At 44.1% G+C, this 115343-nt stretch carries 112 protein-coding genes, 2 tRNA genes, 1 other RNA gene, 1 pseudogene, 1 riboswitch and 2 other annotated features (2 of these 119 cut by a window edge); of the genes and pseudogenes, 100 read left to right on the top strand and 16 right to left on the bottom strand.

The window, feature by feature from the left end; genetic code table 11:
* The 19 genes from IE039_RS01100 to fakA all read left to right on the top strand — a co-directional run.
* Positions 1-242, top strand: partial view of a ring-cleaving dioxygenase gene (locus IE039_RS01100; protein ID WP_029509093.1) — the 3' portion only. It extends 733 nt beyond the left edge of the window; the window shows 242 of its 975 coding nt (coding positions 734-975); its start codon lies beyond the left edge, outside the window; it ends in the stop codon at positions 240-242.
* A 33-nt stretch (positions 243-275) separates the two neighbouring features.
* The gene (locus tag IE039_RS01095; protein ID WP_229782819.1) at positions 276-947 is read left to right on the top strand and encodes an alpha/beta hydrolase; all 672 of its coding nucleotides are present in this window, start codon (positions 276-278) and stop codon (positions 945-947) included.
* Positions 948-1130: 183 nt separating this feature from the next.
* Positions 1131-2276, top strand: coding sequence for a nicotinamide-nucleotide adenylyltransferase (locus IE039_RS01090; RefSeq protein WP_010005599.1), 1146 nt, complete (start codon positions 1131-1133; stop codon positions 2274-2276).
* A gap of 96 nt (positions 2277-2372) precedes the next feature.
* A complete protein-coding gene (locus tag IE039_RS01085; RefSeq protein ID WP_010005598.1) occupies positions 2373-3722 on the top strand; it encodes a cytosine permease in 1350 nt (449 codons plus the stop codon).
* Between the two features lie 56 nt (positions 3723-3778).
* The gene (tig, locus tag IE039_RS01080; protein ID WP_010001994.1) at positions 3779-5074 is read left to right on the top strand and encodes a trigger factor; all 1296 of its coding nucleotides are present in this window, start codon (positions 3779-3781) and stop codon (positions 5072-5074) included.
* Positions 5075-5236: 162 nt separating this feature from the next.
* Positions 5237-6484: an ATP-dependent Clp protease ATP-binding subunit ClpX gene (gene clpX, locus IE039_RS01075; protein WP_010001993.1), complete on the top strand. Its 1248-nt coding sequence runs from the start codon at positions 5237-5239 to the stop codon at positions 6482-6484.
* Between the two features lie 2 nt (positions 6485-6486).
* A complete protein-coding gene (yihA, locus tag IE039_RS01070; RefSeq protein ID WP_189428576.1) occupies positions 6487-7077 on the top strand; it encodes a ribosome biogenesis GTP-binding protein YihA/YsxC in 591 nt (196 codons plus the stop codon).
* A 75-nt stretch (positions 7078-7152) separates the two neighbouring features.
* Positions 7153-9570, top strand: coding sequence for a primosomal protein N' (gene priA / locus IE039_RS01065; RefSeq protein ID WP_048700040.1), 2418 nt, complete (start codon positions 7153-7155; stop codon positions 9568-9570).
* A gap of 162 nt (positions 9571-9732) precedes the next feature.
* Positions 9733-10701: a methionyl-tRNA formyltransferase gene (gene fmt / locus IE039_RS01060; RefSeq protein ID WP_189428575.1), complete on the top strand. Its 969-nt coding sequence runs from the start codon at positions 9733-9735 to the stop codon at positions 10699-10701.
* On the top strand, positions 10694-12052 hold the full coding sequence (rsmB, locus tag IE039_RS01055) for a 16S rRNA (cytosine(967)-C(5))-methyltransferase RsmB (RefSeq protein ID WP_189428574.1): 1359 nt from the start codon (positions 10694-10696) through the stop codon (positions 12050-12052). The genes fmt and rsmB overlap by 8 nt, the downstream gene beginning before the upstream one ends.
* A 32-nt stretch (positions 12053-12084) precedes the next feature.
* A complete protein-coding gene (locus IE039_RS01050; RefSeq protein ID WP_010003178.1) occupies positions 12085-12831 on the top strand; it encodes a protein phosphatase 2C domain-containing protein in 747 nt (248 codons plus the stop codon).
* Positions 12832-12833: 2 nt separating this feature from the next.
* Entirely contained in the window at positions 12834-14720 is a 1887-nt protein-coding gene (gene pknB / locus IE039_RS01045; protein WP_189428573.1) for a Stk1 family PASTA domain-containing Ser/Thr kinase, read from the top strand.
* Between the two features lie 66 nt (positions 14721-14786).
* Positions 14787-15692, top strand: a complete 906-nt coding sequence (rsgA, locus tag IE039_RS01040) for a ribosome small subunit-dependent GTPase A (protein ID WP_189428572.1) — start codon at positions 14787-14789, stop codon at positions 15690-15692.
* Between the two features lie 16 nt (positions 15693-15708).
* Positions 15709-16365 (top strand): ribulose-phosphate 3-epimerase, encoded by a 657-nt coding sequence (rpe, locus tag IE039_RS01035; protein WP_029509111.1) that lies wholly within the window; start codon positions 15709-15711, stop codon positions 16363-16365.
* Positions 16365-17003 carry a thiamine diphosphokinase gene (locus IE039_RS01030; RefSeq protein WP_048700029.1) on the top strand — a complete coding sequence of 213 codons (639 nt, stop codon included), beginning with the start codon at positions 16365-16367 and terminating at the stop codon, positions 17001-17003. Before rpe ends, IE039_RS01030 begins: the two co-directional genes overlap by 1 nt.
* Before the next feature lie 36 nt (positions 17004-17039).
* A complete protein-coding gene (gene trxA / locus IE039_RS01025) occupies positions 17040-17354 on the top strand; it encodes a thioredoxin (protein ID WP_010003456.1) in 315 nt (104 codons plus the stop codon).
* A gap of 88 nt (positions 17355-17442) precedes the next feature.
* Positions 17443-17643: a 50S ribosomal protein L28 gene (gene rpmB, locus IE039_RS01020; RefSeq protein WP_010001978.1), complete on the top strand. Its 201-nt coding sequence runs from the start codon at positions 17443-17445 to the stop codon at positions 17641-17643.
* 215 nt (positions 17644-17858) lie between these two features.
* Positions 17859-18218 (top strand): Asp23/Gls24 family envelope stress response protein, encoded by a 360-nt coding sequence (locus IE039_RS01015; RefSeq protein WP_010003454.1) that lies wholly within the window; start codon positions 17859-17861, stop codon positions 18216-18218.
* A gap of 7 nt (positions 18219-18225) precedes the next feature.
* Complete coding sequence (gene fakA, locus IE039_RS01010) at positions 18226-19926, top strand: DAK2 domain-containing protein (RefSeq protein WP_189428571.1); 1701 nt, start codon at positions 18226-18228, stop codon at positions 19924-19926.
* Positions 19927-19973: 47 nt separating this feature from the next.
* Here fakA and IE039_RS01005 read toward each other — a convergent pair whose 3' ends face one another.
* Positions 19974-20180 (bottom strand): DUF4044 domain-containing protein, encoded by a 207-nt coding sequence (locus IE039_RS01005; RefSeq protein ID WP_010001974.1) that lies wholly within the window; start codon positions 20178-20180, stop codon positions 19974-19976.
* A 136-nt stretch (positions 20181-20316) separates the two neighbouring features.
* Here IE039_RS01005 and IE039_RS01000 point away from each other — a divergent pair, with 136 nt between their 5' ends.
* The 18 genes from IE039_RS01000 to IE039_RS00915 all read left to right on the top strand — a co-directional run bounded on the left by IE039_RS01000 (position 20317) and on the right by IE039_RS00915 (position 38368).
* Entirely contained in the window at positions 20317-20658 is a 342-nt protein-coding gene (locus tag IE039_RS01000; RefSeq protein WP_010003522.1) for a hypothetical protein, read from the top strand.
* A 154-nt stretch (positions 20659-20812) separates the two neighbouring features.
* The gene (gene mraZ, locus IE039_RS00995; protein ID WP_010001972.1) at positions 20813-21244 is read left to right on the top strand and encodes a division/cell wall cluster transcriptional repressor MraZ; all 432 of its coding nucleotides are present in this window, start codon (positions 20813-20815) and stop codon (positions 21242-21244) included.
* Between the two features lie 18 nt (positions 21245-21262).
* Entirely contained in the window at positions 21263-22204 is a 942-nt protein-coding gene (gene rsmH, locus IE039_RS00990; RefSeq protein WP_010003520.1) for a 16S rRNA (cytosine(1402)-N(4))-methyltransferase RsmH, read from the top strand.
* Positions 22205-22220: 16 nt separating this feature from the next.
* Positions 22221-22577, top strand: a complete 357-nt coding sequence (locus tag IE039_RS00985; protein WP_010003518.1) for a cell division protein FtsL — start codon at positions 22221-22223, stop codon at positions 22575-22577.
* Between the two features lie 2 nt (positions 22578-22579).
* The gene (locus tag IE039_RS00980) at positions 22580-24760 is read left to right on the top strand and encodes a PASTA domain-containing penicillin-binding protein (RefSeq protein ID WP_189428581.1); all 2181 of its coding nucleotides are present in this window, start codon (positions 22580-22582) and stop codon (positions 24758-24760) included.
* 10 nt (positions 24761-24770) lie between these two features.
* Positions 24771-25733: a phospho-N-acetylmuramoyl-pentapeptide-transferase gene (gene mraY / locus IE039_RS00975; protein WP_019041048.1), complete on the top strand. Its 963-nt coding sequence runs from the start codon at positions 24771-24773 to the stop codon at positions 25731-25733.
* A gap of 51 nt (positions 25734-25784) precedes the next feature.
* A complete protein-coding gene (murD, locus tag IE039_RS00970) occupies positions 25785-27131 on the top strand; it encodes a UDP-N-acetylmuramoyl-L-alanine--D-glutamate ligase (protein ID WP_010004171.1) in 1347 nt (448 codons plus the stop codon).
* Position 27132: 1 nt separating this feature from the next.
* Positions 27133-28242 carry an undecaprenyldiphospho-muramoylpentapeptide beta-N-acetylglucosaminyltransferase gene (murG, locus tag IE039_RS00965; protein WP_010004170.1) on the top strand — a complete coding sequence of 370 codons (1110 nt, stop codon included), beginning with the start codon at positions 27133-27135 and terminating at the stop codon, positions 28240-28242.
* A 25-nt stretch (positions 28243-28267) separates the two neighbouring features.
* Complete coding sequence (locus IE039_RS00960) at positions 28268-29005, top strand: cell division protein FtsQ/DivIB (RefSeq protein ID WP_189428570.1); 738 nt, start codon at positions 28268-28270, stop codon at positions 29003-29005.
* An 84-nt stretch (positions 29006-29089) separates the two neighbouring features.
* A complete protein-coding gene (gene ftsA, locus IE039_RS00955; RefSeq protein ID WP_189428569.1) occupies positions 29090-30442 on the top strand; it encodes a cell division protein FtsA in 1353 nt (450 codons plus the stop codon).
* 20 nt (positions 30443-30462) lie between these two features.
* Entirely contained in the window at positions 30463-31764 is a 1302-nt protein-coding gene (gene ftsZ / locus IE039_RS00950; RefSeq protein WP_189428568.1) for a cell division protein FtsZ, read from the top strand.
* Positions 31765-31875: 111 nt separating this feature from the next.
* Positions 31876-32346, top strand: a complete 471-nt coding sequence (locus IE039_RS00945; protein WP_189428567.1) for a cell division protein SepF — start codon at positions 31876-31878, stop codon at positions 32344-32346.
* A gap of 3 nt (positions 32347-32349) precedes the next feature.
* Positions 32350-32613 carry a YggT family protein gene (locus IE039_RS00940; protein WP_010001958.1) on the top strand — a complete coding sequence of 88 codons (264 nt, stop codon included), beginning with the start codon at positions 32350-32352 and terminating at the stop codon, positions 32611-32613.
* 1 nt (position 32614) lies between these two features.
* On the top strand, positions 32615-33406 hold the full coding sequence (locus IE039_RS00935; RefSeq protein ID WP_010004374.1) for a YlmH family RNA-binding protein: 792 nt from the start codon (positions 32615-32617) through the stop codon (positions 33404-33406).
* A gap of 34 nt (positions 33407-33440) precedes the next feature.
* Positions 33441-34106, top strand: a complete 666-nt coding sequence (locus tag IE039_RS00930; RefSeq protein ID WP_029509132.1) for a DivIVA domain-containing protein — start codon at positions 33441-33443, stop codon at positions 34104-34106.
* 271 nt (positions 34107-34377) lie between these two features.
* On the top strand, positions 34378-37170 hold the full coding sequence (ileS, locus tag IE039_RS00925) for an isoleucine--tRNA ligase (RefSeq protein ID WP_189428566.1): 2793 nt from the start codon (positions 34378-34380) through the stop codon (positions 37168-37170).
* A 135-nt stretch (positions 37171-37305) separates the two neighbouring features.
* Positions 37306-37632 carry a PTS sugar transporter subunit IIB gene (locus tag IE039_RS00920; RefSeq protein ID WP_010006176.1) on the top strand — a complete coding sequence of 109 codons (327 nt, stop codon included), beginning with the start codon at positions 37306-37308 and terminating at the stop codon, positions 37630-37632.
* Positions 37633-37744: 112 nt separating this feature from the next.
* The gene (locus IE039_RS00915; protein ID WP_189428565.1) at positions 37745-38368 is read left to right on the top strand and encodes an ECF transporter S component; all 624 of its coding nucleotides are present in this window, start codon (positions 37745-37747) and stop codon (positions 38366-38368) included.
* Between the two features lie 35 nt (positions 38369-38403).
* Here the strand turns inward: IE039_RS00915 and IE039_RS00910 are convergent.
* A tRNA-Arg gene (locus tag IE039_RS00910) sits at positions 38404-38476 on the bottom strand.
* 327 nt (positions 38477-38803) lie between these two features.
* Here IE039_RS00910 and IE039_RS00905 point away from each other — a divergent pair.
* The 9 genes and pseudogenes from IE039_RS00905 to IE039_RS00865 all read left to right on the top strand — a co-directional run bounded on the left by IE039_RS00905 (position 38804) and on the right by IE039_RS00865 (position 47751).
* Positions 38804-39592, top strand: a complete 789-nt coding sequence (locus IE039_RS00905) for a 2-keto-4-pentenoate hydratase (RefSeq protein ID WP_146976480.1) — start codon at positions 38804-38806, stop codon at positions 39590-39592.
* A gap of 5 nt (positions 39593-39597) precedes the next feature.
* Positions 39598-40971, top strand: a complete 1374-nt coding sequence (gene brnQ, locus IE039_RS00900; RefSeq protein ID WP_010003514.1) for a branched-chain amino acid transport system II carrier protein — start codon at positions 39598-39600, stop codon at positions 40969-40971.
* A gap of 103 nt (positions 40972-41074) precedes the next feature.
* Positions 41075-41704 (top strand): uracil phosphoribosyltransferase, encoded by a 630-nt coding sequence (gene upp, locus IE039_RS00895; protein ID WP_010003513.1) that lies wholly within the window; start codon positions 41075-41077, stop codon positions 41702-41704.
* A 371-nt stretch (positions 41705-42075) separates the two neighbouring features.
* Positions 42076-43218, top strand: coding sequence for a PTS sugar transporter subunit IIC (locus IE039_RS00890; RefSeq protein WP_189428564.1), 1143 nt, complete (start codon positions 42076-42078; stop codon positions 43216-43218).
* Between the two features lie 24 nt (positions 43219-43242).
* Positions 43243-44415, top strand: a pseudogene (locus IE039_RS00885) (ABC transporter substrate-binding protein).
* 11 nt (positions 44416-44426) lie between these two features.
* A complete protein-coding gene (locus IE039_RS00880; protein WP_189428563.1) occupies positions 44427-45305 on the top strand; it encodes a branched-chain amino acid ABC transporter permease in 879 nt (292 codons plus the stop codon).
* A gap of 4 nt (positions 45306-45309) precedes the next feature.
* A complete protein-coding gene (locus IE039_RS00875; protein ID WP_189428562.1) occupies positions 45310-46281 on the top strand; it encodes a branched-chain amino acid ABC transporter permease in 972 nt (323 codons plus the stop codon).
* Positions 46256-47038 carry an ABC transporter ATP-binding protein gene (locus tag IE039_RS00870; protein ID WP_189428561.1) on the top strand — a complete coding sequence of 261 codons (783 nt, stop codon included), beginning with the start codon at positions 46256-46258 and terminating at the stop codon, positions 47036-47038. Before IE039_RS00875 ends, IE039_RS00870 begins: the two co-directional genes overlap by 26 nt.
* The gene (locus tag IE039_RS00865) at positions 47035-47751 is read left to right on the top strand and encodes an ABC transporter ATP-binding protein (RefSeq protein ID WP_048699998.1); all 717 of its coding nucleotides are present in this window, start codon (positions 47035-47037) and stop codon (positions 47749-47751) included. Before IE039_RS00870 ends, IE039_RS00865 begins: the two co-directional genes overlap by 4 nt.
* Before the next feature lie 59 nt (positions 47752-47810).
* Here IE039_RS00865 and IE039_RS00860 read toward each other — a convergent pair whose 3' ends face one another.
* The gene (locus IE039_RS00860) at positions 47811-48350 is read right to left on the bottom strand and encodes an LURP-one-related/scramblase family protein (RefSeq protein WP_048699996.1); all 540 of its coding nucleotides are present in this window, start codon (positions 48348-48350) and stop codon (positions 47811-47813) included.
* A gap of 43 nt (positions 48351-48393) precedes the next feature.
* Between IE039_RS00860 and IE039_RS00855 the strand changes: the two genes are divergently transcribed.
* Together IE039_RS00855 and pta are read left to right on the top strand one after the other, a co-directional pair.
* A complete protein-coding gene (locus tag IE039_RS00855) occupies positions 48394-49053 on the top strand; it encodes a uracil-DNA glycosylase (RefSeq protein ID WP_010005747.1) in 660 nt (219 codons plus the stop codon).
* Positions 49054-49113: 60 nt separating this feature from the next.
* Positions 49114-50145 carry a phosphate acetyltransferase gene (pta, locus tag IE039_RS00850; protein ID WP_154266225.1) on the top strand — a complete coding sequence of 344 codons (1032 nt, stop codon included), beginning with the start codon at positions 49114-49116 and terminating at the stop codon, positions 50143-50145.
* A gap of 60 nt (positions 50146-50205) precedes the next feature.
* Here pta and IE039_RS00845 read toward each other — a convergent pair whose 3' ends face one another.
* The 4 genes from IE039_RS00845 to IE039_RS00830 form a co-directional block, all read right to left on the bottom strand.
* Positions 50206-50448: a phosphate acetyltransferase gene (locus IE039_RS00845; RefSeq protein ID WP_189428560.1), complete on the bottom strand. Its 243-nt coding sequence runs from the start codon at positions 50446-50448 to the stop codon at positions 50206-50208.
* Between the two features lie 412 nt (positions 50449-50860).
* On the bottom strand, positions 50861-51883 hold the full coding sequence (locus IE039_RS00840; RefSeq protein ID WP_010006015.1) for a WxLIP family cell surface protein: 1023 nt from the start codon (positions 51881-51883) through the stop codon (positions 50861-50863).
* Positions 51884-51965: 82 nt separating this feature from the next.
* Entirely contained in the window at positions 51966-52496 is a 531-nt protein-coding gene (locus tag IE039_RS00835) for a hypothetical protein (protein WP_019040997.1), read from the bottom strand.
* 847 nt (positions 52497-53343) lie between these two features.
* Positions 53344-53427: transfer RNA gene (locus IE039_RS00830), tRNA-Leu, on the bottom strand.
* 255 nt (positions 53428-53682) lie between these two features.
* Here IE039_RS00830 and serC point away from each other — a divergent pair.
* The 4 genes from serC to IE039_RS00810 all read left to right on the top strand — a co-directional run bounded on the left by serC (position 53683) and on the right by IE039_RS00810 (position 57260).
* Positions 53683-54771: a 3-phosphoserine/phosphohydroxythreonine transaminase gene (gene serC / locus IE039_RS00825; RefSeq protein WP_010002834.1), complete on the top strand. Its 1089-nt coding sequence runs from the start codon at positions 53683-53685 to the stop codon at positions 54769-54771.
* A complete protein-coding gene (locus IE039_RS00820) occupies positions 54768-55946 on the top strand; it encodes a 3-phosphoglycerate dehydrogenase family protein (protein WP_048699981.1) in 1179 nt (392 codons plus the stop codon). Before serC ends, IE039_RS00820 begins: the two co-directional genes overlap by 4 nt.
* Positions 55947-55961: 15 nt before the next feature.
* A complete protein-coding gene (locus IE039_RS00815; RefSeq protein WP_010003990.1) occupies positions 55962-56447 on the top strand; it encodes a phosphatidylglycerophosphatase A family protein in 486 nt (161 codons plus the stop codon).
* A gap of 90 nt (positions 56448-56537) precedes the next feature.
* The gene (locus IE039_RS00810) at positions 56538-57260 is read left to right on the top strand and encodes a YebC/PmpR family DNA-binding transcriptional regulator (RefSeq protein WP_010003989.1); all 723 of its coding nucleotides are present in this window, start codon (positions 56538-56540) and stop codon (positions 57258-57260) included.
* 26 nt (positions 57261-57286) lie between these two features.
* On the opposite strand, the gene IE039_RS00805 is transcribed toward IE039_RS00810, so the two are convergent.
* Positions 57287-57739 (bottom strand): flavodoxin, encoded by a 453-nt coding sequence (locus tag IE039_RS00805; protein ID WP_010003988.1) that lies wholly within the window; start codon positions 57737-57739, stop codon positions 57287-57289.
* A 264-nt stretch (positions 57740-58003) separates the two neighbouring features.
* Here IE039_RS00805 and larD point away from each other — a divergent pair, with 264 nt between their 5' ends.
* From larD to rplT, 8 genes are all read left to right on the top strand, one after another.
* Complete coding sequence (gene larD / locus IE039_RS00800) at positions 58004-58723, top strand: D/L-lactic acid transporter LarD (protein ID WP_010003987.1); 720 nt, start codon at positions 58004-58006, stop codon at positions 58721-58723.
* Positions 58724-58811: 88 nt separating this feature from the next.
* The gene (locus IE039_RS08470) at positions 58812-58934 is read left to right on the top strand and encodes a hypothetical protein (RefSeq protein WP_257784548.1); all 123 of its coding nucleotides are present in this window, start codon (positions 58812-58814) and stop codon (positions 58932-58934) included.
* Positions 58935-58970: 36 nt separating this feature from the next.
* Positions 58971-59176 (top strand) — a binding site (T-box leader).
* 90 nt (positions 59177-59266) lie between these two features.
* Entirely contained in the window at positions 59267-61231 is a 1965-nt protein-coding gene (gene thrS / locus IE039_RS00795) for a threonine--tRNA ligase (RefSeq protein ID WP_010003983.1), read from the top strand.
* A 95-nt stretch (positions 61232-61326) separates the two neighbouring features.
* The gene (locus IE039_RS00790; protein ID WP_010003981.1) at positions 61327-62700 is read left to right on the top strand and encodes an amino acid permease; all 1374 of its coding nucleotides are present in this window, start codon (positions 61327-61329) and stop codon (positions 62698-62700) included.
* Between the two features lie 93 nt (positions 62701-62793).
* Positions 62794-63429 (top strand): DUF1361 domain-containing protein, encoded by a 636-nt coding sequence (locus IE039_RS00785; RefSeq protein WP_010001917.1) that lies wholly within the window; start codon positions 62794-62796, stop codon positions 63427-63429.
* Positions 63430-63462: 33 nt separating this feature from the next.
* Positions 63463-63587, top strand: a sequence feature (ribosomal protein L20 leader region).
* 12 nt (positions 63588-63599) lie between these two features.
* Positions 63600-64139: a translation initiation factor IF-3 gene (gene infC, locus IE039_RS00780; RefSeq protein ID WP_216358505.1), complete on the top strand. Its 540-nt coding sequence runs from the start codon at positions 63600-63602 to the stop codon at positions 64137-64139.
* A gap of 62 nt (positions 64140-64201) precedes the next feature.
* Complete coding sequence (gene rpmI / locus IE039_RS00775; RefSeq protein ID WP_010004657.1) at positions 64202-64399, top strand: 50S ribosomal protein L35; 198 nt, start codon at positions 64202-64204, stop codon at positions 64397-64399.
* An 81-nt stretch (positions 64400-64480) separates the two neighbouring features.
* Complete coding sequence (rplT, locus tag IE039_RS00770) at positions 64481-64900, top strand: 50S ribosomal protein L20 (protein WP_010004655.1); 420 nt, start codon at positions 64481-64483, stop codon at positions 64898-64900.
* A gap of 101 nt (positions 64901-65001) precedes the next feature.
* Here the strand turns inward: rplT and IE039_RS00765 are convergent, their stop codons facing one another.
* On the bottom strand, positions 65002-65637 hold the full coding sequence (locus IE039_RS00765) for a hypothetical protein (protein ID WP_189428559.1): 636 nt from the start codon (positions 65635-65637) through the stop codon (positions 65002-65004).
* Between the two features lie 211 nt (positions 65638-65848).
* Here IE039_RS00765 and IE039_RS00760 point away from each other — a divergent pair, with 211 nt between their 5' ends.
* The 3 genes from IE039_RS00760 (at position 65849) to tuf (ending at position 70049) form a co-directional block, all read left to right on the top strand.
* On the top strand, positions 65849-67711 hold the full coding sequence (locus IE039_RS00760) for a ribonuclease J (protein WP_010004653.1): 1863 nt from the start codon (positions 65849-65851) through the stop codon (positions 67709-67711).
* Positions 67712-67770: 59 nt separating this feature from the next.
* Positions 67771-68700: a type I restriction endonuclease subunit R gene (locus IE039_RS00755; protein WP_189428558.1), complete on the top strand. Its 930-nt coding sequence runs from the start codon at positions 67771-67773 to the stop codon at positions 68698-68700.
* 161 nt (positions 68701-68861) lie between these two features.
* Positions 68862-70049 carry an elongation factor Tu gene (tuf, locus tag IE039_RS00750; protein WP_010003234.1) on the top strand — a complete coding sequence of 396 codons (1188 nt, stop codon included), beginning with the start codon at positions 68862-68864 and terminating at the stop codon, positions 70047-70049.
* Between the two features lie 86 nt (positions 70050-70135).
* Here tuf and IE039_RS00745 read toward each other — a convergent pair whose 3' ends face one another.
* A complete protein-coding gene (locus tag IE039_RS00745; protein ID WP_010003235.1) occupies positions 70136-70273 on the bottom strand; it encodes a hypothetical protein in 138 nt (45 codons plus the stop codon).
* 135 nt (positions 70274-70408) lie between these two features.
* On the opposite strand from IE039_RS00745, the gene IE039_RS00740 reads away from it, so the two are divergent.
* The 3 genes from IE039_RS00740 (at position 70409) to IE039_RS00730 (ending at position 72443) form a co-directional block, all read left to right on the top strand.
* Positions 70409-71143: an amino acid ABC transporter ATP-binding protein gene (locus IE039_RS00740; protein WP_189428557.1), complete on the top strand. Its 735-nt coding sequence runs from the start codon at positions 70409-70411 to the stop codon at positions 71141-71143.
* Positions 71144-71192: 49 nt separating this feature from the next.
* Positions 71193-71888, top strand: a complete 696-nt coding sequence (gene rpiA, locus IE039_RS00735; protein WP_048701259.1) for a ribose-5-phosphate isomerase RpiA — start codon at positions 71193-71195, stop codon at positions 71886-71888.
* A gap of 111 nt (positions 71889-71999) precedes the next feature.
* Complete coding sequence (locus IE039_RS00730) at positions 72000-72443, top strand: universal stress protein (RefSeq protein WP_048701257.1); 444 nt, start codon at positions 72000-72002, stop codon at positions 72441-72443.
* A 30-nt stretch (positions 72444-72473) separates the two neighbouring features.
* Here the strand turns inward: IE039_RS00730 and IE039_RS00725 are convergent, their stop codons facing one another.
* Genes IE039_RS00725 through IE039_RS00715 form a run of 3 tightly spaced genes read right to left on the bottom strand, consistent with a single transcriptional unit; the run spans position 72474 to position 74408 of the window.
* Entirely contained in the window at positions 72474-73256 is a 783-nt protein-coding gene (locus IE039_RS00725) for a peptidylprolyl isomerase (RefSeq protein ID WP_048701255.1), read from the bottom strand.
* Between the two features lie 11 nt (positions 73257-73267).
* Complete coding sequence (locus IE039_RS00720) at positions 73268-73789, bottom strand: hypothetical protein (protein ID WP_010002417.1); 522 nt, start codon at positions 73787-73789, stop codon at positions 73268-73270.
* Complete coding sequence (locus IE039_RS00715; protein ID WP_189428556.1) at positions 73770-74408, bottom strand: phosphatase PAP2 family protein; 639 nt, start codon at positions 74406-74408, stop codon at positions 73770-73772. Before IE039_RS00715 ends, IE039_RS00720 begins: the two co-directional genes overlap by 20 nt.
* Before the next feature lie 344 nt (positions 74409-74752).
* Here IE039_RS00715 and leuS point away from each other — a divergent pair, with 344 nt between their 5' ends.
* From leuS to hpt, 34 genes are all read left to right on the top strand, one after another.
* Positions 74753-77164 (top strand): leucine--tRNA ligase, encoded by a 2412-nt coding sequence (gene leuS, locus IE039_RS00710; RefSeq protein ID WP_095652478.1) that lies wholly within the window; start codon positions 74753-74755, stop codon positions 77162-77164.
* A gap of 61 nt (positions 77165-77225) precedes the next feature.
* Positions 77226-79229, top strand: coding sequence for an oligosaccharide flippase family protein (locus IE039_RS00705; protein WP_189428555.1), 2004 nt, complete (start codon positions 77226-77228; stop codon positions 79227-79229).
* Positions 79230-79346: 117 nt separating this feature from the next.
* Positions 79347-80198 (top strand): hydrolase, encoded by an 852-nt coding sequence (locus tag IE039_RS00700; RefSeq protein WP_048701247.1) that lies wholly within the window; start codon positions 79347-79349, stop codon positions 80196-80198.
* Positions 80199-80204: 6 nt separating this feature from the next.
* A complete protein-coding gene (locus tag IE039_RS00695; RefSeq protein ID WP_010002630.1) occupies positions 80205-81122 on the top strand; it encodes a hypothetical protein in 918 nt (305 codons plus the stop codon).
* A gap of 58 nt (positions 81123-81180) precedes the next feature.
* Positions 81181-81729 (top strand): LemA family protein, encoded by a 549-nt coding sequence (locus tag IE039_RS00690; RefSeq protein ID WP_010002631.1) that lies wholly within the window; start codon positions 81181-81183, stop codon positions 81727-81729.
* Positions 81729-82625 carry a zinc metalloprotease HtpX gene (htpX, locus tag IE039_RS00685; RefSeq protein ID WP_010002633.1) on the top strand — a complete coding sequence of 299 codons (897 nt, stop codon included), beginning with the start codon at positions 81729-81731 and terminating at the stop codon, positions 82623-82625. Before IE039_RS00690 ends, htpX begins: the two co-directional genes overlap by 1 nt.
* Positions 82626-82748: 123 nt before the next feature.
* Positions 82749-82973, top strand: a complete 225-nt coding sequence (locus IE039_RS00680; protein WP_010002635.1) for a hypothetical protein — start codon at positions 82749-82751, stop codon at positions 82971-82973.
* Positions 82974-83057: 84 nt separating this feature from the next.
* Positions 83058-83933: a C40 family peptidase gene (locus IE039_RS00675; protein WP_189428554.1), complete on the top strand. Its 876-nt coding sequence runs from the start codon at positions 83058-83060 to the stop codon at positions 83931-83933.
* A 61-nt stretch (positions 83934-83994) separates the two neighbouring features.
* Positions 83995-84091, top strand: a riboswitch (purine riboswitch).
* Between the two features lie 199 nt (positions 84092-84290).
* Entirely contained in the window at positions 84291-85463 is a 1173-nt protein-coding gene (gene guaB, locus IE039_RS00670; protein ID WP_010003265.1) for an IMP dehydrogenase, read from the top strand.
* Positions 85464-85486: 23 nt separating this feature from the next.
* Positions 85487-86467 (top strand): IMP dehydrogenase, encoded by a 981-nt coding sequence (locus IE039_RS00665; protein WP_189428553.1) that lies wholly within the window; start codon positions 85487-85489, stop codon positions 86465-86467.
* Positions 86468-86509: 42 nt separating this feature from the next.
* Entirely contained in the window at positions 86510-88057 is a 1548-nt protein-coding gene (gene guaA / locus IE039_RS00660) for a glutamine-hydrolyzing GMP synthase (protein WP_189428552.1), read from the top strand.
* Between the two features lie 723 nt (positions 88058-88780).
* Positions 88781-89395, top strand: a complete 615-nt coding sequence (gene recU / locus IE039_RS00655; RefSeq protein ID WP_010002672.1) for a Holliday junction resolvase RecU — start codon at positions 88781-88783, stop codon at positions 89393-89395.
* Between the two features lie 24 nt (positions 89396-89419).
* Positions 89420-91612, top strand: coding sequence for a transglycosylase domain-containing protein (locus IE039_RS00650; protein WP_189428551.1), 2193 nt, complete (start codon positions 89420-89422; stop codon positions 91610-91612).
* 47 nt (positions 91613-91659) lie between these two features.
* Entirely contained in the window at positions 91660-92232 is a 573-nt protein-coding gene (locus tag IE039_RS00645; RefSeq protein WP_189428550.1) for an SLOG family protein, read from the top strand.
* A 76-nt stretch (positions 92233-92308) separates the two neighbouring features.
* Positions 92309-92689, top strand: a complete 381-nt coding sequence (gene gpsB / locus IE039_RS00640; protein ID WP_010003538.1) for a cell division regulator GpsB — start codon at positions 92309-92311, stop codon at positions 92687-92689.
* Between the two features lie 49 nt (positions 92690-92738).
* Positions 92739-93108: RNase P RNA component class B (gene rnpB, locus IE039_RS00635), an RNA gene on the top strand.
* 157 nt (positions 93109-93265) lie between these two features.
* Positions 93266-94741: an ABC transporter substrate-binding protein/permease gene (locus IE039_RS00630; RefSeq protein WP_189428549.1), complete on the top strand. Its 1476-nt coding sequence runs from the start codon at positions 93266-93268 to the stop codon at positions 94739-94741.
* A 285-nt stretch (positions 94742-95026) separates the two neighbouring features.
* A complete protein-coding gene (purE, locus tag IE039_RS00625) occupies positions 95027-95512 on the top strand; it encodes a 5-(carboxyamino)imidazole ribonucleotide mutase (RefSeq protein ID WP_010006377.1) in 486 nt (161 codons plus the stop codon).
* On the top strand, positions 95509-96624 hold the full coding sequence (gene purK, locus IE039_RS00620; RefSeq protein WP_010006379.1) for a 5-(carboxyamino)imidazole ribonucleotide synthase: 1116 nt from the start codon (positions 95509-95511) through the stop codon (positions 96622-96624). The genes purE and purK overlap by 4 nt, the downstream gene beginning before the upstream one ends.
* Entirely contained in the window at positions 96611-97354 is a 744-nt protein-coding gene (locus IE039_RS00615) for a phosphoribosylaminoimidazolesuccinocarboxamide synthase (RefSeq protein ID WP_010006381.1), read from the top strand. The genes purK and IE039_RS00615 overlap by 14 nt, the downstream gene beginning before the upstream one ends.
* Before the next feature lie 11 nt (positions 97355-97365).
* The gene (gene purS, locus IE039_RS00610) at positions 97366-97632 is read left to right on the top strand and encodes a phosphoribosylformylglycinamidine synthase subunit PurS (protein ID WP_010006383.1); all 267 of its coding nucleotides are present in this window, start codon (positions 97366-97368) and stop codon (positions 97630-97632) included.
* The gene (gene purQ, locus IE039_RS00605; protein ID WP_010006384.1) at positions 97629-98297 is read left to right on the top strand and encodes a phosphoribosylformylglycinamidine synthase subunit PurQ; all 669 of its coding nucleotides are present in this window, start codon (positions 97629-97631) and stop codon (positions 98295-98297) included. Before purS ends, purQ begins: the two co-directional genes overlap by 4 nt.
* A gap of 69 nt (positions 98298-98366) precedes the next feature.
* Positions 98367-100589 (top strand): phosphoribosylformylglycinamidine synthase subunit PurL, encoded by a 2223-nt coding sequence (purL, locus tag IE039_RS00600; RefSeq protein ID WP_189428548.1) that lies wholly within the window; start codon positions 98367-98369, stop codon positions 100587-100589.
* Entirely contained in the window at positions 100571-102193 is a 1623-nt protein-coding gene (purF, locus tag IE039_RS00595; protein WP_189428547.1) for an amidophosphoribosyltransferase, read from the top strand. The genes purL and purF overlap by 19 nt, the downstream gene beginning before the upstream one ends.
* On the top strand, positions 102190-103227 hold the full coding sequence (gene purM, locus IE039_RS00590; RefSeq protein WP_010003145.1) for a phosphoribosylformylglycinamidine cyclo-ligase: 1038 nt from the start codon (positions 102190-102192) through the stop codon (positions 103225-103227). Before purF ends, purM begins: the two co-directional genes overlap by 4 nt.
* Positions 103221-103811, top strand: a complete 591-nt coding sequence (gene purN / locus IE039_RS00585; protein WP_010003146.1) for a phosphoribosylglycinamide formyltransferase — start codon at positions 103221-103223, stop codon at positions 103809-103811. Before purM ends, purN begins: the two co-directional genes overlap by 7 nt.
* A complete protein-coding gene (gene purH, locus IE039_RS00580) occupies positions 103808-105334 on the top strand; it encodes a bifunctional phosphoribosylaminoimidazolecarboxamide formyltransferase/IMP cyclohydrolase (protein WP_010003147.1) in 1527 nt (508 codons plus the stop codon). Before purN ends, purH begins: the two co-directional genes overlap by 4 nt.
* A 60-nt stretch (positions 105335-105394) precedes the next feature.
* Entirely contained in the window at positions 105395-105856 is a 462-nt protein-coding gene (locus IE039_RS00575) for an 8-oxo-dGTP diphosphatase (protein ID WP_010003148.1), read from the top strand.
* A gap of 174 nt (positions 105857-106030) precedes the next feature.
* Positions 106031-107287: a phosphoribosylamine--glycine ligase gene (gene purD / locus IE039_RS00570; RefSeq protein WP_189428546.1), complete on the top strand. Its 1257-nt coding sequence runs from the start codon at positions 106031-106033 to the stop codon at positions 107285-107287.
* Between the two features lie 27 nt (positions 107288-107314).
* Positions 107315-108979, top strand: a complete 1665-nt coding sequence (locus IE039_RS00565; RefSeq protein ID WP_010003046.1) for a formate--tetrahydrofolate ligase — start codon at positions 107315-107317, stop codon at positions 108977-108979.
* Positions 108980-109046: 67 nt separating this feature from the next.
* Positions 109047-109850 carry an alpha/beta hydrolase gene (locus IE039_RS00560; protein ID WP_010003047.1) on the top strand — a complete coding sequence of 268 codons (804 nt, stop codon included), beginning with the start codon at positions 109047-109049 and terminating at the stop codon, positions 109848-109850.
* 126 nt (positions 109851-109976) lie between these two features.
* Complete coding sequence (locus tag IE039_RS00555) at positions 109977-111194, top strand: OFA family MFS transporter (protein WP_010003048.1); 1218 nt, start codon at positions 109977-109979, stop codon at positions 111192-111194.
* 178 nt (positions 111195-111372) lie between these two features.
* A complete protein-coding gene (gene purB / locus IE039_RS00550; protein ID WP_010003049.1) occupies positions 111373-112668 on the top strand; it encodes an adenylosuccinate lyase in 1296 nt (431 codons plus the stop codon).
* A complete protein-coding gene (gene hpt / locus IE039_RS00545) occupies positions 112665-113228 on the top strand; it encodes a hypoxanthine phosphoribosyltransferase (protein ID WP_010003051.1) in 564 nt (187 codons plus the stop codon). Before purB ends, hpt begins: the two co-directional genes overlap by 4 nt.
* A 21-nt stretch (positions 113229-113249) precedes the next feature.
* Here the strand turns inward: hpt and fni are convergent, their stop codons facing one another.
* The 3 genes in view from fni to mvaD are tightly spaced (each overlapping or abutting the next) and all read right to left on the bottom strand, a layout consistent with a single transcriptional unit that may run on beyond the window.
* Complete coding sequence (gene fni / locus IE039_RS00540; RefSeq protein WP_010003052.1) at positions 113250-114305, bottom strand: type 2 isopentenyl-diphosphate Delta-isomerase; 1056 nt, start codon at positions 114303-114305, stop codon at positions 113250-113252.
* Entirely contained in the window at positions 114298-115326 is a 1029-nt protein-coding gene (locus IE039_RS00535) for a phosphomevalonate kinase (RefSeq protein ID WP_189428579.1), read from the bottom strand. The genes fni and IE039_RS00535 overlap by 8 nt, the downstream gene beginning before the upstream one ends.
* Positions 115319-115343: the 3' portion of a diphosphomevalonate decarboxylase gene (mvaD, locus tag IE039_RS00530; protein ID WP_189428545.1), read on the bottom strand. Its footprint extends 929 nt past the window's final position; 25 of the gene's 954 nt are visible here — the last part of the coding sequence; its start codon lies off the right edge, out of view; the stop codon is at positions 115319-115321. The genes IE039_RS00535 and mvaD overlap by 8 nt, the downstream gene beginning before the upstream one ends.

Genomic DNA, 115343 nt, shown 5'->3' with positions numbered 1-115343 from the left:
TTGATCGTCTGCAACAACTGGGGATGCATGATTCTGGACTGGTTGATCGTTTCTATTTTAAATCTGAATATTTCCGACCAATGCCAGGCATTTTGTTTGAATTAGCCACAAATGGGCCAGGTTTTCTGATTGATGAAACCTATGAGACAGCCGGTATTCATCTTGAATTACCGCCATTTTTGGAATCACAGCGCGCTGACATTGAAGCACATTTGGTGAACTTTAATTCACCAAAATCCTGAGTGAATCGCAGACAAGCACAAGGATGAAACTTTATGCATGAACAAAATATGACGAACAGCCAGCCTCTATCACCATCTGATTTGGACCAAGTGCGGCATTTATTTATTTCGGGTGACCGGAAGCGCTCGCCGCTTGTGTTATTACATGGGACAGGTGGGGATGAAACGACTTTAATTGAAGTGGCCCAGTTTTTGGCACCGGAGCATCCAATTTTAGCGATTCGTGGCCGAGTTGTTGAAAATGGTTATTATCGCTATTTCAAACGACAAGCCGTTGGCGTATTTGATTTAGTCTCTTTGGCTGAGGAAACGCAATGGCTTGTGGCGGCAATTACTGGTTTGGCTGAACGGTATCGGTTAAACATCGCCGATATGACTGCTGTTGGATTTTCTAATGGCGCTAACATTGCAGTTCATGCCTTGTTAACGCAGCCACAAGTGCCATTTCAACAGGTGATGGCATTACATGCCATGCAAGTCGCTGCGATTACCGCACCACAAAATTTAGACGGCACACCAGTATTTTTGAGTTATGGCACCCAGGATCCGTTGATTTCGCCACAAAACTTTGCCGCCATGCGTGATAATTTACATCAGGCAGGGGCAGATCTGTCAATTTTTCAAACTGACGGTTCGCACAATCTTACAAATGCGGAACTCCAAGCGGCACAGACGTGGTTTAAAGCGCAACAACGTGACGTCTAACCTAAGCCAACAAGTACTTAGGGATGACATCTTGGTACAGTTGGCGTGTTGCAGGGAACTTGTTATAATTGATGACAAGTATTGCATGTTGTGTCATGAGGTACTAGATTGACAGAAAAGAAAGTGAGGGTGGGACGCTAATTCGTTTCGGTTACTGAACAACAGCGTGTCACGTTAAAGAGCATGAGGACTTTTGCAGGAAATCTTTATAAGGATGATCTTGAAGGCAATAATATCGGCGTTTTTTTTGGTACTTTGGCACCGATGCACGTGGGTCATCAAGCAGAAATCTATAAGGCTGCGGCATTGAATGATGGCGTGGTGGTGATTGCGTCGGGTTATACTGGTGATCGTGGTGATCAGATGGGCTTACCCGTTGAAAAAAGATTTCGTTATTTACGCGAAGCTTTTAGTGATGAATCAGACATTAAAATTGATTACATTAATGAAGACAATATGCCCCAAATGCCTGATGGCTGGGATGAGTGGACGCGCACTTTAGTGGCCACAGTGAAGCGTAATATTGTGAATCAAGATGCTAAGATTACGTTCTATACTGGTGAACCAGATTATAAAGTAGAATTGGAAAAGCGCTTACCCCAAACTGGTCAATTTAAGGTCAGTTTGATGGATCGTACTGTTTTAAAAATTTCAGCGACAGAAATTCGTAAGGATCCGATTGCCAACTGGGATTATATTAACCGTGTTTTCCGTCGGCATTTTACCAAAAAAGTGACGGTTATGGGGTCGGCCTCAACCGGTAAATCAACTTTGGTTCGCCGCTTGGCGCGGACGAGTAATTCACCGTTTTCAGAGGAATACGCCCGAGAATATCAAGAACGATCAAATGTGAGCGATGATGAGTTAATTGTGAAGGATTATATTCGGCTGATTCAAGGCCAATATGATGCGAATTCGCGTGAAATCAATTCGCCGGCCAATAACGGGTTAACGATTTTTGATACGGATGCGATGGTGACGAAAGTATATGCTGACATGTGGTTGGACGAAGCCGATCGGGCGCAGCTGCAACCGTTGTTTGATAATACGATTAGTGAAGAACAAATTGATTTGATTTTGGTCATTCCACCAGTCACACCTTACGTTGATGATGGTTTTCGTAATATGTCAACAGCAGACGAAGCCTCACGTTGGGCGTTCCACCACGCGTTGATGCGCGTTATTGATGAGTATGGCTTTATGGATAAAGTGGTCTTACTGGATGCCAAAGGGGATAGTGATGACCCGTATGGTTACTATGCGCGTTACTTACAAGCCTTAGATGCCATTCAAGAAAGAACAGGTTTCAATATCAAACATTTAGAGTAAACCAACCCTGTTGGTTTTTTTATGCCAAAAAAGACAACATCGTCTGTTCAGATTTTGATATGATAAAGACTAAAATGCAATGTAATGGAGGCGAGTATGGTAGCGCAACGGGCAGGGAATAAGGCAGAACAACACGTGGCACAAATGGGTTTTTGGGATCAATTGGCAACGTGGATTGGGGCCAATGCCAATAATGGCACCTGGTATATGGGCGGTGTTTTAGCAGCGTTAGGTTTTGCTGGAGCACTTGGCGTGATTTTAATTTCAGGGCCGCTGGCTTATCTTTTTTTGGCGTTAGTGGGCTACATGGGCTACAAAATGCGCGCCTCAACGATGAATTTGATGCGGCCGGCCTTTGGTTTACGGGGATCAATTGGACCATCGTTGATTAATGTGATTCAGTTTATGGGGTGGGCAGCTGTTAATACTTACATTGCTGCCATTTCTGTGAGCTATTTGCTGAGCAACATGTTTGGTACCGCACACTTTAAGCCAGGTGGGCTGAAAGGGATGCTCATTGGGGTAGCGGTGATGGGCGTGTTGCACTTAATTTCGATTTCACTGGGGCAACGTTCAGTTCGTTTGATTGAACGGGTGGGGATGGTGTTGGTCATCTTACTCGTGATTTGGGAAACTGTTGTGGTGTTGCAAGAAGTACCTTTGTCAAAAATTATGACTTGGACGGCGCCATCAGCTGCCCATTTGCCATTTGGGAAAGCCTTAGATGTCTTTGCTGCCTTTAACTTGGCTTGGGTGACGGCGGGTGCTGACTTCACGCGCTTTGCTGATAAAAAATCGGCGGCAACAACGGCCCCATTTTTGGGCGCAACAATTGGGTTGTATTGGTTTGCTATTGTTGGGTCGATGACGACCATTGCGGCCGCTGTTTGGACGCAAGTGTTTGATCCCAATAGTTCAGATCCATCAACGGTAGCAGCTAAACTTGGGCTTGGTGCCTTGGCTTTAATCGTCATCATGTTGACCTCAACGACAGCTAATGCGGTTAACTTAATGGCGGCTGGATCGGCCCTAAACAATATTGTGCCTAAATTAAAACTCACCCCAAGTCTATGGTTAGTCACCATTGTGGCAACACTGATGAGTTTTATTCCGTTTATTGTCGGTGGTTTCATTGAGACATTTATCTGGTTCTTAGATTTAATTGGGATGGTTTTGGGACCTGAAATTGCCATTTTATTGGCGGACTTCTTCATTGTTCAAAAGCAAAATTACGACCGAACGGCCTTTAATCAAGGGAAAACTTATTGGTATACGGGTGGCTTCAATCTCCGTGCTTATATCGTGTGGGCTTTGAGTATGGGGTGCTACTTTGTGTTACAACAGGTACCGGTTGTTGTCCAAACGGTTGGCTCAAATTGGCTCACGATGATTTTTGCGGCCGTTGTTTATGTCGCAGTTTCTAGAAATCAGACAAAAATGTTGTGATTTACTGGTTTTTAAGCTAAAATTAATAAGTATTTAAAACATTTGGAGGACGTATCATGTCTAACTGGACACCAGCTGCGGATCAAAAGAACCAAGGCACATTAGAATTTGAAATTTCACGCGCACAAGTTGAAGAAGGTTTGGAACAAGCTTTCCAACGCAACAAGAATCAAGTTTCAGTCCCTGGTTTCCGTAAGGGTAAGGTAACAAAGGCATTGTTCTTCTCAAAGTTTGGTGAAGAAGCTTTGTATCAAGAAGCAATGGACATTATCTTGCCAGCTGCTTATGAAGCTGCCATTGAAGAAGCTGGTATTACACCAGTTGGTCGTCCAAACATCGAACCCGTTTCAATGAACAAGGGTGAAGCTTGGCAATTGAAGGCTGAAGTGACAACTGCGCCTGCTATCGAGTTGGGTGACTACTTGAACCTTGAAGTTGAAGCAGCCGACACAGAAGTTTCAGATGCTGATGTGGATGCTGAAATCAAGCGTTTGCAAGAAGGTCAAGCTGAACTTGTTTTGCAAGAAGCTGACGTTAAGGCTGAAAACGGCGACACAGTTGTGATCGACTTTGATGGCTCAGTTGATGGCGACCACTTTGCTGGTGGCCAAGCTAACGACTTCGCCTTGACTTTGGGTTCAGGTCAATTCATTCCTGGCTTTGAAGACCAATTGGTTGGTCACACAGCTGGTGAAGAAGTGGATGTTCATGTGACATTCCCTGAAGAATATCAAGCTGCTGACTTAGCTGGTAAGGACGCTTTGTTTGAAGTGAAGATTCACGAATTGAAGCGTAAGGAATTGCCTGAATTGGACGACGAATTCGCCAAGGATGTTGACGAAGAAGTTGAAACATTAGCTGAATTGAAGGAAAAGACACGTCAAAAGTTGTCAGAACAAAAGGCTGAAGCTGCACAAGCTGCCTTTGAAGATGCTGTCATCACAAAGGCTGTTGAAAACGCATCAGTTGATGGCGATGAAATTCCTGAAGCAATGATTGAAGAAGACGTACATCGTCAAATCGACCAATACTTGGGTCAATTGCAACAACAAGGTATTTCACGTGACATGTTCTTCCAAATCTCAGGTCAAACTGAAGATGACTTGCACAAGCAATTCGAAGAAGGTGCTGCAACACGTGTCAAGACAAACTTGGTACTTGAAGCCATTGTGAAGGCTGAAGGCATCGACCCAACTGAAGAACAAATCACTGAAGAAGTGAACAACTTGGCTGCACAATACAACATGGATCCAGCACAAATCCGTGCCACATTGTCAGATTCATTGTTGAAGCATGACATTGCAATGCGTGAAGTAATCAAGAAGATTACTGACTCTGCAAAGGCAAAGTAAGCCTTTAAAAAAGCCCACAGGGCTTTTTTATTTTGTCGCGTTGACAAGGTGAGCTAAAAGTCTATGGATTTAAGTCATGCTGTCACGACTAATCTGTTAAAATAGATAGTATTGACAATTGGTTAAAAATTGTTTTGAACGATTATATTTAAAGGAAAAAATATGGCACAGACACCAGGTTTTGAAGAAGAAATTTATTGTAGTTTTTGTGGCAAATCTGCGAGTGAAGTCAACAATATTGTCGCTGGGCCAAACGGTATTTATATTTGTAATGAATGTGTGGCTTTGGCTCAAAATATTATCAATGAAGAATTGACGGTTGAACAAGCAGTTACCGCTTTGTCATTGCCTACCCCACATGAAATTGTGGCACAATTAAATGATTATGTTATTGGTCAAGAAGATGCGAAGAAGACATTGGCCGTGGCGGTTTATAATCACTATAAGCGCATTAATGAACACTTTGCGCCCACGACTGATGTTGAATTGCAAAAGTCAAATATTGCTTTGATTGGGCCAACTGGTTCAGGAAAGACGTATTTGGCCCAAAGTTTGGCGCGCATTTTGAACGTCCCATTCGCTATTGCGGATGCCACAACCTTGACGGAAGCCGGTTATGTCGGTGAAGACGTTGAAAATATTATTTTGAAGTTGCTCCAAGCTGCTAACTTTGATATTGAGGCTGCTCAACGTGGTATCATTTACGTGGATGAAATTGACAAGATTGCCAAAAAGTCAGAAAATGTGTCGATTACGCGTGATGTGTCAGGTGAAGGGGTGCAACAGGCTTTGCTAAAGATGCTTGAAGGCACGATTGCCAGTGTGCCACCTCAAGGTGGGCGTAAGCATCCGCAACAAGAATTGATTCAAGTCGATACAACTAACATTTTGTTTATTGTTGGTGGGGCATTTGCTGGGATTGATACGATTATCAAGGAACGTTTGGGTGAACGTGTGATTGGCTTTGGCTCGCATGCTAATGAAAATGCCGCAGCGTTGGACGATGACAATATTCTCAAATATGTGCAACCAGAAGACTTAATCAAGTTTGGTTTGATTCCAGAATTTATTGGTCGCTTGCCAATTGTGACGGTTTTGGATGAATTGACGGTGTCTGATTTGGTGCGCATTTTAACAGAACCAAAAAACGCCTTGATTAAGCAATACCAAGCACTTTTGGGCTTAGATGATGTGGCACTAGAATTCCAACCAGATGCGTTAGAAGCGATGGCTGAATTGGCTATTAAGCGGCATACTGGTGCACGTGGGTTGCGTTCAATTATTGAACACGTCATGAAAGATGTGATGTTTGATATTCCAAGTCGTGACGATGTGGCAAAAGTTGTTATTACCAAGGCCTCAGTGTTGGATGGCGCGCAACCAGAATTGCATTTGAAGAAGGTGGACTAATCATGGATGTACACAATGTTGAAATGGTCATGAGTGCGGTGTCAGCCGCCCAATACCCAACGGATGGTAAGCCGGAAATTGCTTTAGTTGGTCGCTCAAATGTCGGTAAGTCATCTTTGACAAATACGTTGATTCAGCGTAAAAATTTTGCCCGCACGTCGTCACAGCCAGGTAAGACGCAAACGCTTAATTTTTATAATGTCGAAGACCAACTGTATTTCGTCGACGTGCCTGGGTACGGCTATGCCAAAGTGTCCAAGAAGCAACGTGAAGCTTTTGGTCAGATGATTGAGGAATATATCACGTCGCGTAAGCAATTGCGTGGTGTGATTAGCTTAGTTGATGCCCGCCATGATCCTAGTACGGATGATATTGCGATGTATGAGTGGTTACACTACTATAATATTCCGGTTTTGGTTGTGGCAACAAAGGCCGATAAAATTTCAAAAAGTAAGTTTAACAAATACGAAGCCAATATTAAGCGCACGTTAGGATTTGACGAAGAAGATAGTGATTTCTTATTCTTCTCATCAGAAACGAAGTACGGTAAAGACCAAGTTTGGTCATGGATTGAATCACATATCACGATGTAAAAACCAACATGATTGTTGGTTTTTTTATTAGGCAGGAGCCTGCCAGAGATTTGCCACGTCTGATACAATTAAAGTATGACAAATCAACGTTATGCACAAATCATTGTGGATGTGCCCACAATGCAAACGAATCAACCCTACACGTATTTGATCCCAGAAGCCATGCAGGACACGCTACAACCAGGTATGCGAGTCGATGTACCTTTTGGGGCGCGCAACGTGATGGGCTTTGTGGTGGCGCTTCAAGAGACGCCGCCAGAGACGGTGGCTAATCTGCGACCAATTGCGCAGATACTAGACTTAACACCAGTGCTCAATACGGAATTACTGACGCTTTCCAGTGATTTAGCGCAAGAAACTTTCGCCTTTAGAATCTCGGTGTTACAAACCATGCTACCAAACGCCTTAAAAGCCAGTTATGATCGGGTTTTGACACTGGTTGATGAGGTCGATGATGATGTTCGGGATCGCTTGTTTCGCGGGCTGGACCAAATAACCTTTCGTGCTAGTGACTGGTCTCATGACGACATTGCAAAATTTGCACAGCTACGGCGGACGCATCGCATTGAGCAATCAATCACCGTTAGTAATCGCGCAAAAGTTAAAACACAGTTGGCTTATCGGTTAAGTGATGATGTCGATCTGTTAGAAACGGCATATGCTGAATTACCGCGTACCGCCAAGAAAAAAGCAGCCTTACTCCAGTTTATTTTGGGACATTTAGGCGAAACGTGGTTGAAAAAAGACTTGCAAGAACAATTGGCTGTGAGTGCCGCAACACTCAATCAAGCTGTTCAAGCACAATGGTTGGCCAAACAGCAAGTTGAACAATTGCGGGATCCATTTGCAACGATGACAATTGCGCCGTCACAACCATTACAGCTTAATGCGGAACAACAAACCGCTTTTGACCAAATCACCTCAGCAGCTGATACTGGGCAATACCAACCATTTTTGCTAGAAGGCATTACCGGTTCTGGGAAAACAGAAGTTTATCTCCAAGCGGCCCAGCATGTGTTTGATAAAGGGCAAACGGTGTTATTTTTAGTCCCAGAAATTGCGCTAACCCCACAAATGGTGCGCCGTGTGAAGTCGCGTTTTGGGGCGCAGACAGCTGTACTCCATTCTGGCTTATCTGATGGGGAACGTTATGATGAATGGCGTCGCATTGAACGTGGCGATGTGAAAATCGTGGTTGGGGCACGGTCTGCAGTTTTTGCGCCATTGACTAATCTCGGTTTGATTATTGTTGATGAGGAACACGAAACAACGTATAAGCAAACAGATAACCCACGCTATCATGCGCGTGATGTTGCGCTATGGCGCGGCAAATATCATCAAATTCCGGTGATTTTGGGTTCAGCAACGCCATCATTAGAAAGTCGAGCACGTGCTCAGCGCGGGGTTTATCAACATTTACAACTGACACAGCGTGCGGGTGGGGCCAGTTTACCACCTGTTACGATTGTTGACATGAAGACCATGCTTGCCGATGGGCCGGAGACCAATTTTTCAGCGCCATTACTTGAAAAATTAAAGGATCGGTTGGCGCGTGGTGAGCAATCAGTGCTGATGCTGAACAAACGCGGATTTTCAAGTTTTGTCATGTGTCGCGACTGTGGCTATGTGCCGCGCGACCCTAATTGTAATTTGGCCATGACGCTGCATATGGACTCACATACCCTGAAATGTCATTATTGTGGGCATGAAGAAGCGATTCCGCAACGTTGTCCAAGTTGTGGTTCACAACGTATTCGCTATTACGGCACAGGAACGGAAAAGGTAGCAGCTGAATTAGCAGAAATTTTACCGGAAGCACGCGTGTTACGCATGGACCAAGATACGACTCGTCGGAAAGGGAGCATGGATCGCATGCTCCAACAATTCGGGGCACACGAAGCCGATATTTTACTGGGGACTCAGATGATTGCCAAAGGGTTAGATTTTCCTGATGTGACCTTGGTTGGGGTGTTGAATGCCGATACGGCTTTAGGGCTACCTGATTTTCATGCTAGTGAACGCACCTTCCAACTACTGACACAAGTCAGTGGTCGGGCGGGGCGTGGTCAAAAAGCGGGTGAAGTGATTGTGCAGACGTTTAATCCGCAGCACTATGCCATTACGTATGCCCAGCAACATGATTACGAAGGGTTTTATCGCCAAGAGATGGCGGTACGTCATGCTGGCAATTATGCGCCGTATTATTACACCGTGCAGATTCAAGCCAGCCACAGCGACGAAAATGAAACGGCTAAGCAAATGTTTCAAATTGCGAAATGGCTGCGACGCCGCGTTGGCGACGATGTGATCATTCTCGGCCCATCGCCTAAGCCGATTGCCAAGCTCCGCAATCGTTATTACTTCCAAATTATTCTTAAATTAAAAAAACGTGATAGTGTGGACAGTTTGCTCGATGAATTACAGCATCGTGCGCAAAAGGTCAAAGACGGGTTGCAGTTGAGCATCGATCGCGACCCAGTCTCGTTTATGTGACAAATACGTTACAGAATTTATGTTATAATGACTATTGGACATCAAAATACTCGTTATAACGAGTATTTTTTCGTGTAACAAGCTATCTTGGTTAGACAAATAAGATAGCACGACGTTAACAGGTGAGTTGACGTGATATTTAGATAAGAAAAGAGAACAAATATGACTTACTCCGTTGTATTCATGGGTACGCCAACCTTTGCCGTACCAATTTTAGAAGCATTAATTGCAGATCCACAATACGATGTGCAGGCCGTGGTTACGCAACCAGATCGCCCGCAAGGGCGTAAACGGGTGCTGACACCAAGTCCAGTGAAGGTGGCGGCACAGGCGCATGATTTGCCAGTTTTGCAACCTAAAAAGATGAATAATTCTGATGAAATGGCTCAAATCGTGGCTTTAGCGCCAGACTTCATCATTACGGCTGCGTTTGGCCAGTTTTTGCCAACGGCACTCCTAGACGCCGCCCAAATCGCGGCGGTCAATACCCACGCCTCATTATTACCAAAATATCGTGGTGGGGCACCCGTACATTATGCGATTATGAATGGTGACACAGAAACTGGTGTGTCAATTATGTATATGGTTAAGCAAATGGATGCTGGGGATGTGATTGACGTGGTCAAAGTACCGATTACAGCTCAAGATAATGTTGGTACAATGTTTGACAAACTCAGTTTGGCTGGGCGCGACTTACTGCTGGCAACCTTACCTAAAATTGCGGCTGGCGAGATTGCGCCCGTGCCACAAGACGAAGCGGCGGTAAGTATCTCGCCAAATATTACCCGTGCGCAACAAAACTTAAACTTTACCCAAGAAACAGCGCAACAGTTGGATTGGCATATTCGCGGTCTTTATCCAACACATCCTGCCTATGTTCAGGTAGCTGGTCAACGTGTGAAGTTAATTCAAGTCACGCCATTACCAGAAACAACAGATGTCGCACCAGGGCACGTGGTTGCGCGTACTAAAAAAATGTTAACCATTGCAGCAGCTGATCACTCCGTTTTGCGTATTGATCAATTACAACCAGCCGGAAAATCTGTGATGTCAAGCCAAGCGTATTTGAATGGCGCAGGGAGTCAATTGACGAGCGGTGATTTATGGGCAGAGGAACCAATTCATGAGTGATAAACGTGTTTATAGCAATAACCCACGTGTTTTAGCCGTTCAAACGCTGGCTAAAATTAAGAATGGTGCTTATTCCAACTTACAATTAAATCAGGTGATCAAGCAACACCAGCTCGGTGAAGCGGATAAACGGTTGTTAACGACGTTGGTCTATGGTGTGATTCAACACCGGTTGACTTTTGAGTATTGGTTAGCGCCATTTGTCGGTGACAAAAAACTCAATCCCTGGGTGCGCGAATTATTGTATACAGCGCTTTTTCAAATGCAATATTTGAACAAAATTCCCCAACACGCGATTTTTAATGAATCAATTGAAGTCGCTAAAATTTTGGGACATGTGGGTACGGCTAAATTTGTCACGGCGATTTTGCACAATATTAGTCGCCAAGGCTTGCCGGATACAGCGGCAATTACTGATCCGATTGCGCGCTTGTCTGTTGAAGCGAGCTTACCAGTTTGGTTGATTAACGAATTGGTAGCCCAAAATGGTGAAGCTGCGACGCGCGCCCTCGTGGCCACAATTAATGATGCGCCCATGCAATCAGTGCGTGTTAACACAGTGCTGGCAACTGATGAAGAAGTGGTGGCGTCATTGGCGGCCGAAAATATGACCGCGACACCATCACAAGTTGCGGATCATGCGTACATTGTGTCTGGTGGGCATGTGGCAAGTTCAACGGCTTATCAAAAAGGCTGGTTAACACTACAAGATGAAAGTGCCATGTTACCAGTTGAAAGCATGCACTTAACGCCAGCAGTCAAAAATGTTTTGGACGCCGCGGCAGCGCCTGGCGGGAAAACAACACAAATTGCGGCCTTAGTGGCTGATGATGCTCAAATTTTGGCCCTTGATGTGCATCCACATAAAATTAAACTCATTGAACAAAATGCAACGCGTTTGCAAGTGGCAGACCGCATTGCCACACAAGTCTTAGATGCACGAAAAGTGCTGACTGAAGTGGCAACCAAGTTTGACCGTATCTTAGTCGATGCCCCTTGTTCTGGCTTTGGTTTATTACGCCGCAAGCCTGAGATTCGTTATGACAAAACCCTTGAAGATGTCCAGAATTTAGCGCGTTTGCAGGGTGAAATTCTGGATTCAGTTAGCGAAAATGTGGCTGAAAATGGTATGATAGTGTACAGCACTTGCACAATTTTACGTCAAGAAAATGACGATGTGATTGCGCAATTCCTAGCCAAGCATCCGGAGTTCGAATTAGTGAAAACGCAAACAGCGCGTGATCTAAAGGCCGATCGACAAGAAGCTGTGCTGCATATCTATCCAAACGATTACCATACTGATGGTTTCTTCGTGGCAACGCTGAAGAAGAAATCAGGCACAAACGCCTAATACGCAAATAGCATGTGATAGAAAAGAAACCTATGCAAGTAGCATTTCATACAGATTCTGGTGTCAAACGCCAGGAAAATCAGGACTATGTTGGCGGCTTTACCAATCAAGCCGGTCGTTTAATGGTTATGGTCGCTGACGGTGTGACCTCGACTCGTGGGGGTGAGGTCGCCAGTGCGATGGCTGTTGAACATTTTGGACATGCCTGGGAAACAACAACAATTGAAACCATGAATTCAACAATTGATTGGCTAAAAGAAACGACGCACCAAGAGAATCAAGCCATTTTAGCTGCGGGTCAACGTTTTGAAGATTTGAAGCAGATGGCAACAACCTTGGTGATTGCGGTCATTTTTGATGATCAAATCGTGCTCGGCAATCTGGGCGATTCCAAAGCATTTTTACTCCATGATCAGGTACTCACGCAAATTTCTTGTGACCATAACTTGAAGAATGAATTAGTGCGTGCAGGGACTATGAGTCAAGCAGAAGCTGAGCGCCTAGCGCAAGCTAATAGTGTGACCCGTTATCTTGGGGTCGATGACCGTGCGGATATTGAGATTGCGCAATATCCATTTGTCGCAAATGATATGTTATTTTTAACCTCTGATGGCATTACCAAAGTGCTTGATGTCGGGACGATGACGGACATTATGCAACAAGCGACAACACTTGATATGCGAGCTTATGAATTAATTTCGGCTGCAAATCGTAATGGCGCCCCAGATAATGTGACGGCATTATTAGTAAGTCGTGATAATGAAGAGGATACAAAGTAGATATGTTACCAGATACAGTGATAGACAACCGTTATAGAATCATCAAATCACTTGGTGGTGGTATGGCCAATGTTTATTTGGCGCACGACGAATTTTTAGACCGTGACGTGACCCTTAAAATGATGCGTCTGGATATGAAAAACAACACTGATCTGGTCGAACGTTTTAAGCGCGAAGCGATTGCGGCAACTGAACTAGTGCATCAAAATATTGTGCAGATTTATGACACTGGTGAATATGAAGGCACGCAGTATTTGGTGATGGAATATGTGGATGGCATGGATTTAAAAACATTCATTGCCGAAAATTTCCCAATCCCTTATCAACAAGTTGTTGATATTATGCTACAAATTTTAAGTGCCGTACAAGCTGCCCATGATGCTGATATTATTCACCGTGATTTGAAGCCCCAAAATATTTTAATTGACCGACAAGGTGACGTGAAGATTACGGATTTTGGTATTGCTGTGGCGAAGTCATCGCAAGAACTGACGCAAACTAACACGGTCATCGGCTCAGTCCATTATTTGTCGCCTGAACAAACGCGCGGTGGCTTTGCCTCGGCTAAGTCAGATATTTATGCGTTGGGCGTGATGCTTTATGAAATGCTCACGAAGCAAGTTCCTTATGAAGGTGACACACCGGTTGCAGTGGCGATGAAGCATGCAACGGCGGAAATGCCCTCCGTGCGTGACTTTGACCCACGAATTCCTCAAGCCTTGGAAAACGTGATTTTAAAGGCAACGGCGAAACGCCCACAAGATCGTTATATGAGTGCAGCGGCGATGGCGGATGACTTGAGTTCAGTCTTGTCAGCACATCGTGCGGATGAAGAACGCTTCGCGCCAATGTCGGAAACGTCTGATGATACGCGCATTATTCCGATGGCACAAATTCAAGACCAACTCAAAACAGGGGTGTCGTCAGATAAAATTTTCCCAGAAGAAGCACCGGAAGAACCGTCGGTGACCGATACAATCATTGAATATGGTAAAAAAGGTTACGCGATTAAAAACATTGCCAAAATTGTTGACCGGACACCATCGTATGTTCGGCACGTTTTGAAAGATAACGGGATTAAATTTCGTAAGGCGCATAAATGGCCGTGGGTGGTCCTGGGCTTACTTGTTTTGGCGATTGCTGGGATTTTCTTTTTAAATTATCAATCAAGTAAGGTGACTGTGCCTGATGTGACAAATTTGAGTCAAGACGCTGCTACGAGTCGCTTAAAGCGAGCAGGTTTGACAGTTGGCAGTGTCAGTTCGACCACGTCTAAAAGCATTGCAGAAGGTCATGTGGTGCGCACAACACCAACATCAGGAACCGCAGCAACCAAGGGCGATACGATTAATTTGATTGTGTCTTCTGGTCGCGCCAAGGTGCGTTTTGGTGACTATGTTGGGACTGACTATAGTTTGACGTCAGCGCAATTACGTGCCCAAGGCTATGCCATCACGAAAGAAGGCATCCCATCAGATGATGTGCCAGCTGGGAAGATTATTGCCCAGTCAATTGATGCTAATGGCAAAGTGGATCCAACCCAAACATCCGTTGTCTTTACAGTGTCAACTGGTGCAGTCAAGATTGTTGTGCCGGATTTCACGGGTAAGGCAACCCAGCAACAAGTACAAGATTGGGCAACTCAGCACAATATCGTGGTTAATTTTAACACCCAGTTTGATGGGGACACGAAAAAAGATTATGTGATCAGTCAATCAATTCGAGGTGGTTCAAGTATTACCAAGGATATGGTTTTGTTAGTGACGATTTCACAAGGGCCACAAGATACAAGCAGCGCCTCAAGCAGTAGTGCAAGCAGTTCAAGTAGCTCAAGTAGTAGTTCATCAAGTAGCACTTCACGCAGTAGTGCGAGTGCCTCATCTAAATAACCGCTTTGCCTGATAGTGAAGTAAATTCAAGTCGATTACGGTCGGCTTTTTTGTTACAATAACATTATGAAAACAGGACGAATTATCCGCTCGTTAAGCGGTTATTATGATATACAAACAAGTGATGGGACAGTTGAACGGACGCGTGCCCGTGGTGAATTCCGTAAGTCAGGACAAAAACCACTGGTGGGCGATTTTGTCGACTTTGAGAGTGAAAACGATGAGGGATTAATCTGGAAGATTCATCCACGTGAAAATGCCTTAGTACGGCCACCAGTGGCCAATATTGATGTGGCTGTCATTGTGACGGCATTGAAGGAGCCAAATTTTGCACCGAACTTGCTGGATCGCCAGTTGGTTGCCTTGGAAGCGGCAAATGTCACACCATTGATTTATTTTTCTAAGTCCGATTTATTGTCACCGGCTGAATTTGAGCAAGCGATGGCAGTTGCTGAGACGTATCGTAAAATTGGTTACACGGTGATTTTGCCGCAACCAGGCGCAGAAGATGTGGCCTTTGCAGCATTGCAACAAGCATTGTCGCATCGTGTGGCCGTCTTTATGGGGCAAACAGGGGCTGGGAAATCAACGCTACTTAATCATTTGTCACCAGAACTTGGTTTGGCAACAGGTGAGGTGTCTAAAGCATTGAGTCGTGGTAAACATACGACGCGTCAAGTGACGTTAATTCAAGTTGATGACGCCTTAATTGCGGACACACCAGGTTTTTCATCCTATGAAGTGTTTGATTTTCCATCTGATGAACTCGACAATTATTTCCCAGAATTTGTCGCTTATCGACAGGATTGTCGTTTCCGTGGGTGCCGCCATTTGAATGAACCAGGGTGTGCCGTGAAGGCAGCGATGTTTATTGGCGCGATTGCGGAATCACGGTATAATAGTTATAAGGCATTCTACGACCTGATTAAGGCGCAAAAGCCAAGATATAATACAGATAATCGAAACTTTTAGGAAGAAGGAATTAAGCATGTCAGGAATTATTGCGCCATCAATTTTAAGCGCGGACTATACCAATTTGGAACGTGATGTTAAGCTCGTTGAAGCAGCTGGTGCTGAATATTTACACATTGACGTCATGGATGGTAACTTTGTGCCATCAATCTCTTACGGACCAAACTGGGTCAAGCAACTCCGTCCAGAGACTGATATGGTCTTAGATGTACATTTGATGGTGACGAATCCCGAAAAAATCGTTGATGAATTTGCCGATGCCGGTGCCGACATCATCGGGGTGCATGTTGAAGCAACGCCACACATTCACCGTGCCCTACAAATGATTAAGAACAAGGGCGTTAAGGCGGAAGTTGTCATTAACCCAGGAACACCCGTTCTAGCCATTGAACCCGTGCTTGATATGGTTGATCAAGTATTGGTCATGACTGTAAACCCAGGCTTTGGTGGACAAAAGTTCTTGCCATCAACACTTGAAAAGATTGCCCAATTGCGTGCAGTGCGTGATGAATTAGGTTATGACTTTGATATCCAAGTTGATGGTGGTATCAACGATGAAACCGTTGTGGCGGCCTATGAAGCAGGGGCTAATGTTTTTGTTGCAGGTTCTTATGTTTATGATAAAGTAGATCCAGCTGCCAAAATTGCCCGTTTGAAAGCCTTGACAAAATAATGCAAATTAACATTTTAGCTGGCGCGCCAACTGAACTTTGGCCGGATGATCTCTTTCAAGAACCAGGCTTATGGATTGGTGCAGATCGCGGCGCTTGGCGTTTATATGAACGTGGCCTCCCGATGATGATGGCGGTTGGCGACTTTGATTCGCTGACGGACACAGAATTGGCGACGTTGCAAGCGCATTTGCAAGCCAATGAAATTATGCATGTGCAAGCAGAAAAAGATGAAACGGATACGGAATTAGCACTGCTATACGCCCAAAGACAGCAACCAGACCAAATCAAAGTATTTGGGGCAACGGGTGGGCGTGTCGACCATTTATTGAGTAATTTATGGTTGATGGCGAACCCCGTTTTTGACGCGATTGTCGAAAAAACCCAATTTATTGATCGCTTGAATGTGGTGAGTTATGTGCAACCTGGTGAGAAGGAAGTGCATCAAATACCAGGGACGAAGTATCTTGGTTTTATGCCGCTAAATGACGTCAAAGATTTTCAAATTATTGACGCAAAGTATCCGTTATCACTGACCGATAATGTGGCTAAAATGTGGTCATCTAACGAATTTAAAGCAGATATTGTGCATATCAGCTTCAAAACTGGTATTGTTATGGTGACACAATCAAAAGATTAATGTTTTTTGATTGTCAGGTACTAAGGAGGAATAGTAATGACTGTAAAAGCAATTTCAGATGCAGATTTTAAGGCGGCAACCGCCAATGGTGTGACAATTACTGATTTTTGGGCAACTTGGTGTGGTCCATGTCGGATGCAATCACCCGTATTAGAAGCGTTATCTGATGAAGTCGACAACGTGGAATTTGTAAAAATGGATGTCGATGAAAATCCTGAAACACCTGCTGAATTTGGTATCCGCGCGATTCCAACATTGCTTGTTCAAAAGGATGGGGAAGTGGTTGAACGTTTGACTGGTTTCCACACAAAAGACCAATTAGTAAATGTTTTAGCGAAATATACGAAATAACTTGCCATAGTTGCGAAAACCTGGTAAAATTTACTATTGTTGTAGAAAGAGCTTTTTTAAATCATTGGCTCGAAAAGGAGGGTCGAACATGGCAAAAGATGCTATTACAGGCGCACGCACACGCTTTGGTAACCAACGTTCACACGCGTTGAACTCAAGTCGTCGTAGCTGGAAGCCAAATTTGCAAAAAGTGACTGTTAAGATTAATGGTGCGCCTGCAAAGAAAGTTTATTTAACAGCGCGTACTTTGAAGGCCGGATTGAAGAACGGTTCAATCGAACGCGTATAATCGACAAAACGATGACAGTCGTTTTGGGTTGATTATTCAAGTACGGCTGACATAAAACGACCACCATTTAGGTGGTTTTTTTATGTGGTATAACTGCTAAGAAAACGTTTCGCGTTGAGATATGTTAAAATAGTAGCAGTAAACCTTTAAGGAGGAAATGCGCGGTCAACGCGATGGCAATAGGCATTGTGGTTACTGGCCGTGTTCGATGAATTATGGCGATTAAAATTAAGGCTAAAAATGGTGACATCACAATTGAAAATGATGTCATTGCAACGATCGTGGGTGGCTCAGCGATTGAAAATCCAGGTGTTGTCGGCATGGCCTCAAAAGCTGCTTTTCGTGATGGGATGAACCAAATCTTGAATCGTGAAAATTACGCCAAAGGTGTTGTGGTGCATCAAGAAGACAACGGTGTGAGCGTTTATGTTTACTTGGTAGCACAATACGGCACAAAATTATCAGAAATTTCAAAATCAGTTCAAGGAAAAGTGAGATATAATCTTGACGCATTGCTTGGCATTCACGCAACAGAAGTTAACGTGATTGTTCAAGGTGTACGCGTCACAGACTAGGAGTGTCATGACTAAGATAACGACCATTACCAATGTTGAATTTGGTAAGATGATTAACGCTGCAGCGGCGTCATTAGCTGCCAATGCGGATAAAATTAATAAATTAAATGTGTTCCCCGTACCTGATGGTGACACAGGCACAAACATGAGCCTGTCCATGGCGAGTGGTGCTCAATATGAACGTGACGCGCTTGATACCCATATTGGTGCTTTGGCAAAGGCCACATCAAAAGGGTTATTGATGGGCGCGCGCGGGAATTCTGGCGTCATTTTGTCACAAATTTTCCGTGGTTTTGCCAATGCGGTCGAAGACAAGGCAACATTGTCAGCGCGTGATATGGCCGATGCTTTGATGTCTGGGGCAAAAATCGCTTACAAGTCAGTGATGAAACCGACTGAAGGGACGATTTTGACGGTGATTCGCGAAGCAGCTGCTAAAGCTAATCAAGTGGCTGAAGAAACCGATGATGTTGTGGTGCTCATGCAAGCTGTGGATGAAGCAGCTCAAGCAGCCCTTGATAGCACCCCTGAACTATTGCCAGTTTTGAAAGAAGTTGGCGTTGTTGATTCAGGTGGTCAAGGTTTGGTCTTTGTTTTACGTGCCTTTTATCAAGTGTTGAGTGGCAACTTTAATGAAGAAGATTTGCAAGCTCCTGACAATGCGGCGTTGGATCAAATGGTGAAAGAATTGCACGCTGGCGCCCAAGCCAACAGTAATTTAGATCCTGACGATATTGAATATGGTTATTGTACTGAAGTGATGGTTCAGATCGGCAAAGGGACAACTTTTGACCGTGAATTTGATTACGAACCTTTCTATAATCATTTGGCCGAATTAGGCGATTCCTTACTTGTGATTAATGATGATGAAATCGTTAAGGTGCACGTGCATACTGAAAACCCAGGCGAAGTGATTGGTTGGGGCACACATTTTGGTTCTTTGGTGAAAGTTAAAGTTGATAACATGCGTGATCAACAACAAGCAGTCATCGACGCACAACGTGCTGAAGAAAACCAAGCGGCCAAAATGTTTGCTGCCAATGTACCAGTTTCAGATACGGCGGTTATTACGATTGCGGCTGGTGACGGTGTGGCCGAACTCTTTAAGAGCTTAGGCGTACACACAGTCATTTCTGGTGGTCAAACGATGAATCCATCGACAGCAGATATCGTGGCGGCAATTGAAGCTAGTGGCGCTAAGCAAGCAATTATCTTGCCAAACAATTCCAATATTTTCATGGCCGCTGAACAAGCAGTTGATTTAGTTGACATCCCAGCACAAGTTGTGAAGACACGGACGATTCAACAAGGTTTGACCGCAATGATGGGTTATAATCCAGACGCTGATTTGGCTACAAATGCTGATGAAATGGCTGCTGCGATGGCTGAAGTGAAGTCTGCACAAATTACGCAAGCCGTTCGTGACACTCTGCTTGACGGTGTTGAAATTCATGATGGTGATTGGTTGGGCATTCTTGATGGCGATATTGCCGTTGTGACCAAGAAAGTCTATGATGCAGCGCTGGAAGCTGTGAGCCAAATGTTAGATGACGACTCTGAAATTGTCACAATTATTTTCGGAGAAGATCTCAAGCAAAAGGATGCTGAAAAGTTAGCAGCAGCTATCTTAGCAATTGATGACGATCTCGAAGTTGAAATTCATGACGGTCAACAACCACTATACCCATATTTGTTAGCAGTTGAATAACAGATGACACTAAAAAAAGCAGCGTGAGCTGCTTTTTTTAGTGGTGATTATAACCAACCTAGGGCGTTGATTGAGGCGTAAAAGACACCACCAATCATCAAAATGATCATTAACCACGCCATGACTAAAGTCATTTTTTCAATGCGCGTCCGCGATTTGCGTTCGATTTTTGGCATGCGGTGTTGGTTGAGCTTCGCGTCAATTTCAGCTTGTAATTTGGCGTTCGTTGGTCGCGGCGTTTGTTCGTCAGTCATAGTCTACCTCGTAAAGTTATTCCCATTTAGTTTAACATAATCTCTTCATGCGGTGCAATTCACAAACGACCGCGGCTTGCCTTTTTGGGGGAGTTTCGGTATTCTGGTTTTAGATGAGGAACATAGAGGTAGTGATATGCAATGGTGGTTTTGGTCGGTTGGCGCGGTGATAATCTTGGTTATCGCATTGACGGTTAATCGTAAATTTCATGTTGGCAAATTTCAGTTTAGCCTGTTAGATCTTGCAGTCATCCCGCTTTGGTTGTGCCTGCACTTTGCCATGGGTGAACGCTTTGGTGTGAGTTGGTGGGCCTGGATGCTGATGGGGTGGTGTGTCATTGGAATTGTGTTGTCCTGGTATTTGTTACGTAACCGCTGGTCACTTTGGTTATTTTGGCGACGATTTTGGGTCTGGAGTGGGCTATTTGCAGCATTTTTGTTAATGATTGTGACCATTTTTGGGTTTATCTCCCACTGACACCCACTTTGACAGAAAGTACGACTATCAAGGGATAGTCGTACTTTTTTTGTGTCATAAATTTACTAAATTGTGACAAAATGGGAATAAGGTGGAGGGAAGTGGGTAAATGTGGTAAATTAATAGTATAGATTTTTTAATGGGGGTGGTCCTTATGTTCATGGGCGAATATTCACATACGCTCGATGCAAAAGGGCGACTCATAATACCGGCAAAATTTCGTCATCAGTTAGGCGACAAGTTTGTTGTCACCCGTTGGATGGAACACGCATTACGTGCCATGCCAATGCCTATCTGGGAAAAATTAGAAACACAATTAAATGAACTCCCTTTAGGGAAAAAAGAAGCGCGCCAATTTAAACGCTTTGTTTTGGCTGGTGCCATGGAAGCGGAAATTGATAAGCAAGGGCGTATTATTGTACCGGCCAATTTGCGAGAATATGCTGGTTTGGAAAAAGATGTCATCGTGACCGGCTCCGGTGATTCATTTGAAATCTGGCAAGCAGCACGTTGGCAAGCCTATACATCAGCGACGGCGGATAACTTTGATGAGATTGCAGAAGGACTAGTTGATTTTGACTTCTAGTTGAAAAGGAAGGTTTTAATGTCAGAATTTGAACATGTCACAGTACTCCTCCATGAGGCAGTTGCCTTACTTGAGATTAAACCTGACGGTCTTTACGTGGATGCCACACTAGGTGGTGGTGGTCATACAGGTGAAATCCTAAAGCAGTTAACGACTGGGACGCTGTATAGCTTTGATCAAGATGACACCGCGATTCAATACAACACCAAACAGTATGCTGATGAAATTGCGGCCGGTAAGCTGGTCTTAATTCATCAAAATTTCCGAACGTTCAAGTCAGCATTAGCAGAACGTGGTGTCACAGCCGTTGACGGCATTGTTTATGATCTTGGCGTGAGTTCTGTGCAATTTGATGATGGGCAACGGGGCTTTAGCTATAATTACGATGCTGAATTAGATATGCGGATGGATCAACGTCAAACATTAACGGCGAAAACAATTGTTAATGACTGGCCTTTCAATGATTTATTACGTATTCTCAGCCGTTACGGCGAAGATCGTTTCCCAAAGCAAATTGCACGTAAAATCGAGCAGCATCGGGAAAACGGACCAATCAATACAACGTTTGAATTAGTGGACATTATCAAAGAAGCGATTCCAGCACCAGCACGACGTAAGGGTGGTCATCCGGCCAAACGTACGTTCCAAGCATTACGCATTGCCGTCAATGATGAATTAGGTGCGTTGGAAGATTCTTTGACACAAGCGATTGATTTATTGGCCCCCGATGGCCGCATTAGCGTGATTACCTTCCAATCGTTAGAAGATCGTCTCGTTAAACAAATGTTTCGTGAAAAGACAACCGCGCCCGAATTACCTGCTGGCTTACCCGTTTTGCCAGGGCAGTTTGAAGCCGATTACACATTGTTAACTCGCAAGCCAATACTACCTAGTCAAGATGAGATGGCCGACAATCACCGGTCAGAATCAGCCAAGTTACGTGGTATCGCACGACAATAAGATTTAGGAGCTGCATATGGCACAAAATGCATATCAATATACCACGACTGCGGAAGCTATACCGCTATCACAACCTAAAACACGGATTAAATACAAGCCTGCACGTTGGACAAGGAAAGAACGGATGATGGTGGCTTTTGTGTCTGCCGTGGTAATGATTTTGATGGTGGGCGTTGTCTTTTCAAGTATGCAAGCTAATGCGGCGCGTACGAACACGCAAGTCATGCAAACGCAAATTGATGAAACAAAACAGGCGAATGATGCGTTACGTAGTGACATTCAAAGTAAGACAAGCAAAAAGAACTTAGACGAGGTTGCTAAAAAGTATGATATGACATTATCAGATAGCAACGTTAGAAATGTTAACCAATAATGATGAAAAAAAACGTGAGACGTATACCGAATAGAAGAGTCACACAGAACGCCAAAATTTTTGGTGGTGTATTGTTGGGGGCAATGATACTTGTGACACTCGGACTCGGGATACGTCTTTTTATTATTGCAAGTGGTTCTGTAGACGGCCATAACCTCAACGATGCGACCAGACAAGCCTTTATGGCGAAACAAATTGTGCCAGCCAACCGCGGTCGCATTTTTGATGCGTCGGGTAATGTCTTGGCTGAAAATACAACGGTTTATGATATGTATGCCGTGTTAGACAAAAAAGTATTACGCACCAAAGACCCCAAGACTGGCAAGTACGTGGCGGGTTCCGGTCACGTTGAAGATCCGGAACTGACAGCTGAAAAGTTAAGCCAAGTCATTGACATGAGCAAATCAGAAATTTTGAAGCGTCTGGAAAAGAAAGCTTACCAAGTTGAATTTATCTCAACAAAAGGCCAAGCTAGTAAAAATTTGTCGATTGCCCAATATGAAAAAATTAAGGCAATGAATTTGCCAGGGATTAACTTCACGCCGCATGCGGCACGTAGTTATCCTGAAGATAGCACAGCCTCACATTTAATCGGCATGACGAAAAGTAATCAGGATACCCAAACGGGCCAAATGGTGCAGTCAGGTTTGATGGGTATTGAAGCCGCTGAAAATAGTACTTTAGCGGGTAAAAATGGCATTAAGCAGTATGATGGCCAAAAAGAAAACACCAAGGGCAGTCAAACCGTTCAAAATGGGAATGATGTGTATCTCACGTTAGATAATAATTTGCAAAACACATTAGAAACACGGATGGATGATCTGTTTGCCACGACGAAAGCTGAGTCAGCGGTTGGGGTGTTGATGGAAGCAAAAACGGGTCGGATTGTCGCAGCTACCCAACGGCCTAATTTTAATCCCAATGATAAAAACGATAGCCCAAAGCTTTGGACTAATCTATTAGACCAAGGGCCATTTGAACCTGGTTCAACGATGAAAGGCATCACGCTGGCGGCCGCCATTGATACAGGTAAGTGGCAGCCAGATGACACTTATCAATCAGGAACACTGTTGATTGATGGCAAAAAAGTGGTCGATGCTTTTGGTCAAAATCAAGGGGTGCTAACGTATCGAGAGGGGTTCTGGCGTTCTTCAAACGTGGCCTTTGCCAAAGTTGAGCAGAAGTTAGGCGCAACGACTTGGCGCCAATATCTGGAAAAGTTCCGCTTTTTGCAGTCTACACATTCAGGGCTAAGTAATGAGTCAGCAGGTAATATTTCATTTGATTATCCCATTGACCAAGCCAACACGGCGTATGGTCAAGGGATTAGTGTGACACCGTTGCAAATGTTACAAGCCTATTCCGCTATCGCCAATGATGGTAAGGAAATCAAACCATACTTTGTGGATAAAGTGGTCAATCCAGCGACCGGTGCCGTTGTTGAACAAGGCAAAACGGTCGAAGTTGCGCGTCCCATCAAAGCTAGTACGGCGAAACAAGTCCGTAAGTACATGATTGATGTTGTCAATCAAAAAACAGGGACTGCCAAAGAATTTGACTTGCGCAAATATGGCTATCAAATTGCGGCTAAGACTGGAACGGCCCAGATTTCACAAGGTGGGCAATACCTGCAAGGGTTGAATAACGCGATTCATTCGGTGATGGTCTTAGCACCGGAAAAAAATCCAAAATATATTTTCTATTTGGCCGTTCAGCAACCAAAGGTTTTCCCAGATCCCACGATTCAAATCACGATGAACAAAGTTTTTCAACCTTTGATGCTGCAAGCTTTAAATAGTAGTGATAGTGCGGTAAAATCAAAAACAACCAAACAAACGGTGCCTAATGTGGTGGGGCAATCCATTCAAGATGCGACCGACACAATGACACAAGCAGGCTTTAGAACGGCGGTGGTTGGGTCAACTGGTAACATTACGGCACAGTCGTTGTTACCAGAGCAAAAGTCACTGACCAATCAGCTTGTTATTTTGAAGGCCAAAGGCAATACCCATTTACCTGATATGACCGGTTGGAGTTTGACTGATGCGCAAGCATTTGCTGATGCAGCAGGCTTTAAACTCAGTTGGACGGGTTATGGTTATGTCACGAGTCAAAGTATTGCCAAAGACCAATTGGTTGTCAATACCAGTCAAGTGGCCATCACATTAAAAGAGAAGCAGTAGGAGAGAGCAAATGTCAGATAATTTATGGGCTTTAGCCCGAGCGTTCATTGTCACGGTAATTTTCATGCCGATGGTAATTAAGTTCTTAAAACAATCTAAGGAACAGGCCGTGATTCGACGTTTAGGACCGGATCATCAAGCCAAAGCTGGTACCCCAAGTATGGGTGGCGCATTGTTTGTCGCGGCTGCCGCGTTGAGTGCTTTGATTGGGGCAGGTGCCACAGCCGGGTTTGCCGGTTTGGCAGCCATGTCATTACCGGTCATGGCTTTACTCGCCTATGCGGTGATTGGTGGAATTGACGATGCTTTGAAAATGGTGCGACGTGCCGATGAAGGCTTTGCTTTTAAGCCAAAGTTAGCGGCGCAAACTATTAGTGCCGTTGTGATTATGATCATGATGTGGGCGATGGGCGTGCCATTTACGTTGTATGTCCCGCTCCTTGGTACGCTGCACTTGGGTATCTTTTACTTTATCTTTTTGTGGTTCTGGCTGGTGGGTTGGTCAAACGCTACAAATTTGACGGACGGCCTGGATGGGTTGCTTGCCGGAACGAGTATCGTCGTTTATGCGGCCTATGCGGTCATTGCCAATAACATGCATCAGCAAACGATTGTCATCTTTAACTTTGCGGTTATCGGTGCGCTCCTTGGTTTCTTAATTTTCAATAAGCCAAAGGCGAAAATTTTTATGGGCGATACTGGTTCGCTGGCATTAGGAGCTGGATTAGCCATGGAATCAATTTTATTGGGGATTCCATTCTCATTGGTTTGGTTCGGTTTGATTTTTGTGATTGAGACATTATCCGTCATTATTCAAACGGTCGGGTACCATTACTGGCATAAGCGGATTTTCCCCATGGCCCCAATTCATCATTCATTTGAAAAGTTTGGTTGGAGTGAATGGCAAATCGACACCCTATTTTGGATTGTGTCAGCGATCTTAGCAGTTGCGGGCATCTTTTACATGAATTAATACAGGTAGGCAATTTAGCCTACGTACATAAAAAATAAGGAGCAGGAGAATATGAAGGCACAAGCATTCAACAATAAAAAAGTGATGGTATTTGGTTGGGCGCGCTCTGGTAAAGCAGCAGCCCAACGTCTTGTGGCGCTGGGTGCTCGAGTGACGGTTGTGAATGGTGGCGATTTTGCACCAGACGACACCTTTAACCAGTTACAAGCTGCTGGTGTGACTTTCATTAATCATGATGAGGCGACACCTCTGGACGCATCATTTGATTACTTGATCAAAAATCCTGGTATTCCTTATGACACAGCTTTGGTACAACGTGCCATGGCTCTTGATATTCCTGTACTAACCGAGGTAGCAGTCGCATTAAGTTCGTTTGAAGGCCGTCTGATTGCTGTTACTGGTTCAAATGGGAAGACCACTACCACGTCACTTATTCGTGACATGTTATTAGCAGATGGTCAACGGGTAACGACGGCCGGCAATATCGGAACACCAGTGAGCGAAGTGGTACCTGCATTAACTGCTGATGATACCTTGCTATTAGAATTATCAAGTTTTCAATTAATGGGTGTGCCGGATATCCAACCAGATATTGCCTTAATCACCAATATTTTTGCTAATCATTTGGATTATCATGGTACACGTGAACAGTATGTCGCAGCAAAGTTTCAATTGACACAAAATCAAACGTCGGCGCAAACGTTGGTGCTGAATGCTGATAGCCCAGACACAGCGCAGTTTACTGCAGATACAGCTGCGCAAGTGGTACCCTTTTCACGGACACAATCGGGTCACCGTGTGGCAGCGACAGCGGGCAATTTAGTGATTGATGATCAAGTTGTGATGCCGCTGACTGCCATTAAACTGGTTGGGCCACATAATCTTGAAAATATCTTAGCTGCCGTCACAGTAGCCAAACTTACCGGCGTAGAAAATGAGGCAATTCGCCAAGTGCTTGCGTCATTTGGCGGTGTGGCGCATCGATTAGAATATTTGTTTACCGACCAAGCAGTAATGTATTACAATGATTCCAAAGCGACAGATATTGAGGCGACGCAAACGGCGTTGGATAGTTTTGACCAACCCACAATTTGGTTGGCTGGTGGTCTAGATCGAGGTGATGACTTAACACGTTTGTTGCCAAATATGACCCATGTTAAAACTGTGGTGGCCTTTGGTGAAACGCAACAAAAGGTTGTTGCTGTTGCCCAAGCGGCTGGTCTACCCGTTCAAACGGTTGATGATGTCGCCGCCGCGGCCAGACTTGCTGTCACCTTGGCGCAAGCCGGCGATGTGGTCTTATTATCACCGGCCGCAGCAAGTTGGGATCAGTATGATAACTTTGAAATCCGCGGTGAGGCATTTGTAAGTGAATTAAAGAAAGTTTTGGGGCGATAATATGCGTGTAATTTTATCAGGTGGTGGCACAGGTGGCCACATTTATCCAGCTTTAGCATTAGCAGAAGTGATTAAGCAACATGATCCGGATGCAGAATTTTTATATGTTGGGTCAGAACGGGGGGTCGAAGCCAATATTGTCCCACCAACTGGTATGGCGTTTAAGCAATTGGCCGTTCAAGGATTCAGGCGCTCATTATCACTGGACAATATTCAAACTGTGCGGCTATTCTTGAAAGCAGTAAAGCAGTCAAAAAAGATTATTAAAGAGTTCAAACCAGATGTTGTGGTTGGCACAGGGGGGTATGTGGCCGGTGCTGTTGTTTATGCGGCCCAACGGCTGCATATTCCAACTGTGATTCATGAACAAAATTCAGTCGCTGGCGTGACCAATAAATTTTTGGCACGTGGGGCAACCAAGATTGGGGTCGCTTTTAGTGTCGCAAAAGACCAATTTCCCACAGATAAAGTGACTTTAGTCGGTAATCCACGTGCGCAACAAGTTGCACAATTGAAGTCAACTTTTTCTTGGCAAACTTTGGGCTTGCGAGATGATAAGCCAACATTGTTGATTTTTGGTGGCTCACAAGGTGCCCCAGCCATTAACTTAGCGGTTATCGAAGCGATGAATGAGTTGAATACGCGGCCTTATCAAATTGTGATTGTTACTGGGCCCAAGCGCTATGATAACGTCATTAACTTATTGCAAGCGCAAGGTGTTTCAGCAGCTGATAATATTCGCATTGTGCCATATATTGATAACATGCCAGAAGTTTTGGCACAAACAACAGCGATTGTGTCACGCGCAGGGGCAACATCAATTGCTGAAATTACAGCGTTGGGCATTCCTTCTATTTTGGTCCCAAGCTTACACGTCACAGGCGACCATCAAACTAAGAATGCCAAAAGCTTAGTCGATGCTGGTGCAGCACTAATTATTCCTGAACCAGAACTCAATGGTCAGACACTTATTGCCGCAGCAGATCAATTATTATTAGACACGACCACGAGCGATAAGATGGCCGCACAAGCCACAAAGGTTTGCATGCCAGATGCTGGCGATCGCTTGTATCAGCTGCTTTTGTCAGCAATTTCAGAAAAGAAAGATTGATATTTTGACTGATGCAACAAACAACATGCGATTAAAAAAAACGATACCGCGTCAATTTTGGCTGAACTTGGTAATCTTTGTGTTGGTCATCATCAGTTTGATTGTGTTGCTACAACCATGGCGAGTTGTTCAGACTGTCACCGTACAATCAGCGACTATTCCAGCAACGGCAATTGAAGCAGATGCCAATATTAAGAAAAACACACCGCTTTGGCGTGTGACTGGGCAAACCAATTTTATTGTGCAACGTATTTTGCAAAAGAATCCAGCTGTTGATGCAGCGCAAGTCACGGTTAACGGCCAGCATGTGACCATTAAAGTAATTGAAAAAGTTACGGCTGGTTATGTGTATCAAAATGGGCAGTGGCTGGTGATGGATCGTAATGGACGGCAACAAAAAGTTGCTGCACCAAAAGGGGATGCACCAGTTTATGCAGGGTTTAAATCGCAATCAGAATTACAACAAGTTGTCCAAGGGTTTGTTGGACTGGAGTTGACCTTACGTCAAAATATCAGTCAAATTACGCTGTCACCTAATAAAGACAATGCGCATTGTTTGGTAATTATTATGGATGATGGCAATACAGTGTATGCGACCAGCAAAACGTTTGGTCAAAAGATTAGTTATTATCCTGGCATTGCAGCCCAAATGCCTGAAAAAGGGATTGTTGATTTGCAGTTTGGGGCCTACTCACATGCGTATGGGGTGACCCAGGATAAACCGCAAAAAAACGCGGCTGAGAAAACGACACAAACGCCATAATCGGTGGCGTAAGATACCTATTTTATGCTATTATTACTATTAGGTATATTTTATAAAAAATAATTTTGTAAAGGGGCACAACGCATGAATAACGCAGGCGTGACGGTTGGTTTAGATATTGGTACCACATCAATTAAAGTTGTGATTGCACAGACAACTGGCAACCAGTTTAATGTGATTGGTGCGGGTACTGCACCATCACGTGGTTTACGTAAAGGCGTAATCGTTGATATTGATGCGACGGCCAGTGCAATTCGCGAAGCCATCGATCAAGCGCAAGAAAAAGCAAACATTCAAATTAATGAGGTTGTCGCGGGTATCCCAGCTAACCAAATCGAAATGATTCATGTGGATGGTTTAGTATCCATTGCCAATCAAAATAAACGCATTACCTATGACGATGTACAACATGTGACACAACAAGCTTTGTCAAATAACTTACCAGCTGATCGTGACGTCATCGATGTGATTGTTGATGAATTTAGCGTGGATGGTTTTGATGGCATCAAAGACCCACATGAAATGATTGGTGTGCGGCTTGAGATGCGCGGCACAGCCTATATTGGACCAAGTAAAATTTTAGATAACACAAGAATTGCCATTCAAAAAGCCGGCGTTTCATTGCGTGAATTCGTGTTAGCCCCGTTGGCAATCGGGACCAGTATTTTAAATGACGGTGAACAAGACTTTGGCACAGTATTAATCGATTTGGGTGGTGGTCAGACAACAACGTCTATCATTCATGATCGGAAGCTTAAGTTTAATACAGTTGATTTGGAAGGTGGTGACAACGTCACAAAGGATATTTCGACTGTTTTGGGCACATCATATGCAAATGCTGAACGTATTAAGCGCGATTATGGGTTTGCTGACCCAACTCAAACGCGTGATGACCAAACATTCTTGATCGATGTGGTTGGTGAAAGTCAACCACAAACAATCTCTGAAAAATATTTGTCAGAAATTATTGCAGCTCGTTTAGAACAAATTTTCACACGTGCCTTTGAACCATTACAGGCCGTTAACGGACTGAATATGCCAGGTGGTTTTGTCTTAACCGGTGGCAATGCCGCACTCCCTCGAATGGTTGACTTTGCGAAAACCATTCTTGGTGAGAATGTTCGCTTGTTTGTACCCGATCAAATCGGTTTGCGCCATCCTTCATACACGCGCGCCATGGCTTATGCCATGTTTGCTTCGCGTGAAAGTATGACGCAACAAGTCATCAAGCAAGTGATTATGGCCCAACACGACAACACAGCCTACGTGCAATCTGATGCGACAATTTCAATGACGCCACAGACAAACGTTGAGACAACCGATGCAAACGCCAAGCCATTTGACCATTACCAATATGGTCGTGAAGATGTGCCACCCAAAAAAGGGTTCTTTGGCCGTTTGACACAATCAATCAAAAATTTATTTAGCGAAGATTAACATAGTTAAGGAGACAACTCATGGATTTTTCAATTGATGACGCCCAAGAAGCTGGCGCAATCATTAAAGTTATCGGTGTTGGTGGCGGTGGATCAAATGCTGTTAACCATATGATCGAAGAAGGTGTCAATGGCGTTGAATTTATCGTGGCTAACACGGATGTGCAAGCTTTAGATAAGTCAAAGGCTGACATTAAAATTCAAATTGGCCCAAAGTTGACAGGTGGTTTGGGGGCCGGTTCAAATCCCGAACGTGGGACAAAAGCGGCCGAAGAATCAGCTGAAGACATTGCCTCAGCCCTTGCTGGTGCCGACATGGTTGTCATTACAGCCGGCATGGGTGGTGGTACTGGTAACGGTGCTGCCCCCGTTGTGGCTCGTATTGCCAAGGAACAAGGCGCTTTGACAGTGGCCGTGGTAACGCGACCATTTAAGTGGGAAGGCCCAAAGCGTGGTCGTTTTGCTGCGGAAGGTTTGCAAGCCTTGTCAGAATCAGTTGATTCATTGATTGTGATTACCAACGAACGTTTGAAGGATCGTATCGATTTGCGCACGCCTTTGTCAGAAGCCTTTAAGGTGGTCGATGAAGTGGTTGCTCAAGGTGTTCGTGGTATTTCTGAATTGATTACAAACCCAGGCTTTATCAACTTGGACTTTGCTGATGTGAAGACTGTGATGCAAGATGCCGGTCCTGCCTTGATGGGTGTCGGTCAAGCAAGTGGTGAAACACGTGCCGCGGATGCGACAAAGCAAGCCATCTCATCACCATTGCTTGAAGTGGATATGTCAGGTGCCGAAGATGTCTTGTTGAACATTACTGGTGGCTTGGATATGTCATTGTTTGAAGCACAAACAGCTTCAGAAGTGATTGCCCAAGAAGCTGGTCGTGAAGTCAACGTTATCTTCGGAACGTCAATTGACGAAAACCTTGGCGATTCAATTCGCGTGACGGTGATTGCGACTGGTTTGCAAAAAAGCGCCAGCGAAGCAGCGCCAAAGCAACCAACGCAAAAGGCAAAGCCAGCTAACCTATTTGGCACACCGTCTACTGACGCAGCACAAGCTGCAGCAACAAATTCTGTATTTGAAAAGCTGGTGGCAGATAATGTGCAAGCGCACCCAACGCCAACACAAAATGATCCATTCGCTGACTGGAACATGAGTGGGGCGTCAAAGGATGCCTTTGCTGAAGACGAACGATTTGATGGCGTTCAAAAGCAAACATTTGATGTTTTTAATACGCCAACGTCAAATCAAGCACCAGTCGACTTTTCAAATACTGAAGATGAAGACGAACAACCACCATTCTTTAAGAAACGTTAATAAAGGCGTGTTCGTTGGCAAGACAACGATTATGTGATAAACTATTGCGATGTGATAGCGCAATGATGTTGACCATAATAGAGCACCAACAAACGCGGTTAAGGAGAAACCATGGCATTAGGCGAGACACTAAAACGGCTCTTCAGTAATGAAGAAGACGATGTATATGAAAAAAGATATGGCACGGGTTATCAAGAAAAGCCCCAACAAGCCTACCAACAGCCTGTACAAGCAAACCCACAACAAAACACTTACTTTCAACGTCAAGGCCCACAAGCTGCACAACCAATGACGACAGATCCAAACAATGCCAATAGCAAAATTGCTTTGTTTGAACCAAAAGTTTATTCTGATTCACGGGCCATTGCCTCTCAAATTTTGGGTGGTGAAGCCGTCATTGTTAATTTCACACAAATTGACGAAGCGCAAGCGAAGCGCATCCTGGATTTCTTGGGTGGCGCAGTTTACGCCGTTAATGGTGAAATTGAACGTATTGGACAATCCATCTTTTTAGTAACTCCTGATACATTTGAAATTTCAGGGACATTAACTGATAATTTGGAACCCAACACGCGGTACTAAGCCATGCTTGAAATTTTAAGTTGGGTTATTCGAATTGCACGTTACTACGAGTATGCAATTATTATTTACATCTTGATGACATGGCTGCCAGGTGCGCAACAATCTCGTGTTGGCCAGTGGCTTGCACGAATCGTTGTACCGTATTTGAACTTATTCCGTTTCATTCCGCCAATCGCTGGTGTGCTAGATTTGTCACCAATTATCGCTATTTTGGCTTTGAATTTTGCCGTCAGTGGCTTGACACATCTTGTGTTATTGTTCGTCTAATATGGCAGAAGCAACAACAGCTATTACGCAGCATTTCCGACCAGAAGAAGCACCGTTTATTCAAATTGCGAGTGATTGGATTCGGCAAAGTGAAGATGAATATCGTACAATTCTCACACCATTTTTAAACCCAAGAGAACAGTACATTCTGACAACGCTGGTTAACCGAGCTGATGATTTAACCAGCCATTTTGATGGTGGTGTGTCGGGCGCTGAAAGCCAACGGGCAATCATTGCGCCAGCAGTTTATGAGATTGATCAGACAGCGTTTGAATTAGCGGTATTGGAAATTAATTATCCAACAAAGTTTACTGAATTACATCACGCAGCCATTTTGGGGGCGTTGATGCATGCCGGCATTAAACGAGCAGTCGTGGGTGATATTCTTGGACAGGACCAACGGTGGCAAATCATTGTCGACAGTAAAATGCTGACCTATATTCAGCAAACTGTGACGATGATTGGTCGGGTGAAAATCACTTGGACAGTGTTACCGTTGACACAGGCGATCACAGCGCAGGATGATTGGGAAGAAACCTTTACGTTACTGCCATCGTTACGGTTAGATGCGGTTATTGCAGCAACATTTGATATCTCAAGAAGCTTAGCGAAAACGTTGATCACACAACAACAAGTGCGTTTGAATTGGGTGACACAGGCTAAACCTGATCACACTGTTGAAGTTGGTGATCTGATTTCCGTCCGCAAGTACGGTCGGGTAAAGCTGGCTATCCTGGATGGCTACAGTAAAAAAGATAAAATTAAAGCACTTTTTCATATTATTCATCGATAACATGGCAAAGCGTTTTGTTTAAAAGGAGACGATGATGGGATTAACACCAGATGAAATTTTAAATCATGAATTTACTAAAAAGGGCTCACGTGCGTATGTTGCCTCTGAAGTTGATGCCTTTTTGGATCAAATCAACAGTGATTACGAAGCACTCATTGCAGATCGTGACCGCTTAGTGCATGAAAATGCACAACTACAAGTTCGCGTGGATGAATTAGAAGCTAAGCGCGAACAAGTTAACCAATCAATTTTTGTTGCCCAAGAGGCCGCTGATCGCTTAAAGCAAGATGCTGATGCTGAAGTTAAAAAGCAATTGATGCATGCACAAGAATCTGCGACAAAGATTATTAGCGATGCACGGACAAAGGCTGCAGCAGAAGCGACATATCTTGCAGAAGAAAATGCTGCCTTGGTCGCTGAACAAAACCTATTGCGTGCCGAAGTGGAAAGTTTCAAAGATTCCTTCTTGAAATTATTGGCACAACAGCGTACACTATTAGAAAATGGTGATTTAGCGGAAGCTGTTCATCGTTTACCAATGGGTGAAGCGACAGCTCACCGCGTTGGGCAAGTGACTGTTGAAGCAGCATCAGTTGATGATGTTGTTGAAGAAGAAGTGATTGCGGAAGCAGTAGTCGCTGAATCTGAACAAGGGCCAGTTGTCGTGTTTCCCGAAGCGGAAACGCCAGATCATAATTAATAAAAAGCGTAACACAGAAAGATTGGTTAACATACGTCAAGCGAGTCATGGTGGTTGGAGATGACCGTCCCTGTAACCTTTCAGATCAGTTATTGAGTTTGTTGGACTGAACAAATAGTAAGTTCAAACGGTGCAGATCGTTAACACTGACTTGAGGGGTGTTTTATGCACCCGAAGTTGGGTGGTACCACGCGAAAGCGTCCCTAGGCATTTGCCTAGGGACGCTTTTTTATGGCTTATCATTTGAAAAAAATCAAATAGGAGACAATTGATGAAATATAAAGACACATTGAACTTAGGAAAAACTGATTTTCCAATGCGTGGGTCACTGCCTAAGACAGAACCAGTACGCCAACAAAAGTGGTATGATGAAAATTTGTACCAAAAGCGTTTGGCACAAAACGAAACAAAGCCACATTTTAATTTGCATGATGGCCCACCGTACGCCAATGGGAATATTCACCTGGGTCACGCTTTGAACAAAATTTCAAAGGATATTATTGTCCGTTATAAGAATATGGCGGGCTTCTATGCCCCATATGTACCAGGTTGGGATACGCATGGCTTGCCAATCGAACAACAACTTACCAAAGCCGGCCACGATCGCAAGTCAATGCCAAAGGCCGCTTGGCGTGATTTGGCCAAGGACTTTGCCTTAGAACAAGTTGATAAGCAACGCCAAGACTTTAAGCGCTTAGGCATTATGGCCGATTGGGAAAACCCTTATATTACGCTACAACCAGAATTTGAAGCCGCGCAAGTTCGCGTCTTTGGTGAAATGGCTGGTAAGGGTTACATCTTTAAGGGCTCAAAGCCGGTTTATTGGTCATGGTCGTCTGAATCAGCCTTGGCTGAAGCGGAAATTGAATATCATGATATTGATTCAACGTCACTTTATTATGCGAACCGCGTGAAAGATGGCAAGGGTATTCTTGATTCAGCTACGTACTTAGTGGTTTGGACGACAACACCATTTACGGTAACAGCTTCACGTGGTATCACGCTTGGCCCTGACATGGATTATGTTGTGGTGCAACCCGAAGGGGAAACGCGTAAATTCGTCGTGGCAGCCGGTCGATTAGAAGCCATTGCGCCTAAGTTTGGCTGGGACAAGTATGAAGTACTCGCTACTTACAAGGGCCGTGAATTAGACCGTATCACAGCTTATCACCCATGGGATGAAGACGTTGAAGAACTGGTGATGAATGGGGATCACGTCACGCTCGATTCTGGTACTGGATTAGTTCATACAGCACCTGGATTTGGTGAAGATGACTTTAACGTTGGAAAAGAATACGGTCTTGAAGTTGCGGTGACAGTTGACGAAAAGGGCTACATGACTAAGAATGCTGGTGCAGACTTTGAAGGTAAGTTCTATGATGACGTCGTTGGTCTTGTGATTAACAAATTATCTGAAGCCAATGTTTTCTTGGCCAAGGAAAAGATTACCCATTCTTATCCATTTGACTGGCGGACAAAGAAGCCAATCATCTGGCGTGCCGTGCCACAATGGTTTGCCTCAGTTGAAAAGTTCCGTCAAAATATCTTAGATGAATTGGACAACGTGAATTTCTACCCAGAATGGGGTAAGAAGCGCTTGTACAACATGATTCGTGACCGTGGTGACTGGGTTATCTCACGTCAACGTGTCTGGGGTGTGCCATTGCCAATTTTCTATGCGGAAGATCAAACACCAATTCTTGATCAAGCAGTGATTAATCATGTTGCTGATTTGTTTGAAAAGTATGGCTCAAACTATTGGTTTGAACATGACGCAAAAGACTTATTGCCAGAAGGCTACACCAATGAACATTCACCAAATGGTATCTTCACTAAGGAAGAAGATATTATGGATGTGTGGTTTGATTCAGGTTCATCTTGGGCAGGGGTCATGGACACGCGTGAACAGCTTGATTATCCAGCTGATTTTTATTTGGAAGGATCAGATCAGTACCGTGGCTGGTTCAACTCATCATTGATCACGTCAGTGGCGGCAACTGGTCATGCACCATATAAAAATGTGTTATCACAAGGCTTTACGCTTGATGGTAACGGCAACAAAATGTCAAAGTCATTAGGGAACACAATTTCACCACTTGATGTGGCGGATCAAATGGGGATTGAAATTCTTCGTTTGTGGACAATTTCTGTGGACACTTCACAAGATATGCCAGTGTCAAACGACATTTTGAAGCAAGTGTCTGAAAGTTACCGTAAGCTACGTAACACATTGCGTTTCTTGATGGCCAACACTTCTGACTTTAACTATGCAACAGATGCTGTGCCATTTGCCGACCGTGCTGGCCATGATCAATACTTCTCAGTCTTGTTAAACGACTTTGTCAAGGATATTCGTGGTTATTACGATAACTATCAATTTAACGATATCTTTAAGCGGATGATTAACTTTGTTAACGTTGACTTGTCAGCGTTCTACTTGGATATTGCCAAGGACGTTGTCTACGTTGAAGCACCAACGGGTCATGCGCGTCGCTCAATGCAAACCGTCTTCTACGAAACATTGTTGGCATTGACGAAGTTGATGTTGCCAATTTTGCCACATACAGCTGAAGAAGTATGGGAATACTTGCCAAATGAAACAGCAGCATTCGCTTACTTATCAGAAATGCCAGAAGTGCAAGATCTTGGAGATACCAGTGACTTATTGGCCAACTGGGCTGCCTTTATGACAATGCGTGATGCCGTCAATAAGGCATTAGAAGAAGCACGATCAGCTGAATTGATTGGTAAGAACGCAGAAGCAGCGTTGACGTTGTATTTGACCGCTGAACAGGCAAAAATGTTGTCTGATCTTAACGCCGATGTACGACTTTTGTTGATGGTATCACAGTTGCACATCGAAGACGAAGCACAAGCTGGCGATGCCAAGTCTTATGATGGTGTTCGGATTAAGGTCACTCATGCGGCCGGCGGTGTGTCACCACGTGATCGTATGTATCACGAAGATTTGGGTGCTGATCCAGCTTTCCCAGAATTATCAAAGTACGAAGCAGAAATTATTCGTGAATTCTATCCGGAAGCATTAACCGAAGGTTTTGAATAACTAGCTTAAAAAGTTACGATTTTGTCTCGTAACTTTTTTTGTTACAATTAATCATGTTAGCGCTTACTTTTTGCTAAAAATCGCGCTATACTGGATTTAAAATGATAAGCTTTAGCATGAAGGAGATAACATCACATGGCCATGGGTAACAAGAAACTGCTGTTAGTTGGTGATCAGACGCCAACGATCACCCGACTGGTGTCGGCAATAAAAAAAGCAGCCACGGCACAAGAAAAAAGCTATACGATTGTTGTGACTTCCCACTCCCATGTTGACGAGCAATTGCGTGCGGTGCAGCCAGATATTGTCTTATTGACACCCCAATTGGCTTATCTTAAGGCAGAAATGCAACGTCTAACCGATGAGTTTGGGGTGCCATTAGCGGTGATTAAGTTAACTGATTATACGCAACTGGCTGGTGATCACATCTTGTTAATAGCCGAACAGTTGCTGGCTACTTAGCCGTGCATGTGAGACGTCGTGTCTAAACATTGTGTTCAACATATAACATGAGATACAATAGATTTATCATATAGGAGGGCAGTTAAACAGGTGACGCTTTAACTGATAAATTATGACAAATCAAAAAACGAAATACTATATTATGACGACTTTGTTTGTGGCAATTGTATTTGTCCAAACACTGGTGCCCTGGTTAGGCACGATGCCATTAGGGGCTTTTGTTATCGGCGCTAGTGCGACGATTGTCCAGTTTACGGTGGCACTTGCAGGGATTATTTTAGGACCAAAATATGGGGCGATTGTTGGCTTTTTTTGGGGAATAAGTTCGTTTTTCAATGCGTTAACACATCCTGGGACAATTGGTTCGTTAATGTTTCAAAACCCACTGACGGCTTTGTTACCACGCATTTTAGTCGGGTTGATTATCGGCTGGTTATTTGACCGATTCTTGCGGCAACGCCCCGTTGCGGTGCGTACGCTTGGTTTAGGGTTGTTAGGGATTTTAGCAGCTTTGATCAATACGGTTGGCGTGGTGTTATTAACCGCAATTGGCTTCACCGTGATGCAGACGAACTTCACGGGTATTCCAAACCACAATTTGCTAAGCTGGTTAATTAGCATTGTGTCATTTAATGCGATTTTTGAAATTATTGTGGGCTGTATTCTCGTTATGGTGATTGGTAACGTGATTGTGCCAATTGCTGAGCGTGCAGGCCTAACTGGTAGAACAAAATAAAAAGCTGTGGCTAATACGAGCCACAGCTTTTTTCATGCACTAACCCAGACTCGAACTGGGAGCAAAGACTTAGGAGGTCCCCGTTTTATCCCGTTAAACTATTAGTGCGAACTATCATATTATACCGTAATTTGACTGAAAAACAAAATGATGCTCGCGCAAAAGCCAGCCTGCTAAACGTTTAAATGATAGGTTGACAATGTTTTGTGAGTGTGTTTTAATGTAATTATTAAATATAGAAGAGAAATATCACATGACCTTATCAGCACAAACAAATACACAAATTATTATCAGCATTATCATTATCTCGTGATAGGTGCTGACAATTTGTGGTGCCTATCAATGTAAGATTGATAGGCAGCTGATTACCGTTACGGGCACGCTGCAATTTTATTGCAGCGTGTCTTTTTGTTTTATTTCAGTGGAGGGAAAAAGATGACATTAACTGACGAACAAGCGACCCTGGCGCAGCACCTATTTGAGGCTTATCAACAGCACACGCCGTTGGATCAAGCAGATTTTGTGGACGTCGTTGCGGACTTTGAAACGGCATATCAGGTACAAGATGCCGTTATGGCACAAAAAGGCGTGCCCACGGCTGGCTATAAAGTATCACTTACGTCACCAGAGACGCAAGCGATGTTTGCCGCCGATGCGCCGTTGTATGGGGCACAGGTGGCGGATAAATTTTTACCATCTGGCACTGACTTACAGTTAACCGATTTTAATGAACCTTTGGTTGAAGTCGAGTTACTCTTTACCGCGAAAGTGGCTTTAACACCTGATATGTCTGCCGAAACCTTACTGAAAAATACCTGGGTTGCGCCAGCTTTAGAAGTACCAGACGCCCGTTTTAAGGATTGGTTTCCGACCTTAAATAAGTACCTTGTTTTGAGTGACTGTGCAGTAGGTGGCGCAGTAGTTGCCGGTGACAACCGCGATGGTGCAACCTTAACGGTTGCCGAATTGGCTGATGTGCAAGCTACACTCACCCATAATGATACGGTGGTTGCGCAAGGGACAGGGGCAGCGGTGTTGGACAATCCCGTGTTGGCATTGCAATGGTTAGTGGGCAAATTAGCGGCACAAGGCAAAGACTTCCCAGCAGGGACAAAGGCGTCAACGGGAACATTCTTATTGCCACCACAACTCACCGCTGGTCAATGGCGCGCCACTTTTACTGGTGGCTTTGGTGAAGTTGTCGTCAACGTGAAAGGAAAGTAAGCGACATGACAAATAAAAAATTAACCTGGCAACAATTAGTTTTGATTGCTTCATTAATCTTTGGAATGTTCTTCGGGGCTGGTAATTTGATTTTCCCAGTCCAGTTAGGCCAACTCGCTGGTGGTAATTGGCTACCAGCAACGCTTGGTTTCTTAGTGACAGGGACGGTGGTGCCGTTTCTCGCTATGCTAGCTGTCAGTGTCACCCACAGTCGGAGTGTTTATGATGTTGCCAAGCCGGTTGGCCATTGGTTTGGCTTGGCGTTTCTGGTTGCCATTCATTTGACGATTGGGCCATTTTTCGGCACACCACGTACAGCCGCAACCGCCTTTTCAATGGGGGTTGCCCCATTTTTGGCACCAAAAGATCAAGGGCTCGGCATGCTGTTATTTTCAGGCGCATTTTTCGGGTTAGCATACTATTTAACGGTCAAACAATCTGGTTTGATGAAGTGGGTCGGGAAATATTTGAATCCACTGTTTCTCGCCTTGTTGCTCGTCGTCTTGTTGTTGGCGCTCGTGATGCCAATGGGAAGTACGCATCAAGCGGTGAGTGCAACGTATCAAGCTCATGCTGGTTTTCAAGGTATTTTAGATGGTTATAATACCATGGATGGCATTGCATTATTAGCCTTAGCTGTTTCGGTAGTTTATGCCGTGAAAGCGTTAGGCTTCCGTGATGCCCAAGTCTCGCAAGTGTTGGCAAAAGCCGGTTTACTCAGTATTGTGGCGGAAGCGGTATTATATGCCGCATTGGTATTGCTCGGGGTGACGAGTTTAGGACAATTTAAGGCCGCTGCTAACGGTGGCGACGCTTTTGCCCAAATTGTTGCCCATTATGCTGGTAATTTTGGGACGGCTTTGACAGGCGTTGTGGTGACATTGGCTGTCTTTACCACGGCGATGGGTTTATTTGTCTCATTTGCCCAAGATATGCATTTGGTATTTCCAAAAGTGAGTTATTTATGGTTTTTGCGGGTCATCGCCTTTGGGTCATTTGTCACAGCGAATGCAGGCTTGACAAACATTGTGGCTTGGTCAGTCCCTGTCTTAATGTTTTTATATCCAATTTCACTGGTGTTAATTATGCTATCGCTGACGGCAAAATATTTCAATTACGCACCGGTTGTCTACCGTAGTGTGGTGGGCTTTGTCGCCTTACCAGCGCTACTAGATGCCTTGGCTAGTTCTCCCTTTATGTCCGGTCGGTTGGCACAACAAGTCGTGAATACTTACCATCAATTGATCCCATTTTCAGCCTTGGGATTTGGCTGGTTCGTCCCAGCTGCTGTTGGGACGTTCGTTGGTCTTGGCATTTATAGTTTTGCCCAAATCACGCAAAAATCCAGCGTGGCAGTAAAAGTTGAAGAGTCGTTTTAACCTTTAGAAAATCCCCATATCGGGGCTTTTTTGTTATAATAGACACAGTAACTAATTGGAAGGAACGCGTGGTAGGTTTGTTTTACCCGCGAAATTGATTATCATGGGAAAATTTGTTGAGATGGATCATCCCTTGATCCAACATAAGCTAACAATGATTCGTCAAAAGAATGTGGGCACAAAAGATTTTCGTGCACTGGTTGACGAAATTGCAATGCTCATGACTTATGAAGCAAGTCGTGATTTACAATTAGAAAATGTGGTGATTGAAACACCCGTGGCAACGACAACGAAGAAGCAATTAGCTGGTAAGAAGTTGGCGGTTGTACCAATTCTGCGTGCTGGTTTGGGCATGGTTGATGGGATTGTGCAACTCATTCCAGCCGCAAAAATTGGCCATATTGGTATGTATCGTGATGAAGAAACTTTGGAACCAGTGGAGTATTTCATCAAGTTACCAGAAGATATTGACCAACGTGATGTCTTGCTTGTTGATCCAATGTTAGCAACAGGTGGTTCGGCCAAGGATGCGATTTCTGCTTTAAAGAAGCGCGGGGCCAAAAACATCAAGTTGATTACGTTAGTTTCAGCGCCAGAAGGGGTGAAAGCCGTGCAAGACGCACATCCAGACGTGGATATTTATACTGGTTCACTGGATGATGGCTTAAATGAAAATGGTTATATTGTGCCAGGTCTCGGAGATGCCGGCGATCGTTTGTTTGGGACAATGTAATTTTGAAAGACTTGCTTGCAAGTCTTTTTTTATTAAAATAAAATGAATTAAATTAAAAGTGTTGACATTATTTTTTGAGTTGTGTATAGTAATACTCATCAAGAAACAAGCAAGTAATTGCTCAAAAGGGAGAACGCTCATGACACAAACATTTAGTAAGCAAGTTAACCACACACTCCTCCTCAACCTCCTTCTCATCTGAGTCTAGTAGGTTGTTATTTGAGCAAATCAGCTACTAGACTTTTACAAAGTGTAGTGGCCGGTTAGGAAAAAATACGTGAAAACGTCCTAACGAGCAATCGTTGGGGCGTTTTCTTGTTCCCGATGATTGCACGGCTCAATTGAAGTGTAAATGAAAGGGAATTAAGATTATGGCACAAAATGCAATGACAGCAGCAAGTCCAGTGGACACAGAACATATCCAAGAAAAAGCGGTTGAAGCCAAGGCGTCAATGCGCGAACTCGTTTATAATACGTCAGCAGCAGTATCCAATGCGATTTTGGTCACGTTGGGAATGGAATTGTTGTTACAAACCATTGCGGGATTTATTAATTGGGCGCCAATGGTGCAAATGGGCGCAATCACGAAAATTATGTTGCCAGCCGCCTTTGGAGCTGCGGTGGCGTCACAAATGAAAACCAATACAATGGTGATGTTTAGTGCCATGGCTGCTTCAACTGTTGGGGCTAATGCGGTGTTCTTTAGCTCATCTGCCGTGCAAGGGGTAACAGCTACTGGTTATGCTGGCTCACAAGCGGCTGGTTCAGCAATCATTACGACCGGTCAACCGATTTCTGCCGTGCTTGCCGCGGTGATTGCAGTTGTCTTTGGTAAATGGTTGAGTGGTAAGACGCCGTTAGATATGGTCATTGTACCAGCGGCTACTACAATTGTGGGCACGGTGAGTGGTTACTATTTGGCCATGATTACCACACCGGCGTTGGTAGCAGTTGGGCAATTCATTGCGGCAAGTATTGCTATTAGTCCAATTATCGGGACAGCAGTTGTGGCAATGGTTTTTGGGGCCTTGACAATGACGCCCGCATCCGCTGCGGCTTTGGCTGTAGCGATTGGGGCTACTGGGGTAACCTCTCCAGAAGCCGCCGGTGCCATTTTGATTGGGACAACTGCAGTATTTGTTGGCTTCCCAGCAATGTCATTTCATGAAAATAAGATTGGGGCTACAATCGCTCAAGGTATCGTGACACCAAAAATTCAGTTCCCAAACTTGACCGAAAATCCAGCTTTGATTATCCCACCAATGGTAGGGGCAGCGATTGCAGCGCCTATTGCAACGATGGTCTTTCATGTGACAGCACCATTTGCGATGGCAGGTATTGGCTTTAACTCATTTATCGTCCCATTGGCTTTGGCCGGGTCGAACCCAATCGCGTTTGCGGCTTATATGGTCATCGGCGTTGCCATTCCAATGGTGGTATCCTTTGTTGGCTACCGTTTGATGCGCAAGATGGGCTGGGCAAAACCAAACCAATTGCATTTGGAAATGATCTAAGCCATTGTGCTAAGGGGAACAGTAATGAAAAAAATAATCGTAATCATTGTGGGATTTGTCGTTGTTATTGGGGCTGTCATCGGCATTGGCATGACGAAAAAATCAGCCAACGCGTCGCGTTCGGTGATCAAAATTGGTGGCGTGTTTGACACCTCTGGTGATGCATCAGCTTATGGTGAGGCGGAACAAAAAGGGGCAAACTTTGCCGTGAAGCGGATTAACGCTGCTGGTGGGATTAAGGTGAATGGCAAAACTTATACTGTTGAAATGATTAATAAAGACAGTAAGTCAGACAATACGGAAGCAGCAGCGGTCACAACGCGTTTAATCAACAATGACAAAGTGAATGCCATTGTTGGACCAGTGACAACAGCGGCTACGCAAGCAGCCATACCAGCCGCCACTAAAGGGCAAACCCCAATGATGTCCCCAACTGCTGGGGCAGATAGCATTACAGTGTAAAAAGATGGCAAAGTACAACCTTATGTCTTCCGGGCGCAATTTAAAAATTCTTATTTGGGCACTAAGATGGCGCAATTTGCTGATGATCAAGTGAAAGCAAAAAATGTTGTTATTTTCCAAGATAATTCATCAGATTATGGGACAGGCATTACGGCAGCTTTCAAAAAAGCCTACAAGGGTCATGTGGTAGACACGCTATCTTACCAAGCCGGAGATAAAGATTTCCAAGCCATGTTGACTAAAATTAAAGATCAGAAGTTTGATGCCATTGTAATTAATGGCTATTACACAGAAGCTGGTGCTATTTTGAAACAAGCACGTGACATGGGCATTAACGTACCAGTGATTGGCCCTGACGGTTTGGGTGACCCAAAGTTGGCAGAAATTGCTGGTAATCAAAATACGTCTAATGTCTATTATGCGGCGCATTTTTCAACGCAGGCACCTGCTACAGATGCAGCAACACCTTTTGTCACGGCTTACAAGAAGGCATATGGCGAAGCACCATCACAATTTACGGCACTGGCTTATGATGCCGTTTACATGATTAAGCAAGCGATTGAAGATGCAAAATCTGTTGATCGTGCCAAAATTACAACCGGATTAGCGCATATCAAAAACTTTGATGGCGTGACGGGGAAGATGACGATGGATGCGTTCCATAATCCCAAAAAGTCAATTGTCATGGTTGGTGTGACTGATGGTAAAGATACAACTGCAATGGTTGTGAAATAAGGGGCTGAATTGTGGCAAGTATTCTACAAAAGCTGCTAAATGGTGTGATATTGGGCAGTGTTTATGCGTTATTGGCTTTGGGTTACACCATGGTTTATGGCATTATCAAGTTAATTAACTTTGCACACGGTGATGTGTATATGTTGGGCGCTTACTTTGGCTATTTTTTCATCAAAATTTGGCACCTGAACTTCTTTGTGGCCCTCATCCTGTCGATGATTGTGAGTGCCGATGTGGGGGTGTTAATCGAATTAGTCGCTTATCGACCATTACGGCATTCACCCCGTATTGCTGTCTTGATCTCAGCTTTAGGGGTCTCGTTTTTACTCGAAAATGGGATGAGTTACGCCTTTGGTTCGGATAAGCGTGCTTTTCCACAAGCGATTGCCACCGTACAATATCATGTTGGCCAGCTGCAAATTTCGAATATTCAACTACTGATTATTGTCACAGCAGTGATATTGATGTTAGCGTTGACACTGATTGCCCAAAAAACAAAAATGGGGCGCGCTATGCGTGCCGTTTCGGCTGATCAAGAAGCTGCAGTGTTGATGGGGATTAATGTTAATCGCACCATTTCATTTACTTTCGCTATTGGCTCAGCTTTAGCAGCTGCGGGTGGGGTACTGATTGGCCTTTATTACAACAATATTGATCCGTTGATGGGCATGACGCCAGGGATTAAAGCGTTTGTGGCGGCTGTTCTTGGTGGAATTGGAATAATTCCTGGTGCCGCATTAGGTGGTTGGCTCATTGGTATTTTAGAAACCTTAACGCAAGCTGTTGGCATATCTGATTACAAAGATGCCGTGGTATATGGGATTTTAATTCTGATTTTACTCTGGAAACCGACTGGTATTTTGGGTAATCAGGGGCGAGAAAAGGTGTAGTACGATGGATCGAACACATTTGAAGTATACATTAAGTTGGGCCGGTTTGGCTGGGATGATTTTTGTCCTGATTGAGGTGATGACCATTGTTGGGGTGATTGGCCAGTATGGGTTGACCACTTTGGTCTTAATCGGCATTAACGTGATTGCGGCAGTGGGCTTGAATTTAGTGATTGGCATGTCGGGGCAATTTTCGTTAGGCCATGCTGGTTTTATGGCCGTGGGCGCTTATGCCACGGCGTTGATTGCCAGTGCGGTGCCCAATATTTTAGGTTTTGGCCTGAGTTTGATCATTGGGATGGGCATTAGTGGTGTCATCGCGTTGCTTGTTGGCATCCCCACTTTACGACTGCGGGGTGATTATCTGGCGATTGCAACACTTGGTGTCGCTGAAATTATTCGAATCGTGATTATTAACCTGAAAATAACGCGTGGACCGGCTGGTATTTTTGGTATTCCTAATTTTGTCAATTGGCAGATGGTCTTTGGTTTGAGCGTCGTCGTCATTGTCTTAGTTGTGAACTTTGTACGGATCACGACCGGACAAGCCATTATTGCCGTGCGTGATAATGAAATTGCTGCCGCCTCACTTGGCATCAATACGACAAAGTATAAAGTGATTGCCTTTGTGATTGGGGCGATGTTGGCTGCCTTGGCGGGTGGTCTCCGGGCTAGTTTTATTCAGTCGGTTTCCCCACAAGATTATACCTTTATGCAAACCATTACTATTTTGATTATTGTGGTGTTAGGCGGGATTGGCTCTATGAGTGGCACAGTTGTAACAGCGGTTATTTTGGGGATGCTGGACGTTGTCTTACAAAATTTTGGACCGCTCCGTATGGTCATTTACGCTGTTGTCTTAACTGTCGTCATGATTTTCCGACCAAAGGGATTGCTGGGAACAGCTGAATTGTCGTTAAAAGCGTTATTGTTTGATACAGGGGGCGAGCATGACAACCATTCTAAAAACGCATGATTTAAGTATTGCCTTTGGTTGTGTAGCTGCCGTCAATCAGGTCAATATTGAAGCACATGATAATGAATTGATTGGGTTAATTGGCCCAAACGGTGCAGGTAAAACCACGCTGTTCAATCTCTTAACTGGTGTGTATCAACCGACTGCCGGAACGGTGACGATGTTTGATGGCCAGCAATTAGTAAACTTAAATGGCTTGGCGCCGCATCATCGCGCTCAACGCGGGATGGCACGAACTTTCCAAAATATTCGGTTGTTTACCAGCCGGACCGTCCTGGAAAACGTATTGATTGCGATGACGACAACAAGTCAGGCCCAAACACTTGGGGCGTTGTTGCGAACGCCTAAGTTTTATCAAACAGAAGCGCATAAAAAACAACGGGCAATGGGACTACTGGCAATGTTTGATATGACTGCTGTTGCTGATGAATTGGCGGGTAATTTACCTTATGGGCAACAGCGTCGTCTGGAAATAGTTCGCGCGCTGGCGACTGAACCCAAAATTTTATTTTTAGATGAACCGGCTGCGGGGATGAATCCACAAGAAACACAGGCTTTGACGCACTTAATTCAACAGGTCCAGACGCAGTTTAACATGACAATTATTTTGATTGAACATGATATGAACCTGGTAATGGCGATTAGTCAACGTATTTATGTGCTCGAGTACGGTAAAGTCTTAGCAAGTGGGACGCCAAGTGAAATCCAACAGCATCCGGCTGTGATTAAGGCTTATCTAGGAGAGGACGTGTCATGACCGAGCAGATTTTACAAGTCACCAATCTGAGTATTCATTATGGGCCTATTAAAGCCGTGCAACAGGTTAATTTTGTCGTTAACCGTGGTGAAATTGTGACGTTGATTGGCGCTAATGGTGCGGGTAAAAGTACGATTCTGCGTGGTATTTCTGGCTTAGAAAAACCAGTGGCTGGCCAGATGTTATTTAATAGCCAAGACTTAAAGGGGCTGTCTTCTGAAACCCGTGTGCGACAGGGCATTGTGCAGGTCCCGGAAGGGCGTCATGTTTTTCCTGGGATGAGTGTGTTGGAGAATTTACGCTTAGGCGCTTATACTGTGCATAACAAACAACAGCTAACGACAACGTTGGCGCATGTTTTTACCCTGTTTCCAATTTTAGCTGAGCGAAAAAACCAAGATGCAGCGACCTTATCTGGCGGTGAACAGCAAATGTTAGCAATTGGGCGAGCTTTAATGGCGCAACCAAAAATTATCTTGCTGGATGAGCCGTCAATGGGGTTAGCACCACTTTATATCCAAAAAATATTTGCGATTATCCAACAAATTCGCCAAACCGGCGTCACGGTGTTAGTGATTGAACAAAATGCCCACCAAGCCCTTAGAATAGCAGATCGAGGCTATGTATTGGAGAGTGGCCAAGTTATGGCCACTGGGACTGGTGCAGAATTACTCGCATCAAGTGATGTTCGAGCCGCTTATCTAGGGGGTTAAACTAGGCTACTGTGCATAAAAAAAGCAATCTCTGGATGACTGAGATTGCTTTTTAACATTTATTTATGCATATAAGTCAACTTATAATGTGTATTCTGATCAGGTAACCATTTAAATTTGAACAGCATATGGGATTTCGTGCCCCAAATGTCGAGTAAGGCGGCAATCGCAATCAGAACGGGTGTTTGGGACTCAAATGTGATGTTGAGTTGATTATAGATCCCGTCGGGACGCATTTCGGGTTTGACACTGAGCAATTTTTTGGTATTGTGGGTAATAAGGTAACGGCCAACCATAAAGTTACCGGAAATCAGCCAACCAAGCTGCCGGACATAGACAATATCACCTAAATGCCCGAAGGTTAGACTAATTGAACCGACGGTATGACCACGATATTTGAGAATAAAGCGTGGTAAAATACCATACGATGTTTGCTCAATGCGCACTAAAACATTGCCGCACATATCTTGTACTTGTAGTTCGTCGTGTTTTTTACCAGACTGTCCGGACACTAAATAACAGGCTTGAAAATGCTCATCAAAGACGATGTTCACGCCATCTGCAATGCTATACCGTTGTCGAAGATAGTACCTTAACATGATTACCTCTTTGACCTTATTTTAACACGAAAGAAGCGTAAAAATGCCACTTGCTAACACATCCTGGGCGCCATACATTAAAGCAACATTAGCGCCAGAACAGATTACAGCGATCCAACAATTTTTAAACACCGCGTACCAAAACCAGACTGTTTATCCACCAAGGGATAAGGTATTTGCGGCATTGACGACAACATCTTTACCACAAACAAAAGTAGTGATTATGGGTCAAGATCCGTATCATGAAGTAGGACAAGCGCAGGGTCTGAGTTTTTCAGTGCCTGATACTATCCCGGCACCGCCATCATTACGTAATATTTTAAAGGAATTAGCCACGGATATTGGGCCACGCCAATCCCATGATCTCACATCTTGGGCGCAACAAGGCGTGCTACTGCTCAATGCGGTGTTGACAGTACCGGCTGGTCAGGCAAATGGCCATGCGGGGCAGGTTTGGGAGCCACTGACAGATGCCATTATGACGGCGGCATCAGCAGATGCATCGCCCAAGGTATTTATTTTGTGGGGTAAATATGCCCAATCCAAACGCCGCTTAATTGATGAGTCGAAACACCTCGTGCTAACGTCTGCGCATCCCAGTCCGTTATCGGCTTACCGTGGTTTTTTTGGTAGTCGGCCATTTTCGCAAGCAAACGTCTTTTTAGCAGCACAAAACCGCGAAACAATTGATTGGTTAAATTGAGTGAAAAAAATCACAAATTCGCAGACAAACACGGATTATTCTGTTACAATTAATTTGTAAATGAAATTAAAACAGTATGTGAGTGACGTTGGAGGAACGATCGTGGTTGAATTATTCGAACAATTAAAAAGTAAGATTAACGGTCAAAATAAAACAATTGTTTTCCCTGAAGGGGAAGATGTCCGTATTCAAGGTGCTGCGGCGCGTTTAGCAGCGGAAGGCTTGATTAAGCCAATTTTGTTAGGGGATGAACGTGTCATTGCGACAACTGCTTCAGAAAATAACTTTGATTTATCAGGTGTTGAAATCATTGATCCATTGCAATATGATGCTGACGCATTGGCAGAATTAAATGCTGCTTTGGTTGCACGTCGTAAGGGTAAGACTGATGCCGAGACAGCGGCCAAGTGGTTACGTGACGTGAACTATTTTGGGACAATGTTGGTTTACACAGGTAAGGCAGATGGTATGGTGTCTGGTGCAACGCATCCAACTGGTGATACTGTACGACCAGCCTTGCAAATTATTAAAACAGCACCAGGATCATCACGTATTTCTGGCGCATTCATCATGCAAAAGGGTGATGAACGTTATGTTTTCTCTGATGCTGCTATCAATATTGATGTTGATGCAGAAACGATGGCAGAAATTGCGGTGCAATCTGCGCAAACAGCTAAGGTATTTGACATTGAACCTAAAGTGGCGATGCTATCATTTTCAACAAAGGGTTCAGCCAAGTCACCAATGGTAGATAAGGTTGTTGAAGCCACGAAGTTAGCCAAGGAAATGGCACCAGAATTAGCAGACCAAATTGATGGTGAATTGCAATTTGATGCAGCGTTTGTCCCATCAGTTGGTGCGGCAAAAGCACCTGATTCTCAAGTCGCAGGTCAAGCGAATACCTTTATTTTCCCAAGCTTAGAAGCTGGTAATATTGGTTATAAGATTGCCCAACGTTTGGGTGGTTTCGAAGCAATCGGCCCAATCTTACAAGGTTTGGATAAGCCAGTGTCAGATTTGTCACGTGGTGCCAACGAAGAAGATGTTTATAAGGTGGCCATCATTACAGCTGCACAAGCGATGGCACAATAAATAATAGTAGATTAAAAAATAGACTGTTTAGCAAAATCTTCTTGCTAAACAGTCTATTTTTTAATTGGCTTGAATTTTTGCAGCTCGGCGATTGTTGACGATTGTTATCGTGACATTTTCGGTATCAGCCTCAGCCAGCGCATCGAGTAACTGGTTTGCCGTAGCATCACTGAAATCCAGGTGCCAGTCACCCATACGTAGGATATAACGGTCGGCCATGTCGTAGAATTTTAAAGTCGCCGTGTGAGCCTTGTGTTGGCTCATCAAAGTGATGAGATCAGTTAGTGTCGTTATTGGTTTCAATGTTGGTATCCATTCGTGTGTTCTAAAGTATCTAACAAATTAGGATCAGACGACTGCTACCATATGTCATGCCGTAACAAATAAAGTACACGTCAAATATTTTTGGTCAGTTTTTGACATGTCAAAGGCAGGCATCACGGGTGATTGGTCTTTATCGTGGCAGGTTTGTGAGGATGATAAAAATACCATAGCCCAGTAAACCTACGAGATACAACCAACCAATCAGCCACCACCATTTCATATGGTGTTGTGGATGATGTCGTCGCATATCGATCTCCCTAAACGTTACCCTTAATATAACGTGTGAACATGACGCTTTTGTGACAAAATCGCCGTGTTAAGAAAACGCTAGTTATTTTTATAAATTCTTACAAAAAGGATCTTTTGCCTGAGCAAAAGATCCTTTGATTGGTTATTTAGTTTGTGATTTTTGCTTTGAACACTTGAAGAGGAGATACCCGACAGCGGCTAAGAGCAAGAAAATTACGACTGCCATAGCGATCATGCCAATGATGATCCAATTGATTGGCTTTTTCACAGTGTTGTGTTTTGCTGTGTTATTGATACTATCAGATTGGCTTTGATTAAGCGTCAATAGTTGTTGCCACGTCCAGGTGTGGTTCGCATTGTCGGTGACGGTTAATCGATAAGTATAACGGCCACTCGCAAAGGACTGATTGCCTAATGAACTCCGATAAGTAAAATTACTTTGAGGCGCAATGCTATGGTTGCTATCTGTTTTTGAGAAAACGACACGACCAGATTGATCAACCAATTCGGATTTGAGAGTGACGCCATTCAGAATGGTAGGGGTCACGTTTTGAATATCGGCCACTAAATTATTATTATGATTAGCGGTCAGTAACTTAAGATGTGTGGCAGTCAGTTTCGGCGTCACAGCATCATCATTTTGACGGATAACAATGGGCACAGCATAAGCGAATTGGTCAGTTAGGCCGGTGGTCTTTTTTTCATTCGTTTCAATTTGGCGCGTCACTGTAATTCCACCGAGTAATTTACCGGCAAATGACACATCGGGCAATTTGAGATGCACTCTCACGACCGTATTAGCCCCAGGTGCCACGGTTACTTCTTTTTGTGGCAATGACGCAATTTGGCTAAATTGCAAATTTTGTGGCACTGATAGGGTGCCTTTGGCAGGGGTCTTGGCATAATCTAGTGCGGTATTCAGATTTGTGACACCAGAATTAACAGCCAGATTAAAGGTTTCTGGTGTTGTCCCAGTGTTGTAAATCGTCACCTTTAAGTCCGTTTCGGCTTTGGCAGGCATCTTTAAGGCGAAGTAACCGTTGTTCGTCGGGTTTTGATATTGATTTTGCACAGTAGCAACGGTAAAATCTGCACCATCCGCGTGGGCAATTTGTGGGATTAATAAGAGGGACAAGGTCAACAGACCAATCCAAATTTTTTTCATGAGTGTTATCCAATTTTATGTACAAAAACGTAGTGATAGGCACTACGTTTTATGATTAGTGTCAATTTGTAAACTAAATGGTTTACTGAACGTTAGCTGGCGCGATGGTGTAGGCCACTGTTCCAGTAAATGATGGTGTACCATTTGTCAAGTTCAAAGTTGCGCCTGGTGCGGCAACAGTTGTTGTGGCATAGTTGCTTAGGGTGGCTGCCTTCAAAGCAACATCGGGGATGACAACCGCTTGGTTATTGGAAGCATCAACAGCGTTTTTATCGGAATAAGTGGCTGAAGGCGTCCAGTCAAGTTGTGTCTTCAGGTTTTGTACTGAAAATGAACCAGTAGCTGCGGCGGGCCCTTGTGTCAATGAGGCCTTACCATTGTTCCAGGCATAGTTGATGTTACCGAAGTTATAGTTGGTTGTACCTGAAACAATCGGCATCACGTTATCAGTGGCCACAACAGCTGACATTGAACCACCAGCAGTTGTTGCTGAAGGGGTTGGTGTGCTTGAAGCGGCTGCGGTTGAACCTGATGTTGTGTCGGCAAAAACTGCTGGTGAAAAGGCACCGGCAAGGATTGCAGCAGTTGCTGACAAGAGGAGTGTTTTCTTCATTAGGGGTAAGTCTCCGTTGTTTTATTTAGTTAACTGTTGTTAACAATGGAGTTAAGTTTAGCACCATTAGTTTAAGGGGGTCAATCATTTATTTTAAAAACATTTGTCATTTTTTTGTAAAGGCGGGCAGTGTGTGAGATTCCTTCATTAGAGATCGTTTTTTGTCATGAAAAAAATAAATTACGCGATTGATCGATGATAAAAAATGTCGTGTCGATTGTTTGATTTGTATCATACTGATAATTGTTTGCGTATTAAAACGCGACAAAATAACCCCGAATAACGTGGTTCAATTCGGGGTTATTTTGGTTAAAATGGTCGATATTGTGACAATGTTATCAAATGGCGGGGGTTGTGCGTTGCTTTGTTGTCATATCAATATGATATCACGTTAGAAAACTTATTGTATTAGCCGTTATAAAGGATTTTAATTTTGTTAAAGGTTTGACAATTAGATAATTAATATGCTAAATTAGATGAGTAACGTATCGGTTACATGATCTCAGTACAAACATTCACATTACGTTGTTAAAAAACACACAACCAGCATTTTTCTTCGTAATATTCAAACGTAGACTAACAGGATGCTTGTCTTGCCAGTCAAGATAGCACCTATCTTGTTATATTGTCAGTACTGGGTTTTGAGAGAGCGTGAGCCATGGTGGACAGCGATGTCCACCATGGCTTTTTTGTTGTCGAATTTGTAGCACTTTTGTAGCACTGAACTCAAAAAATAGTGAAAACTGATGAAAACTCACAACAACTCTAAACAACTCAAAACCCTGACGTACCAAGGTTTAAGCAACAAAAAACCGTTCTACCAATAACAAGGTAAAACGGTTAAATATGCCGCTGACAGGAATCGAACCTGCACGAGATTGCTCCCATACCGACCTGAACGGTACGCGTCTGCCAGTTCCGCCACAGCGGCATTACTTGATTAGTATACTAAACTTTTCTATAAATGAAAAGATTGACTTTCATTAGCAATATAGTAAGATATAAAACAACAGTGGATTTCTCATTAATGTTTGTTATTGCGCTGGTTTACCGGCATTCTTTCACAACATTAGTTCACTTAAAATGTTGATTTCGACCGATTGCGGTTGATAATGTTCGTGAATTACAACGTATCCCGTTGTGATTTTGTAACCGATTGGAGGGTGTGCAAGCGCACATAATCATGATGACAACGTATAACTTTTCAGCTGGACCCGGTGTATTGCCAGAAGCTGTAATCACCCAAATCAAACAAGAGTTTGAAAAGAATGAACACACACATATGAGCATCGTTGAAATTTCTCATCGATCGCAACAGTTTCAAGATATTGTAGCCGAAGCTGAACAAAAATTACGCCAGCTGATGCAAATTCCGGCAGACTATGCTGTTGTCTTTTTACAAGGTGGCGGCTCATTACAATTTGAAATGATGCCGTTAAATTTCGCGACACAGCAACAAAAAATTGCCATTTTGGATTCAGGGAATTTTGCGGCGAAAGCGGGCGAAGCTGCAACACAGTTAGGTAAAGATGTGACGATACTTGACAGTACCAAGACACAAAACTATCAAGGATTACCAAGTTTACCGACTGATTTTGAGGCAACGGCCTATGATTACCTACATATTGTGACGAATAATACAATTGAAGGGGCAACTTTCCATCAAGATAATCTGCCCCAAACATCAGGACGCCTGGTCGCTGACATGAGTTCTAATATTTTAGCGGAACCGTATCAAGTGACGGATTTTGATGCGATTTTTGCTGGCGGTCAAAAAAATTTGGGACCCGCAGGCGTGACGGTGGCGATTCTAAAAAAAGACTGGTTGGCTGAACAGGATCTCACAGGGGTTGGGCCAATGATGCGCTATCAAAACCACATTGACAAACAGTCCATGTATAATACGTCGCCAGTATTTGCGATTTATGCCTTGAACTTGGTGTTGGATTGGGTCATCGCACAAGGTGGTGTGTCGGCGATGTATGACCGCAATCTTGAAAAGGCTAATCGCCTCTATGATTATTTAGACCAATCAACTTTTTACACGGCACCGGTTGAACGTGCCGCGCGGTCATTGACAAACGTGGTCTTTACCACTGGTGACTTAGTGCGTGACAAAGCCATCGTTAAACAGGCGACTGAAACGGGCTTATTTAATCTTGGTGGTCATCGCTCAGTAGGTGGCTTTAGAGCTTCGCTCTATAACGCCCAACCTATTGCAGCCGTTGATGCCTTAATTACGTTTTTAAAGAAAGTAGAAGCAGAACAAGCATGACAAATATTAAAACCTATAATGCGATCAGTGCCAAAGGTTTGGATTATCTGACCGCACATGGCTATGAAATTGATGGTGAAGGCGAACCAAAGGGCATTATCCTTCGGTCGCAGAGTTTGCATGATGAACCAATTGCTGATAGCGTTCGGGCCGTTGTCCGAGCAGGGGCTGGTTTTAACAATATTCCAGTTGAAGAATTGTCAAAACGTGGTGTTGTTGTATTTAACACACCGGGCGGTAACGCGAATGCGGTGAAAGAGTTAACTATTGCGGCTTTGATTTTGGCGGCACGACCAGTCGTTGGGGCCATCGGTTTTGCGAATGAAACGCGTGGTGGTGATGTCTCACTACGGACCGAAGTGAATAAAGGCGGTTACCGTGGAACGGAGTTAGCAGGGAAAACATTAGGTGTCATTGGCCTCGGTAATGTTGGTTCAAAAGTAGCTAACACGGCGTTGGCTTTGGATATGGATGTGATTGGGTACGATCCAGGGTTAAATGCCAATACCGCATGGCGCATTGACCGACACATTGTGCGCGCCAAAACAGTCGATGAAGTCCTTGAACAAGCTGATTATGTGACGGTGCATATTCCATACACAGAAAAAAATCATTTCTTTATTAATGCCGACCGCTTAGCTAAAATGAAGCCAAATGCCGCGCTATTAAACATGTCACGGGGTGGCATTGTGGATGATTTGGCTGCGAAGGATGCCCTCGATCGTGGAACATTGCACGTTTATATTACTGATTTTGCGGACGAAGCGTTGTTTGATCATCCCAAGGTGATTATTACGCCACATATTGGCGGGTCAACCATTGAAGCGGAAGATACTAGTGCCTTAATGGCAGCGCGGCAATTGGACGAATACTTGACGACGGGAAACATTATTAATTCGGTGAACTACCCAGATATTGACGAACCATTTGTGACGAAGTATCGTGTTGGCATTATTCATGAAAATGTGCCGAATATGATTAGTCAAATTTCGAAGTTTTTTGGGGACAACGGCATCAACATTGAACAATTGAGCAATCGTGCCGTTGGCGCTTATGCGTATACACTCGTTGCAATTAATGATTTCACGCCAGAACAACAAGAATATGTGAAGACGGCGTTGGATGAAATTCCTCACGTGATTTTGACTCGTCGCTATGTTAATGACATGATTTAAGAATAGGAAAACAAGATGAAAGATTTGCAAGAAGCAGCGATTGGCAAGTTAGCTGAACGTGGTGTGACAATCGCTGATATTACCGCTGGTACCCAGACTTTTTTAACGGACAAGTACCACGATACGATTGATACCGAAAAACTGACAGCAGCGGTACAGCATGTACTCCACAAAGATGAAGTTGCCGATATTATTTTAACGGCAATTTATCTCGATGAACAAGCGGCGTTAATGCCAGAAACACAACCCTTAAAGGCGCGGTTACAACGAGATGCGAATGGGCATAACGTTGACGAAATTTTAGCAATTGCTATTACGCAACAATTCTCAGCTGCAGCAACGGTGCATTACGGTTTGCTAGATGATTTGAAGCCGGGATTGATTGGTGAAATTAATGATCGGACAGATACCATTAACGTGTATTTGGATGATATTTTAGCCGCATTAATTGCGAGTTCAGCCATGACTTATCTCGAATTATTAGGTGGCAACAACTATTAATAACACTGCAAGACACGAGAGAAGCCTAGTCAGATAGGCTTTTTTTTGTTAAAATTAAGACCATATTGACAAAATCAAGGAGATGTTAACATGTCAGGACATAGTAAGTGGCATAACATCCAGGGCCGTAAAAACGCCCAAGATGCTAAGCGTGGTAAAATTTTCCAGAAACTAGCACATGATTTTTATGTAGCGGCTAAGGCCGGTGGGGCTGATCCTAATATGAATGCGTCATTGCGTTTGGTTGTGGAAAAGGCTAAAGCTGCGAATATGCCAAAAGATAATATTCAACGGGCATTAGATAAGGCGTCAGGCGCCGGTGGTCAAAAGTTTGAAGAAGTGACTTATGAAGGCTATGGGACTGCTGGTGTTGCCATTTTAGTTGAAGCATCAACGGACAACATCAACCGCACGGTGTCAAGTATTCGTAATTCCTTCAAACATTTTGGTGGGGCACTTGGGACAAGTGGTTCTGTGGCCTTCCAATTCGATCGGAAAGGTTACTTAGCGATTAACCGTGCTGATTTTCCCGATTTGGATGAAGATACGGTACTTGAAGCAGCATTGGAAGCTGGTGCGGAAGATGTGCAAACACAAGACGAAGTCTTTGAAATTTACACAACGGCAGCTGATTTTCAAGCTGTTGAATCGGCAATGACAGCTGCCGGCTATGTTTTTGAAGAAGCCGAAGTCACAATGATTGCGCAAAATCCGGCTGAAATTTCGGATGAAGATCGTGAAAAGTTAGACAAGCTTGTCGACGAATTAGAAGAAAACGAAGATGTTTTGGCGGTTTATACCACTGCTGACTAAAAAAGAACCACATAAGAGGTTCTTTTTTAGTGTTGTGCTTTGGCAGTGGCGATCAATTGCTGTACAAATGCTGTTAGAGCAGCTGTATCAGTCTCGTCTGGGCGTAGATTAACCTTAACGCCTTCAGCGCCTTTAATGGCCTGTGTTTTGGCAAATTGCGCTTCAAATTTTGGCACAGCAACACAGTAATCTGACAAATAGTAGGTATCGCCTGAACCCGCAACACCATAAACAACGTGATCTAAGGTGGCGTCGGCCAAGTCTTCAAAGAAATCTAAGCCTTCATCCGGCAGTGAGCCTTGATCATAGGTGTAGGGCACCACGACGGCAATATCAACGTCTTCAAATTCGTCAACTTCTGTTTGTGAGATTTCCGTTTTTTTAACGGCGATATTTGCGGCTTCAAACGCTGCGACGACGATGTCTGCGACCTCTTCGTTATTACCGGTAATTGTTGCGTATACGACGTGTGCCTGCATGAGTATGTTTGTGATGGGGCGGTTAAACAGAAATGTTTGACCGTGTCGCCATATCCTCCATTTTATTGTTAGTCTTTATTATAAAGGAGTAGGCACTAAAATTACAGTTGGAGTTCGTGAATAAAAACACGCAATGTGACAATTTGTTGACAAAACACTAAAATGACTTTACACGTTAAAGGCAAGGCCTTAAGATTAGGAATGGAAATTTAATAAAAAAACCGCGACTTCTTGATAGATTTGCGACCGCTTAGGAGATTACAAATGATACACCAGTTGTTGGCTGAATTTATGGGCACAGCGCTCATGATCATCTTCGGTGTCGGCGTACACGCTGACGATGTATTGAATCGGACGAAGTACCATGGGTCCGGACACATTTTTGCAATCACAACGTGGGGATTTGGCATTAGCATTGTGCTTTTCGTCTTTGGTGATGTCTTTATCAACCCAGCGATGGCGATGGTGCAATTAGTGCTTGGTCGAATTGACTTTTGGTACTTCTTGGCCGTGAGTGTGGTTGAAATATTGGGTGCTTTGGTAGGATCCTTAATTGTGTACGTGATGTATGCGGATCAGTTCAAATTATCTGAAAAAGATATTGATCCAGTCATTGTGCGCAACATTTTCTCAACAGCACCGGCAATTCGCAATTTACCACGCAACTTCTTCGTTGAAACATTTGCGACATTTATCTTTATGACAAGTATTTTGGCCATTTCAGCGCGGGCTGGGGATGTGCCTGGTATGGTACCGTTGGCTGTTGGGTTCCTTGTCTGGGCAATTGGTATGGGTCTTGGTGGTACCACTGGCTTTGCCATGAACTTGGCACGTGATATGGGACCAAGATTAGCTTATGCGATTATCCCTTGGAAAAATCGCACAACGGCTGATTTCAAGTACGGCATCCTCGTACCAGGTATCGCACCATTTGTAGGAGCGATTTTTGCAGCACTATTTTCAAAATACTATTTAGGCCTCTAATCGGCCTTTTTTTATTGGCATGGGTCACTTGTAATTTAGGGTGGCTTCGCTATAATTGAGATACGCTATGAATAAAGAGGAAAAAATCATGACATTAACAGAATCACAATATAATGCTTTGAAAGTGGCTTTTGACAACGGTATTTTAGATCATGACGCTCAAGCAAAAGCAGCACTGGCTATTTTACTTGATGCCGTAGCGCCACAATAATTGTTGCAAAAATAACAAAATGGTGCTAAACTAACTTCAATAACGTTGATAAGGACAACTCAAGTGTTAGCAAGCGAATAGAGAACTCATGGTTGGTGGAAATGAGTGGCTTGTGCAGGCGAGACTACCTTTGAGTGACAGTGAGTAAAGTCTGAAAGCTGTCCGGGTGACACCGTTAACTGTCATTTGAGTGGCACATTTTGTGCTGAACTTGGGTGGTACCACGGTAAAACGTCCCTTTGAGTCGCAATGGCTCAAAGGGACGTTTTTGTTTTTTTAAATGTTATCAACGTTTGTCGAAGCACAAACGTCAGTGAAAGGAAATAACGATTATGTCAGAAATTAAGCTTACTTTTCCCGATGGTGCAGTGAAGGAATTCCCAGCAGGCACAACACCATTGGTTGTCGCTGAAAGTATTTCTAAGTCTTTGGCTAAGAAGTCAGTTTCAGCTAAGTTAGACGGCGCTTATGTGGGTATGCATGATGTCATTCCTGCATCCGGTGATTTTCAATTAATTACAACGGCTGATGATGAAGCGTTGGATTTGTTGCGTCATTCTGCCTCACACTTATTGGCACAAGCCTTAAAGCGTTTGCCAAAGTTTGCTAACATGCACTTTGGTGTGGGACCATTTATTGAAAATGGTTTCTACTATGACACAGATAACGGTGCCGGTAACCAAGTGACGGTTGAAGATTTCGCTGAAATCGAAGCCATGATGCACAAGATTGCCAAGGAAGACTTGCCAATTGTGTCACGCGAAGTGTCACGTGACGAAGCTTTGGCGATGTTTGCAGATGATCCTTATAAGGTTGAATTGATTTCAGATTTGCCTGAAGATGCCACAATCACAATTGCTGTCCAAGGCGATCATGTTGAATTGGATAAGGGTGGTTTGGTGCCATCAACAGGTTGGTTGAAGCACTTTAAGTTGACATCAGTGGCTGGTGCTTACTGGCGTGGTAAGTCATCTAACCCAATGATGCAGCGTGTTTATGGGATTGCGGAATGGAAGCAAGCCGACGTTGAAGCAGAATTGCAACGTCGTGAAGAAGCTAAAGAACGTGACCACCGGACGATTGGTCGTGATATGGACTTGTTCTTTACAAGTCAAGAAGTGGGGTCAGGTTTGCCAGTTTGGTTACCAAATGGGGCAACGATTCGCCGTCAAGTTGAACGTTACATCACCGACAAAGAATTGGCCAATGGTTACCAACACGTGTATACACCCGTTTTGTCTAACTTGAACTTGTATAAGACATCTGGTCACTGGGATCACTACCGTGAAGATATGTTCCCACCAATGGACATGGGCGATGGCGAATTCCTCGAATTGCGTCCAATGAACTGCCCATCGCACATCATGGTCTTCAAGCACAAGCCACGTTCATATCGTGAATTGCCAATCCGAATTGCGGAATTGGGTATGATGCACCGTTATGAAAAGTCAGGTGCGTTGACTGGTTTGTCACGTGTGCGTGAAATGACATTGAACGATGGTCACACATTCGTTGAACCAGAAAAATTGGAAGAAGAATTCAAGTCAATTTTGACAATGATGATGGAAGTTTACCGTGATTTCAATATTACGGATTACCGTTTCCGTTTGTCATATCGTGATCCTAAAAATACGGAAAAGTATTTTGATGATGATGAGATGTGGGAAAAGTCACAAGCGCAATTGAAGCGTGCCATGGATGATCTTGGTTTGGATTATTACGAAGCCGAAGGTGAAGCAGCCTTTTATGGTCCAAAGCTTGATGTGCAAACCAAGACAGCCTTGGGTAATGAAGAAACAATGTCAACGATTCAATTGGATTTCTTGCTACCAGAACGCTTTAACTTGACTTATATTGGCGCCGATGGTCAAGATAACCATCGCCCAGTGATGTTGCACCGTGGTATTGTCGGCACGATGGAACGTTTCACAGCTTACTTGATTGAAATGTATAAGGGTGCTTTCCCAACTTGGTTGGCACCATTACAAGTACAAATCATTCCAGTCAACTTGGGTGCGCATGGTGCGTATGCTGAACAAATCAAAAAGCAACTCCAAGACGCTGGCCTACGTGCCAATGTGGAAACAAAAGATGCCAAGATGGGTTACTTGATTCGTGAAGCACAAACGAATAAGATTCCATATACATTGGTTTTGGGTGATTCTGAAGTTGAAGGTCAAACTGTCACAGTACGTAAGTACGGTGAAGAAAAGACAACAACGATGCCAATTGCCGATTTCCAAGCTGAAATTTTGGCAGATGTTGCTAATTATTCACGAAATACTAAAACAAATTAAGTCAAAGCACCTGGCGGGTTGCACGTCAGGTGCTTTGCTATTTATGCTGCATCTATCAGATGCCTAAAGTTCGCAAAGGAGAAGTTATTGATATCATGTCTGAGACAGTTGGAGACAGACGTCAGTCTACAAAACGTGGCCTGACAAATCGTCACGTACAGTTAATTGCCATTGGTGGTACCATTGGGACGGGTTTGTTTATGGGGGCTGGGCGTTCCATTAATTACGCTGGACCAGCCATCTTATGTGTTTACTTAATCATTGGTTTATTTATGTTTGTGGTGATGCGTGCGATTGGTGAACTGCTTTATGCAGACCCAAAGCAGCACACCTTTATTACCTTCATTACCCGATACATCGATAATCGTGCGGGCTTTTTTGCCCGATGGTCGTATTGGTTAACGGTGGTGTTTATGGGGATGGCTGAATTAACGGCCGTGGCCCAATATATCCAATTTTGGTTCCCGAATTTGCCGAGTTGGCTCATTCAAATTGTGATGTTAGTTGTCCTCACATTAGTGAATTTGGTGGCGGTTGCGGTATATGGTGAAACTGAGTTTTGGTTTGCCATGATTAAAATTATGGCGATTTTAGCCTTAATTGTGACCGGTATCATCATGGCAGTCACCGGCTTTAAAACGCCAGTTGGTGACGTAACTTTCAACAATGTGTTCCAACATTTTTCACTCTTTCCAAATGGGTTTAGGCATTTTATTGATGCCTTTCAGATGGTCATGTTTGCGTTTGTGGGAATGGAATTTATTGGGATGACAGTTGCTGAAACGAAAAATCCCCGTAAAGTTTTGCCAAAAGCGATTAATCAAATTCCTTTACGTATTTTATTCTTCTATTTGGGTGCCTTAACGGTGATTATGGCAATCTATCCTTGGCAAAAAATTCCAGCCGATCAAAGTCCCTTTGTGATGGTCTTTCAATTGGTTGGGATTAAGTGGGCGGCAGCTTTGATTAATTTTGTCGTCTTAACCAGTGCTGCCTCTGCGTTGAGTTCCGTGATTTTTAGTGCGAGTCGCAACTTTTATTCGTTGGCTTATCAATCACACACACCGTATTTGCAACCCTTTAAAAAGTTGTCAAAAAGGCAATTACCAGTTAATGCCATTTTGATGACAGCTGGGATGGTTGGCTTTTCCGCAATTATTTCGGTGATACCAGCCATTACCAACGCCTTTAGCTTTGTGACAAGTGCGTCAACGGACTTGTTCTTAATGATCTATATTCTGATTTTGATTGCGTACTGGCGTTATCGACAATCTGACCAGTATATGGCTGATGGCTTTCTCATGATTGCCCCAAAGTTTTTTGTGCCAGCCGCAATTTTGTTCTTTGCCTTTGTCTTTATGACACTATTTTTCAATGTTGAGTCACGTGTCCCTGCAATTGGGGCAACGTTATGGTTACTGCTTTTTGGTGCAGTGGCTTACCGACAGCCAAAAACACTGGCCAAATAATCTCATAAAAACGGTTCAATCAAGTGATATGATTGAACCGTTTTTATGAATTATGCTACACTAGTACCATTGTAAAAAAAGGGGCGTGACGTTATGAATAACAAGTATTTCAATATTGCCATCATTCATGTCATGGTTGTTTTATTCTTTATCTTCGTACATTTGACACCCACACGTTTTACATTTTTAAATTGGAATGTCTTTTTGGCGTTACTACCATTTGATTTTGCTATTATTGTGTCGCTGACACGTGTTCGGATTATTAAGGGATTATTCATGGCACTCTGGTTATTGTTTTTTCCAAATACCATGTATATGATGACAGACTTTATCCATCTTTATGCTATCGGGACCAATCTCGATCAAGCGACGCAATTCTTTAATTACGCGGTGCTGGCAACTGGGATCTTTATGGGGGTGGGGCTTGGTATTTTGAGTTTGGAAATCATCACGCAAACGATTTTTAAACGCCATGCCCATCTGGTCTATTTCCTGACGACGGCAGCGGTGTCAATCGTGTCAGCGTTTGGAATCTATCTTGGGCGTTATTTGCGCCTGAATTCATGGGATATCTTTTTTCATCTTGATAACGTGATGCGCAATATTGTTTTCTCGTTGAGTTATCATATGTTGGCCTTTATGATTCTATTTGCCGGCACCCAATTTGCCGTGTTGGTTATTTTCCATTATGGTATTCGATTGATTCAAATTAATCAGCAAGAGGCTTGACACTGAGTGTGTAATACGCTAAACTAGTATTTGTTGAACAAGTAGAAGCACCCGCTTCTCGCCATGTGACAAAGTCGCCTGGCAGATACAGTTATCCGGAAGGATTGCAAGTGTTGAAGTGGGTGAAGATTAGGTTCTTTACCCACTTTTCTTCTTGATTCACAAAATAAATTTGGAGGTGCCTGACAATAGCACGTCAACCACGACAAGTTGATTTAATCAACGATAATATTCGCGCCCCTCGTGTATTGCTGATCCATGACGGAAAGCAGACAGAAATGTCAACACGAGACGCACAAGAGATTGCTAACGATTTAGACCAAGATTTGGTATTGGTACAAGCCAATGCTGAACCACCGGTTGCCAAGATTATGGATTGGGGAAAAGCAAAGTTCGAAGCGCAAAAGAAGCAAAAAGAACAACGCAAGAACCAAAAGATCGTGCAAGTGAAGGAAGTTCGTATGTCACCGGTCATTGACTCAGGCGATTTCGAGACACGTAAGAAGGCTGCTATCAAGTTCCTGTCACAAGGTAACAAGGTTAAGTTGAACTTGCGTTTCCGTGGTCGTATGATTACGCACCAAGACATCGGACGTCAAGTATTAGACCGGATGGCCGCAGAACTTGACGATATTGCCAAGGTTGAACAGCGTGCCAAGATGGACGGCCGCCAAATGTTTTTGGTCTTGGCACCTAAAGATGCCAAGTAATTAAAGGTTTAACCGCTTGTTTTCAAGCTTAAACAAAATCACATAGTAGGAGAATTAGTCACATGCCAAAGATGAAGACACACCGCGCATCAGCAAAGCGCTTTAAGAAGACAGCCAATGGTGGCTTCAAGTCAGCTTCAGCTTATACGTCACACCGTTTCCATGGTAAGACAAAGAAGCAACGTCGCCACTTGCGTGGTACACACATGATGGACAAGACAACTGTTAAGACATACGCTAAGTTGTTGGCAAACATCTAATTCGCGTTGCGATAGTTCATCTATCTACATTTTGGATTTTAATCCAACCAATTATTTATAAAATTTCAGGAGGAATTACCCATGCGAGTTAAGGGTGGTACAGTTACACGCGCACGTCGTAAGAAGATGGTTAAGTTGGCCAAGGGTTACCGTGGACAACGTCGTATTAATTTTAAGGTTGCTAAGCAACAAGTATGGAAGTCATACTTGTACGCATACCGTGATCGTAAGAACACAAAGCGTAACTTCCGTAAGTTGTGGATTGCACGTATTAACGCTGCAGCACGTATTAACGGTTTGTCATACTCAAAGTTGATGCACGGTTTGACACTTGCTGGTGTTGAATTGAACCGTAAGATGTTGGCTGATATTGCTGTGACTGATTTCGATACTTTTGCAAAGTTGGCTGAACAAGCTAAGGCTGCTTTGGCATCAGACAACGTTTTGGTACAAGAACGTGTCGCTGCAACTTTGGAAACAACTGTTAAGGTTGATCGTTAAGATTGCTTTTAAAAACACGGGTTCCCGTGTTTTTTTATTTGCTATAAATCCAATAAAAAACAATGGCTTATCGTGAGGATAAGCCATTGTTTTTTTGTTGCTTATTGTAAGCCAGATTCTGACTTATTTGTCGCAATCAGTTGAATATTGTCAGTCCCTGTTGGGGTAAAGGTAATTGAAACCCGTTGTCCAGAAGTACTTTGCCAAGTGGCATACAATTGATCACTGGCTGTCATGTAAGTTGGGACACCATAAGTGGCTTTGATTTGTTCGTAGGTCGCTGACCCAATGTTGACAGCATTATAAGTCGCTAATGACCAATTACCAAATGTCTTAGCCACCGGTGCGGCGCTTGAGCTGACAGCTGGATTTGATGAGGCAGCTGTGGCCGGTGTTTCAGCTGTGATGGGTGTGCCAGTAGCTTCTTCTTTTGCGGCGCTAATCACTGACGAGGCAGCAGAACTCGCCGCTGGTGGTGTGGGTACCACACTAGTTGACGTGCTAGCCGTGGTGTCATCAATGACAGAAGATTCTGATGCAACCAGTGCAGAACTGGCCTTTTTAGCCGTTTTAGTCTTTTTAGTCTGTGAAGAAGACGATACGGCTTGTTGATCTTGCGATTGGCCAGAAGAACGTCCCAGCAAAGTGAAAATGACAATAAGCGCGATCGCGACGATGGCAATCGCAATGAGTGTGTTGCGCAGTTTGTGAGACTGCTTAAATGGTCGACGTTGCATAAGTAAATGTGATGTGGCGTAAAGCTTGCCACAACTCCTTTCCATAGATAATGATAACAGAAAAATGTAAAAGTATGTTAAAATAGATTTAATTACGTATCGAGACAAAAAATTGGACTAACGCAACGTTTTAGAAACTAGTCGCGTCCGCTTGTTATATTTACGAAGAAAAAATGGCTCAATTAAAAGCCGATGAACAAAGGAAGAAACAATGACAGATTTAAGTATAATCCCTTTCGGTGGCGTGCGTGAAAACGGGAAAAACATGTATGCCGTGACCGTTAATGATGAAATTTTTATTTTTGATGCAGGACTCAAATATCCAGAAACAGATCAACTTGGTGTTGATGTTGTCGTACCTGATTTTGAGTATTTGATTAAAAACAGTGATAAAATTGCTGGTGTTTTCTTATCACATGGGCACGCAGATGCCATTGGCGCCTTGCCTTATTTTTTGCAACAAGTCAACGTCCCAATTTTCGGGTCTGAGTTGACCATTGAGCTTGCTAAGCTTGCGATTAAGGAACAGCCAGCACTGGCAGATTATGATGACTATCATGTTATTAATGAGAAAACAGAAATAGATTTTGGTGATGTCACCGTATCATTTTTTAATACGACGCATTCAATTCCAGATTCACTTGGAGTTGTCCTGGGCACACCTTATGGTCAAATTGTGTATACAGGTGACTTTAAGTTTGATCAAACTGCTAATCAAAGTTATCGTACCGACATTGCACGTTTGGTGGAAGTTGGGCAAGGCAAAGTGTTGGCACTGTTAGGCGATGCTGCTGGGACAGGTAATGAAGGCGATTCGGTTAATGAATCCAAAATTGGTGACTATATTTTAGATACTTTCCGCGATAATAAACAAAAGCGTATTATTGTAGCGGCGGTAGCCTCAAATATTCAACGTATTCAACAAGTCATTGATGCCACAGTGGCGACCAAGCGGCAACTTGTGTTGTCAGGAAATGACATTGAAAACGTTGTGCGCACAGCGATTCGTTTACGCAAATTGCATTTGCCTATTCCAGAAAGTAAGCTTTTTGTGAATTTGAAAAATGCTAAAAACTTGCCCGTCGCTGAAACGGTTATTTTGGAAACTGGACGCATGGGAGAACCGATTAAGCATCTCAATCGGATGGCTAATGCGGAAGATCCTTATATTCGTATCGGGGAAGCCGATTTGGTGTTTATTACCACGACACCGTCAACGGCAATGGAAGGCATCGTGGCTAAAACACGTGATATGTTGTTTAAGCAAGGCGCTGACGTCAAACAGATTAGTACAGATTTGCGTTCAAGTGGTCATGCCTCACGCAATGACTTGCAAATGATGATAAATGTTTTGCAACCCGAGTACTTTATGCCAATTCAAGGTGAATATCGTGTCATGAATTCAGCCCGTGCAGCGGCTGAAGAAGTTAACGTTGCGCCTGATCATATCATGATGGCCATGAAGGGTGATCAATTCACGTGGTTAGGCGATCATTTTGAATTGAAAGATTCATTCACCATTGGGGAAACGTTAATCGATGGTGCTGGTATTGGTGATATTGGTAATGTCGTGTTACGTGATCGTCGCATTTTGTCGGAAGATGGTATTTTTGTTTCAGTTGTGACCATTGACCGTAAAAAGCGTCAAGTGGTGTCAAAGCCAAAATTGACTTCGCGTGGATTTGTCTATGTTAAGGCCAACCGTGATTTGATGAAAGAGGCGGCAGACTTAACGGTTAGCCAAATCGAAAAGTATTTGAACACGACTAAGAGTTTTGACTGGAACGAATTAAAGAATGGCGTGCGTGAAGTTTTGTCACGTTATCTCTTTGAACAAACTCGTCGTCGCCCAATGGTGATGCCGGTGGTAATGGAAGTGAACCAAAACCGTCGCCCAACGGCACACAAAACCAATGCGAACACTAACCCAAATGCGCCACAAAAGCGACAAGGAAAGCCAAACAAAACGGCTGATTCAAAGACACCAAAGACTACAAAGCCAGCCAAAAAGCGGCCTAAAAAAGCACCAGCAAAGCCAGCTGAGGGTCAAACACAAACAGAATCAGGACAATAGGCGACTGTCAGAAAGGATCGTGGCTTGTCATTGAATACCATGGCAAGTCCATATAGTTTATGGCATTAGAAGAGCATTTGACGCCAGAGATGCAACAATTGATGGCGCGTGCACAAACAGAAATGAAGCAAGAAAATTGGCATGATGCTGCTGAGACATTGACTGCCGTTTACGAAGCACTTGCAACATTTGAAATTAACTATCGCTTGGTAACGGCGCTATTTGTGGATGAACAGTATCAATTAGCTGCTTCTTATGCCGACGATTTTTTGTTGAATTATTTGGAATCAGAACCAGATTTTCGGATGGTTGTGGCCTTAGCTGTTCAAAATCAAAACTTTGTTTACGCGCAGCAACTCGCGATGCTTTGGGATGAGGGAAGTGTCCAAAATGACGTCCTGGAAGAGATTCGGGCGGCCGAAGATCGGGCTCGCGTCGATATGGCAAATACTTTTCAAACAATTGCACGTCAGTTTTATCACCTGAGTGACTACAGCATCACGGAACAACGTGATCGTTATGAATCAGCCCGTCACTTACCAGTAGCTGAATTTATTGTCGGTGCATTTTACTTGCTCATTGATCCGTATGCCACGCCAATTATTCGGGCGACCTTGCTAGAGGATTTACAAAAATTACGGGTGAGCGATCCGGTTCAATACCGTTGGTTAGATGATAACCTTTACACGATTCAACTCGACGAGCTGCCGCTACTCACAGATTCAGAAATTTTTGAAGAAATTGCCGATTATTTGGATGAAAAAGTTGGGCAAGATGATCCCATTGCCCTTGAAATGCTGGCCCAACAAGTACGTTTTGAGCTCACGTTATTGTATCCGAGGGTTAATGACGTGGTAACTGATCCAGAAGGTTGGGTAGAGGCAAGCGTCGATCAATATTATGAACGGCCCAATTTTTCGGAGATGGCCGAACAGAAAAAGTGGCATGAAATTGTCAGAGATTTGACGACAAATTTCTTTAAAAACTAGACGCAACCTATTTACATTTTATTAATATGTCGGTATAATAATTTTTGGCTTAAAGAGCCGGAAAAACGCAATTAACTGTTGTCTTTTAATGGCTTGCGTTGTAAAATATATTTATAAACATTTTCCAGATTACTGGTAAATGAATTTTGGAGGAAACTACATTGGCTAAGGAAACTTACGTTCGCACAAAGCCCCACGTTAACATTGGTACGATTGGACACGTCGATCACGGAAAGACGACTTTGACTGCCGCAATCTCAAAGGTATTGGCTGAAAAGCAAGGGATCGCCGCAACTGATTTTGCTGAAATCGATAACGCGCCTGAAGAAAAGGAACGTGGTATCACGATCAACACTTCACACATCGAATATGAAACAGAATCACGTCACTATGCCCACATCGATGCCCCTGGTCACGCCGATTACGTTAAGAACATGATCACTGGTGCCGCTCAAATGGACGGTGCTATCTTGGTTGTTGCCGCAACTGATGGTCCTATGCCACAAACACGTGAACACATCTTGTTGGCACGTCAAGTTGGTGTTGACTACTTGGTTGTCTTCTTGAACAAGACTGATTTGGTCGATGACGAAGAATTGGTTGAATTGGTTGAGATGGAAGTTCGCGAATTGTTGTCAGAATATGACTTCCCAGGCGATGACATTCCTGTAATCAAGGGTTCAGCTTTGAAGGCACTTGAAGGTGACGCTGAACAAGTTAAGGTTATCGAAGAATTGATGGATACTGTTGATTCATACATTCCAGAACCAAAGCGTGAAATTGAAAAGCCATTCTTGATGCCTGTCGAAGACGTCTTCACAATCACTGGTCGTGGTACAGTTGCTTCTGGTCGTGTTGACCGTGGTGTATTGACTACTGGTACTGAAGTTGAAATCGTTGGCTTGAAGGATGAAGTTAAGAAGACAACTGTTACAGGTATCGAAATGTTCCGTAAGACTTTGGAAGAAGCTCAAGCGGGTGATAACATCGGTGCATTGTTGCGTGGTGTTGACCGTAACGAAATCGAACGTGGTCAAGTTTTGGCAAAGCCAGGTTCAATCAACACACACAAGAAGTTCAAGGCCGAAGTCTATGTCCTTTCTAAGGAAGAAGGCGGACGTCACACACCATTCTTTACTAACTATCGTCCACAATTCTACTTCCACACAACAGACGTTACTGGTGTTGTGCAATTGCCAGAAGGCGTAGAAATGGTTATGCCTGGTGACCAAGTGACATTCGAAATCGAATTGATCTCACCAGTCGCTATCGAACAAGGTTTGAAGTTTACTGTTCGTGAAGGTGGCCACACTGTTGGTGCCGGAACAGTTACTGAAATCGAAGAATAATATTAACGATTAGTTTTAAAAACACATACATTGTATGTGTTTTTTTTATGCAAAAAAAATAGGATAACTTATTGTTATCCTTGGGGTTAGTTATCTGCTTGATCATCTGCTTGGGCGCGACCCAAGGCAGCTGAACGGGCATCATCTGCCGTTTCATCCGGTAATGAGATCAGTTGATCCAATGGATTGACGTTCTGTTCTTCGCGCGTTACAATTTTTGCCATAGTTCACCTCCGTTCTTGATAGTATAACGCACTTTATATGCAAAAATATACAAATATTCAAAAGTTTTTCGTATATTAAATGCATATTTATTGTGAGTGTGTATAATTAAAGCTAGAGATCAAAGGAGTAAGGCAATGACTGAATTATTAAAAATCGTTGATTTAAAAAAACAATATGGTGATAAGGTAATTTTTGATCACGTGAATGCACAGGTCAAACAGGGCGAGGTAATTGCCATTCTTGGCCCATCTGGTGCTGGTAAATCAACCTTTTTACGGGCGGTTAACTTACTGGATGCGCCAACGAGCGGCCAAGTCATTTTTGAAGGTAACGAATTGACCAATTTGAGCGAGAAAGCATTGGATCAACTACGTGAAAAAATGGGGATGGTTTTTCAAAACTTCAATCTATTTCCTAATTTAACAGTCTTAGAAAATATTAAGCTGGCACCGGTTCAAGTGAAAAAGTTATCTGATCAGGCTGCCACTGAGTTTGGTCAGAAATTGTTGGCACAAGTCGGCTTAGCCGATAAGCAGGATGCCTATCCGGCTAGTTTATCTGGTGGGCAAAAACAACGTGTGGCGATTGCGCGGGCGTTGGCGATGTCGCCTGACGTGATGTTATTTGATGAACCAACGAGTGCGTTAGATCCAGAAATGGTCGGTGAAGTGCTTCAGGTTATGAATCAACTTGCTGAAAATGGGATGACCATGTTGGTTGTCACGCACGAAATGGGGTTTGCCCGCGAAGTGGCCGATACCATTTGGTTTATAGCCGATGGTGGGCTACAGGAAGTGGCTACGCCGGAACAATTCTTTGCAGCACCAACGACAGCACGTGCCCAAGATTTCCTACAGAAAGTTTTATAATTTGCATGACACGGTTATATTTCACCGTGTTTTTTGTTATCATGAGGGTATGATAACGATTAATGACGAAAAACGACAGGCTGGCGAAACAGCCGCGCAACTGATTACTGATGGGATGACAGTTGGTTTGGGGACGGGTTCGACGGTGGCCTACTTCTTAGAGGCGTTAGCTGCACGCATCCGTGAGGAACAGCTGCACATTATCGGTGTGACAACATCTTTTAAAACAGCCGCGCAAGCCCAAGCGCTAGGTATTACAATTGTGGACATTGATGATGCGCCTACAATTGATTTAACGGTGGATGGGGCCGATGAAGTTGATGTTCAAATGAATGGGATTAAGGGTGGTGGTGCGGCCTTTTTGATGGAAAAAATTGTCGCTAAAAACTCAAAGCGCATTGTTTGGATTGTCGATCAACAAAAGGTGCATCAGCGATTAGGCAGTTTTCCCTTACCGGTTGAAATTGTACCATTTGGGCATGGTAAATTGGTTGCGGAATTTGCGCAACAGCAACTACATCCAGTGTTGCGGCTTAAAGACGGCGAACCAGTGGTCACGGATATGGGACACTACATTGTTGATTTACATTTAGAGGTTATTGACCAACCAGAAGAACTTGGGAAATATTTAGACGGTCGCGTGGGCGTTGTTGAACATGGCCTCTTTTTGAATATCGCTGATGAAATCATTATTGGTCAGGAACATGGACCAGCATTCTTGTTACGGCAAAATTTACAGCAATAAATGCAACATAAGTAAAGCGCTTACATTACAGTGAGAAAAGCGGTATAATGGGCTTATAAGATCATAAGTTAAGGAGTATGTTGCGTAACCTAATGCAACAGCATAAGTGAGATGGCCTATAAAAATATTTTAGTTGCAATTGATGGCTCAAATGTTGCCAATTTGTTAATCAAACGGGCGCATGAGATGGCGCCAAACGCCCATTTAGATATTTTGAATGTCGTCGATACAAGTGGTGGCTACTTTGGCACGATGGTGATGAATGCAGACATTGTGTATCAAATGGAACAAGATGCTGAAGCCGCTATTCAGACGGCCTATGCCTACGCCCGCAGTATTGGTCATGATGATGTGGATATTCACGTGCGTTTTGGGACCCCTAAAAAAGTAATTGCCAATGACTTTCCAAAAGATCATCATAATGATCTTATCGTTGTTGGTGAAACAGGCTTAAGCCGCCTACAACGTGCAATGGCAGGGACAGTACCATCCTATGTGACAAAATCAGCCGCAGTTGATGTCTTAGTCCTAAGAACCGGCGAATTACCGCAATAAGACATAAAAAAAGCACCCGCAGGTGCTTTTTTATTTGGCTTCTTTGAGAATTGTAATACCAGTGATTTTAACTGGATCAACCGGTGTTGACCCTTCACCACTTGCTTTAACTTTTTGTGCTGCAATTTTATCAACAACGTCCATACCGGCAATCACTTGACCAAACACGGTATAACTACCATCAAGCGATGGATTACCACCATGTTTGTAAGCGTCTACAATTTTGGCTGGATAGTTGTTTTGATCAATTTTTTTGGTTTGATCGCTTTTATTTTGATTAATAAAGAATTGTGACCCGTTTGTATCTGGACCAGCATTGGCCATTGATAACGCACCACGAATATTATACAGGGATGAACTGGTCTCATTTTTAAAACCGTTACCACTGTCGATCGCTGTGTTCTTATCATGCCAAATTGATGTGCCACCAGAACCGTTACCCTTCGGATCACCACCTTGAATCATGAAATCATTAATGACACGATGGAAAATGGTGTTGTTATAGTAACCATCTTTGGCATGGGTGAGGAAGTTCTCAACTGCGAGTGGGGCATATTGGTTGAACAACTTAATGGTGATATCGCCCATCGTCGTACTGATACGCACTTCGCTTTCATTATCTGCGACCGTATCATTAAGTTGTGGCAAAGGGACTTTGTCTAAATTAGGATCTTTTTTTGTTTGTGAGGTGGCGGTTTGCGCAGTTGTTTCGGTCTGTTGGTCTTTGGTCGTTAAGACTAAGATACCGATTAGAATGGCGACTAAGAGGACTGCCATGGCAGCAACCCCGACATATTGTTTTTTCTTGTGCATGTCTGAACTCCTTAAATGCGTTCAATGAGATAAGCTTGGGCGGCTTCCGTGAGATAGGCCGCTTGCTGATAGTCGGCTTTCAGGAGACTTTTTTGATAAGTTTGCCAATCAGCAGGGGTCTCACTAAACAGGACAATCAGGAGGCCACCGTGGGTTAAACGGGGCAAAACGCGATCAATTTGGTCCAGATAATCAACCGGCCGATCCGCTGCATTTTGTGCGGCTTGAGAATAATCAAAAATGGCAATGCGTGCCTGTGATTGAGGTCCTAATTCGGTGACGAATTGCCGATCAATTGTTTTTCCGAGTAAGGTGACACGTTCAGACAAACCACTCATAAAAAGTGAAGCGGCAGCTGCATTCGCATTATCTTTGGTGGCGGTGTAACTTAAGACACGACCAGTTGGACCGACACGCGTTGCCAAAAAGCGCGTGTTAATGCCGTTGGCAGTGGTACCATCAATGGTTGTGTCGCCAACATGCACGGTTTGTTCGATTAATTGATGGACTAAGTTATGTGTTGTTGGTAGCATACTGTTCTCCAAAAAATAGGTAATAAGAGAGTCTGAGTAATATCCAGCCGAGTGATAGGCCGGCCAGGACATCGCTGAGATAATGGACATTAAGATAAACACGACTAATTGGAATGAGACAGATAATGAACGCTAAAACCGTAATCATGAGATAACGGCACCAACGTTTTTGTACAAAATGTTGTCCCATTAGAATCAGGGTGCCGTAGAGTAAAACTGCCACCATACTGTGACCAGAAGGGAAGCTGTAGCCTGTCTCAGGTAAAAGTTGTGGCTGTGGCCGCGGATTTTGCACCCAGTTTTTAATGAGAGCAGTTCCTAGTCCAGCAAAAATGGCGACATTAGTCACGATAAAACTGGCCCAACGCCATTGCCGTTGACTGATTAAAATGACGGCAATTAACGTGGTTAGACCGGTGCTGATGGCGATACTACCTAATTGTGTTACGGTCATAAATAGGGTATTTAACTGCGGTGAGCGCTGTTGAATGACCAGCTGACCGATATGATTCAATTGCGCTAACCAGGTGGCTTTGGTCAGGATACCAATGAGTAACACCGTGAAGGTTAAAGCGGCAAAAACAGTTAAAAATAAGTCAAAATTTTGTTTCTTAAGCATAATATATAGTATACCTGATTTACAGAAAACGTGATATAATTAGAGCATTATATTTAGCATTAGTACACATCGCGTGGCATTCAGAGAGTAGACGGTGGTGCAAGTCTACCAAGCAACATGTGGAACTCGGTTAAAGCAATTGAGAGTGAACTAACAGTAGCTTTTGACGTGGCGTCGCGTTAAGACTTTTGAGGCGTAGGAATACGTGAACATAGGTGGTACCGCGTTAAATCGCCCTATGTCACACTTTTTAGTGTGACATAGGGCGATTTTTTAGCCTAAATGTGATTAAATTTTTCAGGAGGAACGTGATAGGCTGTTAACAGCCTATCACATCAACAAACATGCCATACGAACATCAACAAATCGAGCAAAAGTGGCAAAAGTTTTGGGATGAACACCAAACTTTTGCGACGACAGATGACACCAGCAAGCCCAAGTATTATGCCATGGATATGTTCCCTTATCCATCAGGCCAAGGCTTGCACGTGGGACACCCCGAAGGCTACACGGCCACGGATATTATGAGTCGCTTTAAGCGTGCCAATGGGTATAATGTCTTACATCCAATGGGCTGGGATGCGTTTGGTTTACCTGCGGAACAATATGCAATGAAGACGGGGCATAATCCAGCAGACTTCACTAGCGAAAACATTGACCATTTCCGTGAACAAATCAAAGCTTTGGGCTTGTCATATGATTGGGATCGTGAAATTAACACAACCGATCCAGAATATTATAAGTGGACACAATGGATTTTTGAAAAGTTGTACGAAAAAGGTTTGGCTTACGAGTCTAACATGATGGTCAACTGGGATCCGATTGACCGTGTGGTTTTGGCCAATGAAGAAGTGATTGATGGGAAGTCAGAGCGTTCTGGTAACCCTGTTGAACGTAAAGCCTTGCGTCAATGGGTCTTAAAGATTACAGCGTACGCTGATCGTTTGGTTGACGATTTAGAAGACTTGGATTGGCCAGAAGCGATTAAAGAACAACAACGTAATTGGATTGGTCGTTCAAAGGGGGCTGCAGTTTTCTTTGACGTTGCTAATACTGACGACAAGATCGAAGTCTACACAACACGGCCGGACACGCTTTTTGGCGCAAGTTATATGGTGTTAGCGCCTGAACATCCATTGGTTGATCAAATTGTGTCAGCCGAACAAGCCCAAGCAGTGGCCGATTACCGTGCGTCAATTGCCGCAAAGTCAGATCTTGAACGGACGGATTTGAACAAGGATAAGACTGGTGTCTTCACTGGTGCTTATGGCATTAATCCCGTCAACGGCGAACAATTACCCATTTGGATTGCTGATTATGTTTTGGCTTCTTATGGGACGGGGGCTATCATGGCGGTACCAGCCCATGATGAGCGTGATTATGAGTTTGCCAAGAAGTTCGGTCTCGATATTAAGCCGGTGATTGCTGGTGGCGATATTACCGAAGCACCATACACTGGCGATGGTGTGCACATCAACTCAGAATTTTTGGATGGCTTAGATAAAGCAACAGCAATTGATGAGATGATTACTTGGTTGGAAGCCCATCAAGCAGGACACGCACAAACAAACTTCCGTTTGCGTGACTGGGTCTTCTCACGGCAACGTTATTGGGGTGAACCAATTCCAGTCATTCATTGGGAAGACGGGACGAAGAGTCTTGTGCCTGAAGCCGAATTACCATTGCTTTTGCCACGTGCAACTGAACTACGACCTTCAGGTAATGGTGAATCACCACTGGCAAACCTAACCGATTGGTTAGAAGTAACCCGTGAAGATGGCGTGAAGGGCCGTCGTGAAACTAATACGATGCCACAATGGGCTGGTTCATCATGGTATTTCTTGCGTTATATTGATCCACGTAACCAAGAACAATTGGCTGATCCCGAGAAATTAAAGTATTGGATGAATGTTGACTTGTACGTTGGCGGGGCCGAACATGCTGTGTTACACTTATTGTACGCGCGTTTCTGGCACAAGTTCTTGTATGATCTTGGCGTTGTGCCAACAAAGGAACCCTTCCAAAAGTTGGTCAACCAAGGTATGATTCTTGGTGAGAACCATGAAAAGATGTCGAAGTCAAAGGGTAACGTGGTCAATCCGGATGATATCGTGGCTGAATTTGGTGCCGATACGCTGCGAGTGTATGAAATGTTCATGGGACCATTGACACAAAGCAAGCCATGGTCTGAAGAAGGCATTACGGGCTCACGCCGTTGGTTAGATCGTGTTTGGCGCTTGTTGATTGATGATGACGGTCAACTACGTGACCGTGTTACGACGGTTAATTCCGGTGAGTTGGATAAGATTTATCATCAAACGGTGAAAAAGGTCACGGAAGATCTTGAAAACATGCGCTTTAACACGGCAATTTCTCAAATGATGGTGTTTGTCAATGAAGCCTATAAGGCCGACAGCTTGTTCTTGGATTACATGACAGGCTTTGTGCAACTATTGGCACCATTTGCACCGCATCTATCAGAAGAACTATGGGTCCGTTTGGGACAAGAAGCTTCTATTTCATATGTGGCTTGGCCAACTTATGATCCAGCACAACTTGTTGAAGATACGGTTGAGATTATTTTCCAAGTCAACGGTAAAGTGCGTGGGAAGGCCACAGTGGCGCGTGATATCGATCAAGATGGCATGATTGCTGCGGCTAAAGCAGATGATAACGTTCAAAAGTTTATCGCGGATAAGACAATCCGCAAGGTCATCGCCATTCCAGGCAAATTTGTCAACATTGTTGTTGGCTAAAAGATGATTTAAAATGCTGGTAAGCCATTACCAGCGTACATAATGCAAGAGGAGTACACACATGACGGATGAACAGCATCCAAGCGATTCAAAAATGCAAGGAAAGCATGTTGATAAAATCAATGTGGACGGCCAGATATTAAGTGCAGATGAAATTCTAGCCCGCGCCCGTCAACGCATCCAAGCAAAAAAACAACCTGATAATAGTTCAGCTGCTCGTCAACCACAATCAAAACGCCCGCAGCCTCAGGGACAAACACAACGCGCTGCTGAACAATTAGCGGCAATGCAAGCACAGAATGACCAAGCGCGTCAAAACATTCGGAAAAAGAAGCCCCAGTTGCAGTCTTCGCAAGCTGCCGATCCGTTCGCGAGCGACATCAAAACGGTTGTGACGCCCAAAAAAGCGCCTACGCCTCAACCAGACGCCACAAAGTCAGCACAAGATCAGGTGCAAGCGACGCTGATCAAAGGCTCAGCTTGGCTGTCAGCAGGGAATATTATTTCTCGTATTCTTGGCGCGGTTTATATTGTGCCCTGGATGGCGCTGTTAGGTGCTGATTCAAACCGGGCTAATGGTTTGTTTGGCCAGGGGTACAATATTTATGCTGTTTTCTTGGCCATTGCAACGTTTGGTGTCCCAGCTGCTATTTCAAAGTTGGTGGCGCAATATCATGCGCAACGTGATGTGCATCAATCACGACAATTAACGCGGCACTCCTTGATTTTAGGGGTATTTTTGGGATTGGTCTTTGGGGCCACGATTTATGTGTTAACGCCTTGGTTGGCCATGGGGGATCCTAACTTTATCCCAGTGCTCCATTCTTTGGCACCGGCCGTAGCAATTTTCCCATTAATGTCGATGTTGCGCGGCATTTTTCAGGGTTATCAGTTGATGAGCGTGTCGGCTTTGTCTCAAATTGTTGAACAAATTGCACGTATCATCTATATGTTGGTGAGTGCGGTGATTATTTTGAAAGCGACGCCGGGTAACTGGAGTGCCGTTGTGGTGCAGTCAACCTTTGCGGCCTTCATCGGTGCGCTGTTTAGTATGCTGGTGCTTGGTTGGGGCTGGATTAAGTATCACAACATTGTGATGCAGCCAATGCCACATGATGCGCCACACGTCAAAACACCAACCTTAAAATTAATCCTGGATATTTTAAAAGAATCTTGGCCGTTTATTATTATTGGTTCCGCTATCACACTGTTCCAATTAGTCGATCAATATACTTATTTTAATGTGATGAGTCATTTTTTTGCTATGACGAATGCACAGTTACAGACAGATTTTGCCTTGTTTAGTGCCAATCCGAATAAGTTGATTATGATCATTGTGCCATTTTCGACAAGTATCGCCGCAACTGCTTTGCCAATGCTGTCGGGTAGTAAGGCGACTTTGACACACGCCGATATTCAACAACAGCTTAAGCAGGTCATTAAGCTGTTTGCGATTGTGATGTTGCCAAGCGCTTTGGGGATGTTTGCGATTGCCTCACCGTTGTATAAGATGTTTTATCCAATTGATGTATCAAATCAAGAGGGCATTTACTTACTACAATATTCAACAATTTTGGCCATTGTCTTTAGTTTGTTTATGTTACTGGCATTTATTTTACAAGCATTATCGGAAGTTTCCATTGTGATTAAGGCGTTTGTTTACGGCTTGTTAGTCAAAATTGTTTTGCAAGTACCGATGATTCGCTATTTTGAGGGCATGGGCGCGTTAATTGCAAGTGTCATTGGGATGACCGTAGCGATTGCCTTTATGCTAGATTATCTCAATGCGGCGTATGGCGTGTCATTGGGGTCGCTTGGTAGAGAACTCTGGCAATTATTCATGGGTGCCTTAGTGATGGCAGCGGTAGCCTACGGGATTGTGTTTTTGATGAGCAACTTTATATTCCCAATGGATACCAAATTGTCTGTCACGTTGACAACGTTCTTAAGTGCCGGCATTGGTGGCATTGTTGTCGCAATCATTTATCTTAAAATGGGATTTGGGGATGATCTTCTTGGACCGCGCATGGACCGGATCCCCGCTATATTACAACCAAAACGATGAGTGACTCGTCGTTTTTTTTGACGCCAAATGAAGTAGATAAAAAATTATTAATAGACTACTTTTCAATGCAGGGTTGGTGTATGCTAAAAATAAGTTTTGTGCGATAGGAGGTCTGTTATGACAAATCAAGACACGCAAACCGTTTTGCAACCAGAGTTAATTAATCAATTAGATCACAAAATTTTGTATTTGGGCCAATTGCAGACAGCAATTTCGACAAATCAAGTGCCATTGGTCTATGAATTGCTCGATTCAAAAAAATATAATGAACAAATTCGACAACGCGCGCATGCTGACAGTAATCAGGAACTGGCGAGTTTAGTCGCTGATATTCAGCAAGATATTGCGCACTTTTTAGCGCCAGAATTATTGGCCTACTTAACGGCAACTTTTGATTTTCTACGTTTTGAACAAGATGACGAAAATCCCATATTGTATCGGGTTTATCTTGGTGACTGGTGGCATCATCGGCAACTCGGCGTTTTAAATGTGCTCACGATTACCATTGATTATGACCAAAAAGTGGTGACAGAATTGACACAAACCGCGCAATTAGCCAACGGCGATAGTTTGAATGCAGCGCATATCCAAGAAGTCAATCAAATTATCATGGGACTAGAGGCTTTTTTGGCTGATGATACCAAGCGACGGCTAGAATTGCAGGTCCTTGAAGATCAAATTAATGCGTTGCAGGCCAACAAATCGGGTCTGTTTGGCCGAAATGATAAGGCGACTCGTGAAAGCTTGGAAAAAAAACGCGAACTATTATTGGCGACGCAAAAAAGAGTGCCTGAAGTGGAAAAGAAGTTGGCTGTCCAACAAGAAGAATTACTCACTTTGGAAAAAGAAGATGCGCTACGCCAACTTGAATTGCAAGCCATTTTGAGCCAATTTGAAACAGTGCCGGCATTCACGACGGCTTTGGCTAATAGCTATGTGGCTTACTTGACACAATTTAGTAAGGACTAGGTGTGTATGGATAATTTCGAAACAAACCAATATAGTGCACAACTTAGAAAAGATCTCATGTTATTTGAACGTTGGCAAGTACTTGTCGACGCATTGGGCACAACGACAGAACCAACCGAATTATTAGATATTTTACAAAAGATGCTGGCGTTCGATATGCATCAAGCTGAGATGATGCGAATTGCCAATCCGTTTTGGTTTCCCAACACGCACTGGGTCACTGTGGCCTTTGCCAAGTTATCAGAAGCGGCTTCCCTTTCAGACACAACCATTGCACTCCCGCAAGGGCAAAAAGTGGCGGAGTTACATTTTTCTGAATGGCCCAATGCCGCTTTCCGCTTTACGAAAGCACCGTTGGCTGCTGGCGGTTATTATTTAGAAGAAACGGCCCAAAACTTGCGTGTCCTTTACTGGGATATGAATCGGCAACGGTTGTATTTGGATACCCAGCAGTTTGCCAAATTGGTACAAACAGAGGCGATCCAACTTGCCGGGGTTGAGGCACTAACCACGTTCCAAAAACGCTTGGTGGCCATTGCGATGCAGCTGGGGGATATTGGCTATGATATTGATATGCCGGGACTTGACGCGGCGCAACAAACGGCCTTAGTCATGATGCAAAAGGATTTACCGGCCTATGTCTTAGATAGTTTGTTTGTCACAGCGGCTAAACAACAATTTGTGCTCAAGCGGATGCAGGGAGAGACTTCAGGTGCGGAAATTAGTATCGGTGATATTGCCTTGAAACTAACCCAACATCGTCAAGATGACGGCCATTCGCAATGGACTTATGATATTATAGATCATGATAAGGTTATCACAATTTTCACGTTACTACAGCAACTGCCGTTCTTTTACTATTGGTACGCTGAACAGCTGACCTATGTTGGGTTAAAAGATAAGCGCGAAGTGTTTGTCGATTGATAACGCTGAACGCGTGATGCGAGTACTTTGTTGTCAGATGTATTTAAAGGAGATCAATATGACATTACTGATTGGCGTTGCCATCATTGCAGTTGTTGCCATTGTGTGGATTAGCGTGTACAACGGCTTGGTTAAGTCGCGTATGCAGACCAAAGAGGCTTGGAGCCAAATTGATGTGCAATTGAAACGACGAAATGACTTAATTCCTAATTTAGTCAATACGGTAAAAGGATATGCTGATTTTGAAAAGTCAACGTTGCAAGCTGTCACAGATGCGCGGACAAATGTGTCAAGTGCGCAAGGCCCTGCGGCCACAATGGCAGCTTCTGATCAATTGTCAAACGCCTTGACACACTTGTTTGCCGTTGCTGAAGCTTATCCTGACCTCAAGGCGAGTGCAAACTTTACGAAATTGCAAGAAGAATTAACAAATACTGAAAACAAAATTGCCTACTCACGGCAATTGTTTAACACGACAACAGCAAGCTATAACACGAAGTTGCAAGCTTTTCCTAGCAATATTATTGCCGGTATCCATCATTTTGAACCCAGCGAATTTATTGCGGTCCCTGAGTCTGAGAAAGAAGTGCCAACGGTTAAGTTTTAATGTTATATGAGCAGATACAATCCAATAAACGACGGACAGTTGGCCTTTTGCTTGGTTTTTTAATCCTAGTTGGGCTTGTTGGGGCTGCGGTTGGTTACTTGTTATTAGGTTCTTTGACAACGGGAATCGTTGGTGGGTTGGTCATTGGCGCTATTTATAGTTTATTGATGGTGAGTAATTCAACTAATTTGGTGATGACCATGAATCATGCCATTGAGGTAACACGCGCTGACCAAGCACCAGAACTTTGGCATACGGTTGAAGACATGGCCATGGTGGCACAAGTACCAATGCCACGCGTGTTTATTATTCAAGATGATAGTCCGAATGCCTTTGCGACTGGCAATAGCCCGAAAACTGCTGCTGTGGCCGTGACAACGGGGCTGCTGGCGTTAATGAATCGTCAGGAACTGGAAGGTGTGATTGCGCATGAAATGAGTCATATTCGTAACTATGATATTCGCATTGCAACAATTGCGTTAGCGTTAACAGCAGCGATTACCATGCTGACCAACTTAGGCAGTAATTGGTGGTTTTTCGCTGGCGCGAGCGGCCGTGATCGAGATAATCGCGACAATAATAGTGGTGGCGGGCAGATTCTTATTTTTGTCTTGTCACTGGCGGTCATGATGTTTGCACCGTTAGTTGCAGCGATCATTCAAATGGCTATTTCACGTAACCGTGAATACTTAGCAGATGCGGGCAGTGTGGCGTTAACCCGTAATCCGCAAGAATTGATTGCAGCGTTACGTAAATTAGACAGTGCCCCACCAATGCAAGATGTTGATCCATCATCGGCGGCGCTCTATATTAGTAACCCATTAGAAAAGAAAGCGCATCTTTTTGATACACATCCACCGATTGCAGAACGGATTGCCCGTTTAGAGAAAATGTAAAAACATTGGCTAATTTCAGCCAATGTTTTTTTGTTGTAAATGCGTATACCAAATTTTAATTGTTATGATAGAATAAAGATAATTAAGAAAGTTTAAAGTTTGTTGCAAAGAGAGGGATTCGGTATGGAAAGAATTGATAAACAAATCGTTGCATCCGGGTTGGGCTTACTGAGTGTTGCCGGTCTTGGTACTGGCTTAGCACACGCTGATGCAGTCCAACGGGCAGTTAATCAGGCTGTTGTGTCACTATCTGGACAAGGCAAAGTTATACAGACGAGTGTGACCGCGACGGCACCATTAAAAATTGCCACGGGTAAAATCGTGGCGTCGACACCGACAACGCCATAAGCTGTCGTCACCACAAAACCAGAGATTTATCGCGTACAATATGGCGATTCACTCTGGGACATCGCCAAAGCGCATGATGTTAGTGTGGCAGAACTGGTGGCGAATAATCAAGGTTCTGACTTGATTTCTGTGGGCCAACAGTTGGTAATCCCAACAACACAGGCAACCGCATCACCATCAGTTGTCGATACACAACCTGTCGCACCAACCATTGCTGCTGACCAAACAACAGTCAGTGCGTCTGCGAGCGTAGCAGTAGAAACAACAACGCCAAGTGATGTGACAGTGCAACCAGTACCCGAACAACCGGCATCAGCACCATTTGTGCAACCTAATCAACCAACCGCGACTGAACCAGTGACGCGTCCGGTAACTGATTCGGCAACGTTGACGACTGGCACAACGGCCAGTGATGCAGTGGATTTGGTGGTGTCATCAGGGGATCAGTTACGTCAACCAACGTCATCAACAGTCGCGCAACCCACAGAAAATAATCACCAATCTGATGTGAACGTGGACAATACATCAGATCATGTTGCAACTGATGCCAAGCCGGCACAGCCCGTGACGTTACCAACAAACACGCCAACGGTATCAAATGCAACGCCAAGTGTTGTGGCATTAGCACAATCGTTGACGCAACAACACATTCCGTATGCTTGGGGTGGCGACGACTTGGCTGGTTTTGATTGTTCAGGACTTGTGCGCTATGTTTTCCAGCAAGCAATTGGTAAAACGCTATCACATTCTTCGGTAGCACAAGAAGGTTACGTTCAAAAGAAAGCGGTAGCTGATGCCAAACCAGGTGATTTGCTCTTTTGGGGAACGCCAGGGGCTAGTTATCATGTGGCCATTTATATTGGTAATCAAGCCTATGTGACGGCCCCAGGTCCAGGCGAAACCGTACGTGTTGAAACCATTTCATCTGCATTTATGCCAAGTTTTGCCGGGCAATTTTAGCTAGATTTCGTGAGATTAAAAGGGTTGATTTTTCTCATAAAAACCTGTAAAGTAATACCAATAACTAAATCGTTTATTTGCAGATATATCGCTGGAAAATGGCCAGCAGTTTCTACCACGCCCCAAAAGTCGTGACTATCCGCAAGTGTTAGCTCGTATCTTTAATACTGGCCAAGCATTTGTGGATCTGTGTATCCCAAATGCTTTTTTTGTATCCAAATATCGAATTTTGTTATCTCATAATCGGCGGATCCGTTAACAATTGTGTTGACAAAAAGGCCTAACTAAACAATAAATGGTGAACACACAGTCATAATCATGGCACTGTTGTTATCACGTTTAAAATCGGAGGATCTCATGCAAAAATTTTTCTTAGACGACGAAAAGCCTAAGTTCAGCGCACGCAATAAGTTTGCCAAGATGGGCTTAACTTTTGATGATATGAAGTTGGTTTATGACGCAACTGCGCAAATCCAACCAGAAGATGTATCAGTCAGCACGGTGTTGACGCCAACGTTAAAGTTACAATTGCCTTTGATTTCAGCTGCAATGGACACGGTTACAGAAGCGCGTTTTGCCACAGAATTGGCGAAATTAGGTGGCTTAGGTGTTGTGCATAAGAATATGACTATTGCAGAACAAGCAGATGAAATTCGTGCCGTTAAAACGGCTACTTTTGATCAGACGGCATTCCCTAATGCTGCGGTTGATGCCCAAGCGCGTTTGCTAGTGGCGGGTGCGGTCGGTGTGACGTCAGATACAGTCAAGCGTGTTGAAGCAATGGTTGCTGCCGGCGTTGATGCGATTGTTTTGGATTCAGCACATGGTCATTCTGAAGGTGTGTTGCGTAAAGTGTCTGAAGTGCGTGAGGCCTTTCCAGAATTAAACATTATTGCGGGTAATATTGCCACAACGGCTGGTGCAGCTGCTTTGTATGAAGCTGGTGCTGACGTGGTTAAAGTTGGTATTGGCCCTGGTTCAATCTGCACAACCCGTGTCGTTGCTGGTATCGGTGTACCACAACTTTCAGCAGTTCGTGATGCTGCTGAAGAAGGTGCTCGTCGTGGCAAGTCAATCATCGCTGATGGTGGGGCCAAGACGGCGGAAGATATTATTAAAGCTTTGGCTTCTGGTGGTAATGCTGTGATGCTTGGTTCAATGTTTTCTGGGACAGCAGAAACACCAGGAGAAGTCTTTGAAGATAACGGTAAGCAATACAAGACATACCGTGGGATGGGGTCAATTGCAGCCATGGAAGCCGGTTCAAAGGATCGTTATTTCCAAGGCGAAGTCAATGAAGCGAAGAAAATGGTACCCGAAGGTATTGAAGCGCGTGTGGCCTATAAGGGTGCTTTGGCTGATGTGTTAGGGACAATGATGGCAGAAATTCGTGAAGAAATGGCCAAAGTTGGTGAACAATCAATCGATGATTTGACAAAGGGCCACCGAATTATGCGTGATATCCAAGTAATTGATTATGAAGCAGAACGTGACAACGTGAAAAAGACGATCACGATCCCAACCTTTTAATGACAAATTCACGGAGAAAAAACATGTCTGAAAATACTGAAATTATGGGCCTAGGCTATGATCAAGTCTTGCTAGTGCCTGGTGCATCAAATGTTTTGCCGCATACCGTGTCATTGGCGACACAACTTGCAGATAACTTTACACTCAATATCCCACTGATTGCAGAAGCCAATGGCACAGCCACGGATAGCCGTGTTGCTGCGACTGCGCTAAATGGTGGTCTTGGTGTCATTGCCGAACAAGAAGATATTGCTGCACAAGCGGCTGCAGTTGCGGCTGCTAAAGCAACAGTGGTTGACTTGGATAAGTATCCAAAAGCCTTTTTGGATGCCCAAGGTCGCGTACGTGTTGCGGCTGAAGTTTGGTTGACAACTGGGGCTCAAGAACGCGTAGCCGAACTCGTTGCAGCCGGTGCTGATGCGATTTTCTTCTACTTGCAAGCTGGCTTGAACAAAGAAACTAATGATATTGTTAAAGCGGTACGTAAAGCCTTTCCAACGACGTTTATCGCTGTTGGGGTGGTTGAAGATCAAGGTATTGCTGGTGCGCTTTATCAAGACGGTGTCGATGCCGTGATTGCTGGTCGTTCAGTCGATTCACAATTACCAAACAACGCCTTTTACCCATTCTTGACGACGACAATGGCCATTGCTGAAGTGGCAGCTGACTATGATAAGGCAGTGATTGCCACTGGTGGCGTACACTATTCAGGTGACGTTGTGAAAGCTATTTCTGCTGGTGCTGATGCCATTTTGGTAGCTGATTTACTGAAGGGTGAAGTACTAGAAGCAGACGGTACATTTGCTGGTGGTGACATGTCGATTGATGATGCGATTTTCCAAGCAGACGGTGGTTTGCGTGCGGGGATGGGCTATACTGGTTCGTCAACGATTGTCGAGCTTAAGCTAACAGCACAATTTGTTCAAATTACGGATAATGGTCTGCGCGAATCACATCCACACGATGTTGAAATCACTAAAATCGCGCCAAATTACGCGCAATAAATTCGCGCAAATGCGCATAATGGATAAAAGGGAGTACAATGCATGGCTAATGTAAACGCCGATAAAGTTCTTGTACTAGACTACGGTAGCCAATATAACCAACTGATTACCCGCCGCATTCGTGAAATGGGTGTTTTTTCTGAATTAAAGTCACGCAACATGACGGCCGATGAAGTGAAGGCCTATAATCCAAAAGCGATTATCTTGTCTGGTGGCCCTAAGTCGGTCTATGAAGAAGATGCTTTTACGATTGATAATGACATCTTTGAATTGGGTATTCCAGTATTGGGTGTCTGCTACGGGATGCAACTCATGGCTCAGAACTTGGGTGGTAAAGTTGAAGCAAACCCTGGTAACGGGGAATTTGGGCAAACAGTATTACACCAAACAGATACAGCTGGCTTGTTGTTTGCTAACACACCAGCAGATCAAACGGTCTTGATGAGCCATTCAGATAACGTTGTGGCTTTGCCAGAAGGTTTTGTTGTCGCTGGTGGTTCTGATAAGACACCGATTGCAGCAATTGCCAACGATGAACGTCGTCTGTATGGTGTACAATTCCACGCCGAAACAACCTTATCTGACCATGGTAAGCAAATTTTGCACAATTTTGTGTTTGATATTGCTGGCGCAGAAGCAAACTGGGATATGAGTGGCTTCATCGACGAACAAATTGCACGTATTCGTGAAGTGGTTGGCGACAAGAAAGTTTTGCTCGGTCTATCTGGTGGGGTGGATTCGTCAGTTGTCGGTGTTTTGTTGCATAAAGCAATTGGTGACCAATTGACATCAATCTTTGTGGATCATGGTTTGTTGCGTAAGAATGAAGCGGAACAAGTGATGGAAATGATGGGCAAGCAATTTGGTTTGAACATTATTAAGGTCGATGCGCAAGAACGTTTCTTATCAAAGTTGGCTGGCGCCACTGATCCAGAACAAAAGCGTAAGATCATTGGCAATGAATTCATTGAAGTCTTTAATGATGAAGCGGCTAAGCTCAAAGATATCGACTTCTTGGCGCAAGGTACTTTGTATACTGATGTGATTGAATCAGGTACTGATACAGCTCAAACCATCAAGTCACACCATAACGTGGGTGGCTTGCCAGAAGATATGCAATTCCAGTTGATTGAACCATTGAACACGTTGTTCAAGGATGAAGTTCGTGAATTGGGTGAAGCTTTGGATATGCCACATGAAATGGTATGGCGTCAGCCATTCCCAGGTCCTGGTTTGGGGATCCGTATCTTAGGTGATATCACGGAAGATAAGCTTGAAATCGTCCGTGAATCAGATTGGATTCTCCGCGATGAAATCGCTAAGGCTGGGCTTGAAGGTGACGTTTGGCAATACTTTACCGTGTTGACTGGTGTGCGTTCAGTTGGTGTGATGGGTGACTATCGCACATACGATTATACAATCGCAATTCGTGCCATTACGTCAGTTGATGGTATGACAGCTGACTTTGCGCAATTGCCATGGGAATTGTTGCAAAAGATTTCTGCCCGCATTGTCAATGAAGTGGGGCACATTAACCGCGTTGTCTATGACATCACGGCTAAGCCACCAGCTACCGTTGAATGGGAATAAAAATAGCCCCCTAATAACGCGGGTTACAGGCGTTTCTGGGGACATTTGGGGTAATTAAAAGTATCATTTAAGGTCACGTATAGGCATGCTATACGTGACCTTTTTGATTAAAACAAGCCAACAATTCGTTGATGACGATTCAGTTTTGATAAAGGTTTGACAAAAATAATGAGATTGTGACATATTTTACTTGTAGCACGACGCTGCGTCAGCCCAGCACAAACCGTCTTTTTGTTTTATTTAGTATGCTGCAAAGCAATTTTTTCTATATATTTTTATTTTCCATATATTTTATTTGAGACGTTATCAAAAAACGATTTGTGAAAGATGTCTTAGGGGTGTGCTGGGTTTTAAAATTATCATGCGCCAGGTACTTGATGTCATTGAGTACCTGGCGTTTTTTTTGTATTGTAAAAAAATTGAGAAGTCAATTTTTACAAGTATTATCATCTCTGCGGTATAATAACTGTGTAGCGATGGCGTGATTCATATTGCTGCTACCCCAGCAGATAGCTTAAGAACATGATTTAATCCTACCCTATCTCCTTTCAGCTTATTGACCAATAGCTGCTGTTTGCTGGGGTCTTTTTTATGTGATGGTCAGTCAAAGCAATACGTTAAAAATATATCGGCCTTTTGATAATACTGGTCGATATCGCTTGTATTGTCTTGATTTATGGTAAAATAGGTAGGTATATAGTGCAAAATAATCTGAGGGCATTTATGGCGATTCATTATCCTGCTGGTATTCGACGTACCGCAACAGCAGCCAATCAAGTTCGGGTTGGGAAGACAACTAAAAAGGCCTTAACGTTTGGTAAACGTGGCATGGGGTTAGAAGAAGAGATTAACCTCGCAAATGCCTATTACTTAGCGAACGAGCTGGCTGTCATACATAAAAAGCCAACCCCAATTACGATTGTGAAAGTGGACTATCCTGCTCGTGCTGCCGCCAAGATTACTGAGGCTTATTTTAAGCAAGCGTCGACAACTGATTATAATGGTGTGTATCAGGGTCGGTATCTTGATTTTGATGCGAAAGAGACAAAAAATAAGACGTCTTTTCCGTTGAAAAATTTTCATGAACATCAGATTGTGCATTTGGCGCAAGTGCTGGCACAAAATGGGATCGGCTTTGTTTTAATTAAGTTTACAACGTTAGATGAAACTTACGTCTATCCGGCCAGATACTTAATTGAACAGTGGCAACGCCTGCAAGGTAAACAATCAATTCCGTATCAAGCAATCGTGCGTGATGGTTTTAGAGTCCCACACAGCCTGAACCCCAGTTTGGATTATTTAAAAGCAGTTGACCAATATTTTCAACAGCTAGAATAACATTTAGGAGTACGCCCAAAAATTATGGCAAATGATAACCAATGGTCACGTGTGAATCGTAATCAAAATTTGTATGATAATCATACTGCAACTGAGCCCCCAACGATTCCCCCGCATCACGGCAAAGGGGGTGGAACGGGCGGTTCAAAGCCACCAAAGAAGCGTAAATCTTGGCGACGGATCCTCTTAACCGTCTTTTTATGGCTATTAACCTTAGGGTTTATCGGAGCGCTAGCTGGCGCAGCCGTCTTCTTTACTTATGCGAATGAAGCGCCTAATATTACTGAATCAAACTTAGCATCTGAAAATTCTAGCGCGATTTATGACGATCAAGGTAATCCGATTTGGAAATTGTCGACGGTGCAACGTGATTACGCAAATTCTAATGAAATTCCGAAAACGTTAAAAGAAGCAGTGGTGTCGATTGAAGATCGTCGCTTCTATAAGCACGGTGGTGTTGATCCCATTCGAATTGCCGGTGCTGCTTTAGCTAACTTACGTGGTTCAGCATTAGGGATGCAGGGTGGGTCAACTTTAACCCAGCAACTGGTGAAATTATCGGTGTTTAGTACCTCAACTGCTGATCAGACCTTAAAGCGTAAAGCGCAAGAAGCCTGGTTAGCTATGCGGGTGGAAAAGAATTTCTCAAAAGATGAAATCTTGACTTTCTACATGAACAAGGTGTACATGGGACATGGGATTTCTGGGATGAAAACGGCGGCTGAATATTTTTATGGGAAGCCGTTAACTGCACTTTCTTTGCCACAACTGGCTTTGCTTGCGGGGATGCCACAATCACCAACAAACTATGATCCGTACCTGAAAGATACGACGGCTGCTAAGACGCGTCGTGATACGGTCCTCGATGCAATGGTGAAGTATGGCGCGATTAGTCAAAAGCAAGCTGATGATGCCAAGAAAGTGCCAATTAGTGATGGCTTACAAGATATCACGGCTAAGACACAAATCGCCAATGCTGGTCGTAAAACCGTCGATGGGTACGTACAATCTGCGCTTGCTGAAGCCAAGGCGTCGGGGTATGATACGTCAAAGCCTGGTCTCAAGATTTATACGAATTTAGATTCTGATTTGCAACAAAAGATGTATGATTTAGCCAATGGTAATTCAATTGCTTTTCCATCAAATAATACGCAAATTGGGGCGACAATGACTGATCCGAATAACGGACATATCGTGGCGCAAATCGGCGGCCGTAATCAAGACATTCTTTTTGGAACGAACCATGCAACTTTGACTGGTCGTTCATCTGGTTCATCCATTAAGCCGTTGTTGGACTATGGCCCAGCCATTGAGTATCTCAACTGGCCAACGTATCGGACGGTTGAAGATAAAAAGTATAAGTACCCTGGGACAAATATTGATGTTACGGATTGGGATGGGAAATACATGGGTAATATTACCATGCGTACTGCCTTAACCCAATCACGAAACATTCCTGCCGTGCACGCTTTGGAAGCCGTTGGTGGTGAAAATGCTTCTAAGTTTATGAGTGCGATGGGTATTCAATTGAATAAGATCCCTGGTGGTCAAGATGCGATTGGTATGCCACTGTCAACAGTTCAAGAAGCTGGTGCGTTTGGGGCCATCGCCAATGGTGGCACGTACTACAAACCAACTTATATTTCAAAGGTTGTGACTGCGGATGGGACGACCCATAACTACAGTGTGTCGGGTAAGCGGGCAATGAAGTCAAGTACGGCCTTTATGTTGACTGACATGATGAAAGGCGTCATTAAGCCAAATGCGACGGCAGCTGATGCGATGATTTCTGGCCTACATCAAGCCGGGAAGTCTGGGTTGGTTGGTTTCGGTGATGGGGAACAAATGCCGGATCGTGCCATTAAAGATGCTTGGTTTACTGGGTTCACAAGATCTTATGTCTTGTCAGCATGGACTGGTTATGATGATAATTCTCAAGGTTATATTCCTTGGGCATACCAAGATTTGCCAGCACAGTACTATCAAAAGGTGATGTCATATGCGATGCAAAACAAGCCGAACTCGGATTGGAAGATGCCGGACACGGTCACACCAAAAATCAATGGTAATATTGTGGAATATGAAGTGAAAAATGCGAAGTGGAGTAATGGTGGTTTGCCAACGGTGACATCTGCGTCACAGTCTGGCGAAACACCAAGTGAAGCTGGTATTCCAGCTGGCGCTGCCTCGGTTGGTTCGTCAAACAGCAACAACTAGTATTAAAAAAACTTGCGTGAGCAGGTTTTTTATTTTAGAGAGGGTTTATGTCAAGATTATGGGTAACCGGCTATCGTAGCTATGAAATCGGTACATTTGGTGAAAAAGATCCTAAAATTACGGTGGTGAAATACGCCCTGGAACAAGTGATCCGTCAGCAACTAGATCTGGGATTGAAATGGGTGATTACTGGTGGCCAACTGGGGGTGGAACAGTGGAGTGTGGCTGTTGCGCTGAGTCTGAAAGCAGAGTTTCCCCAATTAAAAGTGGCGATGATGTATCCATTCCAACAGTTTGGGCAGCAATGGCAAGAAAATAATCAGGCGCAGTTGCGGCAATTAGCAGCGCAGTGTGATTTTGTAGATAGCGTCTCGCAGGCACCGTATCAAGGGCCGCAGCAATTAAAGAACTATCAAAAATTTATGCTCTCGCATACGGATGCGGCACTATTAGTTTACGATCCTGATTTTGAAGGCAAAACACGGTATGATCTCCAAGCCATTGAACAGCAGCAAGCCACCATGCCATATCCATTAACGACGATTGATATGTATAGCTTGCAAGAATATGCGACTGAATATGAAGAAAAATTAGCAGAAAATCAAGCATTTCCAGAATAGTCATGCAATTTTCTTGTCAATGGCGCGTTTTATTGGTAATATAGATTAAGTAAAAAAATAAATGAGGTGTGCACTTGTGGAACAAGTAAAATACACGCAAAAAGACATTTTAGAGCGCGTTTTTAAGCAAAAGCGTATGGGTGTTGGTTATGACCCAGCAGACGTGGACAGTTTCTTGGATGACATCATCAAAGATTATGGTGCCTTCACTGGTCGTATTGAACAGTTGCAAGGTGAAGTTGCCCGTTTGCAGACAGCCTTGAAGGCTTCGCAAGAACAACTTGTCGCATTGAAGCAACAAGCTGTACAACCGGTTACACCAGAGGCACCTGTCGCTGTTGAAGCAACTGTTGTTGAATCACCAAAGGCTGAACAAGTCGTGACAAACCTTGATTTGATCAAGCGTGTTGCCAACTTGGAACGTGCTGTCTTTGGTCCAGGGGCAGAAAACCTTTAAATCGTCAGAATCACGGACGATTATCATCATGAATGATTATTTTTTTGTAAGCATTGGGTAATTGCGCGTTATATTTCTAACGTGAGGAAGGTCCATGCTCGCACAACCTGTGATGGTTGTAGTGTTTGTGCTGGGATAAAGAATAAACCCAGGGGCAGTAATGTCACGGCGGTCGAACAGGCTAAGGCTTAGGCTATGTCTTAATAGGCTCGAAGGTGCCATAGAAACGTATACGTTAGTGAAAGCTAGCGTTTGAGACGAGGTAAACCCCGCAAGCGGGCAACCCAAACTTTTGGTAGGGGCGGCTAATCTAGCGAACTGAAGCGATGGTTGGTATGGTTTGGCGACAAACTTAGATAGATGATTACCGAAGGTGATATGTACCTGCGTATCACTGGAACAAAACATGGCCTATAGATGCTTACATCAGGTGACGTCACATTGTGGCGTCTTTTTTTGTATACAAAAAAGTGGCAATATACAGGATATGATTGCATATCATCAAAATTTTATTGCATAAAAATTCATATCAGGTTATGATTAGTTACGTTAATTGTTGATGGGAGATTTAAAAGTATGAAGTTTAAAAAGATGAAACAGCTGCTAATGGTCTTGGTTAGCATGATGTTGCTCATACCAACGTTGTTGGTCTTTGTGCCAAAAGCGCATGCGGATGACACGGATGCAACATACGCCAAAATTAAAAAGAATGGTGTCTTAGTTGTCGGGATGTCAGCTGATTATGCACCGTTTGAATTTCACACGACGATCAATGGTCGTGATGAGATTGTCGGTTTTGAAGTTGCCATGGCCAAGCAACTTGCCAAAGATTTAGGCGTTAAGATGCAAATCAAGGAAATGGGCTTTGATGGCTTAATCGGCGCGTTGCAAACGGGTAAGATTGACGTCATTATTTCTGGTATTAATGCGACGCCAGAACGTGAACAGGTGGTGTCTTTTTCAAAACCTTACATGTCACCGAAACAAACGGTGTTGATTCTCAAGAAAAATGCCCCACAGTTTACGACTGATGTGAGTTCTTTTGCGGGTAAGAAGGTTGGGGCGCAACGCCAAACAACCCAAGAGACATTTGTGCAAGAGAACATGGCAAACTCAAAGTTGGTTAGTTTGCAAAAAGTACCCGATCTTGTGTCACAATTGTCTGCAGGTAAGATTGCCGGTGTTGTCTTAAATGATCCAATTTCAGAAGCGTATGCGCAGCAAAATAAGGCCTTAGCGGTTATTTATCCAAAGCCAAACGAATCTGAAGGGGCGGTTTCTATCGCTATGCCAAAGAATTCGCCAGTTTTGCAAGCCAAAATCAACGCTGCAATTGATCAAATGGTCTCATCTGGTCAACTCAATAAATTCAAAAAAGAAGCGAACACATTGATGTTTGCCAAGCAATCATTCTGGGCAAAGTATGGGAACTTGTTTGTCAAGGGGACTTTGATTACCTTGGCCTTAGCAGCAGTTGCCGTCATTATCGGTGTTGTTTTGGGGACGATTTTAGCCCTCTTTAAGTTATCACCAAACTTTATTTTAAGAGTGATTGGTAATGTTTACGTTGAATATGTCCGTGGGACACCGTTGTTGGTCCAAGCGTTCATGGTCTTCTTCGGAACACAAGTGATTGGCTTAAACCTATCAGCTTTTGCCGCCGGTTCACTGGCAATGGGCTTGAATTCAGCTGCGTATGTTGCTGAAATTATTCGTTCCGGTATTAACTCGGTTGATGGCGGGCAAACAGAAGCTGCGCGATCACTTGGTTTGTCAAAGCGTAAAACAATGCGTTTCATTGTGTTACCACAAGCGGTTAAGAATATCTTACCTGCTTTGGGAAACGAGTTTGTAACAGTCATTAAGGAAGGTTCTGTTGTCTCCGTCATCGGTGTTGGTGAATTGATGTTCCAAACAGGGGTGGTACAAGGTGCTAGCTTTAAGCCATTCTTCCCACTTTTGATTGCGTCATTCATTTACTTTATATTAACCTTTACGATTAGTCGTGCCCTGGGTTATGCTGAAAAGCGTATGGCACGTACCAGTCGCTAATGTGCAAAACGGTTTGACATTTTGTCAAACCGTTTTTTAATTGCAAGATAGAAAACGAATATTCAGGTTTTGGCATTACGGAAACGCTTACAAAGCAAACGTTCGTTTATCAAGCTTAAATTAACGGTAACGTTCGTGTATAGCGAACGTTTTTTTAATTTGTGTGAATTTTCTTATTTAAAATCGTACTATTTTGCGCTTTTTTCTGTTAAATTTAAATAGCAGACGAACGAATAATTAATGTTAGATTGAATTATCGTTAAAACACGAACAATGGAGGGTATTATGCCACAAGTCGCGGTAGTCATGGGATCAACGAGTGATTGGCCAACAATGAAGCAAACAGTCAAATTATTGGAGACGTTGGGCGTCACCTATGAAAAGCATGTGATTTCAGCTCATCGCATGCCAGAGCAGTTGCAAGCCTTTGGGCAAGCAGCACAGGACAAGGGGTTACAAGTGATCATTGCAGGTGCTGGCGGTGCAGCGCATTTACCTGGTATGCTAGCGGCCAATACGCTAGTGCCAGTTATTGGCGTACCGATGCAGTCACGGGCACTCAATGGTTTGGATTCACTCTTGTCAATTGTACAAATGCCAGCTGGTATACCAGTCGCTACGGTGGCCATCGGTGAAGCAGGCGCCAAGAACGCAGCGATCTTAGCAGCGCAAATTGTCGCGCAAGGCCAGCCAGCCATTTTGGCTAATTTGATGGCGTACCGTGCCAAGCAAACCCAACAATCGATTGATAGTGAGGCTGACCTCGTATGACCAATCTTATTTTGCCACCGGCAACTATCGGCATTATTGGCGGTGGCCAACTTGGCCAAATGATGGCAATCGCCGCAAAGACCATGGGCTATAAAGTTGGTGTGCTTGATCCAACCTCAGCTGCACCGGCAGGCCAAGTGGCCGATTTTCAAATCGTGGCTGCCTATGATGATCAAGCAGCAATCGATGAGTTAGCTGCCCGCAGTGATGTGTTGACTTACGAATTTGAAAACGTCGACGTGACGGCACTGGCGAAACATGCTGATTTAGTGCCACAAGGGACTAAATTACTAGAAATTACCAGTAATCGTTTAACTGAGAAGACGTTTATCCGTGATGTGGCGAAAGTCCCAGTTGCGCAATTTATGGCCATCCACTCCGCCAAAGAATTTGCCGATGCGATTGGTCGGATTACCTTACCAGCCATTTTAAAAACCGTCAGTGGTGGTTATGATGGCCACGGACAATGGTCAGTTGACAATGAAGCGGATGTGGCGGCTCTTTTGGCTGATTTTCCTACAGGCACGCTGATTTTGGAACAACGCGTCCCATTTAAAAAAGAATTAAGTATCATGGTGACACGTGATGCTAATGATCGCGTGGTCTTTTGGCCCATTGTAGAAAACGTCCATGTCAATCATATTTTAAAAACCAGTGCTGCCCCAGCCGTGTTAAGTGCGGCCGATACAGCCAAAATTCAACAAATCGCAACGAGTATTGCCAATAGCTTGTCCTTACGTGGCGTGTTGGGCATTGAATTGTTTGTCAGTGATGATCATGTGTGGGTCAATGAACTGGCGCCACGCCCGCATAACTCAGGACATTACACCATTGAAGCGACGAATATTTCTCAATTTGAGGGGCATATTCGTAGTATTACTGGCTTATCACTGCCAGTGATTACCGCGCAAGCACCAGCCCTCATGCTTAATCTTTTGGGCGATGAAATCCAGCAAGCACGGGAAGATTTCGTCAATCATCCGGAATGGCATTTCCATGATTATGGCAAGGCAGCGATCAAACGTGATCGTAAAATGGGGCATATTACGGTGATTGGTGATGATAATAGCCAGAAACTATATGAATGGAGTCAGACACATGACCAGCGTTGAATTTGAAAATCGTGAGATTACACAAGCCACTCTTAAATATACGGGTAAAGCCAAACAGGTTTATACCACCAATGACCCAGAAATTTTATGGGTGCATTATCTTGATCAAGCCACTGCTTTAAACGGTAAAGTCAAGGAAACGATTACTGGTAAAGGGGAGCTTAATAGTGCCATTAGCCAGTTATTATTTGACTATTTGACGCGACACGGGATTGATAATCACTACTTGAAGTCGATTTCAGCCACCGATGAATTGGTGACGGCCGTAGACATTTTGCCAATTGAAGTTGTGACGCGTAACTATGCCTCAGGACACTTTGTCAGCAAGTTTGCTGCCACACCAATGCAAGCCTTAACGCCGGTGGTGCAAGAATTTTATTTCAAGTCGGATGCCCTAGATGATCCGTTCATGAATGATTCTCAGATTTTGGCGTTGGGTCATGCGACTGCCGCTGAATTGGCCCAATTACGTCAAAAATCACAAGATGTTAACCAATTACTCAGCGTGCTTTTTGAACAAGTTGGCATTCGGCTGGTTGATTTCAAACTAGAATTTGGCCGTACAGTCGCTGGCAAAATTATCTTAGCCGATGAACTATCACCCGACAACATGCGTTTAGTGGATATTGCCACTGGTAAGTCATTAGATAAAGATGTTTTCCGCCAACACACAGGTGATGTCACGGTTGGCTATCACGACGTCCTCACACGATTACAGGAAGCGATTTAAGGAGAGAAAAAATGTATTTAGCAAAGATTTATGTGACTTATAAACCCTCAATTTTGGACCCACAAGGTGAAGTCATCAAAGCAGCCCTCCAACGTATGGATTACGCCGGTGTTGAACAAGTGGCGCAAGGTAAGTATTTTGAAGTGAAGTTGCATGCTAAGGATGTTGATACAGCGACAGCAGAAGTTGAAAGCTTTACGGATGCGTTGTTGATTAATCAAAATACAGAAACGTATCGCTTTGATTTGAGTTTAGTTGAAGATGAGGTGACTGCATGAAGGCCGCAGTAATTAGTTTTCCTGGCTCAAACTGTGATTTTGATATGCTCTATGCTTTACAAGATTTCGGTGTTGATGCGCAAATTATTTCCGCAAAAGCCAATGATTTAACTGGCTTTGATGCCATTTTTTTGCCAGGTGGCTTTTCATATGGCGATTACTTGCGAACTGGGGCGATTGCCCGTTTTTCACCAATTATGAGTGCGGTGACGCAAGCAGCCAATGACGGGAAGTTGATTGTTGGGATTTGCAATGGTTTCCAAATTTTAACTGAGGCCGGTTTGTTACCAGGTCAATTATTGGTTAATGCGACCCCTGGTTTTATCTGTGATGAAGTGCCACTCAGCATCGCTAATTCACAAACTGCCTTTACAAATGCGTATGATCCAGCAGAAACGATTATGATTCCTATTGCGCATGGTGAAGGGAATTACTATGCCGATGATGCCACTTTGGCTAAGTTAGAAGAAAATCAACAAGTTGTCTTCCGTTATGTCGAAAATCCTAATGGATCAGCCAACGATATCGCTGGGATCATGAATGAACAGGGCAATGTCTTTGGCATGATGCCACATCCTGAACGGGCAGTGGATGCTGTGACTGGTAACATTGATGGTCAAAACTTCTTCAAAAGCATTCTTTCTGGTATCTTGGCACGCGCATAGACGAGGTTGAGTCAACATCGGGGCATGCCGTTTGGCAATTATTGACGTTTTATTGAAAGGCAAAAAAACATGACAACAGTCACAAGTAACGAACTCACACCTGAGCAAGTTCGTGATTCAAAAATTTACACACAATGGGGACTAACGGAAGCAGAATACGATTTGATCGTTGCTGAAATCAAGCGCCTCCCTAACTATACGGAAACGGGTATTTTTTCTGGCATGTGGTCTGAACACGTGTCGTATAAGAAATCAAAGCCAATTTTACGTAAGTTCTGGTCAACAAATGAACGCGTCTTGCAAGGACCAGGTGAAGGTGCGGGGATTTTAGACATTGGTGATGGTCAAGCGGTCGTTTTCAAAGCTGAAAGTCACAACCATCCAAGTTTCGTTGAACCTTATGAAGGTGCGGCAACTGGTGTTGGTGGCATTCTGCGTGATATTTTCTCAATGGGTGCGCAACCCATTGCTGTGCTTGATTCACTCCGTTTTGGAGAATTAGACGATGCGCACACGAAGCACATTGTTGATGGTGTGATTGCCGGTATTGCTGGTTATGGGAACGCGATTGGCATTCCAACAGTTGGTGGTGAAATCAGCTTTGATAATGTTTACGCGGGTAATCCTTTGGTCAATGTTATGGCGGTTGGTTTAATGGATCAAGCGGCTATGCAAGTCGGTCAAGCCAAAGGTGTTGGGAATGCGATTATCTATGTTGGCGCCAAAACTGGCCGCGATGGGATTAACGGGGCGTCATTTGCTTCAGCAGAGTTCTCAACTGAACACGAATCAGATCGTTCAGCAGTCCAAGTTGGTGATCCTTTCTTAGAAAAGTTGGTTATGGATGCGACATTAAAAGCTATTCATGACCACTCTGACATTATCGTTGGGATTCAAGACATGGGCGCTGCTGGATTGTTGTCATCAAGTTCTGAAATGGCCGCTAAAGCTGGCATGGGTATTACGTTGAATTTGAACAAAGTGCCGCAACGTGAAACGCACATGACCCCTTATGAACTGATGTTGTCAGAATCACAAGAACGGATGTTATTGGTGGTGAAGCGCGGTGAAGAACAAGCCATTTTAGATTTGTTCCACGAAGCGGATTTGGATGCTGTGGTGATTGGTGAAGTAACAGATAATGGCCGCTACGTATTGTCATTTAATGATGAAATTGTCGCTGATGTGCCGATTGACTTTTTGACACATGCGCCAAAGCAAGACTTGCCAATGGCTGAACCAAAGCGTTTGGCAACCTTTACGGCTGATCAGTATCAACCTGACTTGTCTGATGTCAAACAGACAATTCTTGACTTGTTGGCCCAACCAACGATTGCCTCAAAGGCCAGTCTATTCCGTCATTTTGATTCAATGGTGCGTGCGGATACGGCCATTAAGCCTGGTGGTGATGCCAGTTTGGTGCGCGTGCGTGGCACAAAGAAGGCGTTGGCCATGACGACCGATGTCAATGCACGTTATTTGTACTTAAATCCCCGTGTTGGGGCGAAAATGGCAGTCGCTGAAGCGGCCCGTAACATTGTCGCGACGGGTGCTTTGCCAATTGGGATTACGGATGGCTTGAACTTTGGGTCACCAGATAATCCAGAAGTGTATTATGAATTAGATCAAGCGGTTGCCGGTATTAATGAGGTGGCCAAGCAACTCAACACACCAATTATTTCGGGCAATGTCTCGCTTTACAATGAAACTGATGGTCAAGCTATTTACCCAACGCCAATGATCGGGATGGTTGGGTTACTGGATAACGTTGACCTTGCGACGACGATTGGCTTTAAGCAAGCCGGCGATGTGATTTATGTGATTGGAGCAACACAAGCGAGTTTCAACGGTTCAGAAATCCAAAAAATGCAAACCGGCACGATTGACGGCCAACTTTTTGAATTTGATGATGCAGCAGAAATGGCTGCTCAAACGCTTGTCCGTCAAGCAATTGGGCAACAGTTACTGGCTAGCGCGCATGATTTGGCTGAAGGTGGTTTGATTGTTGGTTTGTTGGAAAGCAGTTTTGCTGGTCAATTGAGCTTCAATGTCAACACAAACTTAGCGACACCATATTTGTTTGCCGAAACACCAAGCCGGTTCGTGGTGAGTGTGGCGGCAGATAAAGTGGCTGCTTTTGAAGCCTTGGCGGGCGATTTAGCCACGCGTATTGGCGACGTCACAACCGGCGATGATATTGTTGTGGCAACAACAACCGACGAAATTGTGTTGTCACGTCAGGCAGCACAAAAGGTTTATCAGGAGAGTATCTCATGGCAATTACAAGCGTAACCACACAGGAAATGGCCGCTAATTTGGCGCGACAGGCGGAAACAGCCCGTGTCAATGTGCGGAGCTTAAACGAAGAATGTGGGATTTTTGGTGTCTGGGGCCGACAAGATGCTGCGCAATTGACTTATTACGGGTTGCACGCCTTGCAACACCGTGGTCAAGAAGGTGCAGGCATCGTGTCCAATCACAACGGACATCTTTGGCAAGAACGTGGCTTAGGCTTGTTGAGTGATGTTTTCCGCGATCCAACACGGATTGAAGCGTTGGCTGGCGAAAGTGCTATCGGGCATGTCCGTTACGCAACGGCTGGTTCTCACGGCATTGAAAACATTCAACCCTTGATGGTGAATTTTCACGACATGCAAATTTCTTTGGCACATAATGGGAATTTGACGAATGCGAAGTCACTCCGCCAAGGGTTGGAAAAAAAGGGCGCCATTTTCCAAAGTTCATCAGATTCAGAAATTTTGTTGCACTTGATTCGCCGCTCAAAGGCGGATAAGTTTGTGGACAAGTTGAAAGAAGCCTTGAATATTGTGCGCGGTGGGTTTGCTTATCTGTTGCTCACACCACATGGTCTATATGCTGCTTTAGATCCGCATGCTTTTCGGCCGTTTGTGATTGGGCAAATGCCTGATAGTCATTACGTGGTTACATCAGAGACAGCTGCTTTGGATGTTGCTGGTGCACGCTTTGTCCGTGATGTGCAACCTGGCGAATTGATTACGATTGATGATAACGGCTTAACGATTGATCGTTATACCGATAAGACGACGCTCAATATTGATTCGATGGAATATATTTATTTTGCGCGACCTGACTCAACAATTTACGGCGTGAACGTGCATAAGGCGCGCAAGCGCATGGGTGCCGCCCTTGCTGCAGAACAGCCGGTGCCGGAAGCAGATATTGTGGTTGGGGTACCGAACTCAAGCCTTTCAGCAGCGGCTGGTTTTGCGGAAGCAACTGGCTTGCCCAATGAAATGGGTTTGGTGAAAAACCAATATATTGCCCGAACATTTATTGAACCAACTCAGGATAAGCGCGAACGGGCTGTCCGCATGAAGTTAAGTGCCGTTAAAGATGTTGTGCGTGGCAAAAATGTTGTCTTGGTGGATGATTCAATTGTTCGTGGGACAACCTCAATGTTTATTGTACGGATGTTAAAAGAAGCCGGCGCCAAGTCAGTGCATGTGCGTATTGCCAGTCCAGTCTTTAAATTCCCATCATTTTATGGGATTGATATGCAGACGACTGCTGAATTAATGGGCGCTAATAATACGCTAGATGAGATGCGCGACAAGATTGAGGCGGATTCGCTTGGTTTCTTGACTGTCGATGCGCTAGTCAAGGCGATTGATTTACCCTATGATGGTGAAGGTACAGGTCTGACAACGGCGTACTTTGATGGTCACTACCCAAGTCCAATCTATGATTATGAAGACAGTCTAGCTGACTTTGTAGCAACGGGTGCGGTAGACTTTACTGCTGAACCAACGACCACGTATCATCGCCGCCAAGTCGCTTCGTTACGCAACGAAGAAATCATGGCTGATGGGACGATCCATTTAGATTCACAAACAATTCAGGGAGTAGAAGTATGACCGGACAAAACGCTTATCAGCAAGCAGGCGTCGACATTAAAGCCGGTGAAGAAGCCGTCGAATTGATGAAAGATGCGGTCGCTGATACGTATAATGCACAAGTTTTGGATGGCTTAGGCGGCTTTGGGGCAGCTTTTGCTTTAGGTAATCAGTACCAAAACCCTGTCTTGGTATCGGGTGCTGATGGTGTCGGGACAAAGTTGTTACTAGCGATTGCGGCTGATAAACACGATACGATTGGACAAGATCTTGTGGCGATGGTGGCTAACGATATTTTGGCACAAGGGGCCAAGCCGGCATTTATGTTGGATTATCTTGCCGTGGATAAGATGCGACCAGCAGTCGTGGCAGAAATTGTCACGGGTGTGGCCAAGGCGGCCAAAGCTTCAGGAATGGCGTTAATTGGTGGTGAAAGTGCAGAATTACCAGGTCTTTATGCGCCTAAGCATTATGATTTGGCGGCATTTGCTGTTGGTGTGGCTGAGCAAGACCAACTCTTAAACCCTAAAAACGTGGCGGTTGGCGATGTTTTGATTGGTTTGCCATCTTCTGGAATTCATTCAAATGGCTACTCATTAGTGCGTCATGTCTTAGGGATTCAATCAGATGATGACTTTAATCAATTACCTGAAGACCTCAAGACGACCTTACTCACACCAACCGCTCTGTATGCCAAGCCGGCTTGGCCATTAGTTGAAGCTGGTTTATTGCAAGCGATGGCACACATTACGGGTGGTGGTTTGACGGAAAACCTACCACGTGCCTATGAGGCCACGCTTTCGGCGCAAATCAACTGGGGCGCATGGCCAATCTTGCCAATTTTTAACACGTTACAAGCTGCTGGGCAACTCACCCTTGACGATATGTTATTGACTTTCAATAATGGATTGGGCATGGTCTTGATTGTGAAGCCTGCTCATCGTGATGCGGTATTAGCGTCATTGGCTGCGCAAGATCAAGCCGCTTACGTGATCGGTGAAATGGTGCCGTATGCTGGGGCTGGCGTCGTTTATTCAGGAGACGTCCCATGGTAAGAAAAGTACGCTTAGCCGTTTTTGCGTCGGGGACAGGGACTAATTTTCAAGCCTTGTATGATGCCATTTTACAACGGCAGTTAGAGGCTGAAATTGTGCGGTTAATCGTGGATAAGTCATCAGCTGGGGCCTTAAACTTAGCCAAACTATTCGGTGTGCCGGCGACTTTTATCAAGTACTCAACGTATGACTCAAAACCAGCCGCTGAACAAGCAATTTTAGACCAACTAGCCGATGATCAAGTTGATGGTATTTTACTGGCTGGCTATATGCGGATTTTAACGCCAAAATTAATTGATGCCTATGCTGGTAAAATTATCAATTTGCATCCAGCCATGTTGCCCGCTTTTCCAGGTCGACACAGTATCTTGGATGCTTTTGAGGCAGGCGTTGACACGACTGGGGTGACCGTTCATTATGTCGATAACGGCATTGATACGGGCCAAATTATTGCCCAACAAGCCGTACCGCGTTATCCAGAAGATACGTTGTTGGATTTGGAAACACGAATCCACCAGGTCGAACATGTTTTATATCCCAATACTTTAGAACAGTTACTTAACGAAGGAGTTTTCTTAAAATGACACGTGCATTACTCAGTGTTTCTGATAAAAGTGGTCTGGTACCATTTGCTGAAAAGTTGGTTGCCTTAGGCTATGAATTGATTTCAACGGGCGGCACGCATAAAGTGCTTGCTGAAGCAGGACTGGACGTGATTGCCATCGATGATGTCACAGATTTTCCTGAAATGTTAGATGGTCGGGTCAAGACATTGCATCCCCGCGTCCATGCAGGGTTATTGGCACGTCGTGATTTGCCAGAACATATGGCTAAGTTAAGTGAGTTTGACATTGAACCCATTGACATGGTGGTTGTGAACTTGTATCCCTTCAAGTCAATGATTCAAAAAGATGGGGTGACAGAAGCCGAAGCCATTGAAAACATCGATATTGGTGGCCCATCAATGTTGCGTTCTGCCGCCAAGAACTTTGCAGCCGTTTTGCCAATTGTTGATCCAGCCGATTATGATGTTGTGATTGACAAATTGCAAACTGGCAGTGTTGATGCGGATTACCGAAAGTCATTAGCCGCTAAGGTTTTCCAACACACAGCAGCCTATGATGCCTTGATTGCGGATTATTTGACGACAACAGAATTTCCTCAGAACTTGACTTTGCCATACGAAAAGTTTGATGACATGCGCTATGGTGAAAACCCACATCAAAAGGCAGCGGCCTATAAGACAGCTTTGCCAGAAGCTTATTCTGTGCTGAATGCCGATATTTTGCATGGTAAGCAATTGTCATACAACAATATTCGCGACGCGGATGCCGCTTTGCGCATTATTGCTGAATTTGACGAGACAACGGTTGTCACTGTGAAGCACATGAACCCAGCAGGTATCGGGCAAGGGGCAACTTTGGAAGAAGCCTGGGACAAGGCGTTTGCCGCTGATGATGTATCAATTTTTGGTGGTATTGTCGCTTTGAACCGCGAAGTTGATGCCGCAACGGCCGAAAAAATGCACGCGATTTTCTTGGAAATCATCATTGCACCAAGCTTTACACCGGAAGCCTTTGAAATTTTGTCAGCCAAGAAAAACTTGCGTTTGTTGACAGTACCATTTACAACGACAGTACCACAAAAGTTAGAAGTCACGTCTGTTTTGGGTGGTGTTGTGGTGCAAGAGCGCGACTTGTATACGGATGCTGAAACAAACTTTGAAGTTGTGTCAAAGGCACAACCAACAGCTGAACAATTGCGGGCGATGATTTTTGCGCAAAAAGTAGTCAAGCACGTGAAGTCTAACGCGATTATTGTGGCGCGCGATGGCCAAACTTTGGGCATGGGTGCAGGTCAGCCAAATCGTATTGATTCGGTGGTCTATGCGATTCAAAAAGCTGAAACAAAGCCAGGCTTTGATGAAGCCGTCTTGGCCTCAGATGCTTTCTTCCCAATGGATGATTCGGTTCAATATGCAGCAGAACATGGGATCAAGGCAATTGTTGAACCAGGTGGGTCAATTAAGGATAAAGATTCGATTGCTAAAGCCGATGAATTGGGTATTGTACTAGTCTTTTCCGGCACACGTCATTTTAAGCATTAAACCTTTTAAGCGTCCTTTGGGACGTTTTTTTTATGCTATAATGCCAAAAGAGGTACACAGATGACAAGAACAACCCCCGTCGAATTAACGAACATGATTATGATTGAAAAGCTACAGACGCATGAAATTTTAGTCGAAGATCGACAAAACCCATCTTGGCCAGGCGTGACATTTCCTGGTGGTCACATCGAAGCAGGTGAAACAATTGTGGCCAGTGCTATCCGTGAGGCATATGAAGAAACAAGGTTGACAATTTCACAGCCCCAGCTGGTCGGGTTGAAGGAATGGCCTTTGCCAGACGGTCAACGCTACATCGTCTTTTTGTTTAAGGCAACCCAGTTTCAAGGTGATATTAAATCTGGGCGTGAAGGACAAATTTTTTGGACGACGCGTGAAGCGTTAAACGATATGCTGTTACCGCCAACTTTTAAAGAAATGCTACCGGTCTTTGACGATCCGCAAATTAATGAATTGGCATTGGGACCAAGGATTGCTGGTGAACGGTCGTTATCGTGGTTGTAACCGCATACATCCTTAATGTTCGTTTTGTTTCGTGTTAATTGCCAAAAGGTTCGTTATTAACGAACGCTTTTTATATTTGTGAGAAAAAGATAATTTATACACGAACACAAGCCGCGAAAATTCTGCTAAACTAAGTATATAGTTTGATATTTAGTAGTCAGTTTAGAGGATAATATGAAAAAAGTATTAGTAATTGGTTCAGGTGCGCGAGAGCATGCGCTTGCTCAGGCCTTTTTTCGGAGTGAACAGGTTGAACAAGTTATTGTCGCGCCTGGCAATGATGGCATGACGGATGACGTCTTGCGGCGCGCAGCTGTCGCCGTCACAGATTTACAAGGTTTGCGTGACTTAGCGGTGACTGAAGCGGTTGATTTAACATTTGTTGGGAACGAAGAACCCTTGACACTGGGCGTGGTGGATGTGTTCCGCCAAGCAGGGTTGCAAATTTTTGGCCCAACGCAAGCAGCAGCGCAATTAGAAGGGTCAAAGTCATTCACGAAGCGAATACTTGACCAATACAATATTCCAACGGCGCAATCACGGACGGTGACCAATCACACAGCTGCCCAAGCCGCTGTGACTGAATTTGGCTTGCCAATTGTTTTTAAACTAGATGGTTTGGCTTTGGGCAAAGGCGTGACGATTGTCACAACAGCTACCCAAGCAGCGGATTATTTAACCGACTTGTATACACGTCAGCCAGAAGCAAAACTGGTCATTGAAAGTTATCTTGACGGCGTTGAGTTCTCAATTTTCTCACTTGTGGGCCAAGATGGGGTGGTCACACATGCGCCATTAGCACAAGACCACAAACGTCGCTTTGATCAGGATAAGGGGCCAAATACTGGTGGTATGGGCGCGTATAGCCCAGTGCGTTGGTTGTCTGCAGAAGTTCGGCAACAAGCCATTGACACGCTTGTCATGCCAACGATTGCCGCCATGGCAAAAGAAGGGACACCGTTCACCGGTGTCTTATATACAGGGGTGATGTTAACGGCTGAAGGGCCTAAAGTGATTGAATTTAACGTGCGCTTTGGTGACCCTGAAGCGCAAGTTGTGTTGCCGCAGTACACTGGTGATTTTTATCAATTAATTGTTGATTTACTCCAAGGTCAGGCAGTTGACCCAGCATGGCAAACAGATGCCGTTTATGTCGGCGTTGTTTTGGCTGCTGCTGGTTATCCAGAAGCACCCGAAAAAGGCGCCAGTGTCCCAACACCAAGCGATGTGGCACCATTGGGGATTAACTATGCCGGTGTGAAAAATGGGCTTGCCAGCGGTGGCCGAGTAGCGACGGTTGTCGCCCATGCACAAGATACGCAAACAGCGCAACAAAAAGTGTATGAGACCATTGATCAATTACAATTAACATTACAGTACCGTCATGACATTGCCTATCAGGCTGTCCAACATGAGATGGATAAGATGTGAGAAGTGCAGTTAAACGAGGATAAAGAGATGCAAACAGATATTGAAATTGCCCAAGCCGCAACCGTTAAGCCGATTACAGAGATTGCTGCTGCTGCCGGTTTGGCCAGCCATGAAATTGAACCTTACGGTTTTGATAAAGCCAAAATCAAATTAGATCCAACGGTGCCCCGATCAAAGCAGTTGGGTAAGCTTATTTTGGTCACATCGATTAACCCAACGCCTGCTGGTGAAGGGAAATCAACGGTAACGGTTGGCTTGGCAGATGCGTTAGCAATGGCTGGTAAGAAAACCATGATTGCCCTTCGGGAACCGTCACTGGGCCCTGTGATGGGGATGAAAGGTGGTGCGACTGGTGGTGGGATGGCACAAGTCATCCCGATGGCGGATATTAATTTGCATTTTACTGGGGATTTTCATGCACTCACATCAGCCCATGATACGATTGCTGCCGTATTGGATAATAGTTTACAACAAGGTAATCCATTAAATATTGATCCGCGTCGTATTATTTGGAAGCGCGTGTTAGATATTAATGATCGTGCGCTGCGCCATATCACGATTGGGATGGGCGGACCGACTTCTGGTGTACCGCGAGAAGATGGGTTTGACATTACAGTTGCCTCAGAGTTGATGGCTATTTTGACCTTATCAACTGATTTAATGGACTTAAAAGCCCGTGTGGCGCGAATTGTGGTGGGTTATACCTACGACAAAGCGCCGGTGACGGTAGCAGATTTGGGTATTGCTGGCGCGATTGCGGTCTTGTTGAAAGATGCCATCAAGCCTAATTTAGTTCAGACGTTGGCACATACACCAGCCATTATTCACGGCGGGCCTTTTGCCAATATTGCCCAAGGAACTAATTCTATTTTGGCAACCAAAACGGCGTTGCAATTAGCAGATTATGCGGTGACTGAAGGGGGCTTTGGCGCTGACCTTGGTGGTGAAAAGTTCTTGGATGTGAAAGTGCCATTGTTGGGCAAAACGCCAGATGCGATTGTTGTCGTGGCAACCGTTCGCGCCTTGAAGCATCATGGGGGCGTGGCTTTAGCTGATTTAGATGCTGAAAATATCCCAGCACTAACTGTTGGACTTGAAAATTTGGGGCAACACTTGCTGGCTATGGGCCGTTACGGTGTGCCTGTGGTGGTGGCCATTAATCGTTTTACTGCCGATACCGAAGCAGAAATTCAAACCATTAAAGCGTATACTGAGCAGTTTGGGGCAACAGCGTATGCCACCGAAGTTTGGGCCAAAGATGGTGCTGGGGCGCAAGAACTCGCCGCTGCTGTGATTGAAGTGGCGGATCAAGAAGCCGACTTTACGCCACTGTATCAACCAGATGATGAGGCGTTGGATAAGTTGAACGCCATCGTGACCACAATTTATGGTGGGGCGGGCGTTGAATTATCAGCAACCGCGCAAAAACAACTCGCAGAGTTTAAACAACGTGGTTGGGATAAATTACCCATTATCATGGCGAAAACACAATATTCTTTCTCTGACGATCCTAAAAAACTCGGCGCGCCAAAAGACTTTGTGATTCACATTCGTGAATTTGTGCCGAAATTAGGCGCCGGTTTCTTAGTTGTGATGACAGGGACGATTTTGACGATGCCGGGCTTGCCAAAACATCCAGCAGCATTCGACATTGATATTGACGAAACAGGTAAAATAACTGGACTCTTTTAAATAACGACGTTAGCAGGGCACTGCTAACGTTTTTGGCGATGCATAAAAGAAAGTGAAGGATAACGCCATGGCACAGCTTGAAGTGAATTATTACTCACAAGTATTAGGAATGGATCGCGTGATGCAGGTAATCTTACCAGAACTATCTGATCACATGCCGGAATGGACACCAGCTGATCTGCAAGATCTCCCAGTTTTGTACTTATTGCATGGCATGTCAGGCGATCAAGCGGTCTGGTCGCGGCGGACAAGTATTGAACGGCTCGTGCGACAAACACCGCTAGCCATTGTCATGCCGTCGACTGATTTAGCTTGGTATACCAATACACAATATGGGATGGCTTATTTTGATGCGTTGTGCCACGAGTTACCGCAAAAAGTGGCAACATTGTTCCCACAAATTTCACAAAAACGTGAGAAAAATTTTGTGGCTGGCTTGTCAATGGGTGGATATGGGGCTTTTAAAATGGCGTTGGGTAGCAACCAGTTTAGTTATGCTGCCTCACTTTCTGGCGCGTTACTGGGTGATCCAAATTTTCCTGGACGCACAACTTGGCAAAGTCCGGCCTACTGGTCTGGTATCTTTGGCGATATGGATCAGTTACAAGGTTCCGAAAATGATGTTATTGCCCTTGCTAAAACACAAGCCCAAACGCCACCCGTACGCCCGAAACTTTACGCCTGGATTGGGGAGCAGGACTATTTATATCACAATAATTTAACCACTATCCCACAAATTCAGGCCTTAGGCTATGACGTGACGTTTGAAACAAGTCCAGGCACTCATGATTGGTATTATTGGGATCAACACATCGAACGCGTCCTCGAATGGCTGCCAATTAACTATCAACCAGAAGAACGGTTGTCTTAAGCACGAACACTTAAAGTTCGTGTTTTTTTATTTAGTTCATATTATATTTTATGATTGTACGTCATTTGTTTACAAAAAAAGAAATATATGATTAAATGATAAGATAAATCGTGAGGAGACGAATAAATGGAAAATAAATGGCTGCGGGCGGCATTGCCAGCGTTATTGATTCATGGCAGTATTGGGACCGTCTATGCTTGGAGTGTGTTTAAGCAGGCGATTGCCGATGATATTGGGGCATCGGTGGCCAACGTGGAGTGGGCTTTTTCAATTGCAATCTTATTTTTAGGGTTATCAGCAGCAGCTTTAGGGCATTTTGTGGAACAAGATATTAAAAAGTCCGCCATCTTGGCGACGATTTTTTTTGTGACGGGGATGATTGGCACCGGCATCAGTATTCAACAAAAATCATTGCTTGGGATTTATCTCTTTTATGGTGTGGTCATGGGCATTGGGTTAGGGATTGGATATTTAACACCAGTCAAAAATTTGATGTTATGGTTTAAAGAAAATAAGGGGCTGGGCACGGGTTTGGCAGTGGCGGGTTTTGGTTTGGCCAAGATGATTTTTTCACCCGTCATGATCGAACTACAACTACGGATCGGTCTCTGGCAAATGTTTGTCATTTTGGGTGGCGTGTTTGCCGTGATGATGCTGACGGGTGCTTGGTTGATTCGTAAGCCGGCTGATTGGCAAGAAAAGCCACTCAAACAGCGTTTTAATCCTTTGGTATTACTAAAGAACCACAACTTTATGGGGATTTGGCTGATGTTTTATTTAAACATTACCGCTGGACTAGCGATTATTTCCCAAGAAAAAGATATTTTAGCTGGGTTGCGTACCCCGTCGGGGACGGCGGCCTTTTCACTAGCAGCAATTGCGGTGGTGGTGAGTGTGGATGCCTTTTTTAACGCCGCGGGTCGGATTGGGTTTGCGAGCTTCTCAGACCGTTTACAAGATCGCAATACGATTTATCAAGTGATTTTCATCCTGTCATTGGTAATGGCGTTATTGGCCTTTTTCTTACCAGATCAGAGTGTGGTGATGCCGGTCGTGATTGTGGCGACATTTTTTGCGATTAACGCCAGTTATGGTGGTGGTTTTTCAGCTTTACCACCTTTGTTAGCGGATCGATTTGGCATGCATGCCATTTCAAAAATTCACGGCCTGGCTTTAACGGCGTGGGCAGCGGCTGGTTTATCGGGGAATCAACTAGCGAGTTTGATTGTGCATGGTTTGGGGATGCCGTATCAAAATGTCTTTATCGCCATTGCGATTTTATATGCGGTGGCTTTGGGGATTGCCACGTTTGTGGTGAAACCAACGCAAACCATTATCGAGTAAAACGCTTACAATCCTAACGTTCGTTTTGTCTTAAATAAACGACGTGATTGTTCGTATTTTACTAACTGTTCGTTGACTTTGTGAGATAAACCTCATAAAATAACGAACGTAACTCGTGTTTTACCTGTTACAATTGAATTGAAAGCTAGAACACTAAAGAAGTAGAGGAATCTTAAACATGATTGAACGTTATTCTCGTCAAGCGCTTCGTGATATTTGGTCAATACAAAACCAATATCAAACTTGGCTCGATGTTGAAATTGCTGTGGATGCCGGCTGGGTCGCTGCGGGGCACATTCCTGCAGAAGATTTGGAAAAAATCCGTCAAAACGCCACTTTTGACGTTGACCGCATTGCAGAGATTGAGTTATCAACGCGCCATGATGTTGTGGCATTTACCCGTAACGTGTCAGAATCACTTGGCGAAGAACGTAAGTGGATTCACTATGGCTTAACGTCAACCGATGTTGTTGATACAGCGCAAGCATTACGTTTGCGTCAAGCCAACGATATTATTAAACAAGATTTGCAAGAATGGCGCGAAGCCATTAAAGATTTGGCCTTGAAGTATAAAGACACTGTCATGATGGGACGCACACACGGTGTACATGCCGAACCAACCACTTTTGGCTTGAAGATGGCACGCTTCTATGCGTCAGCAACACGCGCGATTGAACGTTTTGATCGGGTGGCTGCTGAAGTCGAAACCGGTAAGTTATCTGGTGCCGTAGGCACGTTTGCCAATGTGCCACCTTATGTCGAAGCCGTGGCCATGAAGGAATTGGGCTTGACGCCACAACCAATTGGGTCACAAGTGTTACCACGTGATTTGCATGCTGATTACGTGCAAACGATTGCGTTGATTGGGACACAAATGGAAGAATTGGCAACGGAAATTCGCTCATTGCAACGCTCAGAAATTCATGAAGTTGAAGAAGGCTTTGCTAAAGGACAAAAGGGTTCTTCAGCAATGCCACACAAGCGTAACCCAATTGGTAATGAAAATATTACTGGTTTGGCACGTGTCTTGCGTGGCTATGCCGTAACAGCACTTGAAGATGTGACATTGTGGCATGAACGCGATATTTCACATTCTTCAGCCGAACGCATTATTTTGCCTGATGCAACGACAACATTGGATTACATGTTGAATCGTCAAACAGGTATTTTGAAGAATTTGGGTGTCTTCCCTGAAAAAATGCGTCACAATATGGATCGCACTTACGGTTTGATTTATTCACAACGTTTGTTGTTGAGCTTAATTGATGCCGGCTTGTCACGTGAACAAGCCTATGATACGGTGCAACCATTGACAGCACGTTCATGGGATGAACAATTGATGTTCCGTGACTTGGTTGATGCGGATCCAACAATCACTGCCCATTTGACTAAAGCACAAATTGATGACGCGTTTGATTATCACTATCACTTGCGTCATGTTGATGAAATTTTTAAGAGAGTAGGTTTGGCATGACATCACTAATTAACCATCCAGCAATTAAGACAGTTTTAGCAACGGAAACAGATATTCAAGCACAAGTGCAACGTGTGGCGAATGAACTTACCAGTAAATTTGCGCATAATGACAAGCGGCCAGTTTTTATTGCAGTCCTCAAGGGTGGGGTGATTTTTGCCACAGATTTACTCCGGAAAATGCCATTGGATGTTGACTTTGACTTTGTCGATGTCAAAAGTTATTCAGGTGCTTCTTCAACTGGCCAAGTTAAAGTGGTCCATGACGTGAGCATGGATTTAACAGGACGTGATGTCGTGATCGTCGATGAAATTATTGATTCTGGTCGGACGATGCAATGGTTGCAAAACTATTTTGAACTCAAAGGGGCCGCAAGTGTGACGACGGTAGCCTTAGCTGATAAAAAGGCCGCTCGGGTGGTTGACTTTGACGTTGATTACTTTGGTCTTGATGTGCCCGATGAATTCTTAGTTGGCTATGGCATGGATTACAATAATTTCTTCCGTAATTTGCCGGTTATTGCCATTATTGATTTTGATAAAATTGATTTGATTAAGTAATCAAACTAAAAACGCAACGCCTTAAGGCGTTGCGTTTTTGCTTTGGTTGATAAAGTTTTGTAGATTTGAGGCATACAGCCGTGGCTTTGATGGTAGTTCTGAGAGGTGTCGTGCACCAAGCAGGGTCATGAGTCGTGGTAACGCACGTTGCCATGATATAATTTCATCAATGAGGCCGGCTTCGCCATGCGTCATTAAAGTGTTGAGCATATAGCCCGCACTGGACGTAATCGTTGCCCCTAGCATGAGGCTTGTCATGACGTCATTGGCCGACGCGATGCCACCAGTAGCAATCACCGGTAATGTGTTCTGTGCCAATTGTGCTGACAGTAAACTTTCAACGGTTGATAAACCAAACTGGTCAATATTAAAGTTGTCAGCCTGACGATCACGTCGTCGTTCAATCATTGCAAAGTTTGTGCCATTAGCCCCGCCAACATTAATAGCAGCTGGTTGTAACTGCTTTAAGGTGTCAAAAGCCTGCTGACTCATGCCAAAACCAACTTCTTTGACAATAACCGGTACCGGTGACTTTGCAATGACAGTCGCTAAGTTATCCAGCCAATAGAAAGCACGATCACCTTCAGCCATCACTAATTCCTGTGCCACATTGACATGTAATTCGATGGCATTGGCATCCATCATGTCAATGGCGTCACGAACATGGGCAATGGGATGATCAGCACCCAGATTCGCGATTAAAAAGCCATCAGGATGCATGTCACGGACAATTTTAAAGGTTTGTGCGACTTCCGGTTCTTTGAGTGCGATGGATTGTGAGCCAACGGCCATCGCTAAACCAGTTTTTTGGGCAACGCTTGCGAGTTGACCGTTGATCCGGCCCGTCAAATTTGAGCCACCTGTCATCGCTTCAATATAAAAAGGCCAGTCAAACGTATGATTAAACAATGTTGTGTGGACATCCGCTTCGGCAACCGCCATTTCAGGGAAAGTGGCTGGTAACCAGCGGACATCGGCAAAAGTTGCGCCAATGGGGTTATTTTCTTGTTGCCGCCAAAGTTTGACACCAAGAGATAAGTGTTCATCTTTGCGATGGGCTTGTGCGGATTCAGTCATAGTGCACCTCGTTTTCGGGAAAAATCGTCATAAATAGGGGATCAACACCGCCCGCCTGCCAAACTTTGATGAGTGTTTCGGCCTCATCAGTGACTACGGCAAACCCATTGTCGCCATAACCGGCACCACTAATTTTTCCGGCAACTTGATTTAAGCTGGCGAGGAAATGGGCAAGCTTTGGCGTCACGTAACCTGCTGGCAAGCATGTTTGCAGTAAGTTTTGATTTGCTTGGAGTGCCTGAACTAATTGGGGATAGTCATGTGTCGTTAAGGCTTGAATAACGCGAGAGACAGCTTGTTGACTCTGCGTCAAGAAAGTAGCGTTAAGGTCGAGTTGATGAATGGCTGACTTGGTATCAGCTGATTCATGGGTAGCGCCGAGTAATAAGCGCCAGTGGCTTGGCCAAGGTAAGGGGGTAATGTTGAGAGCTGGCCAGTCACGGTCAATCGCTTCAGGCGTTGGCCACTGTTGTGCTGTACCGATCACTTGGGTTAAATCCGGACTTTGATAGGCGATTACGCCGCCGTATGTAATGGAGGCAATGTCACCTAGGGAACCATTTTTTTGCACGAAATAGTGGGCCAAACCAGCCAGCTTAAAGCGGGTTAGGCGTGGTAAATGCAGTGAAAAATGGGCATCAAGGGCGTCAATAATCCCAACGACAACAGCTGCAGAAGAACCGAGCCCCAGTTTGCCATATGGTCCGTTTAAATCACTTTCGATGGTGATGTTAACGTCTGATAGCGTTGGTAAAGTCGTTTTAAATTGGGTATAGTCTTGAAGCATTTTAATGGCGGCTTGCACATAACGCCAGTGATCTTGCCCAACGGTAATCGGCTCTGCCATGTTAAAGTGCCAAGCTGTCGCAATACTATTAGACGTGACGGATGAGGTAGGGGCATCGGTCACGGTTAAGTTTAGCCCCATCGCTGTGGCCGCGATAACTGCGGTATGGCCAGGTGCCGTAATGGCATATTCGCCAGCTAAAAAGAGTTTGCCGGGGACTGAGCGTTTAGTCATCATAATGAATACCTGCA

This window comes from Leuconostoc lactis KCTC 3528 = DSM 20202, assembly GCF_014651235.1.
Taxonomy (GTDB): domain Bacteria; phylum Bacillota; class Bacilli; order Lactobacillales; family Lactobacillaceae; genus Leuconostoc; species Leuconostoc lactis.
Note: the sequence above shows the minus strand (reverse complement) of the source record. Positions and strands in the feature narration are given on the sequence as shown.

Coding starts and splice junctions, on each gene's coding strand:
- IE039_RS00870 (WP_189428561.1), top strand. CDS start 46,256: ATGACAACCATTCTAAAAACGCATGATTTAAGTATTGCCTTTGGTTGT.
- purB (WP_010003049.1), top strand. CDS start 111,373: ATGATTGAACGTTATTCTCGTCAAGCGCTTCGTGATATTTGGTCAATA.
- murD (WP_010004171.1), top strand. CDS start 25,785: ATGAAGGCACAAGCATTCAACAATAAAAAAGTGATGGTATTTGGTTGG.
- IE039_RS01015 (WP_010003454.1), top strand. CDS start 17,859: ATGGCGATTAAAATTAAGGCTAAAAATGGTGACATCACAATTGAAAAT.
- IE039_RS00790 (WP_010003981.1), top strand. CDS start 61,327: ATGTCTGAGACAGTTGGAGACAGACGTCAGTCTACAAAACGTGGCCTG.
- IE039_RS00915 (WP_189428565.1), top strand. CDS start 37,745: ATGACAAATCAAAAAACGAAATACTATATTATGACGACTTTGTTTGTG.
- IE039_RS00705 (WP_189428555.1), top strand. CDS start 77,226: ATGACGGATGAACAGCATCCAAGCGATTCAAAAATGCAAGGAAAGCAT.
- IE039_RS01095 (WP_229782819.1), top strand. CDS start 276: ATGCATGAACAAAATATGACGAACAGCCAGCCTCTATCACCATCTGAT.
- IE039_RS00560 (WP_010003047.1), top strand. CDS start 109,047: ATGGCACAGCTTGAAGTGAATTATTACTCACAAGTATTAGGAATGGAT.
- fmt (WP_189428575.1), top strand. CDS start 9,733: ATGACTTACTCCGTTGTATTCATGGGTACGCCAACCTTTGCCGTACCA.
- IE039_RS00920 (WP_010006176.1), top strand. CDS start 37,306: ATGGCCATGGGTAACAAGAAACTGCTGTTAGTTGGTGATCAGACGCCA.
- IE039_RS00960 (WP_189428570.1), top strand. CDS start 28,268: ATGCGATTAAAAAAAACGATACCGCGTCAATTTTGGCTGAACTTGGTA.
- IE039_RS00810 (WP_010003989.1), top strand. CDS start 56,538: ATGTCAGGACATAGTAAGTGGCATAACATCCAGGGCCGTAAAAACGCC.
- IE039_RS00680 (WP_010002635.1), top strand. CDS start 82,749: ATGGAAAGAATTGATAAACAAATCGTTGCATCCGGGTTGGGCTTACTG.
- IE039_RS00645 (WP_189428550.1), top strand. CDS start 91,660: ATGTCAAGATTATGGGTAACCGGCTATCGTAGCTATGAAATCGGTACA.
- IE039_RS00720 (WP_010002417.1), bottom strand. CDS start 73,789: ATGCTACCAACAACACATAACTTAGTCCATCAATTAATCGAACAAACC.
- purN (WP_010003146.1), top strand. CDS start 103,221: ATGGTAAGAAAAGTACGCTTAGCCGTTTTTGCGTCGGGGACAGGGACT.
- IE039_RS01005 (WP_010001974.1), bottom strand. CDS start 20,180: ATGACTGACGAACAAACGCCGCGACCAACGAACGCCAAATTACAAGCT.
- purF (WP_189428547.1), top strand. CDS start 100,571: ATGGCAATTACAAGCGTAACCACACAGGAAATGGCCGCTAATTTGGCG.
- IE039_RS00890 (WP_189428564.1), top strand. CDS start 42,076: ATGGCACAAAATGCAATGACAGCAGCAAGTCCAGTGGACACAGAACAT.
- trxA (WP_010003456.1), top strand. CDS start 17,040: ATGACTGTAAAAGCAATTTCAGATGCAGATTTTAAGGCGGCAACCGCC.
- purD (WP_189428546.1), top strand. CDS start 106,031: ATGAAAAAAGTATTAGTAATTGGTTCAGGTGCGCGAGAGCATGCGCTT.
- rplT (WP_010004655.1), top strand. CDS start 64,481: ATGCGAGTTAAGGGTGGTACAGTTACACGCGCACGTCGTAAGAAGATG.
- upp (WP_010003513.1), top strand. CDS start 41,075: ATGGGAAAATTTGTTGAGATGGATCATCCCTTGATCCAACATAAGCTA.
- purS (WP_010006383.1), top strand. CDS start 97,366: ATGTATTTAGCAAAGATTTATGTGACTTATAAACCCTCAATTTTGGAC.
- IE039_RS00765 (WP_189428559.1), bottom strand. CDS start 65,637: ATGCAACGTCGACCATTTAAGCAGTCTCACAAACTGCGCAACACACTC.
- IE039_RS00630 (WP_189428549.1), top strand. CDS start 93,266: ATGAAGTTTAAAAAGATGAAACAGCTGCTAATGGTCTTGGTTAGCATG.
- rsmB (WP_189428574.1), top strand. CDS start 10,694: ATGAGTGATAAACGTGTTTATAGCAATAACCCACGTGTTTTAGCCGTT.
- IE039_RS00760 (WP_010004653.1), top strand. CDS start 65,849: ATGACAGATTTAAGTATAATCCCTTTCGGTGGCGTGCGTGAAAACGGG.
- rpmI (WP_010004657.1), top strand. CDS start 64,202: ATGCCAAAGATGAAGACACACCGCGCATCAGCAAAGCGCTTTAAGAAG.
- mraY (WP_019041048.1), top strand. CDS start 24,771: ATGTCAGATAATTTATGGGCTTTAGCCCGAGCGTTCATTGTCACGGTA.
- fni (WP_010003052.1), bottom strand. CDS start 114,305: ATGACTGAATCCGCACAAGCCCATCGCAAAGATGAACACTTATCTCTT.
- IE039_RS00615 (WP_010006381.1), top strand. CDS start 96,611: ATGACCAGCGTTGAATTTGAAAATCGTGAGATTACACAAGCCACTCTT.
- IE039_RS00535 (WP_189428579.1), bottom strand. CDS start 115,326: ATGACTAAACGCTCAGTCCCCGGCAAACTCTTTTTAGCTGGCGAATAT.
- larD (WP_010003987.1), top strand. CDS start 58,004: ATGATACACCAGTTGTTGGCTGAATTTATGGGCACAGCGCTCATGATC.
- rsmH (WP_010003520.1), top strand. CDS start 21,263: ATGTCAGAATTTGAACATGTCACAGTACTCCTCCATGAGGCAGTTGCC.
- IE039_RS00650 (WP_189428551.1), top strand. CDS start 89,420: ATGGCAAATGATAACCAATGGTCACGTGTGAATCGTAATCAAAATTTG.
- IE039_RS00695 (WP_010002630.1), top strand. CDS start 80,205: ATGGATAATTTCGAAACAAACCAATATAGTGCACAACTTAGAAAAGAT.
- IE039_RS00715 (WP_189428556.1), bottom strand. CDS start 74,408: ATGCTTAAGAAACAAAATTTTGACTTATTTTTAACTGTTTTTGCCGCT.
- IE039_RS00835 (WP_019040997.1), bottom strand. CDS start 52,496: ATGAAGAAAACACTCCTCTTGTCAGCAACTGCTGCAATCCTTGCCGGT.
- yihA (WP_189428576.1), top strand. CDS start 6,487: ATGGATGTACACAATGTTGAAATGGTCATGAGTGCGGTGTCAGCCGCC.
- IE039_RS00860 (WP_048699996.1), bottom strand. CDS start 48,350: ATGTTAAGGTACTATCTTCGACAACGGTATAGCATTGCAGATGGCGTG.
- IE039_RS00740 (WP_189428557.1), top strand. CDS start 70,409: ATGACTGAATTATTAAAAATCGTTGATTTAAAAAAACAATATGGTGAT.
- purQ (WP_010006384.1), top strand. CDS start 97,629: ATGAAGGCCGCAGTAATTAGTTTTCCTGGCTCAAACTGTGATTTTGAT.
- IE039_RS01000 (WP_010003522.1), top strand. CDS start 20,317: ATGCAATGGTGGTTTTGGTCGGTTGGCGCGGTGATAATCTTGGTTATC.
- IE039_RS00865 (WP_048699998.1), top strand. CDS start 47,035: ATGACCGAGCAGATTTTACAAGTCACCAATCTGAGTATTCATTATGGG.
- IE039_RS01050 (WP_010003178.1), top strand. CDS start 12,085: ATGCAAGTAGCATTTCATACAGATTCTGGTGTCAAACGCCAGGAAAAT.
- purH (WP_010003147.1), top strand. CDS start 103,808: ATGACACGTGCATTACTCAGTGTTTCTGATAAAAGTGGTCTGGTACCA.
- recU (WP_010002672.1), top strand. CDS start 88,781: ATGGCGATTCATTATCCTGCTGGTATTCGACGTACCGCAACAGCAGCC.
- purM (WP_010003145.1), top strand. CDS start 102,190: ATGACCGGACAAAACGCTTATCAGCAAGCAGGCGTCGACATTAAAGCC.
- purL (WP_189428548.1), top strand. CDS start 98,367: ATGACAACAGTCACAAGTAACGAACTCACACCTGAGCAAGTTCGTGAT.
- rpiA (WP_048701259.1), top strand. CDS start 71,193: ATGATAACGATTAATGACGAAAAACGACAGGCTGGCGAAACAGCCGCG.
- mraZ (WP_010001972.1), top strand. CDS start 20,813: ATGTTCATGGGCGAATATTCACATACGCTCGATGCAAAAGGGCGACTC.
- IE039_RS08470 (WP_257784548.1), top strand. CDS start 58,812: ATGACATTAACAGAATCACAATATAATGCTTTGAAAGTGGCTTTTGAC.
- thrS (WP_010003983.1), top strand. CDS start 59,267: ATGTCAGAAATTAAGCTTACTTTTCCCGATGGTGCAGTGAAGGAATTC.
- IE039_RS00730 (WP_048701257.1), top strand. CDS start 72,000: ATGGCCTATAAAAATATTTTAGTTGCAATTGATGGCTCAAATGTTGCC.
- IE039_RS00840 (WP_010006015.1), bottom strand. CDS start 51,883: ATGAAAAAAATTTGGATTGGTCTGTTGACCTTGTCCCTCTTATTAATC.
- IE039_RS00575 (WP_010003148.1), top strand. CDS start 105,395: ATGACAAGAACAACCCCCGTCGAATTAACGAACATGATTATGATTGAA.
- IE039_RS00930 (WP_029509132.1), top strand. CDS start 33,441: ATGGGATTAACACCAGATGAAATTTTAAATCATGAATTTACTAAAAAG.
- purK (WP_010006379.1), top strand. CDS start 95,509: ATGACCAATCTTATTTTGCCACCGGCAACTATCGGCATTATTGGCGGT.
- IE039_RS00555 (WP_010003048.1), top strand. CDS start 109,977: ATGGAAAATAAATGGCTGCGGGCGGCATTGCCAGCGTTATTGATTCAT.
- guaA (WP_189428552.1), top strand. CDS start 86,510: ATGGCTAATGTAAACGCCGATAAAGTTCTTGTACTAGACTACGGTAGC.
- IE039_RS00980 (WP_189428581.1), top strand. CDS start 22,580: ATGAAAAAAAACGTGAGACGTATACCGAATAGAAGAGTCACACAGAAC.
- htpX (WP_010002633.1), top strand. CDS start 81,729: ATGTTATATGAGCAGATACAATCCAATAAACGACGGACAGTTGGCCTT.
- IE039_RS00755 (WP_189428558.1), top strand. CDS start 67,771: ATGGCATTAGAAGAGCATTTGACGCCAGAGATGCAACAATTGATGGCG.
- IE039_RS00905 (WP_146976480.1), top strand. CDS start 38,804: ATGACATTAACTGACGAACAAGCGACCCTGGCGCAGCACCTATTTGAG.
- IE039_RS00690 (WP_010002631.1), top strand. CDS start 81,181: ATGACATTACTGATTGGCGTTGCCATCATTGCAGTTGTTGCCATTGTG.
- hpt (WP_010003051.1), top strand. CDS start 112,665: ATGACATCACTAATTAACCATCCAGCAATTAAGACAGTTTTAGCAACG.
- IE039_RS00985 (WP_010003518.1), top strand. CDS start 22,221: ATGGCACAAAATGCATATCAATATACCACGACTGCGGAAGCTATACCG.
- purE (WP_010006377.1), top strand. CDS start 95,027: ATGCCACAAGTCGCGGTAGTCATGGGATCAACGAGTGATTGGCCAACA.
- IE039_RS00805 (WP_010003988.1), bottom strand. CDS start 57,739: ATGCAGGCACACGTCGTATACGCAACAATTACCGGTAATAACGAAGAG.
- pknB (WP_189428573.1), top strand. CDS start 12,834: ATGTTACCAGATACAGTGATAGACAACCGTTATAGAATCATCAAATCA.
- IE039_RS01085 (WP_010005598.1), top strand. CDS start 2,373: ATGGTAGCGCAACGGGCAGGGAATAAGGCAGAACAACACGTGGCACAA.
- priA (WP_048700040.1), top strand. CDS start 7,153: ATGACAAATCAACGTTATGCACAAATCATTGTGGATGTGCCCACAATG.
- fakA (WP_189428571.1), top strand. CDS start 18,226: ATGACTAAGATAACGACCATTACCAATGTTGAATTTGGTAAGATGATT.
- serC (WP_010002834.1), top strand. CDS start 53,683: ATGACAACGTATAACTTTTCAGCTGGACCCGGTGTATTGCCAGAAGCT.
- IE039_RS00745 (WP_010003235.1), bottom strand. CDS start 70,273: ATGGCAAAAATTGTAACGCGCGAAGAACAGAACGTCAATCCATTGGAT.
- murG (WP_010004170.1), top strand. CDS start 27,133: ATGCGTGTAATTTTATCAGGTGGTGGCACAGGTGGCCACATTTATCCA.
- pta (WP_154266225.1), top strand. CDS start 49,114: ATGAAATTAAAACAGTATGTGAGTGACGTTGGAGGAACGATCGTGGTT.
- leuS (WP_095652478.1), top strand. CDS start 74,753: ATGCCATACGAACATCAACAAATCGAGCAAAAGTGGCAAAAGTTTTGG.
- ftsA (WP_189428569.1), top strand. CDS start 29,090: ATGAATAACGCAGGCGTGACGGTTGGTTTAGATATTGGTACCACATCA.
- rpe (WP_029509111.1), top strand. CDS start 15,709: ATGTCAGGAATTATTGCGCCATCAATTTTAAGCGCGGACTATACCAAT.
- ileS (WP_189428566.1), top strand. CDS start 34,378: ATGAAATATAAAGACACATTGAACTTAGGAAAAACTGATTTTCCAATG.
- IE039_RS00785 (WP_010001917.1), top strand. CDS start 62,794: ATGAATAACAAGTATTTCAATATTGCCATCATTCATGTCATGGTTGTT.
- IE039_RS00875 (WP_189428562.1), top strand. CDS start 45,310: ATGGATCGAACACATTTGAAGTATACATTAAGTTGGGCCGGTTTGGCT.
- IE039_RS00665 (WP_189428553.1), top strand. CDS start 85,487: ATGTCTGAAAATACTGAAATTATGGGCCTAGGCTATGATCAAGTCTTG.
- IE039_RS00940 (WP_010001958.1), top strand. CDS start 32,350: ATGCTTGAAATTTTAAGTTGGGTTATTCGAATTGCACGTTACTACGAG.
- ftsZ (WP_189428568.1), top strand. CDS start 30,463: ATGGATTTTTCAATTGATGACGCCCAAGAAGCTGGCGCAATCATTAAA.
- IE039_RS00935 (WP_010004374.1), top strand. CDS start 32,615: ATGGCAGAAGCAACAACAGCTATTACGCAGCATTTCCGACCAGAAGAA.
- IE039_RS00725 (WP_048701255.1), bottom strand. CDS start 73,256: ATGCACAAGAAAAAACAATATGTCGGGGTTGCTGCCATGGCAGTCCTC.
- rsgA (WP_189428572.1), top strand. CDS start 14,787: ATGAAAACAGGACGAATTATCCGCTCGTTAAGCGGTTATTATGATATA.
- IE039_RS00855 (WP_010005747.1), top strand. CDS start 48,394: ATGCCACTTGCTAACACATCCTGGGCGCCATACATTAAAGCAACATTA.
- IE039_RS00815 (WP_010003990.1), top strand. CDS start 55,962: ATGAAAGATTTGCAAGAAGCAGCGATTGGCAAGTTAGCTGAACGTGGT.
- rpmB (WP_010001978.1), top strand. CDS start 17,443: ATGGCAAAAGATGCTATTACAGGCGCACGCACACGCTTTGGTAACCAA.
- IE039_RS01030 (WP_048700029.1), top strand. CDS start 16,365: ATGCAAATTAACATTTTAGCTGGCGCGCCAACTGAACTTTGGCCGGAT.
- guaB (WP_010003265.1), top strand. CDS start 84,291: ATGCAAAAATTTTTCTTAGACGACGAAAAGCCTAAGTTCAGCGCACGC.
- tig (WP_010001994.1), top strand. CDS start 3,779: ATGTCTAACTGGACACCAGCTGCGGATCAAAAGAACCAAGGCACATTA.
- IE039_RS01090 (WP_010005599.1), top strand. CDS start 1,131: ATGAGGACTTTTGCAGGAAATCTTTATAAGGATGATCTTGAAGGCAAT.
- IE039_RS00945 (WP_189428567.1), top strand. CDS start 31,876: ATGGCATTAGGCGAGACACTAAAACGGCTCTTCAGTAATGAAGAAGAC.
- brnQ (WP_010003514.1), top strand. CDS start 39,598: ATGACAAATAAAAAATTAACCTGGCAACAATTAGTTTTGATTGCTTCA.
- clpX (WP_010001993.1), top strand. CDS start 5,237: ATGGCACAGACACCAGGTTTTGAAGAAGAAATTTATTGTAGTTTTTGT.
- IE039_RS00565 (WP_010003046.1), top strand. CDS start 107,315: ATGCAAACAGATATTGAAATTGCCCAAGCCGCAACCGTTAAGCCGATT.
- IE039_RS00700 (WP_048701247.1), top strand. CDS start 79,347: ATGACAAATCAAGACACGCAAACCGTTTTGCAACCAGAGTTAATTAAT.
- IE039_RS00820 (WP_048699981.1), top strand. CDS start 54,768: ATGACAAATATTAAAACCTATAATGCGATCAGTGCCAAAGGTTTGGAT.